The organism is Thioclava sp. F42-5, assembly GCF_002213195.1.
GTDB lineage: Bacteria > Pseudomonadota > Alphaproteobacteria > Rhodobacterales > Rhodobacteraceae > Thioclava > Thioclava nitratireducens.
Genome location: NZ_NBNZ01000004.1, coordinates 1 through 111136, shown reverse-complemented (window position 1 = coordinate 111136; position 111136 = coordinate 1). Strand labels below are relative to the sequence as shown.

Annotated in this window: 111 protein-coding genes and 1 pseudogene (1 of these 112 cut by a window edge); 55 read left to right on the top strand and 57 right to left on the bottom strand. The window is 64.4% G+C overall.

The genetic code is table 11. The features are described 5' to 3' along the window. The 6 genes from B6V74_RS12125 to B6V74_RS12100 all read right to left on the bottom strand — a co-directional run. A protein-coding gene (locus tag B6V74_RS12125; protein ID WP_075775848.1) for a flagellar biosynthesis repressor FlbT crosses the window boundary here: on the bottom strand, nucleotides 1-247 show its 5' portion. 188 nt of this gene lie to the left of the window's left edge; 247 of the gene's 435 nt are visible here — the first part of the coding sequence; its start codon is at nucleotides 245-247; its stop codon lies beyond the left edge, outside the window. Between the two features lie 15 nt (nucleotides 248-262). After that, nucleotides 263-664: a flagellar biosynthesis regulator FlaF gene (locus B6V74_RS12120; protein WP_075775847.1), complete on the bottom strand. Its 402-nt coding sequence runs from the start codon at nucleotides 662-664 to the stop codon at nucleotides 263-265. Between the two features lie 159 nt (nucleotides 665-823). After that, complete coding sequence (locus B6V74_RS12115) at nucleotides 824-1651, bottom strand: flagellin (protein WP_088722923.1); 828 nt, start codon at nucleotides 1649-1651, stop codon at nucleotides 824-826. Nucleotides 1652-1771: 120 nt separating this feature from the next. Beyond that, nucleotides 1772-2269 (bottom strand): hypothetical protein, encoded by a 498-nt coding sequence (locus B6V74_RS12110; RefSeq protein WP_077701086.1) that lies wholly within the window; start codon nucleotides 2267-2269, stop codon nucleotides 1772-1774. Beyond that, nucleotides 2262-2579: a rod-binding protein gene (locus B6V74_RS12105; protein ID WP_075775845.1), complete on the bottom strand. Its 318-nt coding sequence runs from the start codon at nucleotides 2577-2579 to the stop codon at nucleotides 2262-2264. Before B6V74_RS12105 ends, B6V74_RS12110 begins: the two co-directional genes overlap by 8 nt. Continuing rightward, nucleotides 2579-3736 (bottom strand): flagellar basal body P-ring protein FlgI, encoded by a 1158-nt coding sequence (locus B6V74_RS12100; RefSeq protein WP_077701085.1) that lies wholly within the window; start codon nucleotides 3734-3736, stop codon nucleotides 2579-2581. The genes B6V74_RS12105 and B6V74_RS12100 overlap by 1 nt, the downstream gene beginning before the upstream one ends. 152 nt (nucleotides 3737-3888) lie before the next feature. Here B6V74_RS12100 and B6V74_RS12095 point away from each other — a divergent pair, with 152 nt between their 5' ends. Beyond that, nucleotides 3889-4641, top strand: coding sequence for a response regulator transcription factor (locus B6V74_RS12095; RefSeq protein ID WP_088720407.1), 753 nt, complete (start codon nucleotides 3889-3891; stop codon nucleotides 4639-4641). A gap of 9 nt (nucleotides 4642-4650) precedes the next feature. Here the strand turns inward: B6V74_RS12095 and B6V74_RS12090 are convergent, their stop codons facing one another. From B6V74_RS12090 to B6V74_RS12075, 4 genes are all read right to left on the bottom strand, one after another. Then, on the bottom strand, nucleotides 4651-5718 hold the full coding sequence (locus tag B6V74_RS12090) for a flagellin (protein WP_088722922.1): 1068 nt from the start codon (nucleotides 5716-5718) through the stop codon (nucleotides 4651-4653). 12 nt (nucleotides 5719-5730) lie between these two features. Continuing rightward, nucleotides 5731-7143 (bottom strand): flagellar hook-associated protein FlgK, encoded by a 1413-nt coding sequence (gene flgK, locus B6V74_RS12085; RefSeq protein WP_088722921.1) that lies wholly within the window; start codon nucleotides 7141-7143, stop codon nucleotides 5731-5733. A 30-nt stretch (nucleotides 7144-7173) separates the two neighbouring features. Next, nucleotides 7174-8472 (bottom strand): flagellar hook protein FlgE, encoded by a 1299-nt coding sequence (locus B6V74_RS12080; protein WP_075775841.1) that lies wholly within the window; start codon nucleotides 8470-8472, stop codon nucleotides 7174-7176. Nucleotides 8473-8604: 132 nt separating this feature from the next. Next, entirely contained in the window at nucleotides 8605-10386 is a 1782-nt protein-coding gene (locus tag B6V74_RS12075) for a hypothetical protein (protein ID WP_088722920.1), read from the bottom strand. 141 nt (nucleotides 10387-10527) lie between these two features. Here B6V74_RS12075 and flgF point away from each other — a divergent pair, with 141 nt between their 5' ends. Genes flgF through B6V74_RS12050 form a run of 5 tightly spaced genes read left to right on the top strand, consistent with a single transcriptional unit; the run spans nucleotide 10528 to nucleotide 13952 of the window. Continuing rightward, a complete protein-coding gene (gene flgF, locus B6V74_RS12070) occupies nucleotides 10528-11265 on the top strand; it encodes a flagellar basal-body rod protein FlgF (protein WP_088722919.1) in 738 nt (245 codons plus the stop codon). Between the two features lie 23 nt (nucleotides 11266-11288). Further along, nucleotides 11289-12074: a flagellar basal-body rod protein FlgG gene (gene flgG / locus B6V74_RS12065; protein ID WP_075775839.1), complete on the top strand. Its 786-nt coding sequence runs from the start codon at nucleotides 11289-11291 to the stop codon at nucleotides 12072-12074. A gap of 4 nt (nucleotides 12075-12078) precedes the next feature. Next, nucleotides 12079-12756, top strand: coding sequence for a flagellar basal body P-ring formation chaperone FlgA (gene flgA / locus B6V74_RS12060; RefSeq protein ID WP_088722918.1), 678 nt, complete (start codon nucleotides 12079-12081; stop codon nucleotides 12754-12756). Further along, complete coding sequence (gene flgH, locus B6V74_RS12055) at nucleotides 12753-13508, top strand: flagellar basal body L-ring protein FlgH (RefSeq protein ID WP_346394423.1); 756 nt, start codon at nucleotides 12753-12755, stop codon at nucleotides 13506-13508. The genes flgA and flgH overlap by 4 nt, the downstream gene beginning before the upstream one ends. 9 nt (nucleotides 13509-13517) lie before the next feature. Continuing rightward, nucleotides 13518-13952 carry a hypothetical protein gene (locus B6V74_RS12050; protein WP_146694549.1) on the top strand — a complete coding sequence of 145 codons (435 nt, stop codon included), beginning with the start codon at nucleotides 13518-13520 and terminating at the stop codon, nucleotides 13950-13952. Between the two features lie 38 nt (nucleotides 13953-13990). On the opposite strand, the gene B6V74_RS12045 is transcribed toward B6V74_RS12050, so the two are convergent. From B6V74_RS12045 to B6V74_RS12020, 6 genes are all read right to left on the bottom strand, one after another. Further along, nucleotides 13991-14665, bottom strand: a complete 675-nt coding sequence (locus B6V74_RS12045) for a flagellar hook assembly protein FlgD (protein ID WP_168174908.1) — start codon at nucleotides 14663-14665, stop codon at nucleotides 13991-13993. A 10-nt stretch (nucleotides 14666-14675) separates the two neighbouring features. Beyond that, nucleotides 14676-16061: a flagellar hook-length control protein FliK gene (locus B6V74_RS12040; RefSeq protein ID WP_088722915.1), complete on the bottom strand. Its 1386-nt coding sequence runs from the start codon at nucleotides 16059-16061 to the stop codon at nucleotides 14676-14678. Between the two features lie 13 nt (nucleotides 16062-16074). Continuing rightward, nucleotides 16075-16839, bottom strand: a complete 765-nt coding sequence (locus tag B6V74_RS12035; RefSeq protein ID WP_075775834.1) for a hypothetical protein — start codon at nucleotides 16837-16839, stop codon at nucleotides 16075-16077. A gap of 11 nt (nucleotides 16840-16850) precedes the next feature. Continuing rightward, nucleotides 16851-17594 carry a sigma-70 family RNA polymerase sigma factor gene (locus B6V74_RS12030; protein ID WP_075775833.1) on the bottom strand — a complete coding sequence of 248 codons (744 nt, stop codon included), beginning with the start codon at nucleotides 17592-17594 and terminating at the stop codon, nucleotides 16851-16853. 238 nt (nucleotides 17595-17832) lie between these two features. After that, the gene (locus B6V74_RS12025; RefSeq protein WP_146194463.1) at nucleotides 17833-18240 is read right to left on the bottom strand and encodes a hypothetical protein; all 408 of its coding nucleotides are present in this window, start codon (nucleotides 18238-18240) and stop codon (nucleotides 17833-17835) included. A gap of 355 nt (nucleotides 18241-18595) precedes the next feature. Next, a complete protein-coding gene (locus B6V74_RS12020; RefSeq protein ID WP_075775831.1) occupies nucleotides 18596-19339 on the bottom strand; it encodes a response regulator transcription factor in 744 nt (247 codons plus the stop codon). A 324-nt stretch (nucleotides 19340-19663) separates the two neighbouring features. On the opposite strand from B6V74_RS12020, the gene B6V74_RS12015 reads away from it, so the two are divergent. The 3 genes from B6V74_RS12015 (at nucleotide 19664) to B6V74_RS12005 (ending at nucleotide 21916) form a co-directional block, all read left to right on the top strand. Next, complete coding sequence (locus B6V74_RS12015) at nucleotides 19664-19933, top strand: MucR family transcriptional regulator (RefSeq protein ID WP_088722913.1); 270 nt, start codon at nucleotides 19664-19666, stop codon at nucleotides 19931-19933. A gap of 168 nt (nucleotides 19934-20101) precedes the next feature. Beyond that, nucleotides 20102-20566, top strand: coding sequence for a MucR family transcriptional regulator (locus B6V74_RS12010; RefSeq protein ID WP_075775829.1), 465 nt, complete (start codon nucleotides 20102-20104; stop codon nucleotides 20564-20566). A 201-nt stretch (nucleotides 20567-20767) separates the two neighbouring features. Beyond that, a complete protein-coding gene (locus tag B6V74_RS12005) occupies nucleotides 20768-21916 on the top strand; it encodes a flagellar motor protein MotB (protein WP_088722912.1) in 1149 nt (382 codons plus the stop codon). Nucleotides 21917-21989: 73 nt separating this feature from the next. On the opposite strand, the gene dapA is transcribed toward B6V74_RS12005, so the two are convergent. Further along, the gene (gene dapA / locus B6V74_RS12000) at nucleotides 21990-22862 is read right to left on the bottom strand and encodes a 4-hydroxy-tetrahydrodipicolinate synthase (RefSeq protein ID WP_088720420.1); all 873 of its coding nucleotides are present in this window, start codon (nucleotides 22860-22862) and stop codon (nucleotides 21990-21992) included. 154 nt (nucleotides 22863-23016) lie between these two features. Between dapA and B6V74_RS11995 the strand changes: the two genes are divergently transcribed. Continuing rightward, complete coding sequence (locus tag B6V74_RS11995) at nucleotides 23017-24963, top strand: lytic transglycosylase domain-containing protein (protein ID WP_088722911.1); 1947 nt, start codon at nucleotides 23017-23019, stop codon at nucleotides 24961-24963. Between the two features lie 63 nt (nucleotides 24964-25026). On the opposite strand, the gene B6V74_RS11990 is transcribed toward B6V74_RS11995, so the two are convergent. Together B6V74_RS11990 and mnmD are read right to left on the bottom strand one after the other, a co-directional pair. Then, a complete protein-coding gene (locus B6V74_RS11990) occupies nucleotides 25027-25899 on the bottom strand; it encodes a DMT family transporter (RefSeq protein ID WP_075775826.1) in 873 nt (290 codons plus the stop codon). After that, nucleotides 25892-26566 carry a tRNA (5-methylaminomethyl-2-thiouridine)(34)-methyltransferase MnmD gene (mnmD, locus tag B6V74_RS11985; protein WP_088722910.1) on the bottom strand — a complete coding sequence of 225 codons (675 nt, stop codon included), beginning with the start codon at nucleotides 26564-26566 and terminating at the stop codon, nucleotides 25892-25894. The genes B6V74_RS11990 and mnmD overlap by 8 nt, the downstream gene beginning before the upstream one ends. A gap of 49 nt (nucleotides 26567-26615) precedes the next feature. Here mnmD and B6V74_RS11980 point away from each other — a divergent pair, with 49 nt between their 5' ends. Next, on the top strand, nucleotides 26616-27665 hold the full coding sequence (locus B6V74_RS11980) for an FAD-dependent oxidoreductase (RefSeq protein WP_088722909.1): 1050 nt from the start codon (nucleotides 26616-26618) through the stop codon (nucleotides 27663-27665). A 107-nt stretch (nucleotides 27666-27772) separates the two neighbouring features. On the opposite strand, the gene B6V74_RS11975 is transcribed toward B6V74_RS11980, so the two are convergent. From B6V74_RS11975 to B6V74_RS11945, 7 genes are all read right to left on the bottom strand, one after another. Next, on the bottom strand, nucleotides 27773-28501 hold the full coding sequence (locus B6V74_RS11975) for a sterol desaturase family protein (RefSeq protein WP_240496990.1): 729 nt from the start codon (nucleotides 28499-28501) through the stop codon (nucleotides 27773-27775). Between the two features lie 98 nt (nucleotides 28502-28599). Next, nucleotides 28600-29016, bottom strand: a complete 417-nt coding sequence (locus B6V74_RS11970) for a Na+/H+ antiporter subunit G (RefSeq protein ID WP_075775822.1) — start codon at nucleotides 29014-29016, stop codon at nucleotides 28600-28602. A 7-nt stretch (nucleotides 29017-29023) separates the two neighbouring features. After that, nucleotides 29024-29293, bottom strand: coding sequence for a K+/H+ antiporter subunit F (locus tag B6V74_RS11965; protein WP_075775821.1), 270 nt, complete (start codon nucleotides 29291-29293; stop codon nucleotides 29024-29026). Continuing rightward, entirely contained in the window at nucleotides 29290-29781 is a 492-nt protein-coding gene (locus tag B6V74_RS11960) for a Na+/H+ antiporter subunit E (RefSeq protein ID WP_075776007.1), read from the bottom strand. The genes B6V74_RS11965 and B6V74_RS11960 overlap by 4 nt, the downstream gene beginning before the upstream one ends. 13 nt (nucleotides 29782-29794) lie before the next feature. Beyond that, nucleotides 29795-31507 carry a monovalent cation/H+ antiporter subunit D gene (locus tag B6V74_RS11955; RefSeq protein WP_088723059.1) on the bottom strand — a complete coding sequence of 571 codons (1713 nt, stop codon included), beginning with the start codon at nucleotides 31505-31507 and terminating at the stop codon, nucleotides 29795-29797. Further along, nucleotides 31507-31845: a Na+/H+ antiporter subunit C gene (locus tag B6V74_RS11950; RefSeq protein ID WP_088722908.1), complete on the bottom strand. Its 339-nt coding sequence runs from the start codon at nucleotides 31843-31845 to the stop codon at nucleotides 31507-31509. The genes B6V74_RS11955 and B6V74_RS11950 overlap by 1 nt, the downstream gene beginning before the upstream one ends. After that, the gene (locus B6V74_RS11945) at nucleotides 31845-34841 is read right to left on the bottom strand and encodes a monovalent cation/H+ antiporter subunit A (RefSeq protein ID WP_088722907.1); all 2997 of its coding nucleotides are present in this window, start codon (nucleotides 34839-34841) and stop codon (nucleotides 31845-31847) included. The genes B6V74_RS11950 and B6V74_RS11945 overlap by 1 nt, the downstream gene beginning before the upstream one ends. A 416-nt stretch (nucleotides 34842-35257) precedes the next feature. On the opposite strand from B6V74_RS11945, the gene B6V74_RS11940 reads away from it, so the two are divergent. The 4 genes from B6V74_RS11940 to B6V74_RS11925 are packed head-to-tail and all read left to right on the top strand — an operon-like array spanning nucleotide 35258 to nucleotide 40127. Further along, nucleotides 35258-36910, top strand: a complete 1653-nt coding sequence (locus B6V74_RS11940) for a glucan biosynthesis protein G (RefSeq protein WP_088720427.1) — start codon at nucleotides 35258-35260, stop codon at nucleotides 36908-36910. After that, a complete protein-coding gene (locus tag B6V74_RS11935; protein WP_088722906.1) occupies nucleotides 36907-37119 on the top strand; it encodes a hypothetical protein in 213 nt (70 codons plus the stop codon). The genes B6V74_RS11940 and B6V74_RS11935 overlap by 4 nt, the downstream gene beginning before the upstream one ends. 1 nt (nucleotide 37120) lies before the next feature. Further along, complete coding sequence (mdoH, locus tag B6V74_RS11930; protein ID WP_088722905.1) at nucleotides 37121-38935, top strand: glucans biosynthesis glucosyltransferase MdoH; 1815 nt, start codon at nucleotides 37121-37123, stop codon at nucleotides 38933-38935. Further along, nucleotides 38928-40127: an OpgC domain-containing protein gene (locus B6V74_RS11925; protein ID WP_088722904.1), complete on the top strand. Its 1200-nt coding sequence runs from the start codon at nucleotides 38928-38930 to the stop codon at nucleotides 40125-40127. Before mdoH ends, B6V74_RS11925 begins: the two co-directional genes overlap by 8 nt. A gap of 1 nt (nucleotide 40128) precedes the next feature. Here the strand turns inward: B6V74_RS11925 and B6V74_RS11920 are convergent, their stop codons facing one another. Beyond that, nucleotides 40129-41025 (bottom strand): LysR family transcriptional regulator, encoded by an 897-nt coding sequence (locus tag B6V74_RS11920; RefSeq protein ID WP_075775814.1) that lies wholly within the window; start codon nucleotides 41023-41025, stop codon nucleotides 40129-40131. Between the two features lie 123 nt (nucleotides 41026-41148). Between B6V74_RS11920 and B6V74_RS11915 the strand changes: the two genes are divergently transcribed. The 10 genes from B6V74_RS11915 (at nucleotide 41149) to rpmE (ending at nucleotide 47812) form a co-directional block, all read left to right on the top strand. After that, nucleotides 41149-41721: an NAD(P)H-dependent oxidoreductase gene (locus B6V74_RS11915; RefSeq protein ID WP_075775813.1), complete on the top strand. Its 573-nt coding sequence runs from the start codon at nucleotides 41149-41151 to the stop codon at nucleotides 41719-41721. 206 nt (nucleotides 41722-41927) lie between these two features. Beyond that, complete coding sequence (ffh, locus tag B6V74_RS11910; protein WP_075775812.1) at nucleotides 41928-43427, top strand: signal recognition particle protein; 1500 nt, start codon at nucleotides 41928-41930, stop codon at nucleotides 43425-43427. Between the two features lie 5 nt (nucleotides 43428-43432). Continuing rightward, entirely contained in the window at nucleotides 43433-43975 is a 543-nt protein-coding gene (locus tag B6V74_RS11905; RefSeq protein WP_088723058.1) for a GNAT family N-acetyltransferase, read from the top strand. Continuing rightward, nucleotides 43972-44268 (top strand): chorismate mutase, encoded by a 297-nt coding sequence (locus B6V74_RS11900; RefSeq protein WP_078522032.1) that lies wholly within the window; start codon nucleotides 43972-43974, stop codon nucleotides 44266-44268. The genes B6V74_RS11905 and B6V74_RS11900 overlap by 4 nt, the downstream gene beginning before the upstream one ends. A gap of 45 nt (nucleotides 44269-44313) precedes the next feature. Continuing rightward, nucleotides 44314-44685: a 30S ribosomal protein S16 gene (gene rpsP, locus B6V74_RS11895; protein ID WP_075775810.1), complete on the top strand. Its 372-nt coding sequence runs from the start codon at nucleotides 44314-44316 to the stop codon at nucleotides 44683-44685. 83 nt (nucleotides 44686-44768) lie between these two features. Next, nucleotides 44769-45275, top strand: a complete 507-nt coding sequence (gene rimM, locus B6V74_RS11890; RefSeq protein WP_075775809.1) for a ribosome maturation factor RimM — start codon at nucleotides 44769-44771, stop codon at nucleotides 45273-45275. 4 nt (nucleotides 45276-45279) lie between these two features. Beyond that, nucleotides 45280-46095: a hypothetical protein gene (locus tag B6V74_RS11885; protein WP_088722903.1), complete on the top strand. Its 816-nt coding sequence runs from the start codon at nucleotides 45280-45282 to the stop codon at nucleotides 46093-46095. Then, the gene (gene trmD, locus B6V74_RS11880) at nucleotides 46088-46921 is read left to right on the top strand and encodes a tRNA (guanosine(37)-N1)-methyltransferase TrmD (protein WP_088722902.1); all 834 of its coding nucleotides are present in this window, start codon (nucleotides 46088-46090) and stop codon (nucleotides 46919-46921) included. Before B6V74_RS11885 ends, trmD begins: the two co-directional genes overlap by 8 nt. A gap of 280 nt (nucleotides 46922-47201) precedes the next feature. After that, the gene (gene rplS / locus B6V74_RS11875; RefSeq protein WP_075775806.1) at nucleotides 47202-47579 is read left to right on the top strand and encodes a 50S ribosomal protein L19; all 378 of its coding nucleotides are present in this window, start codon (nucleotides 47202-47204) and stop codon (nucleotides 47577-47579) included. 11 nt (nucleotides 47580-47590) lie between these two features. After that, nucleotides 47591-47812 (top strand): 50S ribosomal protein L31, encoded by a 222-nt coding sequence (gene rpmE / locus B6V74_RS11870; protein WP_075775805.1) that lies wholly within the window; start codon nucleotides 47591-47593, stop codon nucleotides 47810-47812. An 84-nt stretch (nucleotides 47813-47896) separates the two neighbouring features. Here rpmE and B6V74_RS11865 read toward each other — a convergent pair whose 3' ends face one another. After that, nucleotides 47897-48607 (bottom strand): YoaK family protein, encoded by a 711-nt coding sequence (locus B6V74_RS11865; RefSeq protein ID WP_075775804.1) that lies wholly within the window; start codon nucleotides 48605-48607, stop codon nucleotides 47897-47899. Nucleotides 48608-48878: 271 nt separating this feature from the next. Between B6V74_RS11865 and metG the strand changes: the two genes are divergently transcribed. Then, nucleotides 48879-50588 (top strand): methionine--tRNA ligase, encoded by a 1710-nt coding sequence (gene metG, locus B6V74_RS11860; protein ID WP_088722901.1) that lies wholly within the window; start codon nucleotides 48879-48881, stop codon nucleotides 50586-50588. Nucleotides 50589-50735: 147 nt separating this feature from the next. Here the strand turns inward: metG and B6V74_RS11855 are convergent, their stop codons facing one another. The 4 genes and pseudogenes from B6V74_RS11855 to argC all read right to left on the bottom strand — a co-directional run bounded on the left by B6V74_RS11855 (nucleotide 50736) and on the right by argC (nucleotide 53453). Further along, complete coding sequence (locus B6V74_RS11855) at nucleotides 50736-51230, bottom strand: holin family protein (RefSeq protein ID WP_088722900.1); 495 nt, start codon at nucleotides 51228-51230, stop codon at nucleotides 50736-50738. Then, a pseudogene (locus B6V74_RS11850) lies at nucleotides 51221-51832 on the bottom strand (holin-associated N-acetylmuramidase). Before B6V74_RS11850 ends, B6V74_RS11855 begins: the two are co-directional and overlap by 10 nt. A gap of 85 nt (nucleotides 51833-51917) precedes the next feature. After that, nucleotides 51918-52361, bottom strand: coding sequence for a cytochrome c maturation protein CcmE (gene ccmE / locus B6V74_RS11845; protein WP_078522044.1), 444 nt, complete (start codon nucleotides 52359-52361; stop codon nucleotides 51918-51920). Nucleotides 52362-52424: 63 nt separating this feature from the next. Next, nucleotides 52425-53453: an N-acetyl-gamma-glutamyl-phosphate reductase gene (gene argC / locus B6V74_RS11840; protein ID WP_088722899.1), complete on the bottom strand. Its 1029-nt coding sequence runs from the start codon at nucleotides 53451-53453 to the stop codon at nucleotides 52425-52427. A gap of 103 nt (nucleotides 53454-53556) precedes the next feature. Here argC and B6V74_RS11835 point away from each other — a divergent pair, with 103 nt between their 5' ends. Continuing rightward, nucleotides 53557-54372: a DUF805 domain-containing protein gene (locus tag B6V74_RS11835; RefSeq protein ID WP_146694548.1), complete on the top strand. Its 816-nt coding sequence runs from the start codon at nucleotides 53557-53559 to the stop codon at nucleotides 54370-54372. Nucleotides 54373-54393: 21 nt separating this feature from the next. On the opposite strand, the gene murI is transcribed toward B6V74_RS11835, so the two are convergent. The 3 genes from murI to B6V74_RS11820 all read right to left on the bottom strand — a co-directional run bounded on the left by murI (nucleotide 54394) and on the right by B6V74_RS11820 (nucleotide 59638). After that, a complete protein-coding gene (murI, locus tag B6V74_RS11830) occupies nucleotides 54394-55206 on the bottom strand; it encodes a glutamate racemase (protein WP_088722898.1) in 813 nt (270 codons plus the stop codon). A gap of 41 nt (nucleotides 55207-55247) precedes the next feature. Continuing rightward, complete coding sequence (locus tag B6V74_RS11825) at nucleotides 55248-56150, bottom strand: lysophospholipid acyltransferase family protein (RefSeq protein WP_088722897.1); 903 nt, start codon at nucleotides 56148-56150, stop codon at nucleotides 55248-55250. Nucleotides 56151-56227: 77 nt separating this feature from the next. Further along, entirely contained in the window at nucleotides 56228-59638 is a 3411-nt protein-coding gene (locus B6V74_RS11820) for an indolepyruvate ferredoxin oxidoreductase family protein (protein WP_088722896.1), read from the bottom strand. A 157-nt stretch (nucleotides 59639-59795) separates the two neighbouring features. Here B6V74_RS11820 and B6V74_RS11815 point away from each other — a divergent pair, with 157 nt between their 5' ends. From B6V74_RS11815 to grxD, 7 genes are all read left to right on the top strand, one after another. Further along, on the top strand, nucleotides 59796-60698 hold the full coding sequence (locus tag B6V74_RS11815) for a LysR family transcriptional regulator (RefSeq protein ID WP_075775795.1): 903 nt from the start codon (nucleotides 59796-59798) through the stop codon (nucleotides 60696-60698). Between the two features lie 110 nt (nucleotides 60699-60808). After that, complete coding sequence (locus B6V74_RS18785) at nucleotides 60809-61123, top strand: hypothetical protein (protein ID WP_168184223.1); 315 nt, start codon at nucleotides 60809-60811, stop codon at nucleotides 61121-61123. 1 nt (nucleotide 61124) lies between these two features. Next, nucleotides 61125-61721, top strand: a complete 597-nt coding sequence (locus tag B6V74_RS11810; RefSeq protein WP_075775794.1) for a hypothetical protein — start codon at nucleotides 61125-61127, stop codon at nucleotides 61719-61721. Between the two features lie 142 nt (nucleotides 61722-61863). Beyond that, complete coding sequence (purL, locus tag B6V74_RS11805; protein ID WP_088722895.1) at nucleotides 61864-64026, top strand: phosphoribosylformylglycinamidine synthase subunit PurL; 2163 nt, start codon at nucleotides 61864-61866, stop codon at nucleotides 64024-64026. Between the two features lie 101 nt (nucleotides 64027-64127). Next, entirely contained in the window at nucleotides 64128-65120 is a 993-nt protein-coding gene (locus tag B6V74_RS11800; RefSeq protein ID WP_168184222.1) for an FUSC family protein, read from the top strand. Between the two features lie 80 nt (nucleotides 65121-65200). Next, nucleotides 65201-65443 (top strand): BolA family transcriptional regulator, encoded by a 243-nt coding sequence (locus tag B6V74_RS11795; RefSeq protein ID WP_075775791.1) that lies wholly within the window; start codon nucleotides 65201-65203, stop codon nucleotides 65441-65443. Nucleotides 65444-65485: 42 nt separating this feature from the next. Then, nucleotides 65486-65845, top strand: coding sequence for a Grx4 family monothiol glutaredoxin (grxD, locus tag B6V74_RS11790; RefSeq protein ID WP_075775790.1), 360 nt, complete (start codon nucleotides 65486-65488; stop codon nucleotides 65843-65845). A 101-nt stretch (nucleotides 65846-65946) separates the two neighbouring features. Here the strand turns inward: grxD and B6V74_RS11785 are convergent, their stop codons facing one another. The 3 genes from B6V74_RS11785 to B6V74_RS11775 all read right to left on the bottom strand — a co-directional run bounded on the left by B6V74_RS11785 (nucleotide 65947) and on the right by B6V74_RS11775 (nucleotide 67226). Beyond that, nucleotides 65947-66570: a DUF1523 family protein gene (locus B6V74_RS11785; RefSeq protein ID WP_088722893.1), complete on the bottom strand. Its 624-nt coding sequence runs from the start codon at nucleotides 66568-66570 to the stop codon at nucleotides 65947-65949. A gap of 7 nt (nucleotides 66571-66577) precedes the next feature. Beyond that, nucleotides 66578-66856, bottom strand: coding sequence for a hypothetical protein (locus tag B6V74_RS11780; RefSeq protein ID WP_077701075.1), 279 nt, complete (start codon nucleotides 66854-66856; stop codon nucleotides 66578-66580). 61 nt (nucleotides 66857-66917) lie between these two features. Continuing rightward, nucleotides 66918-67226, bottom strand: a complete 309-nt coding sequence (locus B6V74_RS11775; RefSeq protein ID WP_088720448.1) for a hypothetical protein — start codon at nucleotides 67224-67226, stop codon at nucleotides 66918-66920. A 116-nt stretch (nucleotides 67227-67342) separates the two neighbouring features. Between B6V74_RS11775 and B6V74_RS11770 the strand changes: the two genes are divergently transcribed. Beyond that, nucleotides 67343-68623, top strand: coding sequence for an acetylornithine deacetylase/succinyl-diaminopimelate desuccinylase family protein (locus B6V74_RS11770; RefSeq protein WP_088722892.1), 1281 nt, complete (start codon nucleotides 67343-67345; stop codon nucleotides 68621-68623). A gap of 137 nt (nucleotides 68624-68760) precedes the next feature. On the opposite strand, the gene panC is transcribed toward B6V74_RS11770, so the two are convergent. The 3 genes from panC to B6V74_RS11755 form a co-directional block, all read right to left on the bottom strand. Then, entirely contained in the window at nucleotides 68761-69600 is an 840-nt protein-coding gene (gene panC, locus B6V74_RS11765) for a pantoate--beta-alanine ligase (RefSeq protein WP_088722891.1), read from the bottom strand. Then, a complete protein-coding gene (panB, locus tag B6V74_RS11760; protein WP_240496991.1) occupies nucleotides 69597-70421 on the bottom strand; it encodes a 3-methyl-2-oxobutanoate hydroxymethyltransferase in 825 nt (274 codons plus the stop codon). Before panB ends, panC begins: the two co-directional genes overlap by 4 nt. A gap of 194 nt (nucleotides 70422-70615) precedes the next feature. Further along, nucleotides 70616-71548: a L,D-transpeptidase gene (locus B6V74_RS11755; protein WP_341865719.1), complete on the bottom strand. Its 933-nt coding sequence runs from the start codon at nucleotides 71546-71548 to the stop codon at nucleotides 70616-70618. 198 nt (nucleotides 71549-71746) lie between these two features. Between B6V74_RS11755 and B6V74_RS11750 the strand changes: the two genes are divergently transcribed. The 6 genes from B6V74_RS11750 to B6V74_RS11725 all read left to right on the top strand — a co-directional run bounded on the left by B6V74_RS11750 (nucleotide 71747) and on the right by B6V74_RS11725 (nucleotide 79206). Continuing rightward, nucleotides 71747-73192: an aldehyde dehydrogenase family protein gene (locus tag B6V74_RS11750; protein WP_088722890.1), complete on the top strand. Its 1446-nt coding sequence runs from the start codon at nucleotides 71747-71749 to the stop codon at nucleotides 73190-73192. Between the two features lie 176 nt (nucleotides 73193-73368). Next, nucleotides 73369-74109: an SDR family oxidoreductase gene (locus tag B6V74_RS11745; RefSeq protein WP_088722889.1), complete on the top strand. Its 741-nt coding sequence runs from the start codon at nucleotides 73369-73371 to the stop codon at nucleotides 74107-74109. Nucleotides 74110-74172: 63 nt separating this feature from the next. Further along, entirely contained in the window at nucleotides 74173-75183 is a 1011-nt protein-coding gene (locus tag B6V74_RS11740; RefSeq protein ID WP_088722888.1) for a P1 family peptidase, read from the top strand. 33 nt (nucleotides 75184-75216) lie between these two features. Continuing rightward, on the top strand, nucleotides 75217-76695 hold the full coding sequence (locus B6V74_RS11735) for an NAD-dependent succinate-semialdehyde dehydrogenase (protein WP_088720453.1): 1479 nt from the start codon (nucleotides 75217-75219) through the stop codon (nucleotides 76693-76695). Between the two features lie 112 nt (nucleotides 76696-76807). Next, entirely contained in the window at nucleotides 76808-78211 is a 1404-nt protein-coding gene (locus B6V74_RS11730; RefSeq protein WP_088722887.1) for a YcjX family protein, read from the top strand. Next, entirely contained in the window at nucleotides 78208-79206 is a 999-nt protein-coding gene (locus B6V74_RS11725; protein ID WP_240497097.1) for a TIGR01620 family protein, read from the top strand. The genes B6V74_RS11730 and B6V74_RS11725 overlap by 4 nt, the downstream gene beginning before the upstream one ends. 65 nt (nucleotides 79207-79271) lie before the next feature. On the opposite strand, the gene B6V74_RS11720 is transcribed toward B6V74_RS11725, so the two are convergent. From B6V74_RS11720 to ruvC, 4 genes are all read right to left on the bottom strand, one after another. Further along, nucleotides 79272-79679: a group III truncated hemoglobin gene (locus B6V74_RS11720; RefSeq protein ID WP_075775779.1), complete on the bottom strand. Its 408-nt coding sequence runs from the start codon at nucleotides 79677-79679 to the stop codon at nucleotides 79272-79274. After that, a complete protein-coding gene (gene ruvB, locus B6V74_RS11715) occupies nucleotides 79672-80706 on the bottom strand; it encodes a Holliday junction branch migration DNA helicase RuvB (protein WP_088720487.1) in 1035 nt (344 codons plus the stop codon). The genes B6V74_RS11720 and ruvB overlap by 8 nt, the downstream gene beginning before the upstream one ends. A gap of 83 nt (nucleotides 80707-80789) precedes the next feature. Further along, nucleotides 80790-81458 (bottom strand): Holliday junction branch migration protein RuvA, encoded by a 669-nt coding sequence (gene ruvA / locus B6V74_RS11710; protein ID WP_088722886.1) that lies wholly within the window; start codon nucleotides 81456-81458, stop codon nucleotides 80790-80792. Further along, nucleotides 81455-81988, bottom strand: a complete 534-nt coding sequence (gene ruvC / locus B6V74_RS11705; protein WP_075775777.1) for a crossover junction endodeoxyribonuclease RuvC — start codon at nucleotides 81986-81988, stop codon at nucleotides 81455-81457. The genes ruvA and ruvC overlap by 4 nt, the downstream gene beginning before the upstream one ends. A 215-nt stretch (nucleotides 81989-82203) precedes the next feature. Here ruvC and B6V74_RS11700 point away from each other — a divergent pair, with 215 nt between their 5' ends. After that, the gene (locus B6V74_RS11700) at nucleotides 82204-82389 is read left to right on the top strand and encodes a DUF1127 domain-containing protein (protein WP_075775776.1); all 186 of its coding nucleotides are present in this window, start codon (nucleotides 82204-82206) and stop codon (nucleotides 82387-82389) included. 78 nt (nucleotides 82390-82467) lie between these two features. Here B6V74_RS11700 and B6V74_RS11695 read toward each other — a convergent pair whose 3' ends face one another. The 4 genes from B6V74_RS11695 to B6V74_RS11680 all read right to left on the bottom strand — a co-directional run bounded on the left by B6V74_RS11695 (nucleotide 82468) and on the right by B6V74_RS11680 (nucleotide 85791). Beyond that, nucleotides 82468-82815 carry a hypothetical protein gene (locus B6V74_RS11695; RefSeq protein WP_075775775.1) on the bottom strand — a complete coding sequence of 116 codons (348 nt, stop codon included), beginning with the start codon at nucleotides 82813-82815 and terminating at the stop codon, nucleotides 82468-82470. 91 nt (nucleotides 82816-82906) lie between these two features. After that, nucleotides 82907-83776, bottom strand: coding sequence for a 50S ribosomal protein L11 methyltransferase (locus tag B6V74_RS11690; RefSeq protein ID WP_088722885.1), 870 nt, complete (start codon nucleotides 83774-83776; stop codon nucleotides 82907-82909). An 80-nt stretch (nucleotides 83777-83856) separates the two neighbouring features. Further along, nucleotides 83857-84501 carry a peptide-methionine (S)-S-oxide reductase MsrA gene (gene msrA / locus B6V74_RS11685; protein WP_088722884.1) on the bottom strand — a complete coding sequence of 215 codons (645 nt, stop codon included), beginning with the start codon at nucleotides 84499-84501 and terminating at the stop codon, nucleotides 83857-83859. 57 nt (nucleotides 84502-84558) lie between these two features. Beyond that, entirely contained in the window at nucleotides 84559-85791 is a 1233-nt protein-coding gene (locus B6V74_RS11680; RefSeq protein WP_088722883.1) for an MFS transporter, read from the bottom strand. A 123-nt stretch (nucleotides 85792-85914) separates the two neighbouring features. On the opposite strand from B6V74_RS11680, the gene B6V74_RS11675 reads away from it, so the two are divergent. The 3 genes from B6V74_RS11675 to B6V74_RS11665 all read left to right on the top strand — a co-directional run bounded on the left by B6V74_RS11675 (nucleotide 85915) and on the right by B6V74_RS11665 (nucleotide 89582). Further along, entirely contained in the window at nucleotides 85915-86979 is a 1065-nt protein-coding gene (locus B6V74_RS11675) for a YeeE/YedE family protein (RefSeq protein WP_075775771.1), read from the top strand. Nucleotides 86980-87291: 312 nt separating this feature from the next. After that, entirely contained in the window at nucleotides 87292-89187 is a 1896-nt protein-coding gene (locus B6V74_RS11670; protein WP_088722882.1) for a PAS domain S-box protein, read from the top strand. 8 nt (nucleotides 89188-89195) lie between these two features. Next, nucleotides 89196-89582, top strand: coding sequence for a hypothetical protein (locus B6V74_RS11665; RefSeq protein ID WP_075775769.1), 387 nt, complete (start codon nucleotides 89196-89198; stop codon nucleotides 89580-89582). Nucleotides 89583-89620: 38 nt separating this feature from the next. On the opposite strand, the gene B6V74_RS11660 is transcribed toward B6V74_RS11665, so the two are convergent. Both B6V74_RS11660 and B6V74_RS19165 read right to left on the bottom strand, forming a co-directional pair. Further along, nucleotides 89621-90145, bottom strand: a complete 525-nt coding sequence (locus tag B6V74_RS11660) for a hypothetical protein (RefSeq protein WP_233243104.1) — start codon at nucleotides 90143-90145, stop codon at nucleotides 89621-89623. Then, the gene (locus tag B6V74_RS19165; RefSeq protein WP_233243105.1) at nucleotides 90138-90758 is read right to left on the bottom strand and encodes a response regulator transcription factor; all 621 of its coding nucleotides are present in this window, start codon (nucleotides 90756-90758) and stop codon (nucleotides 90138-90140) included. Before B6V74_RS19165 ends, B6V74_RS11660 begins: the two co-directional genes overlap by 8 nt. A 774-nt stretch (nucleotides 90759-91532) precedes the next feature. On the opposite strand from B6V74_RS19165, the gene B6V74_RS11650 reads away from it, so the two are divergent. From B6V74_RS11650 to B6V74_RS11615, 9 genes are all read left to right on the top strand, one after another. Continuing rightward, nucleotides 91533-92909: a hypothetical protein gene (locus B6V74_RS11650; protein ID WP_088722881.1), complete on the top strand. Its 1377-nt coding sequence runs from the start codon at nucleotides 91533-91535 to the stop codon at nucleotides 92907-92909. 177 nt (nucleotides 92910-93086) lie between these two features. Further along, a complete protein-coding gene (locus tag B6V74_RS11645) occupies nucleotides 93087-95387 on the top strand; it encodes a hypothetical protein (RefSeq protein WP_088722880.1) in 2301 nt (766 codons plus the stop codon). 36 nt (nucleotides 95388-95423) lie between these two features. Continuing rightward, nucleotides 95424-97499 carry a type I secretion system permease/ATPase gene (locus tag B6V74_RS11640; RefSeq protein WP_088720464.1) on the top strand — a complete coding sequence of 692 codons (2076 nt, stop codon included), beginning with the start codon at nucleotides 95424-95426 and terminating at the stop codon, nucleotides 97497-97499. Next, the gene (locus B6V74_RS11635; protein WP_075775766.1) at nucleotides 97496-98848 is read left to right on the top strand and encodes an HlyD family type I secretion periplasmic adaptor subunit; all 1353 of its coding nucleotides are present in this window, start codon (nucleotides 97496-97498) and stop codon (nucleotides 98846-98848) included. The genes B6V74_RS11640 and B6V74_RS11635 overlap by 4 nt, the downstream gene beginning before the upstream one ends. A gap of 244 nt (nucleotides 98849-99092) precedes the next feature. Next, nucleotides 99093-99380 carry a FeoA family protein gene (locus tag B6V74_RS11630; RefSeq protein WP_075775765.1) on the top strand — a complete coding sequence of 96 codons (288 nt, stop codon included), beginning with the start codon at nucleotides 99093-99095 and terminating at the stop codon, nucleotides 99378-99380. Next, nucleotides 99377-101284 carry a ferrous iron transporter B gene (locus B6V74_RS11625; protein ID WP_088720466.1) on the top strand — a complete coding sequence of 636 codons (1908 nt, stop codon included), beginning with the start codon at nucleotides 99377-99379 and terminating at the stop codon, nucleotides 101282-101284. Before B6V74_RS11630 ends, B6V74_RS11625 begins: the two co-directional genes overlap by 4 nt. A gap of 114 nt (nucleotides 101285-101398) precedes the next feature. Next, complete coding sequence (locus B6V74_RS11620; protein ID WP_088720467.1) at nucleotides 101399-102046, top strand: HupE/UreJ family protein; 648 nt, start codon at nucleotides 101399-101401, stop codon at nucleotides 102044-102046. Beyond that, nucleotides 102036-102836: a hypothetical protein gene (locus B6V74_RS18995; protein ID WP_168184221.1), complete on the top strand. Its 801-nt coding sequence runs from the start codon at nucleotides 102036-102038 to the stop codon at nucleotides 102834-102836. The genes B6V74_RS11620 and B6V74_RS18995 overlap by 11 nt, the downstream gene beginning before the upstream one ends. Further along, nucleotides 102833-103423: a DUF1007 family protein gene (locus B6V74_RS11615; RefSeq protein WP_168184220.1), complete on the top strand. Its 591-nt coding sequence runs from the start codon at nucleotides 102833-102835 to the stop codon at nucleotides 103421-103423. The genes B6V74_RS18995 and B6V74_RS11615 overlap by 4 nt, the downstream gene beginning before the upstream one ends. Before the next feature lie 131 nt (nucleotides 103424-103554). On the opposite strand, the gene B6V74_RS11610 is transcribed toward B6V74_RS11615, so the two are convergent. Together B6V74_RS11610 and B6V74_RS11605 are read right to left on the bottom strand one after the other, a co-directional pair. After that, nucleotides 103555-104670 carry a CaiB/BaiF CoA-transferase family protein gene (locus B6V74_RS11610; RefSeq protein ID WP_088722878.1) on the bottom strand — a complete coding sequence of 372 codons (1116 nt, stop codon included), beginning with the start codon at nucleotides 104668-104670 and terminating at the stop codon, nucleotides 103555-103557. Continuing rightward, nucleotides 104670-105890: an acyl-CoA dehydrogenase gene (locus B6V74_RS11605; RefSeq protein WP_088722877.1), complete on the bottom strand. Its 1221-nt coding sequence runs from the start codon at nucleotides 105888-105890 to the stop codon at nucleotides 104670-104672. Before B6V74_RS11605 ends, B6V74_RS11610 begins: the two co-directional genes overlap by 1 nt. A gap of 133 nt (nucleotides 105891-106023) precedes the next feature. On the opposite strand from B6V74_RS11605, the gene B6V74_RS11600 reads away from it, so the two are divergent. Beyond that, nucleotides 106024-106914 carry a LysR substrate-binding domain-containing protein gene (locus B6V74_RS11600; RefSeq protein WP_088722876.1) on the top strand — a complete coding sequence of 297 codons (891 nt, stop codon included), beginning with the start codon at nucleotides 106024-106026 and terminating at the stop codon, nucleotides 106912-106914. Here B6V74_RS11600 and B6V74_RS11595 read toward each other — a convergent pair. From B6V74_RS11595 to puuE, 4 genes are all read right to left on the bottom strand, one after another. Then, nucleotides 106911-108038, bottom strand: coding sequence for a zinc-dependent alcohol dehydrogenase family protein (locus tag B6V74_RS11595; protein ID WP_088722875.1), 1128 nt, complete (start codon nucleotides 108036-108038; stop codon nucleotides 106911-106913). The genes B6V74_RS11600 and B6V74_RS11595 overlap by 4 nt on opposite strands. Nucleotides 108039-108114: 76 nt before the next feature. Continuing rightward, entirely contained in the window at nucleotides 108115-108603 is a 489-nt protein-coding gene (locus tag B6V74_RS11590) for an ureidoglycolate lyase (RefSeq protein ID WP_088722874.1), read from the bottom strand. A 76-nt stretch (nucleotides 108604-108679) separates the two neighbouring features. Further along, entirely contained in the window at nucleotides 108680-109513 is an 834-nt protein-coding gene (locus B6V74_RS11585; RefSeq protein ID WP_075775756.1) for a bifunctional allantoicase/(S)-ureidoglycine aminohydrolase, read from the bottom strand. Further along, nucleotides 109513-110928: an allantoinase PuuE gene (gene puuE, locus B6V74_RS11580; protein ID WP_088722873.1), complete on the bottom strand. Its 1416-nt coding sequence runs from the start codon at nucleotides 110926-110928 to the stop codon at nucleotides 109513-109515. The genes B6V74_RS11585 and puuE overlap by 1 nt, the downstream gene beginning before the upstream one ends. Between the last annotated feature and the right edge of the window lie 208 nt (nucleotides 110929-111136).

The following is a 111136-nucleotide window of genomic DNA, read 5'->3' as shown; positions in this document are numbered from 1 at the left end:
CGGCGAGCTTCTCCTGAATGACCGGCACCAGCGTGTCGCGGGTATCGGCGCGGATCAGCGCGGTCTGGATCAGGAAATAGGCCTGCTTCACCGGGGTCGGCTCGCAGTTTTCATCCAGCAGGTCTTCGGCCCGGATCACGTCGGCGGTATTCTCGATTTGAAGTGTCTGGCGGCGGTTGGCATTTCGGATAACGCATCCATTGACCACGATCCGCTCGTTCGGTTTCAACGTCAGTCGTAATGCCATGACCCGCGCCCCTTCTTATTCCGCAGCGACCGGCTCGCCCGCGTCGCCGCTGAGCCCTCGGATGATGTTGCGGTTCACCTCGACCAGCGGCGCAACCGCGCCGCCGCCGCCCATCACCATCTGCGTCTGCCGCTCGACCCAGAGCGCGAGCGAGATCAGCCCGGCCTTCAACTCGGCGGGAAACTGGTTCGCAGGCTCCGCGAGGTCATCGCGCAATGCCGTCCAGATGCGTTCGTTTTCCCAGAGCGCGGTGCGCAGCCCCTGCGCGAGGATCGCCCCCCGTCCGGCCCGTGGCGCCTCGTCATAATCGACGAGAAAGGCCTCAAGCTCGCCAGTGACGCGCGACAGGATACGACGCTCGATCTGCCGCGGAGACTCGGTTTCGGAAATGGTTCGCTTATACGCGGCGACGCTCATGCAAGCTCTCCTCTCGATATTCTTTTGTTCTCTTTGCCCGAACTTAGCACAACCCGGTTAAAGGCGTTTTTAAACTTTGGGGGAAAAGACAACCGGAGCGCGATAAAAGAAAAGGCCCCGCACTGCACGGGGCCTTTCCATTCATGTCTTCGCCACCGATTAGCGGAACAGGCTCAGAAGGTTCTGAGGGCCCTGGTTCGCGATCGAGAGCGACTGCGTCGCGAGCTGCTGCTGAACCTGGTAGGACTGCAGGCGAGCCGCCTCCTGCTCCATGTCCGCATCGACCATGTTGCCGACACCGGTGTCGAGCTTGTCGGTCAGCTTGCCAAGGAAGTTCTGCTGAGCTTCCAGCGACTTCTCCGCAACGCCCAGCGAGGTCGCGTTGTCGATCGCCGTCGAGAGAGCGCTTTGGGCGCTCGTCAGCGCGCTGGTCAGAACCGCCGCCGAACCACCAGAGATGTCGATCCCGCTCAGCGTCGCCTGAAGCGATGAGAGATCGACCGCCTGGAAGGTCATCGACGTCGTTGCGAAGGAACCGCTTGCGCGGCTGATCCCGGTGACGACCGTCACGTTGGCCGAACCGTCGACGAGGCTGTCACCGTTGAAGGTTGCCTGGCTGATCGTGGTGCCGATCTGATCAACGATGCTGCGGAGTTCCTTTTGAACCGCAGCATGATCCACCGCATCGCCTTGCGCGAACGAAACACGCTCGACGAACTGCTGGGCGAGATCCTTTACCGACTCTGCGCCGAGACGTGCGGTCGAAACCGAGTTCTTGGTCAGGGTCAGGCCTTCGTTGATCGACTTGTACATGCCGCTGTCGCTGTTCATCGATTCCGAGATCGAGAAATACGCGGCGTTGTCTTTCGCCGAGTTGATCTTCTTGCCGGTCGAGATGCGGTTTTGCGTGTCTTCGAGACCTTTGTTCACCGAACGCAGGGTCGCAAGAGCATTCATCGCGGAGGTATTGGTAAGAATGGACGACATTTCTGGTCACTCCTCATTCTGAAAGATATTTTGTTTTCGTCTTCTGACAGAAAAACGGCGCGAGCCGTGGAGAGGAATTTTGGACCGAAGATTAAGCGCGGGTTAACGTTTGGCCGAAACCTAGAATTCCTTATCGATATGCATCTGTGGACCATCCTGTCCTGTGACCGGTTTGCCACTCTTTCCATAGAGACCGTCGAGGCTGTGCCGGTTCCGGATTTTCTCGATCTCGCGCACGATGTCCCGGGTCGCGTCGGACATCCGCGACAACAGAACGCTATTGTCCTGCACGGCGACCTTCAGCTGGCGGAGCTTCTCGCGAAGTGCGGGCGCGGCTTGCTCAGACGCCTCCAGAAACGGCTCGATCACAGGGATCTTCAGCTCGATCCGCTTCAGAAGGTCCGCCTTGCGATCATAAAGCTCCGTGACGCGGTCGAGATGTCCCGCCTCGACCGCCGCGATTTCCTCATGCAACAGATCGAGCGTCGCATCGATATTCGCCTCGAAAGCGGCGAGGTTGGCGTCGTCCTCCTCGGTCAGGACGGGCCCGTCGGCGGAGATATCGTCGCGCCGGGCTTGCATCCGCTTGCGAAAACGCGACGGGGTTTCTTCAGCCATGATCTTCTCCGTTCGAAGTATAGGCGCCGATCATCCGCTCGACGCTTTGCGCGATCCCGGTCCGGCCCGAGGCGGCGATCTCATCCGCGATGCCGCGCGCGAGGAAGGACTTCCACATCTCCTCGGCGTGGCCGCCATCCAGTCCGCCCATCTTCACGGTCTTCATCATCTCACCAACGGCCTGCTGCAGGAAGGTCGCCTCGAAATTCTTGGCGATCTCCTTCGCGTTCTGCGACTTCGCACCAGATGCGGCAGGCGCCTTGAGCGACGCAGCCGAGAGAAATGGCTTCGACGGACCGAGCGGGTTCATCAGATGATCTCCAGATCGGCATGAAGCGCGCCGGCTGCCTTGATCGCCTGCAGTATCGAGATGGTTTGCCGCGCGCCGACACCGATCGCATTGAGACCGTCCACGAGGTCCTGAAGGCTGACATCACCCCCTTGGAGCACGCTGAACTGAGTGTTGCGCTCTTCGACCTGCACATCCGTTTCGGGCACCACGACCGTCTGCCCGATGGAGATAGGCTTCGGCTGGCTGACCGCGTAACTTTCCTTGACCTTCACGGTCAGCCCGCCCTGGCTGATCGCGACCTGATCGATCCGCACATTGGCGCCGATCACGATCGTTCCGGACTTCTCGTCGACCACTACTTTCGCCACGGAGTCGGGCGTGACGGGGAGGTTCTCGATCATCGCCAGAAGCTCCGGTACACCATATTTGCCCTTCGCCTGCACTTCGATCGTGGAGGGGTCGAGCATCTGCGCGGTGTTGTGGCCAAGCTTGTCATTGATCACCCCTGCGACCCGGGAGGCCGTCGTGAAATCCGGCTCGCGCAGGGAGAGACGCACCGAGTTCATGGAGTTCAATTCGAAATCGATCTCTTTCTCGACGATTGCGCCATTCTCCATGCGCGCGACCGTGGGCACACCGTCCACGATGCTCGCCGCGTTGCCCTTCGCGCTGTAGCCCGCAACCGAGATCGGCCCCTGCCCCACGGCGTAGATCTCACCGTCGGCGCCGACGAGCGGCGTCACGATCAGCGTGCCCCCCCGCAGGCTGTCCGCATTGCCGAGCGAGGAGATCGTCACGTCGATCGTCGAACCACGGCGGGCGAAGGGCGGCAGCTTGGCAGTCACCATCACCGCGGCCGTATTCTTCGTCTTGATCGCATCGCCGGAGAGATTGCCGACCCCGAGCCGCTCGAGCATCCCCTCGATCGACTTCTTCGTGAAAGGGCTGCCGTTGAGGGTGTCGCCAGTCCCGTTCAGGCCAACGACGAGACCGTAGCCTACGAGCTGGTTCTCGCGCACGCCTTCGAAACTGGCGATGTCCTTGATCCGGACCTGTGCGGTAGCCGGGATCGCGCTGAGCACCCCCGCAAAGACGGAGAGCGCGACGAGCGCTCCGCGAAACCCGGCGCAAGAAAGCGACGCCCGACGACTTTTTCGGCACAAGGCAGCAAGCATAGTTTCCTCACGTCACCGACACATTCCATTAAAGTAAAGTAAAACGTAAATAGTGTCCAATATAAATCGGTACTATTCTTGACTAATCCTTTGTGGCAACTTAGCGTGAGCTTGCCGCTTGTGCGAGAAACTTGCCCGGGATGGAGACCTGTATGAATATTTACGTCTTTGAGCCTCGCGATGGCCGTGTTCGCGGCCTGCTCGGCGAGCTGGAGAGCGTTGGGTTGCAGCCCGTCCTCATCCCTGCGTCCTTCTTCGCGTCCGATCTCAGCACGCTAAACCAGAAGGGGGTCGACACGCGGGCGATCCTGATCGGCGACTGCCCCGAAGTGACCGATTACATCCGGGCCATCCGCAGCTGCGGCTGCCGCAACCCGGTACTGGTGATGCGGGACTTCAAGAACTCGCGCGACGCCTCCGAGGCGCTCGATGCCGGGGCAGACGATGTCATGGTCAGCCCGATCAAGGGGATCGAGGCGCTGTCGCGGATCAACTCGATCATCCGGCGTTCCTATGGCCACGCCGCCGAGAGCATCAGCGTCGGCGAAATCACCGCCTTCTTCGACGGGCGCGACCCGCTTGTCTCCGGTGTGCGGCTGAAACTGTCGAACCGCGAACACGCGATCTTCCAGCACTTGGCACTGAACGCGAACAAGGTGATCGCAAAGGGCGCGATCTATGACGCGGTCTACGGGATGAGCGACGACCAGCCCTTCGACAAGGTGATCGACGTCTATATCTGCAAGCTGCGCAAGAAGATCGCCGACGCGGCCGAAAGCGGCCACCAGTATATCGAGACGGTCTACGGTCGCGGCTACAAGTTCAGCGAACTGGACAGCACGAGCGACGTGAAAATCGCCGCTTACGAGCAGACCGACTCGCGCCGCACGGTGGCCGCGCGATAAACGCGCGGCTCAGAGATAATTCAGGATCGACAGTTTCGACATCTGCGCGGCAACGCTGTAGCTCGCGTTGAGCTGCGTCTGGAGTGCCGTCATCCGCGTCGCGGCCTCATATGGATCGACCGAGACATAATCCGACAGCCGACTGTTGAGCACCGCATCCATCGATTGCTGCTGCGTTAGCTTGATGTCGAGCCGCTTCTGCTTCGCACCCAAGGCGGTCTCGGAATTGCGTAGCCCCTCCACCCCATCGCTCAATGCTTTGACCCCGGCCGCCACCCAGCTTTTATACGCATCCCGATCCGTGATCTTCGAGACGTCGGTCGAGGCGAAGAGTGCGAGCCCCTTGATGATGTCGCGGAATTCGGGATCGTTCGCCTGCATCCCGTAATCAAGCGTCTCGCCATCCCCGATCAACGCCGACTTGCGCGCCGCTCCACTCGTCGCGTCGCCCTTGAAGAAGGTAGAACTGAAGCGCTTGGCCGGATCGGCATTGCTGTCGTCGAACACGCTGTCGATCTGCGACAGCATCGCCGCCGCCTGGGTCGCATCCGCTGGGCCGCCACCGACGATGCCCGCCAGGACATCCTTTGCCGACAGGCCCGTCGCACCATTCGCCACATCATAGCCCCGCAGCGCGGGCTTGTCCGACGCGACGCCGGAGAACAGGTGCTCGCCGTCGAGCGAGATGTTCAGGCTCGTCATGATGGTATCGAGCGCCGCGCGGGCGCTTTGCTGCAGGGTCGCCGCCGCGGCGCCGGGTTGCTCGAGGTTACCGACGGCGAGCCCGAGCACATCCTGCGCGGCCCCGCGCGCCGTCGACGCGCTCGATGCAATCATATCGAGCTTGCTTCCGAGGAGCTTGTTCGAGGTGACGTAATTCGAATTTGTGGTTGCGCGATCTTCCAGAGCGAGGACGAAGGCCGATTTCGCCCCCATATCCGCGTAGACATCGGATTTGCGCCCGGTCGCGACCTCGTCGCTCGTGCGTTGCAGCTCTGCCGTGGTGCGGTCGACCGAGCGGCGCGAGATGATGCTCATCTGCAGGGTCGACAGCGAATTCCGGATCAGGGGGATCATCGTTCAGTCTCCTCAGACGGCGGCGAGCAGCGTGTCCATCATCTTCATGACGGCGGTCATCATTTTCGAATTGGCGGCGTAGCTTTGCTGAATCGTGATCAGCTTTTGCATCTCGTCATCGATATTCACGCCCTGAATGCTCTGACGCGTACCGTTCACGGTTTCAGCGGCGGTGCGGGCGGCAGCGAAACGCTCCTGCGCGCGGGTGCCCTCGAACTCCTGCGCGGAGATCATGCTGCTGCCGTAGTCGCGCAACGACAGGGACGCCGCCAGCCCGGTGTCCGGATTCGCCGAAAGCGGGGCGTCGAACATCGACACAAAGGCCTCGATCTGCGTCGAATCCCCGGCCGCGCCCGGCGTGGTCGCACCGATCCCGTCGCGCAGTCGCGACAACTGCCCGCCCTGCGCAGGGTCCACGGCTGCGCTCACGGCGATCCGTCCGGCAAGCCCGTCGAGCTTAGCGGGATCGTAAGCCGCACCAGCGTCAGTAAAGAGACCCGCCTGCCCCGGAGCGAGCGAGGCATCCGCCCCCTCGAACCCTTGCACGAGGCCGCGCGCCATCTCGTCGAGCTGAAGCTGGAAGCGCGGCAGAACATCCTTCTTCACCGCGAACAGCCCGGAAATGCTGCCATTCTGGAAGCCGCGCGCGTCGGTTGATTCCGGGGTGATCTCCGTCTTGCCCGCGAACAGCTTTCCGGCCACCTTGTCATAGGTGACGTAATTTGCCTGATCGCCATCGACGAGCGGCGTGCCCCCCGCGGTGTAGAGCGTGGCCCGCCCATCGGTGGAGCGGCGCACCTGCATATCGATCAACTTCGACGCCTTTTCCACCAGAACGTCCATCTGGTCGCCGAGATCGGCCGCGCCGAGCGAGCCGGGCTGCGCGTCCGAGATCTGCTTGTTGAGCGAGGTGATCTTATGCAGCGTCTCGTTGAAATCGGAGACGTCGTACTTGATTTCCATATCAACCTCGCCACCGATCCGCGCGAGCATGTCGCTGCTCTGGTTGAGCGACGTCACCACCTCCTGCGCGGCGGAGGCCACTCCGTTCTGCGCCGCGTTGTTGCCCGGATTGTTCGCCAGCGCGATCATCGAGCTGCGCAGGTCGGTCAGCCGATCCGCGGGCGACAGCCCATCGCCCGGCTGGCCGAGGGTCGCGGTATATTCGCCCACCGCCTCGAAGATCGCCTGCTCGCGTGCCATGGCAGAAGAATGCTGGCGATACATGCGGTTGAGCGAGGCGTCGACGTCGCGCCGCGCCTCGCCGGTCTGCACGAGGCCGCCCGAGATAGTGACCTGCGGCAGTTCCTTGCGCACATAGCCCTCGGTGCTCGCATTCGCGATATTGCGCGAGGTCGCTTCCGACTGCATCTGCGCCGCGCGCAGACCGCTCGTGCTCGCCTGGAGGGCGCCCGTCAAGCTCATCGGTTTGCTCCGTTCTTCTCAGCGTGACGATCAGCGCTTGAGGCGCGTGGTTTCGTCGAGCATCTCGTCCATCGTGGTGACGATCTTGGCGTTGGTGGAATAGGCCCGCTGGGTGCGGATCAGATCGCTCAGTTCCTGCGCGATATCGACATTCGACCCTTCGAGCGCACCCGAACTGATCGTGCCCACCGGACCCTCGTTCGCCTTGTGGATCGTGTAGGCGCCGCTGTCGCGGGTCAGACGATAGGCGTCGCCGTCGATCTCCTGCATGCCGTTGGGGTTCTCCACATGGGCGAGCGGAATCTTGTAGAGCGGCTGGCGCTGCCCGTTGTCGAAGATTCCGTACATCGTGCCGGTATCGTCGACTTCGATCCGGGTCAGCGCGCCGGACGAGGAGCCGTCTGCAGTGAACTTCTGGGGCGTGAAATCGCCAGCGAACTGGGTGATCCCGTCGAAGCTGTTCAATGCGCCGAGCCCGATCTCGATCGGCTGCGTAGTGCCGCCGTCATTCATCGTCAGGCTCATCACGCCCGTGGTCGTGTCCATTGAGAAAGCGCCGGGGGCCGTGGCGAGGTTGGTCACACCGGAATAGCTGATCGGCGCGCCGGCATTGGCACCGCCGGGAGCGAAATCGACCGTCACCTGACCATAGGGCACGCCGTCACCATCGGAGACAGTGATGTCCCATTGGTTCGGCGTCGAGGTCGGCTGCCACGAATATTCGAGCCGCTTCACCGCGCCGAGCGGCGTGTAATATTGCGACGAGGAGGTGAAAGGCGCGCCCGGCGTCGCGTTGCCGGTTTCCTGCGAGGGAAGATTGCCCTGCACCCCGATAGAGGTGGTCGCCTTCGCGCTCAGCGTGGCGTCCGTGACGTTCACCGTCTTCAGACCGTTGAAGCTGTTGCCGTCGATCGTGGCGAGTTTGACGTCCGTGTAAGGATAGCCGGACAGGAAGTAGCCCGCCGAATTGACGAGGTTGCCGTTCTCGTCGGGCTGGAACGAGCCGGCGCGCGTCATGACGTAATCGGATTGCACGCTGGTATTGGCGTTGCTGGACACGACGAAGAACCCGTTCCCGTTCACCGCGAAATCGGTGGGCGAGTTGGTAGGGATCACCGCGCCGCCATTCTGCAGATCGGAGGAGACGACGGCATTGACCCCGGATGGCGCGTTGAGCCCGCCGGTCGGCGTCATGGTCACCATCTGGGCGAAGCTGCGCTTGTAGCCCGTGGTGTTCGCATTCGCGATATTCTCGGAAATTTCGCCAACGGCGACGGAGTTCGCATTCAGGCCGCTCACACCGGTCTGCATTGCGCTCGAAATACTCATGGTTTTATCCTCTCATGTCCGAAGAGAAAGGGGTCCTATCCAAGAGATAGACGAGTGATGTTTCACTGAAGTTAAAAATATCCGCCGTTTTTCTTTGGACTCGCGTCAGGGGCCAATGCATAGCAAAGATACCTAGCCTCCTGCCCGCTTCGCCTCCGCCCCGACCATCTCGATCGCATCACCGGCGTTGCGCAGCCGATCCCGCGCTGCGGCGTCCATAAGCGGGGTCAGTTTGGCGGGCTCGGCCAGCAGGCTTGCGACGAGCTTGTTCAGGTCCTCCCGTCCCGCGAGACGGGGGAAAACTTCTGCGACGCTGCGGGCCGTGGTCAGGTCGCCGGACCGGTAGGCAGCCAGCAGCAATTGGACCGCATCGGTCTCCGAAAAATCACCAGAGGCTGTCTTCCACAATGCGCGATAGGACCGCGTCGCCGCTGACCAGTCGCCCTTCTTCCAATGGAGCTGCGCCTGCAACCGGAGATGGTCGATCGATTGCGCGGTGACCTTGGTGTCGAGGGCCGCATCGGTCTTTCCGGCCTCGGCCAGAACGCGGGCCTGCAGCGCGTTGAACTGGTTCAGCTCCTGCGCGTCGGCGGGACGCTCGGAGGCCTCCAACACCTTGGCGGCACGCGCGAATTGCCCGCCACGGGCAAGCGCTTCCGCCTCGCGAAGCGCAAGATAGGCCATCCGGTCCTGCGACACCGCCTCGGGGTTATCTTTGCGTTGTACGCTGAGAGCCTCTCGGATCTTGCGATATTCCGACGAGGCTTGCGTCGTGGCGCCCAGCTCCAGCAGACGATCCGCGAATTGCTCGGCATAGGCCTGGAAATCGGCGCGAGCCTCGTAATAGGGCTCCAAGCGCTGATGGCCTGCGGTGAAGGCGGTGAGCGAGGTCTTCCCCGCCGCGCCTTTCGCATAGAACGCCTTGAGCAACCGATCCGCCGCCTCGGCGGCCGTCCGCGCCTGCGGGCGGTCCGGGAAACGGGTCAGGATCTCGCCATAGGCGATCAGCGCCTCCACATCGCGACCGCTCTTTTCCCCCAGATGCGCGCGCTGTTCGAGGGCCTGAAGATCGAACCGGTCGCCGCGCCACGCAAGATTGGCCTCGGCGAGCATGGATAAACCTTGGTCCGTCGTGAGCGCACCCTTCGCAAGGCCGAGATCGACCAAAGCGAGCCGCGCCCGCTGAGCGTATCGATCCCGCCCCTTCGCTGCTTCGCGATAGGCGGCATAGGCCTTTTCCGGATGATGCGATTGCTCTGCCACCCGCCCGATGAGGAAGCTGTAGACCGGTTGGGCCTTCAACTCGGGATAATTGTCGAAATCCCGGCTCAGTCGCTCGGCCAGCGCCCATTGCTTGACCGCGATCGCGCCTTCCAGAAGCGCAGGCAGGCAGGCCTCCACGAAAACGGGCGGATAGGCGGGCAGCCGGTCCGCCGCACCCGCGAGGTTCCCCTCGAGCTCCTCCGCGTCGCCCTGCGTGATCGCATTCAGCGCCGCCCAGAGGTGATAATCCTGCCAGTTCGCCCAATCCGCATTGGGCAAGAGTGTGCCAGACGGCACCCCCACCCCTTCCATGATATCGAACCCAGCGGCGATCGCGCGCCAGCGGGCCTGTTCGGCGGGGATCAGACCGTCAGGCATCTCGTCGCCCAGCACCGACCGCCCCTCGGGCAACATGACATGCGCGAGATAGAATTCAGCCAGATTGAGCCGCGCGACCGCGCGCGACGGCCCGGGCTCGGCCGCGGCGAAACCTGCGGTGAGCACATCGCGGTCCGCAAGGAAGCCCGCCTGAGTGTATTGCGCGAAATCGAATGGTGGCGGCGCAGGTATGGCCTCCGCCGCGGCGGGGCCGCACAGAAGACAGAGCGCCAAAACGCCGCCCATCAAGGGGAAACCGCCTCGCAATTCCATCACCTCTTGCCCAAACGCGCCATAATTCCTTCCCTCTTTAAAGAATAGTATTGATTATTCCAAGAAGAGCAAACATTATCGACCGGAAATCGGCAGCAGTCCAAGCAAAGCCACAAGTTCTATTCGCGCGGGCGGACATTCATGGATAGCTCAAATTACGTCTCCCTATCCCTCGCCTCGACGCTGTGGCGCAGTCTCGACATCTCCGCCAACAACATGGCCAATGCCAACACGGCCGGCTTCAAGGCGGAGCGCTCGCTGACCGAGAGCTTCGAGTCGAAGGGCAATGCCGGGGCCGAGGATGACGTGAGCTACGTGCTCGACAAGGGCTCCTATCTCGACGACCGGCAGGGATCCCTCACGAAAACCTCGAACCCGCTCGATGTGGCGCTGAATGGCGATGGCTGGTTCGCCTACCAGACGCCGGCGGGCCAGACCGCTTTCGGGCGCGACGGCCGGCTGACCGTCGACCCGCAAGGCAATCTCGTGACGCTGTCGGGCAATCGGGTACTCGACCGGGGCGGCGCGCCGATCGCGATCCCGCCGGGCGAGGAGATAACCATTTCCCGCGACGGCACGATTTCGGGGCCGGATAGCGGCACGATCGGCACGCTGGGCATGTTCGCCGTACCCGACATCCAGAGCTACAGCCGGCTGGGTGGAGGCCTCTTTGCCGCGCCCGGCGGCGCCGTACCCGCCTTTACGCCATCCGAAACGACGCAGGTCGCTCAGGGCTTCATTGAGGAGAGCAATGTCCAACCGGTGGTCGAGATGACCCGGATGATGGACATCCAGCGCTCCTACGAGCGCGCGGTGAAGTTGATGGATGAACAGAACAACCTTCGTCAGGAAACGTTGCGCAGGCTTGGCAAAGTCTGACCGGCGCGAAAAGGAGCTGAACCATGAGAGCACTTGGAATTGCCGCCACGGGGATGCTGGCCCAGCAGACCAATGTGGACGTGATCTCGAACAACATCGCGAACGCGAACACCACCGGCTACAAGAGCACCCGCGCCGCCTTTCAGGATCTGGTCTACCAATCGCTGCAACGCGAAGGCTCGCTGACCTCTGCCGACGGGACAGCGCGCCCTGTGGGCGTGGATATCGGCCTCGGTGTACAAAGCGCGGGCGTGGTGCGGCTCAACACCCAGGGCGGGCTCGTCCAGACCGAGAACCAGCTCGACCTTGCAATCGACGGCGGCGGCTACTTCACCCTCAACATGCCCGATGGCAGCCAGGCCTATACGCGGGCGGGTACATTCCAGCTGAGCCCCGAGGGACAGATCGTGTCCCTCGACGGCTACGAGGTCGCGCCCGGGATCAACGTCCCGGCGAACACTACGAATGTCGAGATCAACCAGCAGGGCCTCGTGATGGCTTATGTCGGCAAGGACCCGACCCCGGTTCAGATCGGCCAGCTGACGATGGCGACCTTCGTCAACGAGGCGGGGATGAAACCGCTTGGAAACAACCTCCTGCAGGCGACGACCGCGTCGGGCGATCCGACCGAGGCGCTTCCGGGCGATCCGGGCGTGGGCATCCTGCGTCAGGGTTATCTCGAAAGCTCGAACGTCAACATCATCCAGCAGATCACCGATCTGATCTCGGCGCAGCGCGCTTACGAGATGAACTCGAAGGCGATCGAGACGGCCGACCAGATGATGTCCACCTCGAACCAGATCAAGTGATGCCATGAGCCCGATACGCGCCTTCGCGACCGCCGTTCTCGCCACGCTCGCCGCCGCGCTTCTCGTCGCCCCCGCGAGCGCCGAATCCGTGCGTGTGCTGATCGCCGAGAAGGCGGAGCAGTCCTGGGGGCTGGAGATGCCGCCGAGCGGTCATTTCGAGATCACGCTGCAAGACAGCGACCCTGGCGACGCGGAGATGATAAGCGACTTCTGGATGGACCGCTCCACGGGGCAGTTCCTGGCGAATGCGGTGGAGGCCTCGGGCGACGTGCGCCGCCTTGCGGGGCTTGCGCTGCTCAACGTGCCCGTCCCGGTGCCGACGCAGCAGTTGCTTCCTGGCAAGATTCTTTCCGGAGATGATTTCCAGGTCGTCGACCTGCCCTACGGTCAGGTGGGCGCCTATGCGGTGACGCGGCTCGACCATCTGGAGGGGATGCAGGTGCGCCGCGTGCTCGCCCGCGGACGCCCGGTGATGAGCCAATCCATCACCGAGCCGGTCATCATCTCGCGCGGCGACCCGGTCTCGATCGAATATTCGAAAGGCGCCATGTCCCTGACCGCACCCGGCAAGGCGATCTCCGACGCCCATGCCGACCAGTCAGTGCGCGTGGTCAATCTCGTGAGCAACAAGATTGTCGAAGGCATCGCCAAGCCCGATGGCAAAGTGGAGATTCAGAAGTGAGACATCCGTTCTACATTCTGCCGATGCTCGCACTGGCCGCCTGCGGTTCCGGCACGGCCTTTGAGCGCGACCCAAAAGTGAGCGACATGGTGGTCGATGGCGACACGATCCCCGAGGTGAACCGGGTGAGCGTGCCGATGCCGCCGCTCGAGCCCACGCGCATTCCGCAGCGGGCCGAGGCCGCGTCGCTCTGGCAGACCGGCTCCACCGGCTTCTTCGGCGATCAGCGCGCCGACAGGGTAGGCGATTTGCTGACGGTGGATATCAACATCAAGGACGAGGCGCAGCTTCAGAACGCGTCCCAGCGGAGCCGCGACGGCAGCCAGAGCGTCGGTTTTCCGACCTTCCTTGGCTATGGCGGCAAGATCGCCAAGATCCTGCCGGGCGTCAGCGAGAAGGACTTGCCCACCGGCAGCAATATCGTCGATCTCAGCTCGCAATCGACCTCTAACGGCAGCGGCTCGATCAAGCGCAACGAGACCATCAGCCTGAAGGTCGCGGCCCTCGTGATCCAGAAGCTTCAGAACGGGAATTTCGTGATCGCGGGACGCCAGGAGGTGAAGGTCAATCACGAGCTGCGCGAATTGCGTGTGGCCGGGATCATCCGGCCCGAAGACATCCGGATGGACAACACCATCCCCTACGAGAAGATCGCCGAGGCGCGCATTTCTTATGGCGGGCGCGGCCAGATCAGCAAGGTGCAACAGCCCCGCTACGGGGAAGACGCGCTCGACGTCGTCCTCCCCTACTGATCGTCTCCGATGCCGCGCTGGAGAACACTCGTACTGCTTGTCGTGGTGGTGCCGATCGTCGCGGCGGGGCTGGGCTATCTGGGCGGAAGCCAGATCGCGCCGCGACCTGCTGCCCCAGAAGCGCCGCCCGAACCCGCGCCGCGTGACGTCGCCTTGGGGCCTGTCACGGTGCCGGTCTACCGGGCGCGTACGATCAGCTATTTGAACGTCGACGTAACACTGGTGCTGAAGGGAGACGGGCTTCCCGATGGCCCCGCGCTGGTGCCGAAGCTGCGCGACGAGACACTCGACCTTTTGAGCAAGCTCGCGGATAATCGGATGTTCGATCCCGATACGGTCAAACCCGAGGACCTCGCCACCCTGCTAGAGCGCGGCCTCGCGGACCGAGTACCCGGCCTGCAAGTGGCCAAGGTGAACAGCGCCGAGCCGTTCAAGCAGGGATAGGAAGCCTCCCATCACGGATCGCGCCCGGTGCAGGCGTGTCAGCCCGACACCGCGACGATGAGCGAACTCGGCACTTCCTCGCCATTGCGAAGAACCAGCGATTGCCCCTGCGAAGAGAAGCGCACCTGCTCCACCTGCGTGCTGGGATAGGTGTCATACGAGACCGCATTGCCATCGGCGTCCTGCGCGTCGATCTCGACCCGGAACGTGTCATCCGGCACCGGCAATCCCGCAGAATCGCGCCCGTCCCAGTTCAGCGCGATCTTCTCGCCCGCCCGTCCGGGCAGGCCAGTAATCCGGCGCAGTTCGGTCCCGTCTTCCGTCTTGATGATCGCGGTCACCTTGTCGGCGGGTGCGGCAAGCTCGTAGCTGGTGCTGGCCTGACCGTCGCGCAACTCGATCCGGTCGGAGGCGAGCGACACTGTCTTGCCCATTAGGGCCACATCCGACATCGCACCCATTGCGCTCAGCTTGGCATCGATGGTCTTGAGGTTGGTATTGGTCTGCACCGTTTGCTCGACCTGACTCAGCTGCGCCAGTTGCGAAACGAATTGCGTGGAATCCATCGGCTTCAGCGGATCCTGATTTCGGATCTGCGCCGTCAGAAGCTGCAAGAAGCTGTTGTAATCCGCCGAGATCTTGGACTGCGCCGGGTTCGCCTTGGCGTCGGCCGCGGTCGCAGCGGGATTGGTGCTTGTCGGAGAGATGCTCATCGGTGGCTCCTCAGGTCCTGATATCCAGTTGTCCGTCGAGAATGGTGGGCTGCCAGTCGGCGCCCAGCACGGGGATGTCTTCATCTGCGGCAACATGCGCGCCGGAGGCGCGCTCATCGCCCCGTTCGCCGTGACCGCCGAACTGCTCGAAATCGAGCGCGCCGCTATCCATCTGCAGCCCCTGCCCGGCGAGGATCGCCGCCAAGGTCTCGCGATCGCCGCGCAACGCACTCAGCACCGCCGGGCTCTCGGCGCGCACGACCACGTTGACCTGACCACGCTTGTCGCGCTCCACGTCGATCTCGATATCGCCGAGCCCGCGCGGGGTCAGCGCCACGCGGGTGCGTCCTTCCTGCAAATCCGCGCGCCGAAGCTGCGTCGCGACGAAGGCCGCGAAGCGCGGCGAGGGTTGGGCCGCCGTCTGCGCCGATTGAGCAGCAGCGTCGCTGCGCGCAACGTGGCTGGCGTCATGCTGCGTGAGCCGCGCCACCGCGGTTTCGGGCAAGACGCCTGCACGGGCGGCCTCGGCAAAAAACTGGGCGGGCTTGGGGTCGCCCTTGCTCTGCGCTGCAGGCAGAACCGCGGCTTGCGCCTCGACCTTGCCGGTGTTCGTGGAGCCGTTGGCGGCAGCTTCCAGCACGGCGCGCACCCGCGGGTCCATGTCGCTCTGCTGAATCTCCGCCGTGAGCGGCGCTGGAATCACCCCGGCAAGCCCCTGCGGAACGGCGATGATCGCCTGCGCCTGCGACTGCGTCTGCGTTGCCTCAAGCTTCGGCTGTGCCGCCGGAGAGGATAGATTGCCAGCAGAGTGCGCGGGCATGCGCCCCGCTACCGACGGGATCTGCGCACCACCCGTTTGCGGCGATGCCGTCCCAGATGGCTTCGCTTGCAGACCGAGCGAGACCAGAAGGCTCGCGAAGACCGCGTCGATCGTGTCGCTTTTGTCGCTCGCATGATCCGAGGCGGGCTTTGCCCCCGCGCCGTCAGTTTGCAGCCGCATACCTTCAAGTGCCCGCATCAAACCTTGCTGCAGCTTCGTGCCATGCGCCGCGTCAAACTCCGCGAGGACCGTAGCCAGCGACGCGCCCAGCTTTTCGAGCACCTCGCTCATCGACTTGCCCTGCGCCAGCTCTGCCAGCGCGCCGTCGCGAACCGTTTGCAGCTTGCTGGCCAGCTCGGCCTGAAGCGCTGGATTGTCGGTCAAGGCGGACGCTGCGCCTGCGCCAGCCTCCGGCGTCGCGGCCGCCGTGGCAGCCCCCACGCCCGAAGCTGCAAGCCCATCCGCCGGCACGCCCTGCACGAGCGATCCGAAACCGGTCCCCTCTGTCGCGGATTTGCGCCCGGTGCCTGCGGCCGACGCCGTTACCTTCAACAATGTCGCGGCTATCGCGTCCATCTCATCACCCTCGTCACACGAAACTCATACGCTTGCTCCGGGGCCTCGAGGCCGCCTGCCACGCCATGAACGGCGCGAACCAGTCGCGATCCTTTTCGTAGCCCAACTGCTCGAGCAGGTCGAACAGCACCGGGAAGCGCGAGAATTGATCGAAAATCCGCGCCCGATGCTCTTCGTCGAGCCACTTCGCACGCGCCTTTTCCACCGGGCGCACACCGTTGAGCGGGCCTTGCAACTCCTCGGGAATTTCGGCGGCGCCGAAATCGGAAAAATGCCCTTCGAATTGCAGACCGAGCGCATCGCGCAACTTCTGCTGAATCCTGTCGGGATCATTGACCAGGTCTTCGTATTTCAGGAGGAATACACCCTGCGGGAAAATGCCGGATCTCAGCACGGTCCCGATCGCCTCGTGAATCTGCAGGAACCCCGGCATCACCGGCGCGGGCGCATCCGGACCGCCGATGAAATACATCGCGTCCGCCGAGATGAAATAATCGTCCGGCACCGCCGAATGACGGCTCACGAGGATGTCGCGCGGGTCGCGCAGCGGCACGATCAGATCGATCCGCTTGCTACGGACATTCGCCCGCGCGACATTCGCGACCTGAAAAATATCGAGCGGCCGCTTGCTGACCCAGTCGCCCGGCTGCCCGATCGTGGAAAGCGCGCTGGTCTCGCGCGGCGGGATTTCGAAACCTTTGAGAGTCTCGCGCAGCATGTTGTAAAATAGCGTGGTGCCTGCGCGCCCGTGCCCTGCGATCATCAGATGACGTGCCATCGCCCTTCTCCTCAGTTCAGCATCGCGGGGCTGAAGCCGCGTTTTTCGAGACACCGCTTCAGCCGGAGGAGCGCACGCTTCTCGACCTGTCGGGCACGCTCACGGCTGATTCCAAGATCACGGGCCAGATCGTCGAGCGACTCCGGCGGCGTCTGCAATTTGCGCCGCAAAACGATCTCGCGATCCGGCGCGTCCAGATCATCCAGCGCACTGCTCAGCACCTCATGTGCAGCCTGCGCGGCGGAGGACGCCAGCGTCTGTTCCTCGGGTGTGAGATCGGGGCTGGGCATCATCTCCATCAGGTCGGCGTCACTGTCATCGAAGGATTTGGCGTCCAAAGCGACGAGACCGGTCAGAAGCTGGCTCGCCTCGGGATTGTCGAGCCGCCCCATCCGCGCATCGAGATAGACCCGCGCCGGCACGTCGATCACCGTTTTGATCCGGGCGAGGGCGTTCAGCACGCAAGTCATCACCCACCAATGCGAGTAGGTCGAGAACCGGACATCCTGCGTCAGATCAAACCGTTCGGCGGCGCGCATCAGACCGATGATCCCTTCGGCCACGAGGTCTTCGAGCTCGACCGGATTGGACGCCCAGCGACGCGCCTGCGCGTAGGCCTGCCGGACATGCGACCGCAGCAGAATTTCAAGCGAGTTCTGATCTCCGTATTCCTGCCACCGGGAGATCGCCTGCCGCTCTTCTTCGACATCGAGAAACGGCGCATCAAGTGCAGCACGAAAGCTCAATGCAAACATTACCCGCCTCTATTCACTCTATTCTTGCTGAACAGAAGACCACGGCGCCCTGTTTGGAGAAAGCTTTACTTGATTAAAGGCGAGTTAATCGCAGTGTTTTCTGGTTAACCCTAGATTAACGCCCCAAAAGGCAGCGCCGCCCCAAGGGCGGCGCTTCGTATTTCCAACGATGTCGCGGTTGCACGGCCCACCCGCCGAGCAGCGCGTTCATACCGGGCTTTCGGCACTGTACTCACGTTCAGAGATAGCCGCCCATCGCGGTTGCGCTGCAATCGCGCGCATCTTCGTGCACCGAGAACTCGCTCCGGGGCCGCGACGCCATGGCCGGCAGGCGGAGGTTGATCGCGCGGTCCCCAAAACCATGCTTCACCTCCGCGGCATTCGCTGGCTCGATGACCACGAGGCTTCCATAAGGCACCTCGATACCCAGTTCTTCCACGAGCACGTCGCCAAGCGAAATACCCGGCAGGAGCTCTTCCGACTCGGGCAGCACGAGCAGGCTTGCTTCCTTGTGTGTCGAACGCAGCACCACGGTCTGCGCAGGCAGAAGCGCAGCCGCCACCAAACTTCCCTGAGAACCTGCTCCGGCTGACACTTGCTTCACCGAGCCTTCCCAAATTTGCGCTAACAAATTGTTACTTTTCATGGACATCCCTAATCCCCAAGTCCCCCAAAGTCAGTGGCTGCAGATTACCAGCGATTCCCTTTCCCGTAAGGTTAAGGATTGTTAAAACTGTAAGGCGAGTAAGGATAGTTCCTGCCCAAAAGGACAACTTGCCGCCGCGCCGAGTTATCCCCAGGCGAACCTCGAAAGAAGCGTCGATGACCCAATTTTTCATGGCTTCTTACGCTACAAGTTGTGGCTACAACTTCAATCATCCACAGCTTGTCGACGGTTCCGCTACAAATTGTGTGCTCACGATCAATCGCTGAGACGTTAACAATTCAGCGCTTGACAGGCACTCCCTCGAAACCAGTTTCGGAGGATCAGCGAATCAACCTTAGGTTGCAAAGTCTGAGGGCTTTCGCAGGGGAATTTCATAGAACGAGTATCCGGCGGATCGCACCGTTTCGACGACATATCGGTCGCCGAACGCATCGCGCAGCTTCTTGCGGATCTTGGTGATGTGAACGTCGAACTTCCGGTCGCCATAGACCCACATAGTGTTGTCGATGCGGCGCGAGAGCGCGTCGCGTGTCACGATTCGACCGCCGCTGCGGATAAGCTCGCACATGATCTCCCGCTCCATGGGAGTCAGCTGGACAGCTTCAGTCGCGTCCGGGCCGGTGAGCCGGTTTTCCTCGTCTATCTTGAGGCGCGCGACCCGCTTCTCTTCTCCCGGGAAACTGATGGGCAATCTGCTCCCCGCCCGAAGCCAGAGGCGCGCCGTCAACTCCCTGTCGGAATAGGGCTCCCGGAGCACGTCATCGGCGCCAGCGAGGATCATCTCGGCAGCGAACACTCCGTCGCTCGAGGGATCGACGAAAAGGATGAGGCTCTCGGGCGTACTGACACGCGAGGTGCGGATCAGATCCGCTGCGCCCTCGGGCTGCGCAAGACTGATCATCAACAGGCACGGATTGCCATGCAGCAGGATATACTGCTCCGCCTCCACCGCCGTCGCGAACGGTAAGGAACCCCAACCACAGCACGCAAGAAAGAAGGCAGCCAACTTGGCTTGCTTCGCGTTTTCTTCCGCTACGACGATAACGTTCTGTCTCCGCATGGCGCTCGAGCCAAACAAAAGGCAACTCCCCGTATCTCTCTGCGCGTCGACGCGAACCTTAGGGTTTCGCGCCGCCCCCATCGCGCAGCCCTTTTTTTGAATAACGCAGCGCCAAGCTGAAGGAGAGAGCGTAAATCCGCCTGCCCCGGCATGTTCGCGTTTTCAAATTTTTTTACCTGCATTATGCAACTAATTTACGTGTTTACACCTGACAAGCCCGACCAGTCATTTGACATGGACCGCGCCTTCGTGACGTCTCGCGGGAAAAGTTGATTTCTTTGACCTAACTTTAAGAATTCCTTCAATCTTTCTCCCGTAGGACAAAAACATGTGAGGATAGACATGACGCAACATTCCCCGGACCGGTCCGGCGAGCCTGCGACGTCCCGCGTCCCTGCGGTGCCAATCTCGGAGAGCGTCCTACCAGACCGACTGATCTGTCTGGAAACGGGCCGCCCAATCAAGATGTTGAAGCGTCACCTCCAAAACCTACTCGGAATGACTTTCGAGGAATATCGCGCGAAATGGGGGCTTCCGCCGGATTACCCGACGACCGCGCCGAACTACCAATACGCCAAGCAGCTATGGCGCACAAAAGGCAAACTCCATTGAGCATTGACAGGACAGGCGAAGCACTCAGCGAAACAATCCTGTGCAGAAACAGTGTTTTCTCCGGACACCCAAACACAGATTCACGCGTTCATTGACAGAAACGCGCCTCGCGCGTAACTTTCTCTACTAATCCGGGGAGAGTGCAACTTTAAGCATTGGAGAGACCAGATGTCGAAGGACCGGCCCACGGATGCAGCAAACATTATCGCGACAGTTGCTGCGGCCTATGCCGCGCGTTCGGATGTGACGGCGGATCAGGTGGTCGACCTCGTGGCGAAACTCTCCGCGCAGTTCGGCGAGGATCTGCACAACGCGGCCGCCAATCACGCGGCAGAGGCGCCAACGGCTAGCTCCAGTCCCGCGCGGCCGCAACCGGCGCTGCCCGTGAAAGAGGCCGTCACCGAAGACAAGGTTTTCTGCCTGTGCTGCGGACGCGGCTTCAAGATGCTCAAGCGCCACCTGGGCTCGGAACACGGGCTGAGCGAAGACGAATATCGCGCCCTGTTCAATCTGCCTGCTGACATGCCCCTCGTCGCACCGAGCTACTCGGCCCGCAAAGCGGCCTATGCCAAGAAAGTCGGATTGGGCAAACACAGCCGCGACGACTACGAAGCATCGCTCCACGACGCCTAAGGAAGGGTCGGCGGGCACGAGTTCCGCCGCTCTGGGCAGGATGCCAAAGCGGTCGGCCAGCATCTTTGTTTCCAGATCATGAACGATTATCGCCCTTTTTTGGCCCATTTTTAAGCCGACAACCCACACTCAAGGGCTGCAGAAAACGCATGCCCAGAGAAGACTGCTGGCTCCTGCCAGCGAGGTGGGAAAGGGCAACTCATGGCACGGTCGAATCAGGCGCCGATCATCGTGAAGCGGAGCGATGACGATCACGAATCCGAGCATCACGGCGGAGCGTGGAAAGTCGCCTATGCCGATTTCATGACCGCGATGATGGCCTTCTTCCTGCTGATGTGGATTCTCTCCGTTTCGGACGAGAACCAGCTCACGGGGATCGCCGATTACTTCGCCCCTGCGAAAGTCTCGATGCAGGCCCCCGGCGGCACCGGCCCCCTCGCCGGCGAGACGATCGGGCCGAAAGGGGTGCTGAACGCCTCGCGCGCCGACGACACGATTCCCGCCAATCCCGGCGCCGGGAGCGAGACAGCCCCCTCGACCGAGCTGGCCAACGCCTCCGGCGGCTCCAAGGAGGCCACGCCGGACGCGACGACGAATAAAGTCGCCGACGCAGTGCAGGCGACGGCAGAGGCAGGCGACACAACCGGCGCGAAGACTGCTGCAGCCACACCGCATGCCGTCGACGACGCCCGCTTCCAGACGCTTCAGACCCGGATCACGCAGGCGATCCAGCGCGTTCCGGACCTGCGTCCGCTGCAGCAGAACGTCCTATTCCGCCGCACGCCGGACGGGCTGAATATCGAAGTCGTGGATCAGGCGGGCAAAGCCATGTTCGCCTCGGGCAGCGCGAAGCTCGATGGGCCCACGCTGGCGCTGATGGATCAGCTCGGCCGCGCCCTCTCCGATCTGCCCAATGACGTGCTGATCGCGGGCCACACCGACTCGGTCCCCTATCAGAAAGCGGGCGGTACCTATGGGAACTGGGAACTGTCCTCGGACCGCGCCAACGCGACGCGCCGGGCGCTCGTGGCCGCCGGTGTCGCCCCGGAACGGGTCACCCGCGTCTCGGGCCTGTCGGATACCGATCCGCTGAAGCCGGCCGATCCGCGCGATCCGTCGAACCGTCGGATCACCGTCACCCTCGCCTATATTCAGCCCGAGGCCGACACGAAAACGCCGACCGAGGCAACGACGCCGCGTCTCCAAGCGAATGCCGAGCAGACCCCGCCGGCCCCTGCGGTCGAGCAAGCGGCGCCCGAAATCGTCACACCCGCGGCGGCCACCCCGTCGGATCAGCCTCAGAAATACAGCTCGATCGCGATGGATGACCTGCGCAGCGCTCTGCAGTAAGATTCTGGACACAAAAAAAACGCCGGCGCGAACCCTATCGCGCCGGCGTTTTCTTATTCGGTGGAGGCGAAACTCAGATCAGACCGGCATGGACCATTGCCGCGTCGATCGCGGTCTTCGTCTCGGGCAACAACTCGGTCAGCGGCAGACGCACCTCGGCCGAGCACATGCCCAGCTTCGACATCGCGTATTTCGCACCCGCCACGCCCGGCTCGAGGAAGATCGCCATGTGCAGCGGCATCAGCTTGTCCTGATAGCTCAGCGCCTTGGCGTAATCGCCGGCAAGCGTCGCCTCCTGGAATTCCGCGCAAAGCTTGGGCGCGACGTTCGCCGTCACCGAGATACAGCCCACGCCGCCATGCGCATTGAAGCCGAGCGCCGTCGCGTCCTCGCCCGAGAGCTGGATGAAATCGGGCCCGCAGGTCGCGCGCTGCATCGAGACGCGCTCCAGTTTGCCGGTCGCATCCTTCACGCCCACGATACGCGGCAGCTTCGCCAGTTCGCCCATCGTCTCGGGGATCATGTCGACCACCGAGCGGCCCGGAATGTTGTAGATCACGATCGGCAGTTCGCAGGCATCGTGCAGCGCTCGGTAATGCTCGATCATGCCGCGCTGCGTCGGCTTGTTGTAATAGGGCGTCACGACGAGCGCCGCATCGGCCCCGGTCTTGCCGGCGTGCTGGATCAGCCGCACACCTTCCGCCGTCGAGTTCGAGCCTGCGCCCGCGATGATCGGAATGCGGCCCTTCGCGGCTTTCACGACCTCGGTGATGACCGTCATGTGCTCGGCATGGCTCAGCGTCGGGCTCTCACCGGTCGTGCCGACCGGCACGAGGCCGTGGCTGCCCTGATCGATATGCCACTCGACAAGTTTCTTGAGCGTGTCCAGATCCAGCTCGCCGTCCTTGAACGGCGTGACCAGTGCGGGAAGAGACCCTTTGAACATGACACGCTCCTTTTTTGGTTGGGCCGGGGGGTTGAGTCGTCCCGGCGGAAATCGGCCGGGTTATAGGCGGTTGCGCGGCTGTTGCCAACTTGTGATTCATCCCCATCTGTGAGAGGCCCGTAGCAAAGGGACAAACCCGCGACCACGAGCAGCCATGATGATCCGACGCCAGTTCCTCGCCGCGCTTGCGGCTTCGAGTTTCGCGCTCTCGCCGGCCGCGCTTCGCGCTGCGAGTTCCGCGCTGTCCGATGCCTTCGCGGCGGCCAATTCCGGCGATTGGGACGAGGCCGAAAATCTCGCGCGTCGCGTGGGCCCCCTCGGCTTCGATGTCATCGAGTGGAAGCGCCTGCGCGATGGCGAGGGCGACTTCGCCGACTATCTCGATTTCGCCACACGTCGCGCCGATTGGCCCGGCATGCCGTGGCTGCGCGAGAAAGGCGAGGCCAAGCTCGACGGCATCCCGCCGCGCGAGGTGATCGCCTATTTCAAGCTCGGCCCGCCGCAGACCGGCACCGGCGCGCTGGCGTTGATTGGTGCGCATCTCGCCCTGGGGCAGAAGGCGCAGGCGGCCGAGGTCGCCAAGACCGCCTGGCGCCAACTGCCAATGGAGGAAGACGAGCAGGCGAAGTTTCTGGCCGACTATCCCTCGCTTATCTCCGCCGATCATGGCGGGCGGATGCAGAACATGCTCGATCGCGGTCACCTGTCGGATGCGCGCCGGATGATCGATCTGGTCACGCCCGGCACCAAGGCCGTCGCTGAGGCGCGGATCGCCCTGCAGGCGCGCGAGCAGGGCGTGGACGATCTCGTGGCCGCCGTCCCCGGCTACATGGTCGAGCGGTCCGCAGGGCTTGCCCGCGACCGCGCGATGTGGCGCTGGCGCGCCGGGCTGGAAGACGGCGCGGCAGAGCTGATCCTCGAGCGGTCGAAATCCGCGACCGATCTGGAAGATCCCGACCTTTGGGCCACGCTGCGCGGCTATCAGTCGCGCTGGGACCTGCGCGCGGGCAATACCCAGCGCGCCTATGATCTGGCTTCCTCGCACCACTTGGAACCGGGCGGGGCAGATTACGCCGATCTCGAATGGGTGGCGGGCTACGCCGCCTTGAAACTGGGTCGTGCCGACACGGCGCTCGGCCATTTTCACAATCTCGAGAAAGCGGTGGACGGGCCGATCTCGTCGTCGCGCGCGTGGTATTGGCAAGGCCGCGCGCTCGAGGTTCTGGGCCGCAGCGACGAAGCCAAGGCCGCATGGCGCAAAGGCGCGGAAAATCAGGACGCCTATTACGGGCTTCTGTCGGCCGAGCGGCTGAACCTGCCCTTGCCAGCGAATTTCGCCAAGGGCCCCGACCTGCCCGACTGGCGACGCTACAAGCTGCGCCATTCTTCCGTCTTCAAGGCCGCGCAACTGCTTTACGAGGCGGGCGAAAACGAGCTGGGCGCGCGGTTCGTGCTGCACCTCGAGGAGAGCCTCGGCCCGGGCAATTTCGGCGCCCTGACCCAATACGCGTTGGAAGAGGATGACACCTATCTCGCGCTGATCATCGGCAAACGTGCCGCACTGAAGGGCGAGATCATCGCGCAGGCGCTCTGGCCGATCCCGGGCCTGACGAGCCATGACCTGGGCGTGCCGGAGGAACTGGTCCTCGCCGTCGCCCGCCGTGAAAGCCAGTTCGCGGTCGGCGTCGGCTCTCCGGTCGGCGCGCAGGGCCTGATGCAGCTGATGCCCGGCACCGCGAAGATGATGGCGGAGAAAACCGGCCTGCCCTACGAGAAGGCGCGGCTGACGACGGATGCGACCTACAACCTCAGGCTGGGCGGCGCCTATCTCGCGGAACTGCGTGACGAGTTCGGCGCATCCTCGGTGCTTGTCGCCTCGGGCTACAATGCCGGTCCGGGCCGCCCGCGAAGCTGGATAGAGGATCGCGGTGACCCCCGCGTTGGGACTGTCGACGTGATCGACTGGGTCGAGATGATCCCCTTCACCGAGACCCGCAACTACGTCATGCGCGTCTCCGAAGCGATCCCACCCTACCGCGCGCGGCTGGGCAAGGAGGAGGTGAAATTCACCGACGTCCTGCGCGGCGACGTGAAAGATTGAGGGGCGCTGCCCCTCGACCTCACGGCCTCCCCCGGGATATTTGAACCAAAGCGAAAGAGGCGGTTAAGCCTCTTGGGCCACCCGCGCGCGCCAGAGGGTGAAGAGCCCCGCGCTGACCACGACCCCAGCGCCGATCACCACGTTCCATTCCAGCGCCTCGCCGAAGACGACGACGCCCAGGGTCGAGGCGAAGACCAGCTGGAGATAGGCGAAGGGCTGGATCGCGGAGGCCTCGGCCACCTCATAGGCCTTGATCAGCAGGAAATGCCCGGTCGCGGCGGTGAAGCAAAGCACGACCATCCACGCCCAATCGGATGGGATCATGTTTTCCCAATGCCATATGCCCACCACGGTGATTACCACGGCGCCGATCACACCGGTGTAGAAGAAGGAGACCGAAGCCGGATCGACCCGACCCACGTAGCGCGTCATCAGCGAGTAGAGCGCGAACAGTGTCGCCGCCGCCAGCGGGATCAGCGCATAGGGGGAGAAAACACCGAAACCGGGCTTGAGGATGATAAGCACCCCGATGAAGCCCACGCCGATCGCCGCCACGCGCCGCCAGCCGACCTTCTCGCCCAGCACCGGCCCGGAGAGACCCGCGACCAGAAGCGGGTAGCAGGCGAATACCGCATGAGAATGGACGAGCCCGAGATAGACGAAGGCCTGCACCATCACGATCACCTCGGTGATCAAGACGACCGAGCGAAAGACCTGCGCCCAAGGCAGGCCCGAGCGCGTCGCCCGCTTGATCCCGCCCGGGCTGCGCGCCGCGATCGCAAGCACGAAGGCGGCGAAGAACCAGAACCGCACCATCAGCGCCATGTAGACGTTGTAGGTCTCGGCCAGGTGGCGCGAGATGCCGTCCTGGATCGCGAAGATGAAGGTCACCGCGACCATCAGCGCAATGCCGCGGCGGGTCGATTGTTCAACCATGTTTCACCCCGAGCGACATATGGCGTTTGCGCCCGAAACCCGGGCCACGGCTGACCTCGAAACCGGCGGCCTCGAGCGCGCGGCGCACGAAGCCCGCCGCCGTATAGGTCGCGAATGTGCCGCCCGGCACAGTATGCGCGCCGACCTCGGCCATAAGATCCTCACCCCAAAGCTCGGGGTTTTTCGCGGGCGAGAACCCGTCAAGGAACCAAGCATCGGCAGCGTCGTCCCAAGCGGGCAGTGCCGTGCGCGCATCACCCTCGATGATCTCCACCGCCACCGGACCGAGTTGAAACTGACGCTGTCCCGCAGCCCAGGCGTCCAGATAAGGACCGGCGACGGGCGCGACTTCCGGAAATGCATCCAGCGCCCGTGCGATCTCGTCCGCCTCCATCGGATAGGCCTCGAAGGAGGTGAAGCGGATCGGGCAGTCCTCGGGACAGGCAAGCCGCAACGCAAGCAGGTTCAGCCCCGTGCCGAAGCCCAGCTCGGCCACGTGAAAGCCCGGACGCAGCCGCGCGGGCAGATCGTTGCCCGCCAGAAACACATGCCGCGTCTCGGCCAGACCGCCTGCAACGCTGAAATAGGGATCGTCGAACCGCCGCGAGACCGGCACAAGGTCATCGCGCCAATCGAGATCGGCTTTGCTCTGGTCAGGGGCGTTCATCGGGGATAGTCCACAGTCTCCGGCCCAGCCTTGAAGCAGGAGGCGCGAAATGACAAGCGGCAGACACGACATAACCGTGCGCGGCGGCGGCATCTTCGGCCTCGCGATCGCCTTCGTCGCGGCGAAGCGCGGCGCGAAGGTGCGGCTCATCGAACGCAGCCGCATCGGCGCGGGCAGCTCGGGTGGCCATGTCGGCGCGCTCGCCCCGCATGTGCCGGAAAACTGGAACCCCAAGAAACAGTTTCAATTCGAGAGTCTCCGAATGGCCGAGGATTTCTGGGGCGAGGTGCAACGCATCGGCGGCGGCGATCCGGGCTATGCGCGTCTCGGGCGGCTGCAGCCGCTGGCGGATGAGGCGCAGATCGCACGCGCCAAGGACCGCGCGGCGGGGGCGGCCGAGCTGTGGCAGGGCTTCGCCACATGGCGCGTGGCCGAGACTGCGGAGTTCGGCGCCTTCGCGCCCCCCTCGCCCACCGGGCTCGTGATCCATGACACGCTCACGGCGCGCGCCAATCCGCGCGCCGCCGGGGCCGCGCTGGTCGCGGCGCTCGAAGCGATGGGTGCGGAGATCGTGATCGGCGAGGCCGACGAGGTTGGTCCGGTCATCCACGCGACCGGCGCCGAAGGTCTGGCCGAGCTGAACGCGGTGGTCGGCAAGACCATCGGCAGCGGCGTGAAGGGCCAATCGGCGCTCTTGAGATACGCGGCTGGAGACGTGCCTCAGCTTTTCGCTGAAAGCCTCCACATCATCCCGCATTCCGATGGAACGGTCGCGATCGGGTCGACCTCCGAGCGCGAATTCGACGCCCCAGACACGACCGATGCGCAGCTCGACGCGCTGATCGAGAAAGCCCGCGCGCTTTGCCCGCCCCTCGCCGAGGCCCCGGTGATCGACCGTTGGGCCGGGGTGCGCCCGCGCGCCAAATCGCGCGCGCCGATGCTGGGTGACTGGCCCGACCGTCCGGGCCATTTCATCGCCAATGGCGGCTTCAAGATCGGCTTCGGCATGGCGCCGAAAGTGGCCGAGGTGATGGTCGATCTGGTGCTGGAAGGGCGCGACACGATCCCCGAAGGCTTCCGCGTGGCTGACAACCTGTAAGGGGCTCCGCCCCCGGCTTGCGGCCTCCCCCGGGATATTTCAGCAAGCCCGAAGAGGCAGACCGCGCGCTTTTTCGGGCTTGTCCAAATATCCCGGGGGGGCGCGCGTCAGCGCGCGGGGGCAGCGCCCCCTCCGACATGACCCGCCCGCGAGACTTCGGCCTCGGTGATCCCGAAGCGCGGCGCGAATTTCTCCCGTGCCGCGATCAGGCGCGGATCATCGGGGCGCAGGCCGAGGGTCCGGATGAACTCGACGCGGCTTTGTGTCTTGAGCTGATCGCGCGAAATCGCGGTGCCCATCAGCCGGTCGATCACCTCGCCCCCTGCCGTGACGTGGAACCATTTCGAGAAGTCGCGGAAATGGTGCTGGTTGTGCAGCGTCGAGACATGCCGCTCGATCGCGGTCTTCTTCACCGTCACATGAGCGGTGGTGTGGAACCATTCATAAGCGAGGAAGGTGGCGGCTCCACCCAGCGGCACGACGGCCACGGCGATGTCGAACGCATGGGGCGCGCCGATCAGCGCCAGCACCGCCCAGAGAAGCGCGGTATTGCCCACGAGCACCGGCACGATCACCGAGAGCGGCGCAAACAGAAGCGGCCAACAGGTCGGGAATTCGTGGTGTCCGTAATGCACCCGGTAGAGCCAGTTGAAGGCCCATTGCCGTTTCGGGGGCGTCATGTGGAAGATGTAGCGATGAAGCCCGTATTCGTTGAGCATCTGCGCCGGGATGCCGAGCAGCGCGACCGCCCAGAGCCACCACGGTCCCTGCGCGGTCCAGTAGAGCGCCGCAGCGACGACTGCGATCATCACCCAGATCGACAGATGGGACAGCATCAGTCGCATCCGCATCGCAAAAGTCTCCCGAAATCTCCTCCGGAGATCAGCCTGCCACGGCTGACGCCCACGTCAAAGCATTTCGCGGCGTCAGGGCGTCAGTCGTTCTCGTGCGGGATGTTCTTTTCCCGCTCGACCGCCAGCTCGCCTTTCGAGGTATCGGCATCGGCGGTATGCACCGCCCAGTCGCCCTCGCCGGCGGGTTTCGGCAGTTTCTCGGGCGGCCAATCGCGGAAGATATTCGCCTTCGAGATGAAATGCGCCGTGATCGGGGCCGTCAGGAAGATGAAGATGGTGACCATCAGCTCGTGCAGGGTCACGTGGCCCTGCTTCACCGCGAACCAGACCATCGAGGCGATCAGGATCGCGCCCACGCCCAGCGTCGCGGCCTTGGTGGGCGCATGCAGCCGGGTCATCGGGTCGGGCAGTTTGACCAGCCCGAAGCTGCCGACGAGGCCAAAGATGCCACCGATCACGAGCAGCGCTGAAATCAGGATATCCCAGAACAGTTCCATCACGCCCTCACTCGATAATGTCGCCGCGCAGGATGAACTTGGCGAAGGAAACCGTCGCCACGAAGCCCGTCATCGCGTAGAGGATCGACGCCTCGAAGAAGAGCGCGGTCCCCTCCCAGATACCGAAGAGCACGATCATCGCGATCGCGTTGATTGCCATCGTGTCGAGCGCCAGAACCCGGTCGGTCACGCCGGGCGCCTTGACGACCCGGAAGAGGTTGAACAGAAGCGCCATCGAATAGCAGGCGATGGCGAAGATCAGGGCATAGGTGATCATTCGAAAATCTCCTTCAGGCGGGCCTCGTAGCGGGACTTGATCTCGTCGCGCACCTCATCGGCATCCGGCGCGTGCAGCGCGTGGACCAGCAGCGAGTGACCGTCGGCGGCCAGTTCCGCCGTCAGCGTTCCGGGCGTCATCGTGATCGTGCCCGCCAGCACCGTCACCGCCTCGGGCGTGACAATGTCGAGCGGCACGGAGACCCAGGCGGGGTGCAGCTTGGAATTGGGCATGAAGAGGACGATCTTCGCCACCGTGATATTCGCGACGATGATATCCCAGATCACGATGAAGATGTACTCGATGATCTTCAGCGGCTTCGCGAAACTCGGGCGCGCGGGCCAGTAGGGTGCGGTGATCCACGGGATCACGAGCCCCACGAGGATCGCGAAGACCAGCGAGTTGAGCGTGTAGCTATTGGCCAGCATCAGCCAGACCATCACCAGCGTGACGGTCAGGTAGGGGTGGGGAAGGATCTTGCGGATCATATCTTTGCTCCCCTCAATGCGCCGCGGCGGGGGCATCCTGCCCCGTCTCGGTGTGGGTGTCGGTCTGACCGGCCGGTTGACCGTCGGCAGCGTGCGGGTCCGCGACACCGGTGTCGCCACCATGCCCGTCCTCCGCCTGCATCTCCTCGCTCACTTCCATATGGCCATGCTCATGCGCGCCGACCTTCGCCGCCTCCTGCGCGCGTTCTTCGGCGCCCGCGAGAACCGCGTCGATATATTGCGACGGCGTGAAGAGTTGCGCGGCGGTGCCCTGCAGCCAGTTGCTCGCAGGTCCGGCCAGCACGGTCAGCGCCACGGAGCCCGCCAGCAGGATACCGGTCGCGGTGAAGGCGAGGCCCGGCGCGCTCGCATCCTTAGGCCCGGCCGGCAGCTCGTCCTCCTCGGCCTCGACGGCGTAGGAACGCCAGAACACCTGGCTACCCGCCCGGGCATAGCCCACGATGGCGATCAGCGAGGTCACGAGAACCGTGGCCCAGAGCGCCCATTGGCCGCGCGTCGCGTCGAGGATCATCAGCTTGCCGAGGAAGCCCGACAGCGGCGGCATCCCCGCCATCGCGATCGCGCCCACGAAGAACATCCCGGCCATCAGCCCGTGGTTCTTCATCAGAGGCGCATCGGTATAGCCGAGCCCCCAACGGCCGCGCCGCTCACGCACGAGATCGGCAATCAGGAACATCGCCGCGGCCACCAACGTCGAGTGAACCATGTAGTAGAGACCTGCGGAGGTTGCCCCTTGGGTGAACTGCGCGAAGCCCAGCATCATCGTACCGACCGAGCCGATCACCGCATAGGCGACCGTGCGACCCAGATCGCGCGCCCCGAAAATACCGATCATCCCGATCGCCAGCGTCAGGAACGCGGCGGGCAGCAGGATGTCATGCGCAAGCGTGCCGGTGGTGCCGGTGATCGGAAAGATCAGCGTGTAGACGCGAACGATCGCGTAGGTGCCCACCTTGGTCATGATCGCGAACAACGCCGCCACCGGGCCGGGCGCGTTGGTATAGGTCGCGGGCAGCCAGAATTGCAGCGGCACCAGCGCCGCCTTGACCGCGAAGACCACCATCAGCAGCGCCGCGCCGACCTTGATCAGCGCCGTCTGCTCGACCGGCATCTGCGCGACCTTCACCGCGAGATCCGCCATGTTGAGCGTGCCCGCCGTCGCGTAGATCGTACCCAGCGCGAACAGGAACAGCGTCGAGCCCGCGAGGTTGTAGACGACATATTGCACGCCCGATTTCAGCCGCGCGCGCCCGCCTCCATGGATCATCAGACCGTAGGAGGCGATCAGCAGAACCTCGAAGAAGACGAACAGGTTGAACGCGTCGCCCGTCAGGAAGGCACCGTTGATCCCCATCATCTGGAACTGCATCAGCGAGTGGAAATGCCAGCCACGCTTGTCCCAGCCCGAGCCTATTGCATAGAGCACGATCACGAGGCCGAGGATCGAGGTCAGCAGCAGCATCAGCGCCGACAGCCGGTCGAGGACCAGCACGATGCCGTAGGGCGGCTCCCAGTTACCGAGGCGGTAGACCTCGGGCGGGTTCATCGAAGCCGAGGTCATGAGCACGATCGCCAGCACGACCAGCGCGGACATGCCGAGGATCGAGGCCACGCGCTGTGTGACCAGATCGTAGCGCATCCACAGCACGATCAGCGGTGCGAGCATCGCCGGGATCAGGACAGGCGCGATGATCCAATGTTCCATCATCGGCCGTCCTCCTCTTCCTCGAGGTCGATGCGGTCATTGCCCGCCTCGATGAAGGCGCCAAGCGCGAGCATAACGACCACCGCCGTCATCCCGAAGGAGATCACGATCGCGGTCAGCACCAGCGCCTGCGGGATCGGGTCGGTATAGGAAGTCACGCCCTCGCGCAGGATCGGCGGCTGGTTGATCACCAGACGACCGGTGGCGAACAGGAAGACGTTCACCGCGTAGGACAGCAGCGACATGCCCACCACCACGGGGAAGGTGCGCAGACGCAGAATCATGTAGATGCCGGCGGCGGTCAGCACGCCGATGGCCGATGCAACGAGCACTTCCATCAGTGATCGCCCCCGTGGTTCTTCTTGTTCTCGTGCACGATGTCACGTTCGTGCTGGGTGGCTTCGCGCGCGGCGCGGGCGGTCTTCCACCAGCGGCGGGGCACTTTGGCGTCGGGTGGATATGGCCCGGCCGAGAGTGGCGCGAGCACGCGGGCTTCAGGTTTCTCGGCGGCGATATGCGCACCGTCCTCGCCGCCTTCCTCACCCATAGCGGCACGGCGTGCGAGGCGCGACAAACCGCCAAGCGCCAGCATCACCGAGCCCACGACGCCAAGGAAGACGCCAAGGTCGAAGCCCGCCGCCGTGGCCAGCTCAAACTTGTCGAGGCCGGGCAGTTTCACGTAGCCGAAATCGGAGGTCAGGAAGGGCATGTCGTTGAAGAAGGCCCCTGCCCCGGTGATCCCCGCGACCAGCACGCCGGACGCGATCAGTACGTGGTAATAGACCTTTTGGCGCGCCTGCGTCCACGCAAAGCCCGAGGCCATGTATTGCGTGACCAACGCGATCGCGATCACCAGACCGGCGATGAAGCCACCACCGGGCGCGTTATGGCCGCGCAGGAAGATATACAGACCCACGACCAGTGCGATCGGCATCATCACCCGCGTCACGATCAGCAGCATCAGCGGGTGCTTGTCGCCGCCGCGCGGCACGTCGGGCCGCCATGCAATCAGCTTGCGCGACGAGGCGCCCTGCAGCAGCGCCTCGGTCAGCGCGAAGATCACCAGCGCGGCGATGCCGAGCACCGTGATCTCGCCAAACGTATCGTAGCCACGGAAGTCCACGAGGATCACGTTCACCACGTTATCCCCGCCCGCGAGGTTATAGCTGTTGTCGAGCATGTAGCCGGACATCGTCGGGAAGGCGAAATCGCGGGTCAGCAGCGCGTAGATCAGCCCCGAAACCGCGACGCCCGCCACGACCGAGAGCACCACATCGAAGCTGATCTTCATCCGGCTCGACTCGATCGAGGTAATCTTCGGCAGGAAGTTCAGTGCCAGAAGCATCAGCACCGTCGTCACGACCTCCACCGAGATCTGCGTCAGCGCGAGATCGGGCGCGGACAGGAAGATGAAGGAGACCGAGACGGTCAGGCCGACGATCCCGATCAGCACCAGCGCGAGGATGCGGTTGTGATGGAAGGCGACGATGCACATCGTCGCGGTCAGCAACAGCAGCCACGAGGTTACCGCAGCTCCATTCACCGGCGTCAGCGCCCGCGTCTGGGGGCCCAGCGTGCCGCTCGTGAAGGCGTAAAGACCGACGCCGACCGAGGTGATCGTGAACAGCATCAGGTAACGCGCCATCGCACCGTTATGCAGCGCCTGCGTGATCCAGCCCGCCAGACCCTGCGCGCGCGCAATCACCCAGTCGAACATCGCCTTGGCCTCGGGACGCGGCGTGGTGTCCCAGAGGCGCTGGAAGGGACGATGCGCAGCAAGCAACGCGATACCGCCGGCGACCGCGATGGCCGACATGATCAACGCCGGCGTGACGCCATGCCAGATCTTCAGCTCGTGCATGTGATAGCCGCCACCGACGACCGCATTGGTCGCCATCTGGACATAGCCGCCCGCCACCGCCATCGGAAACAGGCCGATCGCGATCACGAGGAAGGACAGGAAGGCAGGGCTGATCCACATGCCGAAAGGCGGATCATGCGGGGTCTTCGGCAGATCCTGCGGCGGCGGGCCGAAGAAGCCGTGGCTGATGAAGCGGAAGGCATAGGTGGCCGAGAACAGCGCCGCGACGGTCGCCAGAACCGGGATCAGCCAGACATTTTCGAGCCATTTGGTATGGGCGGCGGCTTCCAGCATCATCTCTTTCGACAAGAAGCCGTTGAACAGCGGAATCCCGGCCATGGACAGCGCGGCGATGGTCGCGATCACGAAGGTGATCGGCATCAGCTTGCGCAGCCCCGAGACGCGGGTCAGGTCGCGCGTGCCCGCCTCATGATCGACGATGCCCGCCGACATGAAGAGCGCCGCCTTGAAGGTCGCATGGTTGATGATGTGGAAGACGGCGGCCAGCGCACCGGCCTCGGTCCCCAGCCCCAGCATGAAGGTGATCAGACCAAGATGCGAGACGGTCGAGAAAGCCAGCAACGCCTTCATGTCATGTTTGAAGATCGCGATCTTGGCGGCGATCAGCATGGTGATCAGGCCCACGCTCGCCACGATGTAGAACCATTCCGGCGTGCCCGAGAGCACCGGCCACATCCGCGCCATCAGGAACAGCCCCGCCTTCACCATCGTCGCAGAATGCAGATAGGCCGAGACCGGCGTCGGCGCGGCCATCGCGTGCGGCAGCCAGAAATGGAACGGAAATTGCGCGGATTTGGTGAACGCACCGCCGAGGATCAGGAGCAGGGCCGGGATGTAATAGGGGCTCGCCTGAATCGCGTCCTTGTGCTTCAGGATCTCGGAGATGTCGTAGCTGCCCGCGATATTTCCGAGGATCAGCATCCCCGCGATCATCGAGAGCCCGCCCAAGCCGGTCACGGTCAGCGCCATGCGCGCGCCCTGACGGCCCGCGGGCAGGTGCTTCCAATAGCCGATGAGCAGGAAGGAGCTAAGCGAGGTCAGCTCCCAGAAGATCAGCAGCAGCAGGATGTTGTCGGACAGCACGATCCCCACCATCGCGCCCTGGAACAGAAGCAGGTAAGTGTAGAACTGGCCAACCGGGTCCCTGTTCGACAGGTAGAACCGCGCGTAGAGGATGATCAGCAACCCGATCCCGAGGATCAGTGTCGCGAAGAGCATCCCCAGACCGTCGATCCAGAAATTCACGTTCAGGCCCAGCCAAGGCAGCCAGTCGATCTTCGCCTCAACGACACCCCCCGCCATCACGGTCGGCAGGTTGAGCAACAACCCAAGCAGCGCAAGCCCCGTGAACAGGGCTGAAACCGCTGCGGCATTGGTGCGTCCGGTGCGGATCAGGATCGACGGCATGGCTGCGCCCAGGAAGGGCAAAGCGGCGATCAGGGCAGGCGACATCTTCTCTCCGGTCCGTTCTCTGGCGGGCCTTGGGGCGATGGATGCGACCGCACTCTCCCCCCGCGCAAGCTTTACTTTACCTGCGCACAGGGGGCATGGCTGTCAAGCTTCACGAAGACGTTTCCTGACCAGAATCGCAAGGCATTGTGCCGGTGCCGCCCGAATGCGACAGCGACCCGCCCGCGCGGCGCCCTTTGCAGGCGCAGCAATATGCGGCGGAAATGTCGCGGAATCGGCGGGAAATTGCGCTTTTCGATGCATGGATGGGCGGTGTTATGCGAGAATCGCATGGCTCGGCCCTGTCCGCCCCAGCGGCCTCGCTTCGCCTCTTGCAGTTTTTCAAGTCATGTGGATATGCAAATTGCAGCACGGCCCTTGTGAGGCCGCGCGAAGCGACTGTAATCGCAGGGAAACAGATGTCTCATTCCCGCACTGTGCAAGTGCCCCGCCTCTCCCGCCGTCAGCTCCTCGCCGCCGGTTCCGCTTTTGGCGCGCTCGGCGCCACGGGAGGCTGGCCGAACCATGCGCTCGCGCAAGATAGCGCCGCCCCGGCCGAGCCCTCGACCGCCCCTGCCCCGGCTCCCGCCGCACCGCAGCAATCGCCGTTTTCCTTCGACGATCTCGCGGCGCGGATGCAGAAAGCCGCCAAGGGCGAAGCTGTCCCGCCGGAAACCAGTTCGGCCGATTTCCTGAGCAAGTTGGATTACGACAGCTACCGGATGATCCGCTTCGACCCGGACAAGTCGCGCTTCGAGAATATCGAGGACACGCGTTTCGAGTTGCAGGCCTTCCATCTGGGCTGGCTCTTCAAGGAGCCGGTGCACCTCTCCAGCGTCGAGAACGGGCAAGCGCGCCCGATGACCTTCTCGACCGACGATTTCATCTATCAAAGCAAAGCGCGCAAGATCGTCCCCGAACATGCCGATCTGCCGGGCATCGCGGGCTTCCGGCTGAATACACCGATCAACCGCCCCGATGTCATGGACGAGTTGATCGCGTTTCAGGGCGCATCCTATTTCCGCGCGCTCGGGCGCGGCTCGGCCTACGGGCTCTCCGCGCGCGGGCTGGCGGTGAATACCGGCGTCTCGGTCGCCGAGGAATTCCCGCGCTTCACCCAGTTCTGGGTCGAGACGCCGACCTCGGGCGCGAACTCGATCACCGTCTTCGCAGAGATGCATTCGGCCTCGCTGACGGGGGCCTACAAATTCGTCATCACGCCCGGCGAGGCGACCGCGGTCGACGTGACCGCACGCCTCTTCATCCGCGAGGACATCCAGCAACTCGGCGTGGCGCCGTTGACCTCGATGTTCCTCTACGGACCGCGCAACCGGCACGATTTCGACGATTACCGCCCGCGCGTGCATGACAGCGACGGGCTGGCGATCGAGCAGGCCGATGGCGACAAGCTGTGGCGGCCGCTGCAGAACCCCGACACGCTCGCCTCCTCCTATTTCGCGGAGAGCGCGCCGAAAAGCTTCGGGCTCTATCAGCGCGAGCGCGAGTTCGATCACTATCAGGACGCTTCGGCCCGTTACGAGCGCCGCCCCTCGGTCCGCGTGACGCCGCAGGGCGACTGGGGCAAGGGCATGGTTCGCCTGGTCGAGATTCCCTCGAAACTCGAGGTGAACGACAATATCGTCGCGTTCTGGGTGCCCGAAGCTCCGGCAAAAGCAGGCGATGCGCTGGAATTCGCCTATCGCCTCGAATGGGGCGACCTTCCCCCCGATCCGAGCGATCAACGCGCCTATGTCGACCAGACATGGGCCGGAACCGGCGGCGTGTCGGGCGTCGAGAACACCAAGGGAACTCGGAAATTCGTCATTGATTTCAAAGGCGGAGAGATTTCGCGCCTCCCCGCGTCGGCTGTCGACGAGATCAAGCCGGTCACGCATGCGAACAAGGGCAAGATCGTGACTCAAGCCCTGTCGAAGGTCGAGCAGGACAATGTCTGGCGTCTCGTTCTGGATATTTCCGCCGATGGCGAAGCGCCGGTGGAACTCTCTGCGACACTAGCCGGTTTTGGACGGAACCTATCCGAGACCTGGCTCTATCAGTGGACCAAAGCATGAAATCACACCTGAAGCTGCCGGCCGTGCCGGCGCTGACCGACCAGCCGAGCGCCCTGCGCCGACTGGCCCCCGAAGACCTCGTTGAGGGGCCCGCCGCGCTGCCGGTCGCCCCGATGCCCATGCCTGCGCAACAGATCGAACCCGATCTTCGGCTGAGTACCCGGCTCGCCCGGATGCTGACCCGCCGCCCGGTCGGGGAAGGCACCTGACATGTCCGCGCTAGCGCGCCCCCGTGGCGCATTGCTGATCGGCCTGCGCGCTCTGGCGCTCGGGCTTGCTGCGCTTGCGGGCATCGGCGCCTTCGTACTGTTCATCCAGTTCGGGCAGGCCGATGGGCTGCAAACGCTCGACGTTGTGCGCGCGCTGCTGATCCTGATCTCGACGCTCTGGCTCGCCTGGGGCGCTGTGCAGGCACTGATCGGCCTCACCTCGCGTGCAGAACCACCGCCGCGGGTGGACCCCCATGCGCGGATCCAAGGGCGCACGGTCGTGCTGGTGCCGGTCTATAACGAAGACCCGGTCTCCACCTTCTCGCGCGTGGCCGCGATGGATGCCTCGCTCGCCGCGACCGACGACGACGCGGAGGTCCATTTCGCGATCCTCTCAGACACCCGCAAGGACGACATCGCCCATCGCGAACTGCAGGTCTTCGCCCATCTCGTGGAAGAGCGCGACGCGCTTGGCCGGTTCTTCTATCGCCGCCGCACCAACAACGTGGGCAAGAAGGCGGGCAATATCGAGGATTTCATTACCCGTTCCGGCGCGGCCTATGATTTCGCGCTGATCCTCGATGCCGACAGCCTGATGGAAGGCGAGACGATCCTGCAGATGATCCGTCGGATCGAGGCCGAGCCCCGCCTTGGCCTGCTGCAGACCCTGCCGAAAGTCGTGCGGGGTCGCTCACGCTTCGCTCGGGCGATGCAATTCTCGGCCAGCTTCTTCTCGCCCGTCTTCGCGCGTGGCCTGGCGATGCTGCAGGGCAAGACCGGCCCGTTCTGGGGCCACAACGCCATCGTGCGTACCCGCGCTTTCGCCGAAAGCTGCGGCCTGCCCGCGCTGAGGGGGCAACCGCCCTTCGGCGGGCATGTGATGAGCCATGACTATGTCGAAGCCGCGCTTCTGGCGCGCAACGGCTGGCTTGTGCGGCTCGACGACGATCTGGAGGGCTCCTTCGAGGAAGGCCCGGAGAATATCGTCGATCACGCCAAGCGCGACCGCCGCTGGTGTCAGGGCAACCTGCAACATGCGCGCATCATCGGCGCGCCGGGGCTGCGTGGCTGGTCGCGCTTCGTCTTTGCGCAGGGCATCATGGCCTATATCGCGCCGCTGTTCTGGCTGGGATTTCTCGTGGCCTCCATCGCGGCGCCCCTGTTCGTGCCGCCGCCGGATTACTTCCCCGAGCCCTACTGGCCTTTCCCCTATTTCCCGCCATCGGAGGCCTCGAAGGCGATCGGCCTCGCCATCGGCATCTTCGGCCTGCTGCTGGTGCCGAAACTGCTGATCGCCGCGCGCGCCGCGATGAACGGCACGGCGCGCGGCTTCGGCGGCGGCAACCTCGCCTTCGCTTCGACGCTGAGCGAGCTGCTCTTTTCCTCGCTCACGGCCCCGGTGCTGCTGGCCTTCGCCACGCGTTCGGTCTTTCAGGTGCTGTTCGGAGCGGATGGCGGCTGGCCCACCAACAACCGCGGCGACGGACGGCTGAGCGTCGCCGACGGGTTCAACGCGGCGTGGTGGATTGTCGCCATCGGTGCTGCGGGCCTCGCCGTCACGTGGTGGCTCGCGCCCGGCCTGCTGTTCTGGCTGCTGCCGGTCGGTCTGCCGATGATCGCCGCGCCGTGGCTGATTTCGTGGTCGTCGCAGCCGTCGCGCTCGCAGCTGATGCTGGTGCCTAGCGAGATCGACACGCCGCGCATCCTGCGTCTGCACGACGCGATCTTCACCCGCTGGGAAAACGCTTTCCCGGCCCCCGAGGGCGACCGCGCCGGTTTCGCGGACGCCCCTCACCGGAGCCCCGCACATGCGTAATATCGCGCTGATGAAACCCGGGCGCGACCTGCGGATCGACCTGTTCCGCGGCCTCGCGCTGGTGATGATCTATATCGATCACATCCCGGGCAATCTTTACGAGCATTTCACTTCCCGCAATCTGGGCTTCTCGGATGCGGCGGAGGGCTTCGTCTTCATGTCCGGCCTTGCCGCCGCGCTGGCCTACGGTCCGGCGCTGGCCAAGGGGCTGAGCTGGGAAGGCACCTCGCGACTTTGGGGCCGGGCGTGGCTCCTCTATCTCGTGCATATCCTGACTGCAGTCTGGGCGATCGCCATCGTCTCTGCCGCCGTGCAGTTCTGGGGCAACGAGGCGATGCTGTCCAAGAACGCGATGAAGATCTATGGCACAGACCCGTTTGGCTTCCTGATCGGGATCGCGACGCTGGGTCACCAGCTGGGCTATGTGAACATCCTGCCGATGTATATGGCGCTTCTCTTGATGGCGCCCGCGCTGATCCGGATCGGTCAGCGCAGCAAATTGGCGCTGCTGGCGACCTCGGTCGGGCTTTGGGCGGCGACGGGGCTGTTCCGGCTGAACCTGCCGAACTACCCGATGGAAGGCGGCTGGTTCTTCAACCCGCTGGCGTGGCAACTGGTGTTCAGCCTCGGCATCCTGACGGGCCTTTCGCTGCGCCAAGGCAAGCGGCTCGTGCCTGTGAAAGGCTGGATCATCGCGCTTGCGGCGGGCTGGCTGGCACTTACCTTCGTGTGGGTTCACAACGACTGGATGCTTAAGAATTTCGGCCACGCGGTCTGGCAGTTGCGCCAGTGGAAACTACCCTTCTTCATCGCGGGCTTCGACAAGACATTCGTGTCGCTGCCGCGCCTGTCGCACCTGCTGGCGCTCGCCTATATCCTGTCGCTGCCGGGGATCGTCCCGCGCATCGCCGAGGCGCGCGTGCTGGAGCCGATCCGGATGCTGGGCCGTCACTCGCTGCCGATCTTCGCGCTCGGCACGGTGCTGGCGATCGCGGGCCAGACGGTGAAGCAGGTGCATCCGGGCGGGATCTGGCAGGACAGCGTTCTGATCTTCGGCGGGCTCGCGCTGCAATTCGCCTTCGCCTACGGGCGCGACAATTTCGGCGCGAAGGCTGTGGCCCGGCGCCGGAAGGCCCGCGACGAGACAGAGCCTGCGCCCGCTCCGGTCCGGCGGCTGCACGCCGCAGAATAGCTCAGTTCAAGATCAGACCGTCCGAGCGCGCCGCCTGTTCCTTGATCGCCTTCACGGCGGCCTGAACCTTCGGCGTCCGGTGCAGATCGACATGGGTCACCAGCCACAGGTTGGTGTCCCAGGTATCATAGGGCTTCACCACCTCTTCGAGCGTCGGATCGGCGCGACCCATCGGCACGGTCAGGAAGCCCAAGCCCAGACCCGCCTTGATCGCATCGACCTGGCTCTCGTGCTCGTTCGCGCGGAACACGACTTGCTCGTCGGGGACGTTGTCGCGCAGCCAGCGGTAGAACGGCGCGCGGCTGTCGCGGTTGTCGTTCGACACGAAGCGATGCTTTGCGAGTTCTTCCTTGGAGCGCGGAATCCCGAAGCGCTCGACATAGGCGTGGCTCGCATAGAGCGCATTCTGCATCCGGCCCAGCGACTGCACGACGTTGTCGGGCTCGGTCGGGCGGTTGCCGGCGCGGATCGCGACATGCGCCTCGCCATACTCCAGCCGGAACACGCGCTGATCGGTCAGATAGCGCAGCCGCAGCCCGGGATATTCGCCCAGAAGCTTTTCCATCGCGGGCAGCACCAGCACCGAAACCGCGGTCAGCGACGTCACGATCAGCTCGCCCGTGACTTCGTCGCCCGCGCCCGCGATCCGGGCAGCGAGTTGGCTGAACTGGTCCTCGGTCGCCTGCCCCACGGAGAGCAGTTGCTGCCCCGCTTCGGTCGGCGTGTAACCGCGCGGATGGCGCTGGAACAGCTTCGTGCCCAGCTTGTCTTCCAACGCGTCGACATGGCGGATCACCGTCGCGTGGTGAACGCCCAAAACCTCCGCTGCACCCGAAACGGTGCCGATCCGCGCCACGTGAAACGCGGTACGGATTTCATCCCAACTGTCAAAGCTCATGCTGTGCGCCCGTGAACATAATCTGCTCGATCATGCCCGTTGCGTTCTGGATTGCAAGGGACAAGTAAGGCGCAGAACGAAAATCACGACCCCAAACCGAACACGTTTTACGGAGTCCTCCCCATGACCAAGACCCTTCGTATCGACAGCTCCATCAAAGGCGACGCGTCGATCTCCAAACGCCTCACGGACAAGATCGTCGAGCGGATCGGCGGCGACGTCACCGCCCGCGACGCGACCGCCATTCCCGCCATCGACGGTGCATGGATCGGCGCAGCCTATACCCCGGCCGACCAGCGCAGCGACGAGCAGAAAGAACTGCTCGCCCTGTCCGACGAGCTGATCGCCGAACTCAAGGCCGCCGACACGATCGTCATTGGCTGCGGCGTCTACAATTTCGGCGTCACCGGCCCGCTCAAGCACTGGATCGACATGGTCTGCCGCGTGGGCGAGACCTTCCGCTACACCGATGCCGGCCCCGAAGGCCTCGCCGGCCCGAAGCGCGTCATCATCGCCTACTCCTCGGGCGGCGTGCCACAGGGCTCCGCCTTCGATTTCGCGACGCCCTACATCAAGCAGGTTCTGGGCTTCATCGGCATCACCGACGTGACCGTGGTCGCAGCCGAAGGCGTGAACCTCGACGAGGCGGCGGCGATCGCCAAGGCAGAGACCCAGATCATCGAGCTCGCAGCCTGATCCCCCAGCCTGCAAAGACGTTCCCTACCTCCCCCGACTGGCCCCGTGGTTGACTCCGCGGGGCCTTTGTCATAGTTCACGCGAGATTTCCCCGGAGGACGAATCCCTCCGGTCCCGGCATGAGGTCGGGATCGCCACCAGTCAGCGCGTTGCGCCCACTGGTGCGCTTGTCGTTTGTCCCGGCCCCAATCACAGGAGGGTGGCCCATGTTCGAAAGTCTATCCGAGCGCCTAGGCGGCGTCTTCGACCGGCTGACCAAACAAGGTGCGCTTTCCGCCGATGACGTGAAAACGGCCATGCGCGAAGTGCGCGTCGCGCTTCTCGAAGCTGACGTTTCGCTGCCGGTCGCCCGTCAGTTCATCAAATCGGTCGAGGGCAAGGCCACCGGCGCCGCGGTCACCAAATCGGTCACGCCGGGCCAGCAGGTCGTCAAGATCGTTCATGACGAGCTGATCAAGATGCTCGCGGGCGAAGAGCCTGCCGATGCGCTGAAGATCGACAACCCGCCCGCGCCGATCCTGATGGTCGGTCTGCAGGGCTCTGGTAAAACCACCACCACCGCCAAGCTCGCCAAGCGTCTCAAGGACCGCGAGCACAAGCGCGTGCTGATGGCCTCGCTCGACACCAACCGCCCGGCGGCAATGGAGCAGCTGCAGATCCTCGGCACCCAGATCGGTGTCGACACGCTGCCGATCGTGAAGGGCGAGAGCGCCGTGCAGATCGCCAAGCGCGCCAAGCAGCAAGCGACGCTCGGCGGCTATGACGTCTACATGCTCGACACGGCGGGCCGTCTGCATATCGACGAAGTGCTGATGGACGAGGTTCAGGCGGTGCGCGATGTCGCAAACCCGCGTGAGACGCTCCTCGTCGTCGATGGCCTGACCGGCCAGGATGCCGTGAACGTCGCGACCGAGTTCGACGAGAAGGTCGGCGTCTCGGGCGTCGTGCTGACCCGGATGGACGGCGACGGTCGTGGTGGTGCGGCGCTCTCGATGCGCGCGGTCACCGGCAAGCCGATCCGCTTCGTGGGTCTGGGCGAGAAAATGGACGCGCTCGAGACCTTCGAGGCCGAGCGTATCGCGGGCCGCATCCTCGGCATGGGCGACATCGTCGCCCTCGTGGAGCGCGCACAGGAAACGCTGGAACAGGAACAGGCGGAGCGCATGGCCAAGCGCTTCCAGAAGGGCCTGTTCAACATGAACGACATGAAGAACCAGCTTGAGCAGATGATCAAGATGGGCGGGATGCAGGGCGTCATGGGCATGATGCCGGGCATGTCGAAATACGCCAAGCAGGCGGAAGACGCCGGGCTGAATGACAAGACGATCAGCCACCAGATCGCGCTCATCAACTCGATGACCAAGAAGGAGCGCGCCAACCCGCAGATCCTTCAGGCGAGCCGCAAGAAGAGGATCGCGGCGGGCGCGGGCCTCGAAGTGTCCGATCTCAACAAGCTGCTGAAGATGCATCGCCAGATGTCCGACTCGATGAAGAAGCTCTCGAAGATGGGCAAGGGCGGCATGATGAAACAGGCGATGAAGATGATGGGCGGCAAAGGCGGCGGCGCGCCGGATCTGGCAAACATGGATCCGTCCGAGGTCGAAGCCGCCGCCAAGGCGATGGGCGGCAAGATGCCAAAGGGCGGCATGCCCGGTCTGGGCGGCGCGTTGCCGCCGGGCCTGTCGGGCTTCGGCAAGAAGAAGTGATCGAGATGACCGTCGCGCTGTCCTCCACGCCTGTTCTCGAGACCGAGCGTCTCGTGCTCCGCGCCCCGAAGGCTGCGGATTGGGCGGCATGGCGCGATTTCTACATGTCCGAGCGCAGCCACTGGTTCCGCCCGGTGCAAGAGCCGACCCCCGAAGCCGCATGGCGCAGCTTCGCGGCGATCGCCGGCCATTGGGTCCTGCGCGGCTGGGGCATGTTCGTGATGACCGAGCGCGGCTCGGATCAGGGTTTCGGGGCACTCGGCCCCTGGATGCCAGAGAGCTGGCCCGAGGCCGAGATCGCCTGGTCGGTCTGGTCGCAGGAGGCCGAGGGCAAGGGCTACGTCGCCGAGGCTGCGCGCGCGGTGATCGCTCATGCGTTCCGCGACCTGAAATGGTCCACCGCTGTCAGCTATATCGACCCGAACAACACCCGTTCGACCGCGCTGGCCGAGCGTCTGGGCGCGCGCCCCGACCCGCAGGCCGCCTATCCCGGGGAGCCGCCGATCGTCGTCTGGCGCCACCCCGCCCCGAAGGAGGCCGCCGCATGAGCGATGCAACCACCCGTGCCGCTGAGTTGCTGAAAGAGCATCGCGACAGCATCGACCGGCTCGATGCGGTGATGATCTACACGCTGGCCGAACGGTTTGCCCAGACGCAGGCCGTCGGCAAGCTGAAGGCAGAGCACGACCTTCCGCCCTCCGATCCCGATCGGGAGGCCAAGCAGATCGCCCGGCTCGAAAAGCTGGCGAGCGATTCCGGGCTCGACCCGGAATTCGCGAAGAAGTTCCTCAATTTCGTGATTTCGGAAGTGATCCGGCATCACGAGAAATTCCAGAAATGACGGGCCATCCGGCCCATCACCAGCCATCCAAAGGAGACAACTGACATGGCTATGAAAATCCGCCTCGCCCGTGGGGGCTCCAAGAAGCGTCCGTTCTATTCGATCGTCGCTACCGACTCGCGCATGCCGCGTGACGGCCGCTTCCTCGAGAAGCTGGGCACCTACAACCCGCTGCTCCCGAAGGACAGCGAAGACCGCGTGAAAATGAACATCGAGCGCGTGAAGTACTGGCTCGACCAGGGCGCACAGCCGACCGACCGCATTGCGCGCTTCCTCGAAGCCGCTGGCGAGCGCAGCAAGGCGACCCGCGCCAACATGAAGAAAGCCGTTCCGGGCAAGAAAGCCCAGGAGCGCGCCGAACAGCGTGCCGCCAAGGCCGCCGAGGCGAACGCCGAAGAAGCACCCGCCGAAGAATAATCGGCAGCTATGGATGGCTGGTGGGCCGGGCGCGATATGTGCCCGGCCCCTGCCCCATCCGATCTAGCACAGAGGATCGCATCATGACCCAACCCGAACGCGTCTGCGTGGGTGCGATTGCCGGAGCTTTCGGCGTGCAGGGCGAAGTGCGCCTCAAGAGTTTCTGCGCCGAACCCGAGGATATCGCAGGCTATGCCCCGCTTTATACCGAAGACGGCGCACGCCAGTTCGACGTGACGCTGACGCGGGGCCTGAAGAACGGGCTTGGCGCACGGCTGTCGGGCGTGGCCACGAAGGAAGAGGCCGATGCGCTGCGGGGCACAACCCTCTGGGCCGACCGCGACAAGCTGCCCTCGCTTCCTGACGACGAATTCTATCATGCCGACCTGATCGGGCTGACGGTGGTGGACACCGGCGGCGCCAAGATCGGCACCGTGCGCGCGGTCCACAATCACGGCGCGGGTGACATTCTCGAAATCTACGCGCCCGGGCGCAAACAGGCGCTGCTTCTGCCCTTCACCAAGGCCATCGTGCCGACCGTGGATCTCGCCGCGCAGCGTATCGTCGTCGATCCGCCCGAGGATCTGTAATCGGATGCGTGTGATCGTCCATCCGGGCTTTCACAAGACCGGCACCTCCACGATCCAGACCGGACTGCGCGAAGTCAGCGCCCATCTGCCCGATTGGGTAATTGCGCTGCGCGAAGACATTCCCGACGCGGCCGCCGCTGCCCGCGCCTATTCGCTGACGCGGGACCCGTTCGAGTTGGGGCTCTATCAGGCCGCGCTCGCCAGTTGGGCCGATGCCCTCCCCGAAGACACCAGGCAAGCCGTGATCTCGATCGAAGGGCTCGCAGGCCACATGCCGGGGCGCGATGGCGTGCTGGACTATTCCGCAACGCCAGCCCTGATGGGCGCGCTGGCCGAGATGTTCCGCGCGAAATACGAAGACGCGTTGGAGTTGCAGCTTTTTCTGACCACCCGCGAGAAGACCGCATGGATCGACAGCCTGCATTGGCAGCACGTGCGCAGCGGCATGCTGACGGACTCGCTCGACACCTTCCGCACCCGACTGTCGGGCTTCGATCTCGCCCCTGTTCTGCGTGAGATCGTAAGCGCCGTGGCACCTTTCCCGGTGAACTGGGTCATGCTCGACGAAGCCCGCGATAATCCTCACGGCCCGCTGACGCCGCTTCTTGATCTGATGGGCGTGCCCCCCGAAATTCGCGCGTCGCTTGGCGTCGGGACCACGGCCAACGCGCGCCCGCGGCGGGTGGATCGGGCGGCGCTGGCCGACCAACTCGCCGCGATCAACGCCGAAGGGTTGCCGCGCGAGGCCACAAAAGAGAAAAAGCGCGCCATATTGCGAGCGGCATGGCGCGAAGAGGCAGAGGCGAAATCCGATGAGTGACGACAAACCCAAGCTCGCGACCAAGTCGCATGGCCGCCTGACGATCTCGCCGACGCGCAAGCCCAGCTCGCTGATGGACGAGCCGCTGCGGCTGAAAGGCGCGTGGACCGCGAAGATCGTCACGCTCTTCCCCGAAGCCTTCCCCGGCACGCTGGGTCTGAGCCTTCTGGGCCGCGCTCGCGATCTGGGTCTCTGGGCGCTTGAGACGATCGACCTACGCCCCTTCGGCATTGGCAAGCACCGCAATGTCGACGACACGCCCGCCGGCGGCGGCGCCGGGATGGTGCTGCGCGCCGATGTGGTGGGCGAGGCGCTCAAGCAGGCCGCCCGCGGCACGCCGGATGACCGCGCGCGCTGGCCGGTCGTCTATCTCTCACCGCGCGGCAAGCCGCTGACGCAGGAGATGGCGCGCCGCTTTGCCGACGCCGAGGGCATGACGCTTCTCTGCGGTCGCTTCGAGGGCGTGGACGAGCGCGTGCTGGAGCATTTCGGCGTCGAGGAAGTCTCGATCGGCGATTTCGTCCTGACGGGTGGCGAGGTGGCCGCCCAAGTGCTGATCGACGCCACCGTGCGGCTGCTGCCGGGCGTTCTGGGCAATGCCGAGAGCGCGGTGGAGGAAAGCCATTCCAGCGGATTGCTGGAGCACCCCCAATACACCCGCCCCGCCGAATGGGAAGGCCGCTCGATCCCCGAAGTGCTGACCTCGGGCAACCACAAGAAGATCGAAGACTGGCGCCGCGAAATGAGCGAGAAACTCACGCAGGAACGACGGCCGGATTTGTGGGAGAAGCGGGGGCTTCCCTCAAACGACGATTCATCCAGCTGATCCCGCGCGCCCCTATAAAACAGGCTTGATCCACACCCCATTTCCCCGTAATACGCGCGGGTCCGGACCGGAATCGGCCCTCGGACCCTTTTGCTGTTGCCCGGCGGCGCCTTCTTCGGCCCGCGTCACGGCACCGGCGAAGGGCGCAAAAAGCGAAAGACGACCTGAAATCTCCCGCGGGCGCGACCCTGAAAAGGCGAGCGGACCCGATGAAGACGCGGAGCTCTGAGGCGGCGAAACCTTCACGGGACAAACCGTGAGCATGTGAAAGGACGTTGCGATGAACCTGATCGCACAGCTCGAGGCGGAACAAATCGCCGAGCTCAACAAGACCATCCCGGATTTCAAAGCCGGTGACACCATTCGCGTCGGCTACAAAGTGACCGAAGGCACCCGTTCGCGCGTGCAGGCCTATGAAGGCGTCTGCATCTCGCGCAAGGGCGGCGACACGCTGGCGGCTTCGTTCACCGTGCGCAAGATCTCCTTCGGCGAAGGCGTGGAGCGTGTGTTCCCGCTCTATTCGACCAACATCGACTCGATCGAAGTGGTCCGCCGTGGCCGCGTGCGTCGCGCCAAGCTGTACTACCTGCGCGCCCGTCGCGGTAAGTCGGCTCGTATCGCCGAAGACACCCACTACAAGCCCAAAGCTGCGAAATAAGGAGCGGGACCATGAAAGCCGATACCCATCCCGACTACCACACGATCACCGTCAAGATGACCGACGGGACCGAATACCAGACCCGCTCGACCTGGGGCTCCGAGGGCGACACCCTCACCCTCGACATCGACCCGACCTCGCACCCGGCGTGGAACGGCGGTTCGTCGCGCCTCATGGACACCGGTGGCCGCGTGTCGAAGTTCAAGAACAAGTATGCCGGCCTCGGCTTCTGAGCCTGAGCTGCATGACTGTTACGGAAAAGGGCGCCTCGCGGGCGCCCTTTTTCATGTGTGTCGTCATGTGCATAGCCGCGAGGGTCACCGCCCCCCGCGATAGACCTTGCGCAGTTCCGGCACGGCGATGACGATCAGCAGCGCCGCCGCCAGCGCGAAGACCATCGGGCCGATGCGCTCATATCCCAGCACACCTGCGATGCCGCCCGCGAAGAAGGAACACAGCGTCGCGACATGCAGCAGGAGCCGCGATCGCAGCACCTGCCTGGTCTCCGCATCGCGCGCGCCCGGCAATAGCGCCGCAAGCTCCAGCCCCAGATCGGTCGCGATGCCGGACACATGGCTTGTGCGCACCCGCCCGTCCGAGATTTTCGTGCTCGCCGCGTTCTGCAGCCCCATCAGGAAGCTGAGGCCGATCATCATCAGATGCTCGCTCATCGCCGCAGCCCAGACCATGTCCAGGATCGTCAGCACGATCAGCAGTCCAGCTTCCAGAAGGATCGACAGCGCATAGATCCCGTGCAACCGCCGGCGCTGCCCCACGTCGATCAGCACGCCAGACGCAAAGGCGCCGAAGACGAAGGCCAGAAGCAGCAGCAGGAACCAGATCGCCGTGCCGAACCGCCCCAGCGCGAGCAGGTCGGTCGCGGTCGAGACATTCCCGGTCATATTGGCCGAGAAATAGCCGAGCGCCCGGAACCCGGCCGCATTCACCGCACCCGCGACCAGCGACAGCCAGACCGCCAGCGCGAGGTCGATCGAAACGCTCCGATCGTCTCCGGCATGTATCAGCACCGCCTGCCCCCACGCTTTTGCACTCTCGCCCCGACTATCGACGCCACCCGCGCAAAAGCAAGCCTTGGACGCGCGCGCCCTCTTTGCACTCGCCTTTTATCAGCGCGCCGGCACCGAGACATGACGCGAAACCGATGGCGCAATCGGCAAGGTCTACACCCTCGACTGATCGCAAAGCCGCAAGCGGGCGCGTCTCGGCGCTCCCCCCTAGCCCTTCGCATGATTCCCTAGTAAACCCGCGCCCAAACGCTCCACAGCAAGAGGGTCCTACATGGCGCGCCATCTCATTACCTCGGCCATTCCCTATATCAACGGCATCAAGCACCTCGGCAATCTCGTGGGCTCGCAGCTGCCGGCTGATCTCTTCGCCCGCTACCAGCGCGCGCGAGGCAACGAGGTGATGTTCATCTGCGCCACCGACGAGCACGGCACCCCCGCCGAACTGGCCGCAGCGAAAGCGGGCAAGCCGGTCGCCGAGTATTGCGCCGAGATGCACGAGGTGCAGGCGAAGATCGCGGAAGGCTTCCGCCTCAGCTTCGATCACTTCGGGCGCTCGTCGAGCCCGCAGAACCATCGCCTGACGCAGCATTTCGCCGTGAAGCTGGCCGAGGCCGGGCTGATCCGCGAAGTCTCGGAAACCCAGATGTATTCCAAGGCCGACGGGCGCTTTCTGCCCGACCGCTATATCGAAGGCACCTGTCCCAATTGCGGCTTCGAGAGCGCGCGCGGCGACCAATGCGACAACTGCACCAAGCAGCTCGATCCGGTCGACCTGATCAACCCGCATTCGACGATCTCGGGTTCGACCGATCTGGAGATGCGCGAGACCAAGCACCTCTTCCTGCGCCAGTCGGCGATGAAAGATCAGCTCGATGCGTGGATCGACAGCAAGACCGACTGGCCGGTGCTGACCACCTCGATCGCGAAGAAATGGCTCCATGACGGCGACGGGCTGCAGGATCGCGGCATCACTCGCGATCTCAGCTGGGGCGTGCCCGCGCAATTCGAGGGCGCGCCGTGGTCGGGCATGGAAGGCAAGGTCTTCTACGTCTGGTTCGACGCGCCGATCGAATATATCGCCGCGACCGAGGAATGGACCGAGAAGACGGGCGGCGATTGGGAGCGCTGGTGGCGCACCGACAAGGGCGCGGAGGACGTCACCTACACCCAGTTCATGGGCAAGGATAACGTGCCCTTCCACACGCTCTCGTTCCCCGCGACGATCCTCGGCTCCGGCGAGCCGTGGAAGCTCGTCGATTACATCAAGTCGTTCAATTACCTGAACTACGATGGCGGCCAGTTCTCGACCTCGCGCGGTCGCGGCGTCTTCATGGATCAGGCGCTGGAACTTTTGCCCGCCGATTACTGGCGCTGGTGGCTTCTGTCCCACGCGCCCGAAAGCGCGGATGCCGAATTCACCTGGGAGAATTTCCAGGTCTCGGCGAACAAGGACCTCGCCGATGTGCTGGGCAACTTCGTCAGCCGGATCACCAAGTTCACCCGCTCGAAATTCGGCGAGGTGATCCCGGAAGGCGGCAGCTGGGGCGAGCAGGAAGCGGCCCTGATCGAGGATCTGACCACCCGCATCCGCGCCTACGAGACGCATATGGAAGAGAAGGATATCCGCAAGGCGGCGATGGAGCTGCGCGGGATCTGGGTCGCGGGCAACGAATACCTGCAGGCGTCGGCACCGTGGTCGGTGTTCAAGACCGATCCCGATCAGGCGGCAGCCATCGCAAGGCTCGCGCTGAACCTTATCCCGATCTACGCGGTGCTCTCGGCGCCCTTCATTCCCGATGCGGCGAAGATCATGCTCGAGGCGATGGGCGACGAGGATCGCGACTGGCCGGGCGATGTGAAGACCGCGCTAGAGGCGCTGCCCGCGGGCCATGCCTTCACCACGCCCGAGGTCCTTTTCCGCAAGATCACGGATGAAGAGCGCGAAGAGTGGCAGGAGCGGTTCGCGGGCACCCGCGACTGAGGCCATCAGGGGCGCTGCCCCTCTAAGCTTTCGCGAATTCATCCCGGGATCTTTGGGCAAAAGCGAAGTCAGACACTACGCTCGTCTTCGCTCTTTCGAAATATCCCCCGGGGGGGGGGGGGCCACAGGGCGCGGGGGCAGCGCCCCCTACCCGTTCTGTTTCTCGCCAGACCGCCACGCCGAAAGCGCCGCGTTTTCCTCGTCCGGAGGAGTCGCGAGCTCTGCGGGAGGCACCGCCGGCACCTTCTTCATTCGGAAGTAATGCGCCTCGCGCGCGCCGAAATAGAAACTGACCACCGCGCCGAGAAGCCACCAAAGCGGCTCGGGTACGTAGCCTAGGCCCACCATCCGTTGCGCGAAGCCGACCGGGTCGAGCATCGCATAGACGAAGAGCCCCACGATCCCGAAAGCGAGCACCGGGCGCGGCAGGCGGTTGAGGCCGTTCACGATGCGATCGAAGCGACCGGGTCGGATATATTCGAACTCCGCGCCGTGTTCCTGCAGCGCCGCAAGATAAGCGGTCTGTGCGGCTTCGAGCTTCTTCGCGGCATTGGGCACGAATACCTCCGCGACGGAACTGGCGGCCTCGCCTGCTGCCTTCACCGTGCCCGCACCGCCGAGCAGTTTTTCGATCAAGCCCATTTCGCCACCCGCTTGCGATGCTCGCCCTCGGTAAGGCGAAAGCGTGGGGAAATGAATTCCTCGGCGCGGCGGATCCAGCCGCCCTTCGCGCCCGCTCGTGTCGTGGCGTATTTTCGGCTGGCCGGGCGCGCATCGGCGAGCCGGTAGTAGTAATTGCGCCGCGCGATCCCGTAGGCATCGGCGAAATAGCCGGGCGCGGCCGCATCTGCGAGTTCGGCGGCCGCGATGGTCTGCGGGCCGATGATCCCGTCGACCACGACACGCTGACCCATGTCGCCCAGGAGACGCTGCAGGATCACCACCGCATTGCCGCCTGCATTCACATACATGTCGAAGACCGAGGCCTGCACCGTGGGTGGCAGCCGGTCGATACGCGGACCCTTTTAGTAATGCTCGATGAAGATCTCGGCAGCCTGCGCGGGGTCGAGCGCGCGGACATCCATCTCGTCCACCCGGCCATCGCCGGTCAGATCGCGCCCCAACCGGCGCAGGGTTCCGAGCGTGACGCCGTGCTTGGTCGCGCCGCCCGGATCGTCCGGATCATCGACATAACCGCCTTCGCGCGCGACGATCTCCGCCGCGATCTGGGTGACCGATTTCATGGCCTGCCTCCGTTGATGACAACGTCAGGCAGGCTCGGGCCGTGCGGTTAACAGTGCTGCAAGCGAGCGTTCGCCGGGGTGGGGATCAGGAGGACGGGCCCTCGTAGACGCCCTGCTCCTTCAGCGCGTCGACGACTTCCTTGGGCATGTAGTTCTCGTCATGCTTGGCGAGGATTTCCGAGGCCACGAACGTATCCCCTTCCATCTTGCCCGTGCCGATCATGCCCTGTCCCTCTTTGAAGAGGTCCGGCAGGACGCCCGCGAATTTCACCGGGACGGTCGCGCCGCCATCGGTGACCTTGAATTCGATGACTTCGCCCTGACCGCGCTTGAGCGAGCCTTTCTCGACCAGCCCGCCGAGACGGAAGACTTCGCCGGGCTGCGGCGGCTCGGTGGCAAGCTGCGAAGGTGCACGGAAGAAGTTGATGCCGCTCCGCATCGAGTACCCGATCGTGCCGGTCGCGATCACCAAGGCCAGCGCAGCCACGCTGAGCACCTGGATACGACGTTTCTTCTTCAGACTCTTCATCTCTTCGCCTCCTGAGATGCCGTTTCGTCTACCTCACCGCGCCGGCCTTGCCATTGACGCGGATCAAGGGAAGACGGGGGCGAGCATCAGCCCTTCGCTTTCCTCCAGCCCGAGCATCAGGTTCGCGTTCTGGATCGCCTGTCCCGACGACCCCTTGCAGAGGTTGTCGATCGCGACGACCACGAGCGCGCGCCCGGGAATTCTGTCTCCTGATACACCAATATGGGCATAATTGGAGCCAGTTACAGACCTGGTGGACGGAACTGCGCCGAAAGGTAGCATTTCGATGAAGGTTTCTTCCGCATAGCGGTCGGCCAGCGCCTTGTAGACGCCCTCGGGCTCGCCCTTCACATAGGCGGAGGCAAGGATGCCGCGATTGAACGGCGCCAGATGCGGGGTGAACTGTACCATCACGGGGCGGCCCGCCAAGGCGCTGAATTCCTGATCGAATTCACCCAAGTGACGGTGCTTGCCGCCCTGCGAATAGGGCGCGACACCGCCCGACAGCTCTGCGTGCAGCAGGTTTTCCTTCAGCGACCGGCCCGCGCCGGAGACACCGTTCTTCAGATCGAGGATGATGTCGTCGAGATCAATCACGCCAGCTTCGATCAGCGGACGGATCGCAAATTGGCCCGCAGCGGCATTGCAGCCCGTGCCCGCCACCAGTCGCGCTTCGCGAATCGCATCGCGGTAGAACTCGGTCAGCCCGTAGACCGCCTCTTTTTGCAGCTCGACCGCAGCATGAGGCTTGCCGTACCACTTCTCGTATTCTGCAGGATCGCGCAGCCGGAAATCGGCCGAGAGGTCGACGATCTTCAGATCGCGCGGCAGCTCCTTGATGACTGCCTGCGAAGTCGCATGCGGCAGTGCGCAGAAGGCCAGATCGACATTCGAGAAGTCGATCTCTTCGATTTTCACCAGATCCGGCAGGCCCAGATGGCGCAGATGCGGGAACACGTCACCCATTGCCATGCCCGCCTTACGCTCGCCCGAGAGGGCCACGATGTCCATGTTCGGATGGGTGGCGATCAGCCGGACGAGTTCGGCGCCGGTATAGCCCGACGCGCCCAGAATCGCGATTTTCTTGGTCATTTGGTCCTCCGCGCTTGTCGCTCGGCTCTCCCTTACCCTAAGCTCACACTCAAATAAACTCCGTGTGAGACGGGGCGACGACCGACAGTGAACGAGGCAGGCCGTGGCAGAGCAGTGGTATTACGCCGATGGGAAGGATCCCGTCGGCCCGTTCCCCCCGGAACATATGATGGATATGGTGCGGGGAGGTCGTATCAAGCCCGAAACGATGGTTTGGCAGGACGGAATGGAGGGATGGGAGCCTGCGGGCGATCACTTCTTCCGGCGGCCGCCCGACACCTCGGCAACCGGCACCGATCCGCATAGCGGCGCGACGAATTACGCCGCCCGCATCGCACAGCGCCATCAGCAGGAGGGCAAGCTTTCCTCCGCCGATCCGCGTGCCTATGCCGAGGCCTCGATCGAACGCGACCGGACGCAGCGCGGGATCGGCTCGGACGGGCTTTACGAGGGGGCCCCCTCGCGCAGCTTCGTCGAGGCGATCAAGGTCTGTTTCCGGAAATACGCAACCTTCAAGGGTCGGGCGAGCCGTTCGGAATACTGGTGGTTCGCGCTCTTCGTCATGCTGGCGAGCATCATCGGCGCCATGGCCGAAGGCTCGATGGGCGAGGACGGCACGGCGATCAGCGCAGTGATTTCCATCGCGACGTTCCTGCCATCGATCTCGGCGCAGGTTCGACGCCTGCATGACACCGACCGCTCGGGCTGGTGGGTCGGCGGCTACCTTCTAGCTAGCGTGTTCGGCGGCCTCGTGATCGGGCTGACGGTCATGTCCTACGGCGTGCAGGACCCGGCAGCCATGGCGGGCATGTCGGCAGCGCTTCTCGCGATCTGGGGGATCGTGATGCTGGTCTGGGGCATCGCGCTCTTCGTGTTCATGGTCCAGCGCGGTACGCGCGGGCCGAACCGGTTCGGCTGAGGGCCACGACGATCAGGCGCCTCAGGCGGCCTCGAAGCGGATCGCGTAGCGCAGGAATTGCGTCGCGTGGCTCGAGACCGAGGCCGGATCGCCGGTGGTCAGGAATTTCGATTCCGTCCCCGAACCTTTGAACTCGGGTCGACGCTCCAGATAATCCGCGAGGCTCTCGGCCACGAGGTTGGCCTGGCTGTAGACGTCGACGTTCGGCCCCAGTGCTTCCTGGAAGGTCTTTTGCATCAGCGGGTAATGGGTGCAGCCGAGGATCGCTGCCTCGGGTTTCGGCATCCGACGCTTGAGCGCTTCGACATGGGATTTCACCAGCGCCTCGGCGAGGATTTCGTCGCCAGTCTCGATCGCATCGACCACACCGCCGCAGGGCTGCGCCTCAACATCCACGCCGATCGCGCGGAAGGCCAGTTCGCGCTGGAATGCGCGCGAGGCCACCGTCGCGGGCGTCGCGAACAGCGCCACGTGCTTCACCGCAACTTCGCGCGGCGGGGAGTTGTCGCCCCATTTGCGTTCGGTCAACGCTTCGATCATCGGTACGAAGACGCCCAGCACGCGCTTGCCCTCGGGGATCCAGGTCTCCTGCATCCGCTTGAGCGCGGCGGCCGAAGCCGTGTTACAGGCGAGGATCACCAGATCGCAGCCCTCTTCCCACAAACGCTCCACGCCCGCGCAGGTCAGGTTGAAGATGTCATCGGCATCGCGCACGCCGTAAGGCGCATGGGCGTTATCGCCGTAATAGCAAAAGGCCATATCCGGCAGCCGCCTGGCGCAGGCATCATAGACCGTCAGTCCGCCCAGACCTGAATCGAAAACGCCTACCGCCATGCTCGCGCCCCTTGCCCGTCCGGGCCGCACACGGACACCGGTCAGTTTCTGTATTTCGCCTCGAACTCGAAGCCATAGCCGTAGGACTTCAAGGGAGTCGGCGACAAGTCATACGTCGCACGGCGCAGGAAATCCATCATCTGTTTCGGACGCTCACGCAGCGGTGCGAGATCGGCCTGCGGGACCGGCTCACCCACGCAGAGCCGCACCGGACGATTGGCGTGACGTTTGAACTCGCGGATCATCAGCCCCATGCGCAGGCTGTAATGCAGATGGCTCGCCAGCTGGAACAGGCGACTGTTATGGCCCTCGAAGAAGACCGGCACCACGGTCGCATCGGATTTCGCGATCATCTTGGCGGTAAAATTGCGCCAACCCGGATCCATCGGTGCCCCGAAGGGCTTAGCGGCGGTCGAGACCGTGCCGCCCGGAAACACACCGATCGCGCCACCGTCGCCGAGGTAGCGCAGCGCCTCGGCGCGGGTGCGCAGGTTGGCCCTCGCTGCCTCTTTGGTTTCGGAGAAGTCCACCGGCAGGATGACCCGGTCGATCTCTTCGGCACGCTTGAAGACGTTATGGGCGAGGATACGGAAATCGCCGCGAATGCGCGACAGCAGCAGGCCCATGATCAGCCCGTCGAGAATGCCGTAAGGGTGGTTCGCGATCAGCACCAACGGCCCGGTCTGCGGGATATTGGCGAGCGCGCCGCGGGTCACCTCGATCTGCAGCCCGTAGCGCTCGGCCATCACCTGCCAGAAATCCGCACCTTGCGCGATGTCATGCTCGTAGCCGCGTGCTCGCCGGATCAACCCGATCCGCCCGGTCGCGTTCTCCATCGCGCGGATCAACACCCGCGCGCCTTTCGAGCGCGCGGACCAAGCATATGAGATTTCCTGTGTGGCGTGGCGGACAGGCATCCGGGGGGCCGTCGGGGTGGCGGTCATCTCGTACCTCCGCAACATGGGCTGGCTTCACTCTGCCAGCGCCATGTCACGAAGGTACGACACTCAGATGACAGCCCTCACTCGGCGGCCATTTTCTGCGGAGCGCCACCTGCGCGGAAAGCGGCGAGCAGTTCCTCGCGCCGCTTCGCCGCCATTTGCTCGGCCTGCGCCTTGACCGGGCCGAAACCGCGGATCGTCAGCGGCAATTCGGCCAGTTCGCGCGCGATCTCCATCGTGTCTGGCGTGACCTTGGGTAGCACTTCGGCCATGTCGGCCTCGTATTGCTTGATCAGCGCCCGCTCCATCTTGCGCTCCTCGGCATAGCCGAAAGGATCGAACGGCGTGCCGCGCAGCCCTTTCAGCTTCGCCAGAAGACGGAAGCCACGCTCCATGCCGGGGCCGAATTCACGCTTCTTCGGACGTCCGTCCGGGCCTTCCTTGGACAGGATCGGCGGGGCGAGATGGAAATGCATCTCGAAATCGCCCTCGAACTCGGCCCGCGCCTTTTCTGCCGTCGACAGATGCAGACGCGCGACCTCGTATTCGTCCTTGTAGGCCAGGAGCTTGTGATAGCCCTTCGCGACGGCCTCACGCAGCTCCGACGGCGCCTCGTCCACCAGCTTGCGGAAACGCTTGGCGAGCCGCTTGTTCTGGTAGTCGACGAGATGGTTGGCCCGGAACTCGACCGGATCGACCGGGGCCTGCACGACCTCCGCCGCCATCGCCTTCGCAGCCTCCTCCGGATAGGCCATCGCCCAGCGCCCCAGATTGAAGGCGCGCTTGTTCTCCTCGGGCTTTGCGCCGTTCAACTCGATCGCCCGGAAGATCGCCTCGAGGGTCAGCGGCACGTAGCCTTGCTGCCACGCAGCCCCCAGCACGACCATGTTCGAATAGATCGAGTCGCCCAGCATATGCCGCGCGAGTTCCGACGTGTCGGCAAAGGCCACCCGGTCATTCAGCCGCGCCTCGAGGCTCAGCCGAAGCTGTTCGCCCGGCAGGCGGAAGTCGCGGTTGCGGGTGAACTCGCCGGTGACGATCTCATGGCTGTTGATCACGGCGCCGGTGCGGCCCGTCGTCATGAGCCCCAGTGTCTTGGCACCGGCGGAGACCACCAGATCGCCCCCGATCACGCAATCGGCCTCGCCCACCGCGACGCGGATCGCCGAGATATCCTCGGGCTTGTTCGCGATGCGCAGGTGGATATGCACTGCCCCGCCCTTCTGGGCGAGACCGGCCATCTCCATCATGCCTGCGCCCTTGCCGTCGATATGGGCGGCCATCGCCAGCACCGCGCCGATGGTCACGACGCCCGTGCCGCCGACGCCGGTGATCACCACGTTATGGGTGCCGTCGATCGCGGGCAGCGTGGGCTCCGGCAGGTCCGGCAGGTCGAGCGCCTGCGCTTCCGCCTTCTTCACCTTCGCGCCGTGCAGCGTCACGAAGCTCGGGCAGAACCCGTCGAGGCAGCGGAAGTCCTTGTTGCAGGACGACTGGTCGATCGCGCGTTTGGTGCCCAGTTCGGTCTCTTCCGGCACGATGGAGACGCAGTTCGACTGAACCCCGCAATCGCCGCAGCCTTCGCAGACGTCGGTGTTGATGAAGACGCGCTTGTCCGGATCCGGGAACTTGCCGCGCTTGCGGCGGCGGCGTTTCTCGGCGGCGCAGGTCTGAACATAGATCAGCGCCGAGACGCCTTTCGTCTTCGCCAGCCGCTTCTGCACGTTCATCAGCTCGGCCCGTTCGACCTTCTCGACGCCAGCGGGGAAGGTGGACAGGTCCAGCTCTTCCTTCTCGTCATAGACCACCACGACCGGCTTCACGCCCATCGCCACGATTTCCGCCGCGATCTGCTGCGAGGTCAGGTCGCCCTCGTTCTCCTGCCCCCCGGTCATCGCGACCGCATCGTTGAACAGGATCTTGTAGGTGATGTTGGTGCCGGCTGCCAAAGCCGCCCGGATCGCCTGCGCGCCCGAGTGGTTGTAGGTGCCGTCGCCAAGGTTCTGGAACATATGCTCACGCGTCGAGAACGGGGCCTCGCCGACCCAGTTCACGCCCTCGCCGCCCATATGGGTGAAACCTTCCGTGTTCCTGCCCATCCACTGCACCATGTAGTGACAGCCGATCCCGGCATAGGCGCGCTCGCCCTCGGGCACCTTGGTCGAACTGTTATGCGGGCAGCCCGAGCAATACCATGGCGTACGGGTCGCGATCTCAGGGGCGTTGTCTGCGCGTTGGGCGGCTTCGATCTTGGCGATACCCGCCTTGATCGCGTCGGTCCCGCGGCCTTCCTCGATGAAGATATCGCCCAGCTTGCGCGCGATCATCACCGGGTCGAGCGCGTAGCGCGTGGGGAACAGCTCCACCTGGCGGCCGTTCTTCCATGTGTCGCCCTTGTGCCAGCCATAGACGCGACGGCCACGACGGTCGTCGAAGATCGCTTCCTTGACCTGCACCTCGATCAGCTTGCGTTTTTCCTCGACGACGATGATCAGCTCCAGCCCCTCGGCCCATTCGTGGAAGCTCTCCATGTCGAGCGGGAAGGTCTGGCCGATCTTGTAGGTGGTAATGCCGAGCCGTTCGGCCTCTGCCTCGTCGATCCCCAGCAGCGAGAGCGCATGGGTCAGGTCGAGCCAATTCTTGCCCGCAGCGACCAGACCGATCTTCGCGCCGGGTTTACCCCAGACGCGATTGTCGATGCGGTTCGCGCGCGCGAAAGCCTCTGCCGCGTAGCGCTTGAAGTCGATCATCCGCGCTTCCTGAGCCACCGGAGTGTCGCCCAAGCGAATGTTCAGCCCGCCTTCGGGCATCTTGAACTCGGGGATCACGAAGTGTTGACGGAAGGGATCGCCATCGACGACTGCAGTCGCCTCGACCGTATCCTTCATCGTTTTCAGACCGACCCAGACTCCGGCAAAACGGCTCAATGCATAGCCATAGAGCCCGAAAGCGAGGATTTCCTGCACGCCTGCGGGCGACAGCACCGGCATGTAGGCATCGACCATCGCCCAGTCGGACTGGTGCAGCACGGTCGAGGACTCACCGGTATGGTCGTCGCCCATCGCCATGAGGACGCCGCCGTGTTTCGACGTGCCCGCCATATTGGCGTGACGCATCACGTCGCCCGAGCGATCTACGCCCGGACCTTTGCCGTACCAGAGGCCGAAAACGCCGTCATACTTGCCTTCGCCACGCAATTCCGCCTGCTGCGAGCCCCACAGCGCGGTGGCCGCGAGGTCTTCGTTCAGGCCCGGCTGGAAGCGAACGTCGCTCTCTTCGAGCACGGTCTTGGCGCGCGCCATCTGCAAATCGACAGCGCCCAGCGGCGAGCCGCGATAGCCTGTCACATAGCCGGCCGTATGCAGCCCCGCCGCCTTGTCGCGTGCGGCCTGAGCCAGAACCAGACGCACCAAAGCCTGCGTCCCGTTCAGCAAAACCGGAGATTTCGTTAGGTCGAACCGATCCGCTAGGGATATTTCTTGCCTTCCCATTAAGCACCTCCCCTTGCTAACTGGGCATGAAGACATGGTAGGTCATAATATCTGACCTAGAAAGCGGAAAATTGTTACTTAGCGGTTTCGTAAATCCTCGAGATTAATGTAAAGAAACTTGCGCGGAACAGCAGATGATACAGCGAAAGTGACCTTGATGGATTGGGACAAGCTCAGAATCTTCCACGCAGTGGCCGATGCGGGGTCTTTGACTCATGCCGGCGATGCGCTGCACCTGTCTCAATCTGCCGTGAGCAGACAGATCCGGGCGCTCGAAGAGGCGCTTGGAACGACTCTGTTTCACCGCCACGCCCGCGGACTGATTCTCACCGAGCAGGGGGAGTTGCTGTTCGAGGCCACCTCCTCGATGGCGAAAAAGCTCGACAGCGCCTCCGCACGCATCCGTGACAGCGAAGAAGAAGTCTTCGGCGAGCTGCGCGTGACGACCACGACGGGCTTCGGCACGCTCTGGCTCGCGCCGCGCCTGACGAAGCTTTACGAGAAATATCCCGATCTGAAGATCGACCTCATGCTGGAGGAGCGGGTGCTCGACCTGCCGATGCGCGAGGCCGACGTCGCCGTTCGCATGAAAGAGCCCGCGCAGGCCGACCTGATCCGCAAGCGTCTGCTGAACATCCGTATGCGGCTTTACGCGACCTCCGAGTATCTCGCGAAATGGGGTGCCCCCGAGAAGATCGAAGATCTTCGCAAGCATCGCCTGATCTGCCAGACCCCCCGCACACCGCAGGTACAGGCCGGTGCCCAGCTTGCGCGGCAGGTGCTGGCCTTCGATCAAAGCTCGACGCTGACGGTGAACAACTACTTCGGCGTATTGCAGGCCGTGCTGAACCATATCGGCATCGGCATCCTCCCCGACTACCTGACCGCAGATTTCAACGATCTGCAGCGCGTGCTGCCTGATCTGGAATCGGTCGAGATTCCGATCTTCCTCGCCTACCCGGAAGAGCTGCGCTCCTCGCGCCGCGTGACCGCGTTCCGCGACTTCATTCAGGAAGAGATCACCAACTATCGGCGCTTCCAGGCAGGCGATTCAGCCTAGGGTTGCAGCGCGACTTTACCGCAACGCATACCGGCCATGATGCATTCGCAGCATGTTTTCCCTTGATGCGTTAACAAACTGCCCATAAATGAGGCTCAGAAGGGTTGGCCGTGCCGAAAGGCGCAGCACCTTCTACCTCCCTGTTGGACTTTGGCCGAGCTTTGCTCGGCCTTTTTTTTGCCCGACGCCCGGATGCGGTTTTCACGCACGGCGCGAGAGCCCCCGACATCAGCCTCGGTCTCACGAAATTTCACGCTGACGCGACCGCGCAAGCCCCGCGCTACGCACAGCTATCCCCTTCGGTTCATTTAAAAATCCGCGATGTCACTCACAATTATTTCAGTGAACTTTCGACGATTCCACCCCGTTTCCTCCCCGACGCCGACAACGGCGCAGGATTTGGTAACCAGTTGAAAGGATACTGATATGACCACGACGAAAAACATCTTTGCCGCTTCGACCGCTCTTCTGGGTGCGATGACTATCGCAGGCTCGGCTTCGGCCCTCGACCTGACGAAGATCCCGTCCACCAACAACAACGACGGCCAGTATTACGGTATCGCCGATTATCGCACCGGCACCGTTCCGGGAGAGACTTCGTCGATGGGCACCCCGCCCGCCGTCACCTCGTCGAACACCTACGCATCGACCGATCAATACGGCATCACCGACGTGAAGACCGGCACCGCCGAGTTCGCGAACACCTCGATGGGGTCGGACATGATTCCCGCGCAGCGCCAGCTGACCGATCAAGCCGGCATCACCGGCCTGAAGACCGCGGCCAACGCGGAGGACAAGGCGATGAGCGCCGATGGTAACGTGATCGGCATGATCGAGAAGGTCGAGTCGCATGACGGCTACGACACCATCTATGTCCGCACCTCGCCGAAGCTCGACACCACCGTGTCGCTCTTCAAGGTCAACGTGCCGAAGGACGCCGCTGCGAACGGCGAGGTCAAGCTCGGCTGGACCGTCTCGGAACTGCTGACCAACCTCGAGACGCAAGTGGACATGCGCTCGTAAGCCGGACGTACCACGACAAGACGCTTTCACGACGCGGGGCCTTCGGGCCTCGCGTTTTTTCTTTCCGCAACGTCCGGCCTCTCTTTTCCCCCTGCACATATTGGCCTAATAGGGGCGGCGAAGCCGATGCCGGAGGATCCTCATGAACGAGCCGCAGATCACGCCTGATCTCATCGCAGCCCATGGCCTGAAACCCGACGAGTACGACCGGATCCTCGAGATCATCGGACGCGAGCCGACTTTCACCGAGCTCGGGATCTTCTCGGCGATGTGGAACGAGCATTGCTCCTACAAGTCGTCGAAGAAATGGCTGCGCACGCTGCACACCGAGGGCGATCAGGTCATCTGCGGTCCGGGCGAGAATGCGGGTGTCGTCGATATTGGCGACGGGCAGGCCGTGGTCTTCAAAATGGAGAGCCACAACCACCCCTCCTACATCGAACCGCACCAAGGCGCCGCGACTGGCGTCGGCGGCATCCTGCGCGATGTGTTCACCATGGGCGCGCGTCCGGTGGCCGCAATGGACAGCCTGAGCTTCGGTATGCCCGACCACCCGAAAACCTCCCATGTCGTCAAAGGCGTGGTCGAGGGCGTGGGCAGCTACGGTAACTGCTTCGGCGTTCCGAATGTGGGCGGCGAAGTGCGTTTCCATCCCTCCTATAACGGCAACTGCCTCGTGAACGCCTTCGCGGCGGGCTTGGCCGATGCTGACAAGATCTTCTACTCCGCCGCGTCCGGCATCGGCATGCCGGTCGTCTACCTCGGTGCGAAGACGGGTCGCGACGGCGTCGGCGGCGCGACGATGGCCTCGGCCGAGTTCGACGACACGATCGAGGAAAAGCGCCCCACCGTTCAGGTCGGCGACCCCTTCACCGAGAAATGCCTGCTGGAGGCCTGCCTCGAGCTGATGCAGACCGGCGCGGTGATCTCGATTCAGGACATGGGGGCCGCGGGCCTGACCTGTTCCGCGGTCGAGATGGGCGACAAGGGCGGCCTCGGCGTGCAGCTCAACCTCGACGCGGTGCCGCAGCGCGAAGCCGCGATGACCGCCTATGAGATGATGCTGTCGGAGAGCCAGGAGCGGATGCTCATGGTCCTCAACCCCGAGAAGGAAGACATCGCCCGCGAGATCTTCGAGAAGTGGGATCTCGACTTCGCCATCGTCGGCGAGACCATCGCGGAAGACCGCTTCCTGATCGTGCATGGCAACGAGGTGAAAGCCGACGTGCCGCTGTCGAAACTGTCCTCGGAAGCGCCCGAATACGATCGTCCCTGGGTCGAGACGCCCGTCGCGACCGCGGGCGAAGCGCTGCCCGAAATCGGTGCTATCGATGCGCTCAAGAAACTGATCGGCTCGCCGAACTACGCGCACAAGTCGTGGGTCTATGAGCAATACGACACGCAAGTGATGGGCGACACGGTGCGCCGCCCGGGTCTCGGCGCAGGCGTCGTGCGCGTGCACGGCACCGACAAGGCGCTGGCCTTCACCGCCGACGTGACCCCGCGCTACGTAAAGGCGAACCCGTTCGAGGGCGGCAAGCAGGCGGTGGCCGAAGCCTACCGCAACCTGACGGCCGTGGGCGCGAAACCCCTCGCCTCGACCGACAACCTGAACTTCGGCAACCCGGAGAAGCCGGAGATCATGGGCCAGTTCGTGGGTGCGATCAAAGGCATCGACGCCGCCGTGCGCGCACTCGACATGCCGATCGTGTCGGGCAACGTCTCGCTTTACAACGAGACCGACGGCACCGGCATCCTGCCAACCCCGACCATCGGCGCGGTCGGTCTGCTGAGCTCGCTCGACGAGTTGATCGCGGGCCTACCGACGGCGGGCGACGTGGCGATGGTGATCGGCGAAACCAAGGGCCATCTCGATCAATCCGCGCTCGCCTTCGAAGCCTTCGGGATCGAGTCGGGTGACGCGCCGGCAGTCGACCTCGACGTCGAGAGACGCAATGGCGAGTTCCTCCGCGAGAACCGCGCGCTGGTCAAAGGCGCAAGCGATCTCTCGGACGGAGGCCTCGCGCTCGCGGCTTTCGAGATGGCGGAGGAAGCCGGTCTGGGTGTCACGCTTGAAGCTGGCGACATCGCGACGCTCTTCGGCGAGGATCAGGGGCGTTACCTCGTGGCCTGCTCCTTCGATCAGGCCGAGGCGCTGATGGTCGCCGCCCGCCGCGCCGAGGTGCCGCTTTACACCGTGGGTCGTTTCGGCGGGGACACGGTTAGCTTCGGCTCGGAGAGCGCCCCGCTGGAGGAGCTGTCGACCCTCTATCGCAGTGCGTTCAAAGCGGCGATCGACGCCTGAGTTCTGTGATCTGACGCAGAGCGGACATGCACGCCGGGCGGTTTCTTGCCGCCTGCGCACAGACTAGTATCGCCGCGACACACCGATTTCAGGTTCCCGCTTTGACCAGCTCCACCCTTGCCTATGCCGCCCGGCTGTTCCTCGCCGCGACGCTCGCCCTGACCGTTGCGCGGTTGCTCGGGCTGACCAATGTCTACTGGGCGGCGATGCCGGTCTGGGTGGTAATCCAGCCCCATCGCGAAGACATGGCGCTGCGCGCGGTGCTGCGGGTTGTGGGCACCTTGGTCGGGGCAGCAATCGGGATCGCCGCGCTTCGCTGGCTGCCAGTGCCGGGAATTGCGCTGACCGTGGCGCTGACGGCGGCCGTGGGCGTGGGGATCGCCTACCGGATCGGGACGCATTGGGCCTATGGCTTCACGCTGATGGCGATCACGGTCGGCGTTGTGGTGATGCCCGCGCTCGGCATGGGGGCGGAGGCAATCCCGCTCGCACTCGACCGGGTCGCCTGCACGCTTCTGGGCGTCATCTCGGTGACGGCGGTGAACTGGCTCTTCACGCCCGCCCGTCGCGCGCCGATGCCGCCGCGCCCGAACCCGCATTTCATACAGCAGCTTTGGCTGCGCATGGCGGCGGTGGCGGCGCTCACGGGCGCGGCCACGCTGATCGACGCCCATTTCCCCCACCCCGCCGCGACGGCAGCTGCATTGTCGGTGATCGTCTTCTCCTCGGTGCTGGGCTCCATGCCGAATCCGCGCCCCGCCGTGCGCTTCCTGGTGCCCGGCGTCGCGCTTGGCGTCCTCGCCGCCGTCGCCTATCGCGGGCTGACCCACCTGTCGGGCGGCGATCAGACCGAGTTCCTGATACTCGCCTTCGCCTTCATCGCGGGCGGTGCGCTACTGCGCGCCCATCCCCGGACCACGCTGTTGGGGATCGACATCAACATGTGTTTCCTACTGGCCGGAGAAGTCGGCGCGCCGGGTCATTCCCTGCAAGTGACCGCCGCCGGAGCCGCCGCGATGTTCACCGGCAGCGTCGTCATCGCGACGCTCATGTTCTACCTGTCGCGGCTGCACCCGCCAGCGGCCACCGCATAAGCTCGCACCGCCCCGCGCATCCCCTTGCAGCCAGCCGCCGCGCCACTTAAGTTTGCGGCAAAGGACGAGGAGCCCTATTTATGGCAATGGAAGCCCATGACATCGAAGCCCTGATCCGGGCCGAATTCCCCGATGCCAAGATCACGATCACTGATCTCGCCGGGGATGGAAATCATTGGGCAGCGGAGGTCATTGACGAGAGCTTCCGCGGCAAGAACCGAGTCCAGCAACAGCGCGCGGTCTATGCCGCGCTCAAAGGGGCGATGGACGGGCCGAACGGGGTGCTGCACGCGCTCGCACTGACCACCAAGGCGCCCGAGTGATTTCACACGCGTCCCGAGCCGGGACGGAGAAAGGATTAAGCGATGAACGCGCAAGACCAGATCGCCCAGCAAATCTCCGAGAATGACGTCGTTCTCTTCATGAAGGGCACCAAGGACATGCCGCAATGCGGGTTTTCGAGCCGCGTCGCGGGCGTGCTCAACTTCATGGGCGTGACCTACAAGGACGTCAACGTGCTGGCGGATCAGGACATCCGTCAGGGCATCAAGGACTATTCGGACTGGCCGACCATCCCGCAGCTCTACGTCAAAGGCGAGTTTGTCGGCGGCTGCGACATCATCACCGAGATGACCCTCTCGGGTGAACTGGATCAGCTCTTCGAGACCAAGGGCGTGAGCTTCAACAAGGAAGCTGCCGAGCAGATCCGCGCCGCCAACGCCTGAGCGCGGATCAAATACCTATCGAAAGCCCCGCCAGTGGCGGGGCTTTCGCGTTTCAGCGTCGGTCTGAGTTGGGTGCCGCCCGGCGGCCCTGAAACTCCGTCTCACTTGCGTCCGATGAAGCGGTCGAACCAACCCTTCGCACCTTCCTCGGCATCGTCCCAGGCTTCGCCCGCCTCCTCGAAAAGCGGATCGATCGAGCGCTGACGGAACTGCCGCCACATCGCGCGGATCGTCAGGACGATGATGACGAGCAGCGTCAGGATGATGATATTCGCCCAAGGGATAATGCGCGTATCGGGAGCGGGCAAGACCTTCAGCCCGACCGCATTCGGAAAGATCGTCAGCCAGCGCGAGCGCCAGCCATAGCGCGTGACCGACACCCAGATCGGATCGGCAGAGGTCGAGATCAGCGACTCGGCCTGTGCCTGCAAATCCGAACTGTCGAGCTTGAAATAGGGCGGCCACCCCCAGCCGGTATCTTCGTTGCGAAAGACCAGCGTCTTGCCGTTCGGGCGCACCGTGTTGATGAAGCGCACATCGCGGCTCGTGGCGTTCGCAGTGCCTACATCGGGCGCGGCCCAGAAGATCGAGTTCTCGCCGAAGTCGATCCGGCGCACCTCGGTGCCGACGATCCGCACGATGTCATGGCGTGGCAGGTTGTAATGCAGGAACACGGCGGCGAAGCCGATCACGACCAGCCAGAAGCCCCATTTCACGTAACGCATCGCACCCTCACCTGTAATTCATCAGATAGACAATCAGCCCGACCACGACGATCGGCAGGACATAGACCAGCCAGATCAGCTTGCGCAGCAGACTTTTCTCGTAGTCTCGCATCCCGGCCTCGACGTAAGCCTCGCGTGTGGTCTCGGCCCGACCCTCGGCTGCGGCCTCGTTCCAATCCTCTTCCAGCGCCTCGCGCCGGACCGACCGGGCATAGAGACGCACCAGCCAGAACAGGACCGTCAGTACGATCAGGCCGAATATCGCCAGTCGGATGAAGGCCAGCATCGCGCGCCCTCCTTGCCCCTCGCTGTCGCAAGCCTAGGCCGCGGCGGCGGGCTTGACCAGATCAGCCTTTGCGGCGCGCCATGCCGAGCCGGATCAGCTTGATCACGATCGCGGAGGCCGCGACCGGGATCAGCGCCATCACGTAGGTCGCGGCGAACATCTGCCGCGGCACGTAGCCGTTCGAGCAGCTCGCCGTGTCAGAGAAGAAATGCAGCACGAAGCCCGCGCCGCAGGCGGTGCCGGTCATGTAGAAGGCAGGCACGATCATCGCCACAGGCACCAATGCCAGAAGCTTCGCCCAGTCGTATTTCGAAAGCCACCCTCCGACCGCGATGCAGAGCACGAGCGCGAAGGCCAAGAACAGGTTCATCCGGTCCCTCCGTAGGATTTTGTCCCGCAATAGCGCGCGCCGTCCGCGAAAGCCACGTGTTTTCAGTCCAGCTGTTTTCGCTTGGCCCGCCGCGCCGAGCGGCGCTAGCCTTGGGTATGGACCTTGCCACTCGCCTCAAGACCGCAATCGAAGCCCGCCGCGACGCGTTGATCGCGCTGACGCAGGCCTTGATCCGTATCCCGACGCTGAACCCGCCGGGACGCAATTACCGCGAAATCTGCGAATATCTTGCCGAGCGTCTCTCCGAACGCGGGTTTGCGACCGAGATGATCCGCGCCCGTGGCGCGCCCGGCGACAGCGAGTCCTATCCGCGCTGGAACCTCGTCGCCCGCTTCGAGGGCGCGCGCCCCGGCGACTGCGTGCATTTCAATTCACATCACGACGTGGTCGAGATCGGCCATGGCTGGACCCGCGATCCGTTCGGCGCCGAGATCGCCGGCGACCGCATCTACGGGCGCGGCGCCTGCGACATGAAGGGCGGGCTGGCGGCCTCGGTGATCGCTGCAGAGGCCTTCCTCGACACCTGCCCCGACTTCAGGGGCAGCATCGAGATTTCCGTCACTGCCGACGAGGAATCGGGCGGCTATGGCGGCGTGGCCTATCTGGCCGAGCAGGGCCGCTTCGAGCCCGCCCGCGTGCAGCATGTCATCATCCCCGAGCCGCTGCACAAGGACCAGATCTGCCTCGGCCATCGCGGCGTCTGGTGGGCCGAAATCGAAACCCATGGCCGCATCGCGCATGGCTCGATGCCCTTCCTCGGTGACAGCGCGATCCGCCATATGAGCGCCGTTCTGAGCGAGATGGAGGAGACGCTCTATCCGCTCCTTCTGGGCAAGCATACCGAGATGCCCGTGATCCCCGAAGGCGCGCGCGCCTCGACACTGAACGTCAATTCGATCCATGGCGGCGCGCCGGAAGAGGAGGCCGATTACACCGGCCTTCCCACGCCTTGTGTCGCCGATCGCTGCCGCATCGTAATCGACCGCCGCTTTCTGATCGAGGAAGACCTTGCCGAGGTAAAGGCCGAGATTGCGGACCTGATGGAACGCGTGAGGGCGCAGCGCCCGAGCTTCCGATACGAAATCCGCGACCTCTTCGAAGTGCAGCCCACGATGACCGACAAGGGCGCGCCCATCGTGCGCTCCACCGCCGCCGCGATCGAGGCTGTGCTGGGCCGCGAGGCGGCGTATGTCGTCTCGCCCGGTACCTATGACCAGAAACACATCGACCGCATCGGCCGGCTGCAGAATTGCATTGCCTACGGGCCGGGCCTTCTGGAACTCGCCCATCAGCCCGACGAATGGGTCGGCATCGAGGATATGACCGACAGCGCGAAGGTCATGGCGCTGGTTCTGGCGGAACTGCTGGGTTCTTAGGGGCGCTGCCCCTCGGCGCGTGCCGCGCCTCACCCCGGGATATTTCAACCAAGGCGAAGCAGGATCACCCGGCCTTCGGGCTTGTCCAAGCATCCCGGGGGGCGACGTAGTCGCGGGGGCAGCGCCCCCTCGAGATATCAGACCGCGATATTGTCGATCAGACGCACATCGCCGAGCCAGATCGCGGCCAGCATCCGCGTCGGTTGCGACAGATCCGCCGCGGGCTTCAGCCCGTCGACCGTGCGCAGCTCGAGGTAATCGAGTTCCCCAAAGCCCGCTTCCTTCAACTCGGCTTTCGCATCGTTGAGCGCGCCTTCGACCGGCACGCCGTCGCGGATCTTCGCGGCCGCCTCCTGCATCACCTTATGCAGACGCGGCGCCAGTGCTCGCTCCCGAGCGGTCAGCCGCACATTGCGCGAGGACATTGCCAGACCGTCCTCTTCGCGGATGGTCGGGCAGCCGATGATGCGGATCGGCATGTTGAGATCGCGGGTAAGCTGCTGGACCACCTGCAATTGCTGCCAATCCTTCTCGCCGAAGAATGCGCGCCCCGCCTGCGTCATGCCGAAGAGCTTCGAGCAGACCGTCGCCACGCCATCGAAATGGCCCGGCCGGAAGGCGCCCTCGAGCGGCTCGGTGATACCCGACACGGACACGGTGGTAGAGAACCCGTCGGGATAGACCTCGTCCACACCGGGCGCGAAGAGCACGTCGACCCCTTCCGTTTCCAGAAGCGCCAGATCCTGTGCCTCGTCGCGCGGGTATTTGTCGAGATCCGAGGCGTTGTTGAACTGCATCGGGTTCACGAAGACCGTCACGATCACGCGGTCCGATTGCTTGCGCGCGGCGCGGGCGAGGCTGAGGTGGCCGTCATGCAGCGCGCCCATCGTCGGCACCACGCCGACCAGCATCCCCGAGCGCTTCCACGCCGCCACCTTTTCGCGCAGTTCAGCGGCCTTGCGGATCACCTGCGTCATTTCTTCACCTCATCGGCGAAGCTGTGCTCGGCTGCCGGGAAGCTGCGATCACGTACTTCGGCTGCGTAATCGGCGACGGCGGCTTCGGCTTCCTGACCGAGCTGGCCGAAACGCTTGACGAATTTCGGTTTGAAATCGGTGAAGAGGCCCAGCATGTCATCGACCACCAGCACCTGCCCGTCGCAGCCGGCGCCCGCGCCGATGCCGACAGTGGGGATAGCGACCATCTCGGTGATCTCGTCGGCCAGCCCCTGCGGCACTTTTTCCAGCACCACCGAGAACGCCCCCGCGTCGGCAACCGCCTTCGCATCCTTGACCAGACGCGCCCGGCTGTCGCCGCGGCCCTGCACCTTGTAGCCACCCAGCGTGTTCACCGATTGCGGGGTCAGCCCGATATGGGCCTGCACCGGGATACCGCGCGCAGTCAGGAAAGCGATGGTCTCGGCCATATGCGCCCCACCTTCGAGTTTCACTGCCCCCGCGCCGGTCTCGGCCATCAGCCGCGACGCGTTGCGGAACGCCTGCGCCGGGCTTTCCTCGTAGGAGCCGAAGGGCATGTCGATCACCATCAGCGCGTTAGACAGACCGCGCGCCACGGCCTTGCCGTGGAGGATCATCATTTCCATGGTGACGCCCAGCGTCGAAGGGAGTCCGTGGAGCACCATGCCCACCGAGTCGCCGACCAGCACGAGATCGCAATGGCTGTCGACCAGCTTCGCAATCGGCGTGGTGTAGGCGGTCAGGCAAACGATCGGCGCGCCGCCCTTCATCGCGAGAATATCTGCGGGCATCTTCTGCCGCGTGGTTCCGGTGACGCTCATGGCATCCTCCTGATCTGCTTGCGCGCGAGTCCTAGCGTCACCCGGCCCGCAAGGAAAGACGTGAACGCGCAAACGCTGCGACATCGGGCGCGTCGCGCATGATTTTGCCCCGCTCGCGAAAAGACCGAGCCCCCATGAAAAACGGCGCGAGGTTGCCCCACGCGCCGCAGATTTCTTGTCCAAGATCGGTTCGATCAGTTGTTGCTATCGACACAGGTGCCGGTGCCGGAATAGCCGCAATCGACAGTGGAGTTGGCATTCTCTCCCGAGCCGCCGACCTCTTGGGCCATCGCGACCGAAGCCTGGTGCTGTTCCTCTTCGACTTTCTTCTGATCGGGAATCCGGCCCGCTTTCCACGCGGCCTCGTCTTCGTTGATCGCCACCTGATTATAGGCGGAGACCACGTAGCCCGAATGCAGCTGCACCACGGGCCCTTCCATCTCGAGGCTTTCGGCGCGGCTGCGAACCTTCACCGGCGTGCCCTTCGGCACTTTCGAGAACAGGTCGATGATGTCCTGGTTGAAGAGGCGGATACAACCGGCCGAGGTGGCACGACCGATCGAGGACGGGTCCATCGTGCCGTGAATCCGGTAATAGGTATCGCGGTTGCCCTGGTAAAGATAAAGCGCGCGCGCCCCCAGCGGGTTGTCCAGACCGCCCGGCAGACCGTCTTTCAGCGGCCCGTAGAGGTCGGGATCTTCCTGGATCATGTTCTGGGTCGGCGTCCAGCTCGGATATTCCTGCTTGCGCTCGATCGTGGCGCTGCCCGAGAAAGTCTTGCCATCGCGGCCCACGGCGATGCCGTAGCGCTCTGCCTTACCCGGCTCGGTGATGTAGTAGAGGAAGCGCGCATAAGGATCGACGACGATCGTCCCGACGGCCTCGGGCCCGTGATAGGGCACGATCTGACGGCGGTTGCGCTCAACCAAATACTTCGGATTGATCGCCGGGATGGTTTTCCCGTCATCTTCGCGCGCCTGATATTCCGAGGGCACGGCCTTCGTCGACTGGGTCGGTTGCGCGTAGCGCTGTTCCGGCGCACTCGCGCAGGCAGCCAAGATGCCAGCCAGCCCGAAGAGCATGGCCGGTCGGATCGCGCGTTTGAGCGTCGAATAACTCGCGGTCACTTGCAATATTCCTGTCTCTTTTTCGGTGGGCCTTGTGCCCGGTTCCGTCATTCAAGGGGCTAGATAGGGGAAAGTTCCCTCCACTCACACTCACATGAATGTGATCAGGGCGACTCCGGCAGATTCCTGCCCCCTTGATTTTCCGCGCGTGCAAGCGGAGCGTGCTGCGAAATCGCGTGACAAAAGGAGGTGCCGCGCATGAGTTTGCCGCTTTGGTTCGATCCCGAGGAGATACTGATCGGAGGCGTCTGGCACAAGACCAATGCGCGCCTGCAAGTGGAATGCCCGTCCGATGGGCGCGAAATCGCGCAGATCGCCCGCGGCGGCTCGGAGGAGATCGACGCGGCGGTCGAGGCCGCGCAGGCCGCGCTTGCGGGCGAATGGGGGCAGTTGAGCGCGGCGGAACGCGGGCGGCTCCTGCTGAAGATGTCGGGGCTCGTGCTGGCCCATGCCGAGGATCTCGCGGTGATCGAGGCGCTCGATGTCGGCAAACCACTGACGCAGGCACGGGCCGATGTGGCGGCGCTCGCGCGCTATCTCGAATTCTACGGCGGCGCCGCCGACAAGGTGATGGGCGAGACGATCCCCTATCTCAACGGCTACACCGCCTACACGCTGCGCGAGCCGCATGGTGTGACTGCGCATATCGTGCCGTGGAACTACCCGATGCAGATCATCGGCCGCTCGGTCGGGGCCGCGCTGGCGATGGGCAACGCGGCGGTCGTGAAACCCGCCGAGGAAGCCTCGCTCACCGCGCTGGCCTTCGGACGGATCGCGCAAGAAGCCGGAATGCCAGCCGGGGCGTTGAATATCGTGCCCGGTCTAGGCGAAGAAGCCGGCGCCGCGCTCTCGGCCCATCCGGAGATCGACCACATCTCCTTCACCGGATCGGTCGCGGTGGGCCAGCGCATCCAAGCTGCGGCGGCCACCAATGTCGTGCCCGTCACGCTGGAGCTCGGTGGCAAATCCCCGCAGCTCGTCTTCGCCGATGCCGATCTCGACCGCGCGCTGCCCTTCCTCGTGAATGCGGGCATCCAGAACGCGGGCCAGACCTGCTCGGCGTCGTCGCGCATCCTCGTACAGCGCAGCCGCTACGACGAGGTTCTGGAAATGATGGCCGCACGCTATCGAAGCCTCGTCGCGGGACCCGCGCTTGGCGATCACGACCTCGGCCCGCTGATCTCGGCGCGGCAGAAGGAGATCGTCGAGGGCTACCTCGCGCTCGCGTCCGACCTCACCATCGCGGCCCGAGGCCGGATCGCCGAGGACGTCCCCGCAGGCGGCCATTACGTCGCGCCGACCCTGATCGGTGGCGGCCACGGCGCACATCGGCTCGCGCAGGAGGAAATCTTCGGCCCGGCGCAGATCGTCATCCCCTTCGAGGACGAGGAAGAGGCCGTCGCGATCGCGAACGGCACAGAATACGGGCTCGTCGCCTCGGTCTGGTCGGAGAATGGCGGGCGGACGATGCGGCTCGCTCGGCGGCTCCGCGCGGGGCAGGTCTTCCTGAACAATTACGGCGCGGGCGGCGGGGTGGAGCTTCCCTTCGGCGGCATCGGTAAATCCGGGCACGGGCGCGAGAAAGGGTTCGAGGCGCTCTATGGCTTCTCCGTCCTGAAAACCGTCGCCGCCTGGCATGGCTGAGGGTTTCGGCTTGGCGGAAATACCCCGGGGGTGAGGCGGGATCAGCGGCCTTCCGGTGGAAGGACGCCCCGACGAACGCCCGAAGCGCAAGCGAAGGGCCGGAACCGGGGCAGAGCCCCCTTGCACCCGATGTGTCCTGCGACAACAGTAGGCCCCGAGGAGGAGGAGGAGGAGAGATGAGACTGGAAGGCAAAAGCGCGATCGTCACCGGCGCGGGCTCGGGCTTCGGGGCGGGGATCGCGCGCCGCTTCGCCGCCGAGGGCGCGCGTGTACTGGTCGCGGATCTCAACGCGGAGGCCGCACAGGCCATTGCGGACGAAACCGGCGGCGTGGCCTGCACCGTGGATGTCAGCCGCGATGCGGATGTTGCTGCCATGGCAGAGGCCGCACGCGAGGCCTTCGGTCAGATCGACATTCTGGTGAACAACGCCGGGACCACCCATCTGCCGAAGCCGATGGAGGACGTGAGCGAGGAGGAATTCGATCGCATCCTGAGGGTGAACGCGAAATCGGTCTACCTGACGGCGCGCCATATCGTGCCGGAGATGAAGGCGCGCGGCGCGGGCGCGATCCTGAACGTGGCCTCCACCGCCGGCGTCAGTCCGCGGCCCAATCTGAGTTGGTACAACGCCTCGAAGGGCTGGATGATCACAGCCACCCGCGCGATGGCGGTCGAGCTGGCGCCGTCCGGCGTGCGGGTCAACGCGATCAACCCGGTCGCCGGAGAGACCCCGCTCCTGAAGAGCTTCATGGGTGAGGACACACCGAAGATCCGTGCGAAGTTTCTCTCCACCATCCCGCTCGGGCGGTTTTCGACCCCCGAAGATATGGCGAATGCAGCGCTGTTCCTGTGCTCGGACGAGGCGAGCATGATCACCGGCGTTGCGCTGGAAGTGGATGGCGGGCGCTGTATCTGAGAACAGCGGTTTGACTTGGGGGCGTTGCCCCCAAACCCCCAGGATATTTGGACCAAGAGGAAGATGAAGGCAGGGCCGAACAATCTGATCACCGATATCGCCGGGCTGCGCGTGGGCAATGCCGAAGATGCGGGCCTGCGCTCGGGCGTGAGCGTTCTGGTCGGCGAGCGCCCCTTCACGGCGGCGGTGCAGGTGATGGGCGGCGCCCCCGGGACGCGGGAGACCGATCTTCTTGCGCCGGACAAGCTGGTGCAGGAGGTCGATGCGCTTGTGCTCTCGGGCGGTTCGGCCTTCGGGCTTGGTGCCTGCGATGGGGTGATGGCGGGGCTGCGCGCGCAAGGCCGCGGTTTCGCGGTGGGCGATCAGCGCGTTCCGATCGTGCCCGGCGCGATCCTGTTCGATCTGCTCAATGGTGGCGACAAGAGTTGGGTCGACACGCCCTATCCCGGGCTCGGGCGCGCGGCGCTCCAGGCGGCTTCTGAGCGGTTCGAGATCGGCAGCGCCGGGGCGGGCTTCGGGGCGATGACCGGCACGGTGAAGGGCGGACTTGGCTCTGCCTCGGCCGTGCTGGAGAGCGGCTTCACGGTGGGGGCGCTCGTAGCAGTCAATGCGCTCGGCTCGGCGATCGTCGGCGAGGGGCCGCATTTCTGGGCCGCGCCTTGGGAAATCGCAGGCGAATTCGGCGGGCTCGGTCCAGCGCCCCGGCACGATCCCGCCACCGAGCCCGAACCGACGAAACGCCAGGGCGAGGCCACCACCATCGCCATCGTCGCGACCGATGGAGCCCTCAGCCAAGCGCAGGCACAGCGCATGGCCACCGCGGCCCATGACGGCATGGCGCGGGCCATCGTGCCCTCGCACACGCCGATGGACGGCGATCTGATCTTCGCCGCCGCGACCGGCGAGAAGCCCCTGCACGACCCGGTCCGCGACCCGTACCAGCTTGGCCATGCGGCGTCTTGCGTGCTTGCCCGGGCCATCGCCCGCGCCATCTATGAGGCCAAAGAACACCCCGGCGATCTGCAGCCCTGCTGGCGCAGCCGTTACGGAACATCCCACACCCCGGCGCATTGACCGGACGACCCATCCAGCCCTTCGGAGGACATCATGCTCGACGACAAGACCGACCTCAAATCCATCCTCAAGGATCCCTCGCTTCTGGTGACCAAGGCCCTCGTCGCGGGCGAATGGGTCGATGCCGATGACGGCACCACCTTCGAGGTGACCAACCCGGCGCGCGGCGACGTGATCTGCACCGTGCCCGATCTGGGCCGCGCCGAAACCGCGCGCGCCATCGCCGCTGCAGACGAGGCGATGAAGGACTGGGCGGCGCGCACCGGCAAGGAACGCGCGCAGATCATGCGCAAATGGTACGACCTGATGATGGAGAACCAGGACGATCTCGGCGCGATCCTGACCGCCGAGATGGGCAAGCCGCTGGCCGAGGCGAAGGGCGAGATCGCCTATGGCGCAGGCTTCATCGAGTGGTTCGGCGAAGAGGCCAAGCGCGTCTACGGCGAGACGATCCCGGGCCATCAGCGCGACAAGCGGATCACCGTGATCAAGCAGCCGATCGGGGTCGCCGCCTCGATCACGCCGTGGAACTTTCCCAACGCGATGATCGCGCGCAAGGCGGGCCCGGCGCTTGCCGTGGGCTGCGGCTTCGTCTGCCGCCCGGCCTCGGAGACGCCGCTCTCGGCGCTGGCGATGGCGGTACTGGGTGAACGGGCGGGCCTGCCCAAAGGCATCCTCTCGGTCATCACCTCCGCGAAAGCCTCCGATATCGGCAAGGAATTCTGCGAGAACCACACCGTGCGCAAGCTGACCTTCACCGGCTCGACCGAGGTGGGCCGTATCCTGCTGCGTCAAGCGGCGGATCAGGTGATGAAATGCTCGATGGAGTTGGGCGGCAACGCGCCCTTCATCGTGTTCGACGACGCAGATCTCGATGCGGCGGTCGAAGGCGCGATGGCGTCGAAATTCCGCAATAACGGTCAGACCTGCGTCTGCGCCAACCGCATCTACGTCCAGTCCGGGGTCTATGACGCTTTCGCCGAGAAGCTGGCCAAGGCGGTCGAGAAGCTCAAGGTGGGCGATGGTCTGAAGGAAGGCGTAGAGGCCGGTCCGCTGATCAACGAGGACGCGGTCAAGAAGGTGCAGGAGCACATTCAGGACGTGCTCGACCACGGCGGCTCGATCGTCACCGGCGGCGCGCGGCACGAGATGGGCGGTACCTTCTTCCAGCCGACCGTGCTGACCGGGGTCACGCAGGAGGCCAAGGTATCGCATGAGGAGACCTTCGGCCCGGTCGCCCCGCTCTTCAAGTTCGAGACCGAGCAGGAGGCGATCGCCAAGGCCAATGACACGATCTTCGGCCTCGCGAGCTATTTCTACGCCCGCGACGTGGGCCGCATCACCCGCGTGCAGGAGGGTCTGGAATACGGGATCGTCGGCGTGAACACCGGCCTGATCTCGACCGAAGTCGCGCCTTTCGGCGGCGTGAAGCAATCCGGTCTGGGCCGCGAGGGGTCGCATCACGGCGTCGAGGACTATCTCGAGATGAAATATATCTGTCTCGCGGTCTGAGATCGGCGCGCGGCAGAAGAAATCTTCGGAGGGCGGGCCGCGTGTCCGCCCTCTCTTTCATTAATACTCACCGCTGCTTATCTTGTTCGTGAACGAGGACGAGGGGCAGGCTTTGGGCATTTCCGACATTGCGGACGGCATCACGCGCGGGATCGAAGGCATGGGCCAATCGGTCTCGGAAGCGCTGTTCGAACCGGTGATCCGGCTCGGCGTGACGGGCCTGTCGCGCGCGGGCAAGACCGTGTTCATCACTTCGCTGGTCGCGAACCTGCTGGACCGGGGGCGGATGCCTGCGCTGGGGTCCGCCTCCGACATCACCGCCGCCCATCTGCAGCCGCAGCCGGACGACACCGTGCCGCGCTTCGACTACGAGAGCCACCTTGCCGCGCTGACTGGCCCGTCACCGCATTGGCCGGACGGCACGCGCGCGGTCTCGGAGTTGCGCCTGTCCTTCCGCATCCAGCCGCGCGGGATACTGGGCGCGGTGCGCGGGCCGCGCGTCGTGCATCTCGACATCGTGGATTATCCCGGCGAGTGGCTGCTCGACCTCGGGCTGATGGACAAGAGCTATGCCGAGTGGTCGGCCGAGGCGCTGGCGCGTCTGCCGAACCGTCCGCAAGGCGCAGAGTATCTGGCGCAGTCCGAAGCGACGGATGGCACGGCGGAGTTCACCGAGCCGCAGGCCAAGGCGCTGGCGGCGGGCTTCACCCGGTATCTGGTCGCGGCGCGCGATGCGGGGTTCTCCGATTGCACGCCGGGGCGCTTCCTGCTGCCCGGAGAGATGGCCGGATCGCCCGCGCTGACCTTCGCGCCGCTGCCCGCGGGCGACGCCCCACGCGGCTCGCTCCGGCGAGAGATGGAGCGGCGCTACGACGCCTATAAGCGCGAAGTGGTCCGCCCCTTCTTCCGCGACCATTTCGCCAAGATCGACCGGCAGGTGGTGCTGGTCGACGTACTGGGCGCGATCCATTCAGGGCCCGCCGCGCTCGACGATCTGCGGCAGGCGATGGCCGATATCCTGGCGGCCTTCCGCCCGGGGCGCGCAAGCTGGCTGACCTCGCTGATCGGCGGCAAGCGGGTGGAGAAAATCCTCTTCGCCGCGACCAAGGCCGATCACCTGCACCACACCCAACACGCCCGCCTGACCGCGATCACCGGCGCGCTGCTACGCGAAGCCAAGGACCGCGCCGATTTCGCGGGCGCGAAGACGCTGGCCCTGTCGATCGCGGCGCTGCGCAGCACTACGGAAGAAACCCTCACCCATGACGGGGCGGAGTTGCAGGCGGTGCGCGGGCGGCTGGAGAATGGTAAATCGGTCGCGCTCTATCCCGGCGAATTGCCCGCCGACCCGGCGCAGCTTCTCTCGCCCGCCGCCCAAGGGGCCAGCGCATGGCTTGACGAAGACTATTCGATCATGAACTTCGCCCCGGCCCCGGTGATCCTGAGGCCCGGCGAAGGCCCGCCGCATATCCGGCTCGACCGCGCGGCCGATTTCCTGATCGGGGACAAGCTATGAAAAAACCGGTGATGATCGAGATCGAGGACGCGCCCTCGCCCGCCGAGGCCGCGCCGATCGAGGATATGCCGAGCGCGACCGAGGAGCGGCTGGAAGGCCGCGCCATGCAGATCGCGACCCGACTGGGGGCACGCCGCGCCTCGCCCATCGTGAGGTTCTTCTGGCGCGCGACAGTGGCGCTGGTCGGTTTCCTGATTTCCGTCGCGCTCTGGCGCTTCATCGACGGGCTGTTCGCCACCCATCCGATCCTCGGCTGGATTGGCACCGCGCTGGTAGCGGCCTTCGCGCTTGGCGCGCTGCTGATCACGGCGCGCGAAATCGCCGCCTTCTCGCGGCTGGCGCGGCTCGACAAGGTCCACAAGGAAGTCTCGGAAGCGTTGAGCGCCGACGACCTAAGCCGCGCCCGCAAGGTGACGGCCCATGTCTCCGGCCTCTATGCCGCGCGGCCCAAAATGGATTGGGCGCGCAAACGACTGGCCGAGCAAACGGGCGAAGTGCTCGACACCGACACGCTGATGGGGCTGGCAGAGACAGAGCTGATGGGACCGCTCGACGCCGCGGCCCGGCTGGAGATCGAAGCCGCGTCGCGCACCGTCGCCACGGTGACCGCCGTCGTGCCGCTTGCGCTGGCCGATGTGTTCACCGCGCTTACCGCAAACCTGCGGATGATCCGGCGCATCGCGGAAATCTATGGCGGGCGCTCGGGCACACTCGGCTCGGTGCGGCTGGCGCGGACTGTGATGACCCATCTCGTCGCGACCGGCGCGGTAGCGGCGGGCGACGATCTGATCGAGACCGTCACCGGCGGCCACCTCGTCTCGAAACTCTCGCGTCGCTTCGGCGAAGGCGTGATCAACGGCGCGCTCACCGCCCGAGTCGGCATTGCTGCGCTCGAAGTCTGCCGCCCAATGCCCTTCCGCAAACTTCAAAAGCCCCGCGTAACCAACCTGATCGGGCGGTCGCTGACGGGCGTGTTCGGGAAGAAAGGGGACTGATCGTCTTCTTCTTGGCTTAAATATCCAGGGGGGCTGGCGGTGCCAGCGGGGCAGAGCCCCCATTGTCATTTCAGTTTCGGAATACCGCCCGGAAGCGTCTCGCGTTCGACCACGCCCTGACGCAGGCTCATGCCGATGCGATGGGCGAGCGCTGACCAACCTTCCGCCTGTTCGGGCGAGAGCTCCTCGCGCAGCACCTTGTCGAATTCTGCAAGCCAGGTCGAAAACATGCCCGGGCGCACGTTGCCCGCCGCCCGGTGGACCTGCATGGGCGAGCCGTCATAGACCGGTTTGCGCAGGATCGCGTTCTTCCAGAACCGTGCGACCTTGTCCTCATGTGTCGGCCAGTCGGTGACATGCACCGCAAAGACCGGGCCCAGCATCGCATGTTCCCGGACGCGCTCGTAGAAGCGCGCGACGACGCGGTCGATCTCGGCCTCGGTGATCTCGAAACGTGCCAGGGGATTAGCCATCGCCGAACAGGTCCGTCTGCGGGGTTGCCGGTTTCGGAGCTTCCAGCCCCAGATGCCGCCACGCCCGCGCGCCCAGCATCCGCCCGCGCGGGGTGCGGCTGATCAGGCCCTGTTGCAGCAGGTAAGGTTCGATGACTTCCTCGATCGCGTCGCGGCTTTCCGAGAGCGCGGCCGAAAGCGTCTCCACCCCCACCGGGCCGCCGCCGTAATGATCTGCCATCAGCATCATGTAGCGCCGGTCCGCGCCGTCGAGACCGAGATTGTCGACGCCGAGCCGCGTCAACGCCCGGTCCGCGATCTCGCGGGTCAGCCGCCCGTCGCCTTCGACCAGCGCGAAATCGACGACGCGGCGCAGCAGGCGGCCGGCGATGCGCGGGGTACCGCGGGCGCGCTTGGCGATCTCGCGGGTGCCTTCGGGATCGGACGGGATACCCAGCAGCCGCGACCCGCGCGTCACGATCAGGTCCAGCTCATCCTCGGTGTAGAATTGCAGTCGGGTCGGGATGCCGAAACGGTCGCGCAGCGGCGTCGTCAGCAAACCAAGCCGCGTGGTCGCGCCGACCAGCGTGAAAGGCTGCAATTCGATCCGCACAGTGCGCGCGGCGGGGCCTTCCCCGATCACGAGGTCAAGCTCGAAATCCTCCATCGCGGGATAGAGCACTTCCTCGACCGCCGGATTCATCCTGTGAATCTCGTCGATGAACAGTACATCGCGCGCTTCGAGATTGGTCAGGATCGCAGCCAGATCGCCCGCCTTGGCCAAAACCGGCCCCGAGGTCATCTTGAAATTCACGCCCAGCTCGCGCGCCATGATCTGCGCGAGCGTCGTCTTGCCCAGACCGGGCGGGCCGTGGAACAGCGTGTGATCCATCGCCTGGCTGCGCATCTTCGCGCTCTCGATGAAGACCCGCAGATTGGCGCGGGCCTCGGCCTGACCGGTGAATTCTTCCAGCGCCTGAGGCCGCAGAGCGCGGTCGGCGTCTTCGGGCAAGCGGTCGGGCCGCAACGTGGGATCGGGTTCGCTCATCGTCATCTACTGTCGCGCCTTTGGCGGAGGGGAGCAAGCGGGGCCCTGCCCCGCACCCCGGGATATTTAGATCAAGAAGAAGATCAATCCTTCGGGGCCAGGAGCCGAAGCGCCGCGCGGATCAGCTTGGCGGTGTCGGTGACCTCCGGATCGTCATTGGCCTGCGCCACGGCACCAGCAGCATCGGAAGGCGCGTAGCCCAAATTGGTGAGCGCAGAGATCGCCTCGGCGGTGAAGTTCACCTTCGGCGTGGCGGCGGGCGCGGCTTTCTTCGCGGGCTTTTTCGCGGGCGCATCCTCGATCACCTCGGGAGAGGCGTCGACGGTCAATTCCGCGCCCATTGCCATGACGGAAGGTGCTTTCTCTTTCAGTTCCAGCACCACACGTTGCGCGAGTTTCGGACCGACGCCGGGGGCCGATTTCACCGCCGACCAGTCGCCCAGCGCGATCGCCCGGCCCAGCCCTTCCGCGCCGAGCGTGCCGAGGATCGCGAGCGAGGCTTTCGCACCGATCCCCTGTACCGAGGTCAGCAGCCGGTGCCATTCCTTTTCCAGCAAGCTGGGAAAGCCGAAGAGTTGCAACAGGTCTTCGCGCACCAGCAAGTCGGTATAGAGCGCGCAGGCCTCGCCTACGGGCGGCAGAGATTGTGCAGTGCGCTGGCTGACATGGACGACATAGCCCACCCCGCGCACGTCGATCATGACGTGGTCGAGCGCGCGGTGGATGATGACGCCTGCGATGCGACCGATCATGCGCGCCTCCGTTGCGTCGTGCCGAGGGCCTCGCGGGAGAGCCGCGCCGCGTTCATCCGGGCCGCCGATTGCAGGTGGAAGGCGTGGCAGATCGCGATGGCGAGCGCATCGGCGGCATCCGGGCCTTCGAGCTGCACGCCGGGCAGTTGGTGGCGCACCATGTGCTGCACCTGCGTCTTGTCGGCATGACCGACGCCGACGACGGTTTTCTTGATCGCGTTCGGGGCGTATTCGCCGACCTCCAGCCCGGCCTGCGCTGGCGCCAGAAGCGCGATGCCGCGCGCCTGCCCCAGTTTCAGCGTCGCAACGGCGTCCTTGTTGACGAAGGTCTGCTCCACCGCCGCGGCCTCGGGCGCGTGAGTCGCGATGACCGCGCTCAGCCCTTCGTGCAGCACCAGCAGGCGCTTTGCCAAATCCTTACCTTCGGAGTGGAGAATCCCGTTCGCGACGTGCCTGAGCCGCGATCCGTCCATCTCGATCACGCCCCATCCGAGATTGCGCAACCCCGGATCGATCCCGATCACCCGCATCTGCCCTGCCTCGTTCTCGTGTTGTTTCGCAAGAACTAGCACGAAAAGGGAACATCGGCCAGAGGCGATGCAGAAACAGGCCTTCTATCACATGCGATTCCTGCATGGCGGGGCTGCCAAAACTGAGATTGTTTTCGCGCTCTGCCAGTCTTATCTGCGCCTCAGAAGATGGAATGCCCGAAACTTGAGCAGTTTGTGAACGAAGGATCCTCCCCATGGCTTCGATGGATATCAACACCCGCATGAGCCGCAGCGCCCGACCGAGCGTCATCACCTCGCTGATCGCCGCCCTGCACGACTGGAACGACGCACGCGTCACCCGCAAGGCTCTGATGAAGCTCAGCGACCGCGCGCTGGACGATATCGGCCTGACCCGGCTCGACGTGGCGCGTCTGCGCTAAGTCGACCGAAAGGTCATGCGAAAAGGGCTGCCCCGGCAACGGCGCAGCCCTTTCTTTTTGGGATACAGGCTTGGGTGCCTAGCCGATGAACGGTGCGAGCCAGCCGGCGATTTTCCGGGTAATCGGATCGGCATGCATGATCCAGGCCCCCACCCGTTCGAATTGCGAACCACCGGCGAGGCTTGCGACACGCGCCTCGTAGCTAGCCTGCCCAACCTGGGCGAGCATGGCGCCCTTCACCAGCAGAATACCGGCGAAGATCAGCGCCACACCGCGCAACGGAAAATGGCGCCGCACCTTGGGACGCATGGAGTCGAAATAGCTGCGGCCCAAGGCACCGGACGCCTCGAATGCGCCGCCAGCCTGATGAATCTGGTCGATCCGATGCAGCCGCTTTTCAAAGGACTCTATTTGTGGATCGCGCATGGCAAACCCCGTTGACTGCGATGCCCCGAAGGCAATTTCTCAAGACAGGGTAAAGCAATCCTTACGACAATCAGAGCGGATTTGTGGCGGATTAGGCGCGCTGCATGACCAATGTCGTCCATTCGCCGAATTCCTTACGCGAATGGGAAACAAAGCCCTGCGCCTGATAGGCGGCGACGACTTCATCGGCCTGTTCGTTGAGAATCCCGCTGAGGATCACAAAGCCCGATTCGGCGCAGTTGCGGCCCATTTCGGGGGCAAGCGCGACGAGCGGGCCTTTCAGGATATTGGCGAAGATCAGATCGAAGGGGGCGGCCTCTTTCAGACGCGCGTCGCCGAAGCCCGCAGCTTCGATGCAGATCACGCGGCCCTCAAGATCGTTCACCGCGACATTCGCCGCTGCCGTTTCCACCGCGACCGGATCGATATCGGAGGCCAGAACCGGCTCGGGCCAGAGCTTCGCCGCCGCCATCGCGAGAACGGCGGTGCCACAGCCGATATCGGCGACGTTGTGGAAGGCATGGCCTTCCTTCGCCAGATCGTCGAGCGCGGTCAGGCAGCCCGAGGTGGTCCCGTGATGGCCCGTCCCGAAGGCCATCGCCGCATCGATCCGCAGGGCGATCGTATCGGCGGGAATTTTGTCCTCGTCATGGCTGCCGTAGAGGAAGAAGCGGCCCGCGCGCACCGGGGCCAGTTCGCGCCGCACATGGGCGACCCAATCGGTCTCAGGGATTTCCGAAACGACGAAGGGCTGCGCCCCGTGCGAGATCGCCAGCAGGTCAAGCGCCACGTCGTCAGGTGCCTCGAGGAAATAGCCCGAGACCTCATAGCGGCCCGACCCGTCCTCGATTTCGAACACGCCCGTGCCATAGGGGCCGGGATCGAGCTCTTCGAGACGTTCGGACAGCGCCTCGGCGGCCTCGCGATCGGCCAGCGTGGTAAAGGCGGTGAAGGTGGTCATGGGGCGCGCTCCTCGGGATGGTTGCGCCCGGGCTTAGGGCCGCGGGCGCGAACCGTCAAGCGGCCCGCGCGCCCATCGGATCACGCGTTCAGCCCGATCGGGCAGGTCACGCCGGTCCCCCCGATGCCGCAATAGCCGCCGGGGTTCTTCTCCAGATATTGCTGGTGATAATCCTCGGCATAGTAGAAGGGCGGCGCGTCCATGATCTCGGTCGTGATAGTTCCGTAGCCTGCCGCACTCAGGCGCTCTGCATATGCGTCGCGCGAGGCTTCGGCCGCCTCTTTCTGCGCGTCGGTATAGGTGTAAATGCCCGAGCGATACTGGGTGCCGCGATCATTGCCCTGACGCATGCCCTGGGTCGGATCGTGGTTTTCCCAGAAGATGCGGAGCAGATCGTCGTAACTGACCTTGGCCGGATCGTAGATCACGCGGACCACCTCGTTATGGCCGGTCATGCCGGTGCAGACCTCGCGATAGGTCGGGTTGGGCGTCGGCCCGCCCGCGTAACCGACCATGGTCAGCCAGACGCCGTCGGTGTTCCAGAAGATACGTTCGACGCCCCAGAAACAGCCCATGCCGAACATCGCCTCTTCCATGCCCTCGGGCACGGGGGAGCGCAGGTCGCGCCCCCAGAGGAAATGCGGCTCTGCCAGAGGCATCGCCTCGTCGCGGCCCGGCAGGGCCTCGGCCTTGGTGGGAATGGTGGCGGGTTTTCCGAACAGCATTGTGAGTCTCCCTTTCGCGCCCCTCTCAGATAGGCGCGGCTCGACGAAATTTCCAGTTCACGCCGGAACCGGGCCAAGCCCCTGCAGCACGGTCTCGTAGCCTTTCGAGGGGTGACGCGGCACCAGCAGCGCAAGCCCCAGCGAAATCAACGCCATCGAGGCCGCCAGCCCGAAAACCGCGCCGGGCGAGACCATCCAGAGATAGCCCAGCGTCACCGGCAGGAAGACGGCGGCGATATGGTTGATCGTGAAGGCGACGGCGGCGGTGGGCGCGATATCCTCGGGGTCGCAGACCTTCTGAAAATAGGTCTTCTGCGCGAAGGCCAACGCGAACAGCAGATGATCGACGACATAGAGCGCGCAGGCGAGCCAGATGCCCCAGCCGAACCAGTAGATCCCGCCATAAGAAAGAAACAGCAGCGTCAGCCCGACATATTCGAAGATCAGCGCGCGGCGCTCGCCGAAGCGGTGAACGAAGCGGCCCATCGCCGGCGCGGCGGCCATGTTGACCGCGAAGTTGATCAGGAAGAGCGCGGTGATCTCGTCCACCCGCAGCCCGAAGCGCTCGACCATCATGAAGGCGGCGAAGACCACGAAGATCTGCCGACGCGCACCCGCCATGAACGTGATCGCGTAATAGAGCCAGTAGCGGCGACGCAGCACGAATTTCTTCGATTGCGGCTCGCGGGTGTGGAACTGCGGATAAATCAGCGCGGCGGCCGCCATCATCACCATCGTCGCGATCCCGGCGGTGGCGTAGACGAACTCGTAGCTGAGATTGAAGGTCTTCCATGTCAGCACCAGCACCGCGTAGGCGGCGAGCGACGCGCCTGAGCCGATGGCCACGATCCGCCCCAGCGTCTGTGGCGCCTTTGCCTTGTCGATCCACTGCAATTGCAGCGACTGGTTCACCGTCTGGAAATAGTGAAACCCGATCGACGAGAGCAGCGTCACGATGATGAGCCCGGCGAAGCTCGGGAAAAGGGCGGTCACCGCCGTCGCCCCGCCCAGAAGCAGCAGCGACAGGATGGCCAGCGTCTGCTCGCGCATTACCCAGAGCACGACGATCACCCCGATCGCGAGGAACCCCGGCACTTCGCGGAAGCTTTGCAGCCAGCCGATATCGACGCCGTCGAAATTCACCACGTCGATGACGAAGTTGTTCAGGAGCGCCGACCAGGTGGCGAAGGAGATCGGCATGGCAGCGGCCATGACGTAAAGCAGCGCTTCGGGTCTGCGCCAGCGGGGCAGCTCGTGGGCTTCGTCGAGCGGGACGGAACGGAACTTCATCATGCTTTCCTTAGACGCGACGGCAGCGTCCACGGCAAGTCTGCAAAAGGTGCGACCTGACTCAGATCAATGTGCGTTTCTGCGGTTTCTGGCAAAACCCGTGCGCGAACGGGAGATCTAGCTATGGACATCATCGCACTCATCGAGCGGATCGGCGAAGGCCCCACGGCGGCGCTTTTCGGGGTCATCACCGGGCTCATCTTCGGCGTGGCCGCGCAGAAATCGAACTTCTGCCTGCGGGCTGCGACCGTGGAATTCGCGCGGGGCAAGCTGGGCGGCAAGGTCGCGGTCTGGTTTCTGACCTTCTCGACCGCGCTGGTCTGGGTGCAGAGCGCGCAGTTGCTCGACCTGTTCCGGCAGGCCGACAGCCGGATGATGTCGGTGCCGGGCTCATGGTCGGGCGCGATCATCGGCGGCCTCATTTTCGGCGTCGGCATGGTGCTGTCGCGCGGATGTTCGGGGCGGCTTCTCGTGCTCGCGGCGACGGGCAACCTGCGCTCGGTCGTCTCGGGGCTGATCTTCGCCGTAACCGCCACGATGAGCCTCAAGGGCATCCTCGCACCGCTGCGCGATAGACTCGCCGGCCTCTGGATTACCGGGGCGCAGAACGTGAATATCCTCGACGCGCTGCATCTGCCGGACTGGACCGGGCTCGCCGTCGGCATCGTCTTCGCCATCGCAGGCATGTATCTGGCCAAGCGCAACGAGATTGGTGTGAAGACGTGGATCTTCGCCTCCGGCGTCGGCTTCGCGGTCGCGGTGGGCTGGGTGCTGACCTTCATGCTGAGCCAGGTCGCATTCGATCCGGTGCCGGTCAATTCCGTCACCTTCTCGGGCCCCTCGGCCAATACGCTGATGTTCTTCCTCGACCGCCACTCGGTGCTGGAATTCGACGTCGGCCTCGTGCCGGGCGTGGTGCTCGGGGCGTTCCTGAGCTCGCTCCTCTCGCGCCAATTCGCATGGCAGGGCTTTGACTCGGTGCCGGTGATGCGGCGCTCGATGATCGGGGCTGTTTTCATGGGCTTTGGCGCGATGCTCGCCGGCGGCTGCGCCATCGGCAACGGGGTGACGGGCACCTCGGTTCTCGCGGGCACCGCGTGGCTGGCGCTGTTCTGCATGTGGATCGGTGCGATGGTGACCGACTTCCTTCTGGACCAGCGCAGCATGACACCTGCCACAGCCTGCTAAGCGCGCTCTTGCGCTTGCGAATAGCGCGTCCCGAGAGTCTCGGGGCGCCTACGCGCCTTCCTGCCGAAGCGCGAAGCTGCGCGAATCCTCACCTTACGGCACCCGTAAAAAAGCGTTAGATATTTCAGGGAAGAACCGCCGTGGAACTCGCGAAACGCCAGTTCTCGGCGCTGCATTTAGCAAGCACCACAGCTGCCGTACGAAATACCTTGCAAAAAATCGCTTTCGGGGAAAATCGTGATCGCTGTCATGTCTTATGACACTGGGCGCAACGGATTTATCTGAGCATAGGTGGAATATGAAAGCCTGCGCATGAAAACCACTGCACCGCCCTCACCCTCATCCGACCCCCCGCCCCGGTCCCGACTCACCGATCCGGTGCGCCTTCGGGCATTACGCGAGACCGGACTGCTGGAGAGCGCTCCCGCGGACATCTTCGCGCGTGCGACGCGTCTCGCGACGCGGGTGACCGGCGTGCCTATCTCGCTGGTTTCGATCGTCGACGAGAACCGTCAGGTCTTCGTGGCGCAAAGCGGGCTGGATCGCCTCGACGCCCATTCTCCATCGGAGACGCCGCTCACCCATTCCTTTTGCCGCTATGTCGTGGAAACCGATGCGCCGCTGCGTGTGTCCGACGCGCGCGAGGATGCGGTGCTGGGCGAGAATGGCGCGGTGCGCGATCTGGGCGTGATCGCCTATCTCGGTGTGCCGTTGCGCACGATCGAGGGGCAACCGCTCGGCGCGTTCTGCCTGATCGACCGCGAGGCGCGGCAATGGACCGAGGAAGAGTACGAAGCTCTGTCCGACATCGCCGCGGGCGTCGAGGCGGAAATCCGGCTACGCCAACAGATCAACGTCGCCCACCGCGAGGAAAACCGCTACCGCGCCATTCTCGATCAGATGCCGGTCGGCGTGGGCGTGGCCGAGCTGGGCACCGGGCGGCTCCTCGATCTGAACGCGACCGCGATCGAGATGTTCGGCGTGAAGAACGGCGAGGTGGGCAAGCAACTCGCCTTCGACGCTTATACGCCGGAAGGCCGCAAGCTCAGCCTCAGCGAATTTCCGATCGTGCGCGCCGCACGCCACGGCGAAAAGATCAACCATATGGAGCTGCGCTGCGTGCGCCGCGACGGAAGCGAAAGCAACCTGCTGATCTCGGCGCAACCGATCGAGAGCGATCCGCCGGTGGCCGTGGCAACCGCCCTCGACATTTCCGAACTGAACGAGGCGCGCGAACGTGCGGCCGACATTGACCGGCGTCTCGCGAATTTCCACGAAATCACCTCCGACGCGATCATCGAGATCGACCGCGACGACAATATCCGCTTCGCCAATTCTGTCATGCGCGCACGCATCCGTGCCGCTGTCGGGGCCGCGACCGAGTCGCAGGCGATCGGGCGATCGCTCTGGGAAACCGTGCCGCATCTGCGCGAGAGCAAACTGGCGGAGGCACTGGCAGAAGCCCGGCGCACAGGCACGCCGACCGTCGCCGATCAGATCGGGCGCGACGGGCGCATTCTGGAAGCTCGCATCTATCCCGAGAGCGGCGCGATCCTCGCCTATCTGCGCGACGTGACAGAGGAGCGCCAGCTCGCGCAGGCACGCGACACGCTGACGCGCGAGCTCAATCACCGGGTCAAGAACGCTTTCGCGATGATGTCGGGGCTGGTCGGCATGACCGCCCGCCACGCGACGACGCCGGACGAGATGGCGCGGGGCCTGCGCGAACGGATCGGCGCGCTCGCCCGCGCCCATGAGCTGATCAATCCGACCGCCACACCCGAGCGCGATTTCCGCGGCATGGTCGAACTGCGCGAATTGTTGCTGGGCGTGCTTTCGCCCTACACCAATCTCGACGATCCACGGCTGACCCTCGACGGTCCCGCCCTCGCGCTGAACCATGCGGGGTCCACCAACCTCGCGCTGGTAATCCACGAACTGGCCACTAACGCTGTGAAATACGGCGCACTTTCGCACGATGCGGGGCGTCTGGAGCTGACGTGGCGCGAGATCTCCGGCCAGCTCGAGCTTGATTGGCGGGAAAGCGGCCACCCCGGGAAACTGGTGCCATCAAGCAACAGCGGCTTCGGGTCGCGCTTGATAGACCTGACGATTCAGGGCCAATTGCGGGGAACCTATGGAACCGAATGGGTTCCCGACGGGTTCCAAGCTCGCATGACCGTGCCAATGGACCTGATAAAAGGGTAGTATAGCCCATGCTACAGAGCAGTATTTCTTGCCTCGAGGGCAGCAATGTCCTCGTCGTCGAAGATGAATTATTCATCGCCTATGACATCGCCTTCTCGGTCGAGGAAGCAGGCGGTCAGGTTGCGGGACCGTTCGCGACCCTGGCACGTGCGCGTGCGGCGCTTACGGATGACTCGGTCTCCGTAGATGGCGCGATCCTCGACATGAACCTGCTGGACGGATCGGCGGAAGCCCTGATCGTCGAGCTGTGGAAGCGCGAAGTGCCCCTGGTGGTGAACACGGCCGAGCAGCTGCCGCTTGCCTTCCAATCGATCATGCCGGAAATCCCGGTCTTCTCGAAGCCGACGAACCCGTGGGAACTGGCCGAGGCGTTGGGACGCCAGCTGCGCAACTGAGGTTGGCTGTCGCGCAGTTCCGACCTCCCCTGCCCGCCTCAAAGCGGCATCTTGTATTCCTTGGCGATCGCCCAGATCTCGGCATTGATTGCTTGCATTTCGGCAAGCGCGGCTTCCAGTTCGGTAAGCGTCGCGCTGTCCAGAACGCTTTCCTCTCCAATCCGCAGACTGGTCTTGCGATCCGCGATACGCATCTGGATCGCGCGCACCGGTCCTCCGCCCTCGTCGAAAGCGTAGAGGCAATGGTTGAAGTGATTGCGCAGCCCCGACACTTTCTTCATCCGTGCCGACACCGCCAGCACCCGTTCGCAGGCCCGCGGCGCGCAGGGACAGTCGTCGCGCTTGGCCAGCCGATCCACGAGATCGAGCCGCGCACGCGTGGTGTTCAATGTCAGATGGATGATGGTCGCGACGCTCTTGTCGGTCCCGGCGAGCCCGGCGATCAGATGGATCAAGAGGCTCTCGGTATTGGTCCAGGCATAATTGATGCGTCCGATCAGCATCAGGAACCGATCGAAATCCGGCGGGCGCACCTCCGCGGGCGCGGGCGGGTCCTTAGGCACCTCGGATACGGTGATACCAGATCGCCGCCTCGGTGCGGTTGGTGACGCCTAGCTTCCCGATGATGCGGTGGATATGCAGCTTAACCGTATGTTCGGACAGGTTCAGCTTGCCCGCGATGATCTTGTTCGGCTGGCCCGAGGCGAGCATCTCCAGAACCTCGGTTTCGCGCGGCGTCAGCCCCGACAGGCAGATTGCATTGGCAGACTCCGTCGCGGTGGCGCCGTTCAGCATCGGCATCGGCAGCTCTGACGGACGGCAGTGCAGAAGCGCGGGCGGGATGTAGTGCCCCCCCGAGACGATCATCCGCAGGATCAGAAGCCAAGTCGTCAGATTCACGTTCATCGGCAGCAGACTGATGTGATGCGTCAGTATCGCAGAGCCGTGGCGCGCCATCAGATCCTGCGCGTACGCCTCGTCCTCGATCGCGATGATCAGTTTCACGCGCGACAGGAACGGCTCGCGACGTTCCGCGAGCGCGACCAGACCATCGGCGTGATCCTCGTCCACGATCAGCGAACACAGCGTGCCGCGATGATCGATCCGTCCGTCGGACTGCAATTCCTCGAGCAGCGTCTCGAAATCGTTCAGACGCAGGCACGTCGCCGGCGTCACTTCGGCATCTACGGTTCGCAAAACGGTATCGGAAAAAACATGCGATGCGCCAAGAAAGCAGATCGCTGCGTCTTGTTTGCGGCAGGACGGCATCACGCGCGCCCCCGCAGGTTCACTCTTATGCAACGCATTCATGGTGGCCCCCTCGTCCTACCCTGAACTCAAATGTTCGGGCGACTAACCCCACGTCATATCGCCCGCATCCACCATATCACGGACCAGTGAGATCAGCGTTACCCGAAGTGTTTACCCAACGGTAAGGATTCTCTTACGCAACGTAAGTCTAAGCGAATCGCGTCCGGAATCACGGTTTTTCGCTCAACGCCGCTTGGGACGCGTCACAAGTGGTAGGTCGTGATCGAGTCGCCACTACACCTTGTTCAGCTTTGGGCATTTGCGACAACTTCGTGAAAATTTCTCCGATGGTCCGGGATTCCGCAGTCCACAGCGCGGAGCGCATGGGGAAACGGTTGATTTTCAGCCGGTTAAAACGGTGCACCGGCCGGCTAGACCCATTTGCTAGCTAGGTCCACCGGATCACGGGGCGCAGGATGTTGGTGTCGCAGCTGGGGGCTGTGACTCGTCTGTTTCCACATTCCGCCCGGAAAGGGTGACCCACCTGCGAATCGCTCGATTCGGGGATCGGGACCGGGGTGCCGAGCGGTTGGGGAAGCGGACATTCATCGGGGCGAAAGCCCTGCATAGCAATGGTCCGAACCATATCCGTTTTAGACAGAGTGACGGATCCCGGACCGATCAACTGGGAGAAATGAAATGGCGAACAATCGGCACAATTGGGTCCAAGGCGACTGGAAGAACCACATGGAGAACGACGACGATCACGACTCGGACTCGTCGGATAATCACTCGACGCCCGATCCGCAGCAGCAACAGCAGCATCAGAAAGCGGTTTCGGATTCGGATTCGCGTGCGAATGCCGATGCAGACTCGCGTGCGAATGCCGATGCGGATGCTTCCTCGGCGGCGCGTGCCTATGGTGAAGGCGGCGACGCGACCAACACCAACCGCCTCGACGACACGAACCACAACCGTGTCGATACCGACACGACGTCAAACTCGAAAGCGGTCAACAGCAACGACATCACGATCGATTTCCCGGATGAGGGCATCTTCGGCGAAGACAACGACTTCGCGGATATCGACGACTCGAGCGTGGGCGACATGGTCTTTGCCGATGGCGACATGACCTATACCTACGACTACGATCCGGGCGACGACATCAACCTCAGCGACATGCTCAACGGCATGGGCAATGACGTGATGATGGTCAACACGCAGGCCAACACGCTTAACGACAGCGACACGCTCAATGATCCCAAAGTCTCCAACGACGCGAATTTCCAGGTCGACGCCGTGATCAAGGACAATTCGGCGCATTCCGATGACGGAATCGACGCATCCTCCGAAGGCGGCAACGGGGCCGAGGATGTCGGTTCGTCGGGCGGCATGGCGCTCGCGGGTGGCGGTATCGCCCTCTCGGGCGGCGGCGTTTCGCTCGCAGCCTCGGAAACCGAGGGTGAAGGCGACGATGGCGGCGACGGTGGCGACGGCTTCGGTATGGGCCTCGGCATGGGCGGCGGCATGGCGGGTGCTGGAGCGGACGAAGGCGGCGCAATCGCAAACGCCGGCGACGGCGGCGCCGGCATGCCGATGATGATGAAGCATCACCATCCGCAGATGGGCGGCGACGGTGGCAATGCAAGCGCGACCGATTCCGGCCAGGCAATGGCTGATGCACGGGCGACCGGTACTGGTACTGGCTCCGGCACCGGTGACGGCGGGAACGGAGGCGCCGGCGGCGACGGTTACGGATGGTCTTCGACCGGTTCGCAAGCCTCGGGCGGCGGCTCCTGGGCGACCGGCGGCTATGCCGGCGGCGGTAACGGTGGCGGCGACGTCACCGCAGGCGGCGGCGGCAATGGCGGCAGCCTCGGCAACTGGGGTTCGGGCAATGGCGACGATGGTATCGTCACTGGCCAGTCCTATGCCGATGCGAGCGCGGCCATCGACACCACCGCGTTCAACCAGTCGATCGTGATGGGTGCCAACATCCTCGGCAATGCCGTGGATACCACCGTGGTCGGCGGCAACCTGTCGTCCTCCTATATCGGCGACGACGACGCATCGTAAGCAAACACGCGGCGTGCCTCCACGAGAGGCGCGCCGCATTCCGTTCGGGCCGTTTCGCATCGCATCACGCCCGGACCTTGCCCGCGGCGGAGTTCACCCCGCCGGATGCGATGAACCGACAGTCTGACGCCCCGCATCCAAGCGCGGGTTTTCAGCGTCATGAAGGGGGGAAGGAAGATGCTTGACCGGCAGACCGAAATCATCGCCCATTTCATCGGTGCCTTCAATCAGACGACCGAGACCAATGTCGCCCGACAGGAATACGATGCCTTTCGCGCGCTGCAGGCTTCCGCGCCCACGCCGGGGGATCTGCTCTCCGTCAATGTCAGCGTCAATTCGGATTACCTGCTCGAGGATTTCGATCCGTCGCTGCAGCTGAAGCTCCCGCTGGTGCCTCCGCCAGAGGCGCCGTGGCTTCCTTTCGTCGACGATTATCAGCTGCGCGACATCGCGCCGCCCGGATTGCCGTCCGGCCAGCTCGCAATCCCGCCCTATGATTTTCCGCCCGTTCCGGTACCGCTCCAGATGTTTCTCGGAATGGCGCCACCTTCCTCGGTGCTCCACATCACTTCGCAGATCAACACGCTGAGCGATCATGACGCGCTCTACGATAAGCCCTTCATGATGCCGGCAGAGCTGATGGACGAGTACGGCCCAGCGGCCACCTCGTCGAAGCTGATGGCATTGGCCGAATATGCAGATGCGCTGACGGTGAGTGCCGCACCCGTCGGCATGACCGTCGAAGCCCAGGCGGAGGCGCTGATGGCGCAGATCGACGCGCTCGATCCCGATTCCGTGCCCGACGGCGTGACGGCCGCGATGTTCCGCAGCGAGACGATCTTCGCCGCGCCGACCGACCCGGAAGAGGACGACGGTCTCGAGGAGGGCGCAACCGACCCGGAGGCCATGACCGAGCTGCAAAGCGAAAGCCTCGACGGTGAAGAGGCGGCGGCCTCCCTCCTGCCACCCGCGTTTTCGGGCGCGGTCGTGTTCGACGGGCAGCTCATGGACGAATTGCCCGAGACATTGAAACTTCGGCTGGAAGCACGCGACCCCTCGGACGACGAGTCGGAGGATACACCGCTCGACGCGGGTGTGATCGAGGTGGAGACCGACGGTATCGGCGGAGATGGCGAAGGGGCGGCCGGAACGGTCCAAGGCCCCGATATGCCCGTCGATCCCGCGGGCATGGCACTGGAAATCGCGCAGAGCCTCAGCACCGGCAACAACCTTCTGCTGAACCAGTCACAGGTGGTGCATGACTGGCTCGATGCGCCGGTGATCGCGGTCGGCGGATCGGTGACCTCGCTCTCGGTGATCTCGCAGGTGAACGTGCTGCGCGACGCGGATATGAAGCCCGGTCTCGGCCACCATGGCACAGGCAACAGCGCGGGCGGGCAAGGCTTGGGTAATGGTGACAGCGCCGACCCGCTCGCCTCGCTAGGCCACAACGTCGCGGTCTACACGCAAGAGGCCAATCCCGCGAACTTCCTTAACCTAGTGATGCCGCCCGGCGGCAGCCTGATCGCGATGACGGAAATTCGCGGTGACCTGATTGTCGACAACCACATGACGCAGGTGAACGCGGTCTCCGAAGGGGATCTGGTGAGCTTCGAATTCGGCTCCTATTCCGCCGAGATCGTGATGGGCGACAACTCGACCGTCAACCTGCAGCTTCTGCTGGAAGCGGGCGCGCAGTTCGACCTGATCATGATCGGCGGCAACATGTACGAGATCGCTCAGCTCGAGCAGATCAACGTATTGCTCGACGACGATCTGGTGATGAGCGGCGCGGGCGGCATCGGACACGGCGGCGTGGGCCATGTCTCGAGCGAGGATAACCTGCTGTGGAATGAGGCGCATCTGACCAAAGTGGGCATCGACACGCAGTTGGAGATGGACCCGCAATATCAGAACGTCCTCGACCAGCTGGCGGAGATTTACAGCGGCCTCGATCCGAACCCGGGCGAAGGCTATTCGATGCCGCCGGGCGCGGCCTACGACGCGGTCGAAGGGCTGCTGGGCGACGAGCTTTTGGGCGGCCAGATGGCACTGCGGGTACTCTATATCGAAGGAGACCTGATCGTTCGCGACAACCTCACCCAGATCAACATTCTCGAAGATGCCGACCTGATATCGGTCGACGGTCCGGGCGAATTCGACGTCGATGCGGGCGGCAACACGCTCGCCAACGTCTCGTCGCTGACTGTCGCGGGCGTCGACAGCACGATCATGGCCGCCGATGGCGTCTATTCCGACGCGGTGATCTGGCAGGCGGGGATGATGGACGATGGCAGCGGCGGTCCCCTCGGCCCGACGAGCCCCAGCGAAGGGGCGCTTGCCTCGGAGGCGGTGGCGTTCCTCGCGGACGGGATGATCGAGAACGCGCCGACTTACGACGATGACGAATTCCAGGTGCATCCGGGCTCCCACGGGGGAAGCGGGTCGCTCGATGCATTGCACACGGTTCTGGCCTGACGGAGGGGCGGAACTTCATTCACTAGGGGAACTTCGATGAAAGACAGGACTGACGACGCCGCCGGGGGGCAGGCGACCCGCCAAGATGGTCATGACGCGATGGCTCGGAACGTGGATCCGCCGCAGGCCGATCCGACAGACAAACGGCAGGCGCAAACCGCGACGGGCGACGGTCCCGGGGCGAAAGCGCGCGCCGACGAAACCGGTGCGGAGGGGACTGTCGAGACAGTCGCCGCCCGGACGGAGGGTGGTGCTGACGCCCGAAAGGAGGCGGGTCGTGTCCCCGCGCAAAATGCCTCCGGCTCCCCACCGGCGCCACCCTCCACCCCAGCCTTTCACAAGCGCCTCGGCCCGGTGGATTTCACCCGCACGCTGCATGACATGAAAAAGCGGCTGCGCGTGAACATGGCCTTCGTCGTGCTGATGACCTGCGCCACGAATATCCTGATCCTCGCGGTGCCGATCTACCTGTTCCAGATTTCCGATCGGGTCTTCACCTCGCGCTCGACCGACACGCTGGTGATGCTGACCATCGTGATTGCCGGGGCGATCGTCGTGCAGACGCTGCTCGACGCGGTACGTCGGCTGGTACTGATGCGCTCGGCGGTGGATGTGGCCGCGCGGCTCGGCGCACCGGTCCTGTCGGCTGCAGCGCAGGCTTCGCTGCATTCCAACGGGCGCGAATATCAGGTTCTGGGCGATCTCAACGCGCTGCGGAGCTTCCTTGTCTCCGGCACGCTGCTGTCCTTCCTGGACGTGCCCTTCGCGCCGATCTTCGTGCTTGCGGTCTTCCTGATCCACCCGCATCTCGGCACGATCGTGGTCGTGACCGCATTGATCCTTATGCTGTTTGCCTGGATCAACCAGAAGATCACTTCGGACGGCTTCAGCCGTGCCAATATCGCGCAGACCCGGGCGAACCTGCACCTGGAGTCGATGTCGCGCAACAGCCAGATCATCAACGCGATGGCGATGATCCCCGAAGCCGTGTCGATCTGGGGTCGCGATACCGCCGCCTCCCTGCGCGCGCAGACCGAGGCGCAGGATCGCAACGTCTTCACCGCCTCCGCGTCGCGGATGTTCCGCCTGTTCACCCAGATCGGGATGCTGGGCTGGGGCGCCTATCTCGCGCTCGATGGGCAGATCACGGGCGGCATGGTGATCGCCGCCTCGATCGTCGCGGGCCGTGCGCTCGCGCCGATCGAAGGCGCGATCGAGGGATGGAACTCCTTCCTGCTGGCACGCGGCGCCTATGATCGGGTCGGCCAGCTTCTGGCCTCCGCCAAGACCCGCAACGACAAGCTGCGCCTGCCCAAGGTGGAAGGACGGCTCGATATCGAGCGTCTCCTCTATGTTCCGCAAGGCACCAAGCATGTCGTGCTGAACGCGCTGACCTTCTCGCTCGCGCCCGGCGACCAACTGGCGATCATCGGCAATTCGGGTGCCGGCAAGACGACGCTCGGCAAGATGCTGGTGGGATCGGTGCTGCCGACCTCGGGAGCTGTGCGGCTCGACCTGATGGACATCCGCAATTGGGACCCGCGGCAATTCGGCGAAAGCATCGGCTATCTGCCGCAGGACGTGCAGCTCTTCCCGGGCACCATCAAGCAGAACATCGCCCGGATGCGGGAGGATGCGAGCGACGCCGCGATCCATCGCGCCGCCGCGCTCGCCGATGTGCACGAGATGATCGCCTCGCTGCCGCAGGGTTACGAGACGGTCGTCAGCTCCGACGGCTCGCCGCTATCGGGCGGACAGAAACAGCGGATCGGTCTGGCGCGCGCCTTCTTCGGCGATCCGAAGTTCGTGGTGCTGGACGAGCCGAACTCGAACCTAGACACGCAAGGCGACGCGGCCCTCGTGCGCGCGCTCGGTCATGCCAAGGCCAACGGGATCACGGTGGTCGTGGTCACGCAGAAACCCTCGCTGCTCAGCGCGGTCGACAAGATCATGCTGCTCAACGACGGCAATATCGCGATGTTCGGCTGGCGCGACCAGATGCTCGCAGAGCTGGAGCGGCGCAAGCAGGCCAAGGCCCAGCAGGTGCAGCAACAACGTGCAGCGGCGCAGAACGTCGCCGCGACCGCCCCGATGCAAGGAGCCCCGGCATGACACTCCTTCTGACCAACCCGCTCAACTCCCACGAGACCCCCGACTGGTCGACCGAGGTCCCGCGCAGCATCAAGACGCTGGTCATCGTCGGGCTGACGATCTTCGCGATGGCCTTTGGCGGCTTCGGCGTCTGGGCCTTCAGCGCCCCGCTCGCCGCCGCCGTCATGGCGCCGGGCTCTTTCGTGGCCACGGGCCGCAACAAGATGATCCAGCACCTCGAAGGCGGAATCATCAAGGAGATCAATGTCTCCGAGGGCGATTTCGTCACCGCGGGGCAACCGCTCCTGCGCCTCGACGAGACCTCGGCGCTCGCCAATGAACGCGCGCTATTCCTGCGCCGCGCGCGACTGGAATCGATGGAGGCCCGGATACAGGCCGAATATGACGGCTGGCGCGAACTGGTCTTCCCGAAATGGCTGCAGGACGCCCGGCGCGACGTGGAAATCGCCGCGATGATGGATTCCCAACGCCTCGCCTTTGATGTGACGAAAGCGAAAGTGCAAAGCGAGTTGGACCTGCTGGCGCGCAACATCGCCGCGATGGAGAGCCGTTCGGAAGGCTACCGCGCGCAGCTGATCGCCGCGGAGGCCCAGCGCGACCTGCTGGCCGAGGACCATGAGAGCAAGGCGAAACTCTTCGAGAGCGGGCTGATCCGGCGAACCGAGCTGAACGCGCTACTGCGCGCTCTGGCCGATGCGGAAGGGCAGATCGGCCGCCTCAAGGCGGAGATCGGCGAGAGCGAGGAGATGCGCGCGAAATACCAGGCGCAGACCAAGCAGACGATCGAGACCCACAAGCAGGCCGCGCTCGACGAGTTGGAGACCGTGCAGGCGGAACTCGATTCCGTACGCGAGCAAGAGCGCAAGGCGACCTCCATCCTGAAGCGCGTGGTGATCGAAAGCCCGGTTTCCGGTACCGTGGTGCGGCTGAACTATTCCGGCGCGGGCGGCGTGATCGAGGCGGGCAAGGTCATCGCCGAGATCCTGCCCTCGGAAGCCCCGCTCATCATCGAGACGATGATCGCGCGCACCGATATCGACGCGATCAAGGTCGGACAGGAAGCGTCGGTGCGGCTCTCGGCGCTCAACCAGCGCACGACGCCGATCCTGATTGGGGAGGTCTATTACATCTCCGCCGACGCGATCGTGGAGCGCTCGGGCGAACATCCCCGCGAGGTCTATATCGCCCGCATCCGCCTGCCCGCCTCGGAGCTGCGCCGGGTACCGGGCTTCGCGCCGATGCCCGGGATGCCGGTGGAAGTGATGATCCAGACCGCGTCGCGGACCTTCGCCCAATACATCGCGAAACCAGTGGTGGATTCGATGAACCGTGCTTTCCGCGAGCATTGAGAGGTCGATCCGACGGAAAACCGGCGTGAAGGCGTCGCTCTCGAGGGCGCGGCACCGTTCTCCTTCAGCCTAACGAATTCATGGGCTTACGCCACAGTTTAGACTCCTTCTAAATTCCTGAGTAAAATAATCGATCACGAAGGCGGGAAAATACCAGACTTCATTTGTCAGAGATCAATTTCCAGACTATCTCCTGACGATAGGAAGCGAAGACCGACTCGCGACCCATCACGGAGGTGCCCTCATGAAGGCCAGCCCTATCGAGAACGAAACCTGCAAATGCGCACTGCCGCTTGGCCAGTGCCGTCGCGGGTTCCGGGGCACTCTGGTCTCTGTCTGCCCGCTGGCCGGGAAGGACGGCTATGACGCGGACGAGCTGGAACTGCGCCTGCTGGAGCTTGGCTTCATCGAGGGCGCGTCGGTCCACATCCTTCACGAAGGTCCGTTCGGTCGCGATCCTATCGCGGTGCGCGTGAACGACACCACCGTCGCTCTGCGGCGTGCCGAGGCGATGGCCATCCTCGCGGAATGACGTCGGCTCCTGCCATAAACCAGCCCAAAGCCCCGCAGACCGATCCCGACGCCCAGCCGATCGAGGCCGCGCTGGTCGGTGCGCCGAATTGCGGCAAGACCGCGCTGTTCAACGCGATGACCGGTGCGACGCAGAAGGTTGGCAATTATTCCGGCGTGACCGTGGAGCGCAAAGTCGGCGTGGCGACCACGCCTGCGGGGCGCAAGTTCGCGCTGATCGACCTGCCCGGCACCCATAGCTTGCGCGCCCGTTCTCCGGACGAGGAAGTGACCCGCGACGTGCTGCTGGGCCAGCGCCCGGGAGAGCGCGTCCCCGACATGATCCTCGCGGTGGGCGATGCGACCAACCTGCGCGGCGCGCTGCGCCTGGTCTCGGAACTGAAGAAGATCGGCCTGCCGATCGTGATGATCCTCAACATGATCGACATCGCGCGCCATCGCGGCTTGCAGATCGACCATGTCGCGCTGAGCGAGGAACTGGGCATCCCGGTGATCCCGGCCACTGCCGTCCGCCGCGGCGGGCTCGACGAGTTGTGGTCCAAGGTGGATCCGATGCTGGAAGCCGGCCTCGACGACCCGCAACCCTCTAGCTGGGCGGTTCCGAGTACGCATGACATGCGGGTCTCGATGCGCGAGGCGGAACGGCTGGTGAAGACCCACGTCATCCGCCCGCCCGAGCCGGACACGATTTCCGCCAAGATCGACCGCGTGGTGCTGAACCCGATCGCGGGGCCGATCATCCTGCTGGCGATCCTCTTCGTGATGTTTCAGGCCGTCTTTTCCTGGGCCGCGCCCTTCATGGATGCGATCGACTGGGCGTTCAGTTCGCTGGGCGCGCTGGTGACGCAAGTGATGCCCGAAGGGCTGGTGCAAAGCTTCATCTCGGACGGTTTGATCGCGGGCATCGGCTCGGTCATCATCTTTCTTCCGCAGATCCTGTTCACCTTCCTCTTCATCCTGCTGCTGGAAGATTTCGGCTACATGGCGCGGGCGGCCTTCCTGATGGACCGGATCATGGGCCGCGCCGGGCTGAACGGGCGCGCTTTCATCCCGCTTCTGTCGAGCTTCGCCTGCGCGATCCCCGGCATCATGGCCGCGCGGGTGATCGACAATAAACGCGACCGGCTGACGACGATCCTCGTCGCGCCGCTGATGACCTGCTCGGCGCGCATTCCCGTCTACACGCTGATCATCGCCGCCTTCATCCCCAACACGAAAGTGCTCGGCGGGCTGAGCCTGCAGGGGCTGGTCATGTTCGGTCTTTATGCGGCTGGCGTGTTCTCGGTTCTCACAGTGGCCTTCGTCGCGCGGCATCTCTTCGCACGTGAAGAGCGCTCGGCGCCACTGATGCTCGACCTGCCCGACTACAAGATGCCGATCCTGCGCAATATTGCGCTGGGGCTCTACCAGCGCGCACGGGTCTTCCTGCGCCGGGCCGGCACGGTGATTTTCTGGGCGATGGTGGTGATCTGGTTCCTGTCGACCTTCCCGATGGCCCCCGAGGGCGCGACGCAACCGGCGATCAACTATTCCTTCGCCGCGATGATCGGCCACTTCGTCGCGCCGATCCTCGCGCCTTTGGGCTTCAACTGGCAGATCGCCGTGGCGCTGGTGCCGGGCATGGCCGCCCGCGAAGTCGCGGTCGCAGGGTTAGCCACGGTCTACGCGGTGGGCGGCGAGAACGGCCTGATCCACACGCTTACCGATCAGTGGAGCCTCGGCACCGCGCTGGCGTTGCTCGCATGGTATATCTTCGCACCGCAATGCATCTCCACGCTGGCGGTTATCCGGCGCGAGGCGGGTTCGGCGAAGTGGATGTGGGTCGCGGTGGTCTACATGTTCGCGCTGGCCTATCTCGCGGCTTTCGCGACCTACCAGATCTCGGCCCTCCTCGGCGCGGGCTGAGCCCTCGCGCACCCTTCAATCGATGGTGAGACGCGGTGAACGCTTTGCCGCCTTGAGTTTCGCGCGACGATCCGGAAGATGCCGCTCGACAGTCACGGGACAGAGAGCCTCCGCATGATCCATCGCCGCCTTGCCGCCCTCTTGGGCCTCGTCGCCCTGATGCTGCCGCAGGTGGCCGCCGCCCACATCACCGCGACCGGCTCGGGCGGTTTCACCGCAGGGTTCGAGCATCCGCTCTCGGGCTATGACCATTTCCTCGCGATGTTCGCGGTGGGCCTCTGGGGCGCGCAGATGGGTGGACGTCAGGTCTGGCAATTGCCGGTGACCTTCCCGCTGATCATGGTCGTAGGTGGCGTGATCGGCATTCTCGGCCTGCCGCTGCCCGGCATCGAGATCGGGATCGCGCTGTCGATCGTAGTTCTCGGCCTCGCCATCGCCACCGCATGGAAGCCCTACGAATGGATAGCGCTCGCGATCATCTCGGTCTTCGCGCTTTACCACGGTTACGCACATGGGGCAGAGCTGCCGATGGCCGCCGACCCGGCAGATTTCGCGATCGGCTTCGTGCTGGCGACCGGGATGATCCACGTGATCGGGGTCGGCGTGGGTCTCGTCCTCGACCCGATCCGGGGTGGTCAGCTCTCGCGCGGGCTGGGCGCGATCATCGCTGTGGTCGGGCTCGGCTTCCTTGCGCTGGCACTGGGTTACCTGCAATCTCAGCTCGGGTTCCTGCAAGGTGGGCTGAGCCTCTTTGGCCATTGACGTATCGCATAACCGTTCCGGCCTTAGCTGGCTGCGTCACCTCTGGGTGCTGGCCGGGCTGACCGCTCTGATCGTGCTGGCGCTGATCCCGCCTGCGGACCGCGGCGAGACCGGGGCGTGGCTGATACGCGACGCGCTCGCGATCGAGCGGCTGTTCCCGCTATTCGGCTTCGGGATCGCGCTGGCCTTGGTCGGGCGGCGCGCTGCACTGATCGCGGCGCTGCTCTGGGCCGTCGGGATCGCGCTCGGCTTCACCTTCCGCATCGAGCTGATGGCCACGTTGCAACAACTCCCCGGCGCGATCACGCATCACTTCCTGACCATGCCGATCTCGGCCATCGCCATCGGTGCCACGCTGGCGCTTGGGCGCTGGTCGCGGCCCGTGCTGATCGTGCCAGCGGGACTTGTTCTGGGGGTGATGTATGCGCTCTCGGTGAAATTGTCCGACCCGAGCTATGGCGGTGCGCCTTGGGTCTTCCTCGCCGGGATCGGCCTGGGCATCTGGCTGATCGGCGCGGTCTATCTGGTGCTGCGCAGCTGGCAGGCGCAATGGTTCGAGATAGCAGGCCGGATCGTCGGCAGCTGGCTGGTCGCGATCGGACTGCTTTACGGAGGCGTCGCACTGATGGGCGGCAAGCTGAAGCCGAAGAATGCAGATCCTTCGACCGCCGCCTCGGAGAACGCGCCCGCGGCAGAAACCGCAGTGCCCGAGGCCGATGCTTTCCCCAGCTTCGGCGCGCCGCCGCCCGCCGCCCCGCCCGGCAGCAAGAAACCGGATTTCCAACCATGATCCGCAGCACCGTTCTCACCCTCGCCGGTCTGATCGGGCTGCTGCCGGGGCTCGCGAACGCCCACCCGGAAGACGAAATCCTGATCCGTCTGCTTGTCGGCATGGAGAGCGGCAAAGTCACCCATATCGGCGAGAGTTGGACCTTCGATCCGACCGTGTCCGACTGGCTGATCCAGAGTTTCGACAAAAATGGCGACGGGGCCTTCACCGGAGACGAGCTGGCGCCGCTGCAAGACGCGGCGAAGCAGAATTCGGAAGGCTCGTTCTTCTACACCCGGTTCTGGAAAGGGGCCGAGCAACTGCCCGATCCCCAGATCTACGGCTTTCAGGCGACGGTGAAGGATGGGGCCGTCACGATGGCCTTCGCGCTCGCCCTGCCCCAAGCCGAGAACCCGAACGATCTGCGCATCGAGATGTATGACCCCGAGAACCTGACTGGACTGGTGCCGGTGAAATCGGACCCGGTGGTGATCCGCGGCTTGGCCGACGGCGCGACCTGCGTGCCGAACGTGTCGGTCAACCAACCCGATGTGCATGGCGGGCCGGACAATATCCCGATCGCGCTGACGCTGGCTTGCAGCGGGTGAACTTGGAGGGGGCGCTGCCCCCGCGCTGATGGCCCTTCGCTTGCGCTTCGGGCGTTCGGCGGGGCGTCCTTCCACTGGAAGGCCGCTGATCCCGCCTCACCCCCCGGGATATTTCCACCAAGAGGAAGAGGCTAGTCGGCCTTTAATTTCGGAGCAGGTTTTGGTTCCGCCAAGGGCGTGTCCGAAAAACGGATCGGCGTGCGGATGCCGGGGATACCCTCGGCCTCGACCCGCATTCCGCGCGCCTCCACCTGCGGATCGGCGAAGACCTGATCGACGGAGTTGATCGGGCCCGCGGGGACCGTCGCCTTTTCGAGCGCCGCGAGCAGGTCGGCACGCGGCCATTGCGCGAGCGCTGGCAGAAGCGTTTCGCGCATCGCCGCGCGATTGGCGACGCGCGCCTCGTTCGTGGCGAAGTCAGGATTGGCTGCGAGGTCGAGGCCCAGCACCTCGCAAAGCCGCCGGAACTGCCCGTCATTACCGACCGCGAGGATCAGATCGCCATCCTTGGCACTGACGACCTCGTAGGGCGCGATGTTTGGATGCGCATTGCCCAGACGCTGCGGCGCATTGCCGGTCGCGAGAAAGTTCATCCCCTGATTGGCGAGCACGCCCACCGCGCAATCCAGAAGCGCCATGTCGACCAACTGCCCGCGCCCGGTGCGCGCCCGTGCGGCCAGCGCCGCCTGAATGCCGATCACCGCGTAAAGCCCGGTGAAGATGTCCGCGAAGGCAACGCCCACCTTTTGCGGCTGGCCTTGCGGGTCGCCGGTCAGGTCCATCCAGCCAGCCATGCCCTGGATCAGGAAGTCATAGCCCGCACGGCTCGCGTAAGGGCCGTCCTGCCCGAAACCGGTGATCGAGCAATAGACGAGACGCGGATTGATCGCGGAAAGGCTCTCGTAATCGAGGCCGTATTTCTTCAGCCCACCGAGCTTGAAGTTCTCGATCACCACATCCGCGTCCTTGACCAGATCGCGCACGATCTTCTGGCCTTGCTCGGTACGGAAATCGGCGACGACCGAAATCTTCCCGCGATTGGTGGCGTGGAAATAGGCGGCCGAGCGACCCTCCGGCCCGTCGCCTTCGCGCGCGATGAAGGGCGGGCCCCAGCGGCGGGTATCGTCGCCCTCGGGCGCTTCGACCTTGATCACTTCCGCGCCAAGATCGGCCAGCACCTGACCGGCCCAGGGACCGGCCAGAATCCGCGCCAGTTCGACGACTTTCACACCTTCCAGCGGGGCCATCAGAAGAAGGCCTGCAGGCCCGTCTGCGCACGACCCAGGATCAGCGCGTGCACGTCATGGGTGCCCTCGTAGGTGTTCACCGTCTCGAGGTTGACCATGTGGCGGATCACCTGAAACTCGCCCGAAATGCCGTTGCCGCCATGCATGTCGCGGGCCATCCGCGCGATGTCCAGCGCCTTGCCGCAATTGTTGCGCTTGATGAGCGAGATCATCTCGGGGGCGGCATCGGCTGCGTCCATCAGGCGGCCCACTTGCAGCGCGGCGTGCAGGCCCAGCGTGATTTCGGTCTGCATGTCTGCGAGCTTCTTCTGGAACAGTTGCGTCTGCGCGAGAGGCTTGTTGAACTGTTTGCGATCGAGGCCGTATTGGCGCGCGGCGTGCCAGCAGAACTCGGCCGAGCCCATCACGCCCCAGGCGATACCGTAGCGCGCACGGTTGAGGCAGCCGAACGGACCTTTCAGCCCCTCGACATGCGGCAGCAGCGCGTCTTCCCCGACCTCGACGCCGTCCATGACGATCTCGCCGGTGATCGACGCGCGAAGCGACAGCTTCTGCCCGACCTTCGGCGCGCTCAGCCCCTTCATGCCCTTCTCCAGCACGAAGCCGCGGATCTTGCCGCCATGGGCTTCGGACTTCGCCCAGACGACGAAGACATCCGCGATCGGCGAGTTGGTGATCCACATTTTCGAGCCGGTGAGGCGGTAGCCACCGTCGGTCTTCTCGGCGCGGGTCTTCATGCCCGCCGGGTCCGAGCCCGCATCGGGTTCGGTCAGGCCGAAACAGCCGATCCACTCGCCCGAGGCCAGCTTCGGCAGATATTTCTGCCGCTGTTCCTCCGAGCCATAGGCGTAGATCGGATACATCACGAGGCTCGATTGCACCGACATCATCGAGCGGTAGCCGCTATCGACGCGCTCGATCTCGCGCGCGATCAGGCCGTAGGACACGTAGCCCGCGCCGATCCCGCCATATTCCTCGGGGATGGTCGCGCCCAAGAGGCCCATCTCGCCCATCTCGCGGAAGATCGCGGTGTCGGTGGTCTCGTTCTCGAAGGCCTCGATCACGCGCGGTTGCAGCTTGTCCTGCGCATAGGCGCGGGCCGCATCGCGCAGCATCCGCTCCTCTTCGCTCAGCTGGGTTTCCAGACGCAGCGCGTCGTCCCAGGTGAACTTGCCCAGATCGGGGGCATCCTTGGCTTTGAGCGTGGGGCGGTCGGTCATGGCGGTCCTCGGGATCTGTCTTTCGTTGCGTCGAACTCTAGGCATCGTGCCGCGCGGCGCAAACGATTAAATTTGCGAAGATGATGAGTTTTGCGCATGATCCAGCAAGACACAGCGGAGCACCCTCGCGACCATGCGCAAAAGCTACACTCCTACGATCAACGAGCTGCAGGCCTTCGCAGCTTGCGCGCGCTTCGGCACGACGACGCGGGCGGCAGCGGAGTTGAACCTGACGCAATCGGCGGTGTCGCGCTCGCTCGGGACGTTGGAGGAACGGCTGGGCGTGGCCCTGTTCGACCGGGTGCGCAAGCGGCTGTCTCTGTCGCCGGCAGGTCAGGTTTTCCTTGCGCAGGCAGAAGAAATCCTTGGTCAGATCGACCGGGCCGCGATGGGGGCGATGGCCTTCGGCGGCGCGCGCGCGGTGCTGCGCATGGCCGTGCTGCCGAGCTTTGCGCGGTCGTGGCTGATTCCGCGATTGGCCGGGTTCGAGGCCGCGCAGCCGGAGGTGAGCCTCGATCTCAGTGCGCGACTGCTGCCGGTGGATTTCGCGCGGGAGCCATTCGACCTGGCAATCATGCGCTCCAGGCATGAACAGGCGGGGGCCGAGGTCGAAAATCTCGTTGCGGAGGAATTGATCGTCGTGGCCGCGCCGCACCTGATGACGGGGCGCGCGGAATTGGAGGACGACGCGCTGCTGGCGCTGCCCCTCTTGCAGCAGTCGACGCGCCCGACGCTCTGGCTCGACTGGTTCCGCGAGAGCGGGCGCGACGCGCGGCATATCCTCCGCGGCGCGCGGTTCGATCATTTCGACATGATCCTCGATGCGGCGAGCGCGGGCATGGGGCTGGGGCTGGTGCCCGCGATCATCGCGCAAGGGGCGCTGGCCTCGGGGCGGCTGGTGCAGGCGACGCCGCGCCGGTTTGCCACCGGTGAGAATTACGCGCTGATCCTGCCCGAGCGCGCGCGGGAGGCGCCGCATGTCAGCGCCTTCCGCGATTGGTTGCGGGCCGAGATCGGCGCTTAGTCGAAGACGATGACCTGCCGGATCGCCTCGCCCGCGGCGAGCCGCTCGAAACCTTCGTTGATGTCTTCGAGCTTTAGGCGATGGGTCATCAGGTCCGGGATCGGCAGTTGCCCTTGCACCATCATCTGCGCGAAACGCGGGATGTCGCGGACCGGCACGCAGGAGCCCATGTAGGACCCCTTCAGCGCATGTTCGTTCGCCGTCAGCGACACGGCCGGGATCGTGAACTCCGCCTTCGGGTTCGGCAGGCCCGCCGTGACGGTCGTGCCGCCACGCCGGGTGATGGCATAGGCGAATTGCAGCGCCGGAGCCGCGCCAGCCAGCTCCACCGCGAGATCGACGCCGCCGCCGGTAAGGTCGCGCAGTTTCTGCACCGCGCCTTCCTCGGTCGGGTCGATGGCATGGGTCGCGCCAAGCTTGAGAGCGAGGTCGCGTTTGTCCTTGGCCAAATCGACCGCGACCAGTGTGCGCGCGCCTGCCGCGACCGCGCCAAGAAGCCCCGCGAGGCCGACGCCGCCAAGGCCGATGATCGCGCAGCTTTGCCCGGTCTTCAGCCCGCCCGAATTCAGCACCGCGCCGACGCCGGTCAGCACCGCGCAGCCCAGCAGCGCGGCTTGGTCGAGGGGGATCGATTTGTCGATCTTCACGCAGGACGCCTCGGAGACGACTGCGTAATCCGAGAAGGCCGACACGCCGATATGGTGGTTCACTTGCTCGCCCGCGACCGAGATGCGTTTCGATCCGGTGATCAGGCTACCCTTACCCGCCGCGACCGCGGCCGGCTCGCAAAGCGCGGGCCGCCCCTCGGCGCAGGGCACGCAATGGCCACAGGACGGCGCGAAGACGAGGACCACGTGATCGCCGGGCGCGAAGCGCGTGACATGGGGACCGACGGCCTCGACAACGCCCGCCGCCTCGTGACCCAGCGCCACAGGCATGTCGCGCGGGCGGTCGCCGTTGATGACGGAGAGGTCCGAGTGGCACAGACCCGCCGCGGACATCTTGATCAGCAACTCGCCCGGGCCGGGATCGTCCAGCTCTGCCTCGACGATCTCCAGCGGCTGGCTGTCGGTATAGGGGCGCGCCTTGCCCATCTCGCGCAAAAGTGCGATCCGCGTTTTCATTCTTGCTCCTCCCCAAATCGATTTGGCGCAGATTGGGAAAGATCGGCGGAAGTGTCCATGCCTCTTTGACGATGCGTCACACGGTGACGGTGAAGGGAGCGTCCAGCGGATGTTCTTCGAGGTTCGCGGTTTCGCCAATCCGGTCCACCACGGCGAAGAGACCGGGCGCTGCGAGCGGCGTCAGTACACCGTGCCACGTCCCGCGATGGAGGTTGATGCCCTGCGCGCCGTCGGTCAGGAAAGCACGCGGCGTGCCGGGCTTGCCGCCTGCGTCCGGTGCCACGATCACGAGGAACGGGTCCGCGCTCATCGGGAGGAAGGCCTGCGAGCCTTCGGGGTGCCGCTCCAGCAGGTCACAAAGATAGGGCAGCGTTCGCGGCTCCGCCTTGAAGATCGAGAGTCCGGCGCGCCCGCCGGACTCCGCCCCGAAATCAAGCTGTGCGCGATCATGGTAGCGCCCGCAGAGCCCGGCATTGATAAGCTTGTCGGGCGCGCCGGACGCCTCGAGCACATCTCCGAACGGGGCAAACGCCTCGGGTGTCAGCGGTTCGGCCTTGATCTGCATGGCGCCTCCGGGTTCGGGCGGAAGAAAGGGGGCGCTGCCCCCTCACCCCCGGGATATTTCGACCAAGCCGAAAGGGTCAGCTCGAGATGGGCGAGCCGAGCTTCGGGTGGCGGTTCACGTCCTTGTAGAGCAGGTAGCGGAACGGACGGCGACCGGCGGCGTAGCAGGCCTGCGGGCAGAAGCTCCGCAGCCACATGAAGTCTCCCTCCTCGACCTCGATCCAGTCCTGGTTCAGCAGGTAGACTCCGCGGCCCTGCAGCACGTAGATGCCGTGCTCCATGACGTGGGTTTCCGCGAAGGGGATGGTGCCGCCCGGCATGAAGGTCACGATATTGACATGCATGTCGTGGCGCAGATCGTTCGGATCGACGAAGCGCGAGGTCGACCAGTAGCCCGAGGTGTTGGGCATCTCGAGCGGCGGCTTGTCCTGATCGGCGGTGACGAAGCTTTCCGGCGCGTCGATGCCGGGCACACGCTCGTAGCGTTTTCGGATCCAGACGAAGGTGCCGGGCGTGTCCTGATCGTTCGCGACCGACCATTGCGTGCCCGGCGCGAGATAGGCGTAGCCGCCGGCGTCCAGTTCGTGGCCAACGCCTTCGATCACGAGGCGGATGTGGCCAGCGAGCACGAAGATCACGCCCTGGCCCTCGGGATCGGGTTCGGGATTGTCCGAACCGCCGCCCGGCGCGACTTCGACGATCAGCTGCGCGAAGGTCTCGGCAAAGCCCGACAGCGGCCGCGCGAGCACCCAGGCGCGGGTGTTTTCCCAGCCCGGCATCAGCGAGATGGTGATGTCGGAGAGCACACCGCGCGGGATCACGGCGTAGGAGGTGTTGAATTGCGCGCGCTCGCGGGCGCGCTGGTTCTGATCGGGCAAACCGCCCGTCGGGGCGTAATAGGTGTATTCCATCAAAGGTCCATGGCGTTCAGGCGATGCCACGCGATCCGCTCGACCTGTTTGCAGGCCTCACGGAATTCCGTCTCGCGGCCCTGGTCAAGCCGGCGGCGGAAGGCGTGGAGGATTGACGCCTTGGTATTGTCTTTTACGGCGATGATGAAGGGGAAACCGAATTTTTCGGTATAGGCGGCGTTGAGCGCCTCGAACGTGGCGCGTTCCTCGTCGGTCAGCGCGTCGAGCCCGGCGCTCGCCTGTTCCGAGGTGCTTTCTGCGGTTAGACGTTTGGCCTGGGCGAGTTTTCCCGCGAGATCCGGGTGCGCGGTCAGCACGCCGAGACGCTCCGCCTCCGAAGCAGAGCGGAAGATGCGGACAAGCGCCGAGGCCATCCCTTCATGGCTGTCATGGGCCGGGCCCAGCTCCAGCTCGAAGGCTCGCTCGGCGATCCAGGGCGAATGTTCGTATATGCCGCCGAAGACTTCGACGAAACGGTCGCGGCTCATCTGGCTCGGGCGTTCGCGGCGCGTGTGGGGGTGGGTCGCGGCCCAATGCGCGGCGATCTCTCCACGGGTCGCGAACCAGACGCCCTCATGCGACAGCGCGTAATCGAGGAAGCGCTTCAGCCCCGCAACTTTTCCCGGCCGCCCGATCAGGCGGTTATGCAGGCCCACCGAGAACATCTTCGGCGCGCCGTCCATCCCTTCGGCATAGAGCGTGTCGAAACTGTCCCTGAGGTACTGGAAGAACTGCTCGCCCTCGATATAGCCGGGCGCCGTGGCAAAGCGCATATCGTTGGCTTCCAACGTGTAGGGGATCACGAGTTGGTCCCGCGCGCCCACTTCCAGCCAATAGGGCAGGTCGTCGTCATAAGTGTCGGAGATCCAGTCGAAGCCACCCTCTTCTGCGGTCAGCCGCACCGTGTTGGCCGAACAGCGCCCGGTATACCATCCGCGCGGACGCTCTCCGACGACCTCGGTATGCAGGCGGATAGCCTCGGCGATCTGGCGGCGTTCTTCGTCTTCCGCCATATCTTTGTGCTCGACCCATTTCAGGCCGTGCGAGGCGATCTCCCAGCCCGCTTCCTTCATCGCAGCGACCTGTTCCGGCGCGCGCGCCAGCGCGGTCGCGACCCCGTAGATCGTGAGTGGTACGTTCAGCCTGGTGAACAACCGGTGCAGCCGCCAGAAGCCTGCGCGCGCACCGTATTCGTAGATCGACTCCATGTTCCAGTGTCGCTGGCCGGGCCATTGCGCGGCGCCTGCGATATCGGACAGGAACGCCTCCGACGCCGCATCGCCGTGCAGGATATTGTTCTCGCCGCCCTCCTCGAAGTTGAGCACCATCGAGATCGCTACGCGCGCCTTTCCCGGCCATTGCGGATCTGGGGGCGTGCGGCCGTAGCCGCGCAGGTCGCGAGGGTAGCGGGTCATCGAATGGCTCCTGTCTTCGGGTCGAACCGGGACAAGAAAGAGCAAAATACGCGAAAGGGAAAGGGGGGCTGACCCGTCGCCGCAGGTCAGACCGCCGCGATGGTGGCCTCGACCGCCTTTTTCCACGCGGCGTAGCGGGCTTCGCGTGTGGCCTCGTCCATCTGCGGGGCGAAGTTGCGATCGAGCGCCCAGCCTTTGGCGAACTCTT

Coding starts and splice junctions, on each gene's coding strand:
- B6V74_RS12120 (WP_075775847.1), bottom strand. CDS start 664: ATGAGCGTCGCCGCGTATAAGCGAACCATTTCCGAAACCGAGTCTCCG.
- B6V74_RS12115 (WP_088722923.1), bottom strand. CDS start 1,651: ATGTCGTCCATTCTTACCAATACCTCCGCGATGAATGCTCTTGCGACC.
- B6V74_RS12110 (WP_077701086.1), bottom strand. CDS start 2,269: ATGGCTGAAGAAACCCCGTCGCGTTTTCGCAAGCGGATGCAAGCCCGG.
- B6V74_RS12105 (WP_075775845.1), bottom strand. CDS start 2,579: ATGAACCCGCTCGGTCCGTCGAAGCCATTTCTCTCGGCTGCGTCGCTC.
- B6V74_RS12100 (WP_077701085.1), bottom strand. CDS start 3,736: ATGCTTGCTGCCTTGTGCCGAAAAAGTCGTCGGGCGTCGCTTTCTTGC.
- B6V74_RS12095 (WP_088720407.1), top strand. CDS start 3,889: ATGAATATTTACGTCTTTGAGCCTCGCGATGGCCGTGTTCGCGGCCTG.
- B6V74_RS12090 (WP_088722922.1), bottom strand. CDS start 5,718: ATGATCCCCCTGATCCGGAATTCGCTGTCGACCCTGCAGATGAGCATC.
- flgK (WP_088722921.1), bottom strand. CDS start 7,143: ATGAGCTTGACGGGCGCCCTCCAGGCGAGCACGAGCGGTCTGCGCGCG.
- B6V74_RS12080 (WP_075775841.1), bottom strand. CDS start 8,472: ATGAGTATTTCGAGCGCAATGCAGACCGGTGTGAGCGGCCTGAATGCG.
- B6V74_RS12075 (WP_088722920.1), bottom strand. CDS start 10,386: ATGGAATTGCGAGGCGGTTTCCCCTTGATGGGCGGCGTTTTGGCGCTC.
- flgF (WP_088722919.1), top strand. CDS start 10,528: ATGGATAGCTCAAATTACGTCTCCCTATCCCTCGCCTCGACGCTGTGG.
- flgG (WP_075775839.1), top strand. CDS start 11,289: ATGAGAGCACTTGGAATTGCCGCCACGGGGATGCTGGCCCAGCAGACC.
- flgA (WP_088722918.1), top strand. CDS start 12,079: ATGAGCCCGATACGCGCCTTCGCGACCGCCGTTCTCGCCACGCTCGCC.
- B6V74_RS12050 (WP_146694549.1), top strand. CDS start 13,518: ATGCCGCGCTGGAGAACACTCGTACTGCTTGTCGTGGTGGTGCCGATC.
- B6V74_RS12045 (WP_168174908.1), bottom strand. CDS start 14,665: ATGAGCATCTCTCCGACAAGCACCAATCCCGCTGCGACCGCGGCCGAC.
- B6V74_RS12040 (WP_088722915.1), bottom strand. CDS start 16,061: ATGGACGCGATAGCCGCGACATTGTTGAAGGTAACGGCGTCGGCCGCA.
- B6V74_RS12035 (WP_075775834.1), bottom strand. CDS start 16,839: ATGGCACGTCATCTGATGATCGCAGGGCACGGGCGCGCAGGCACCACG.
- B6V74_RS12030 (WP_075775833.1), bottom strand. CDS start 17,594: ATGTTTGCATTGAGCTTTCGTGCTGCACTTGATGCGCCGTTTCTCGAT.
- B6V74_RS12025 (WP_146194463.1), bottom strand. CDS start 18,240: ATGAAAAGTAACAATTTGTTAGCGCAAATTTGGGAAGGCTCGGTGAAG.
- B6V74_RS12015 (WP_088722913.1), top strand. CDS start 19,664: ATGACGCAACATTCCCCGGACCGGTCCGGCGAGCCTGCGACGTCCCGC.
- B6V74_RS12010 (WP_075775829.1), top strand. CDS start 20,102: ATGTCGAAGGACCGGCCCACGGATGCAGCAAACATTATCGCGACAGTT.
- B6V74_RS12005 (WP_088722912.1), top strand. CDS start 20,768: ATGGCACGGTCGAATCAGGCGCCGATCATCGTGAAGCGGAGCGATGAC.
- dapA (WP_088720420.1), bottom strand. CDS start 22,862: ATGTTCAAAGGGTCTCTTCCCGCACTGGTCACGCCGTTCAAGGACGGC.
- B6V74_RS11995 (WP_088722911.1), top strand. CDS start 23,017: ATGATGATCCGACGCCAGTTCCTCGCCGCGCTTGCGGCTTCGAGTTTC.
- B6V74_RS11990 (WP_075775826.1), bottom strand. CDS start 25,899: ATGGTTGAACAATCGACCCGCCGCGGCATTGCGCTGATGGTCGCGGTG.
- mnmD (WP_088722910.1), bottom strand. CDS start 26,566: ATGAACGCCCCTGACCAGAGCAAAGCCGATCTCGATTGGCGCGATGAC.
- B6V74_RS11980 (WP_088722909.1), top strand. CDS start 26,616: ATGACAAGCGGCAGACACGACATAACCGTGCGCGGCGGCGGCATCTTC.
- B6V74_RS11975 (WP_240496990.1), bottom strand. CDS start 28,501: ATGCTGTCCCATCTGTCGATCTGGGTGATGATCGCAGTCGTCGCTGCG.
- B6V74_RS11970 (WP_075775822.1), bottom strand. CDS start 29,016: ATGGAACTGTTCTGGGATATCCTGATTTCAGCGCTGCTCGTGATCGGT.
- B6V74_RS11965 (WP_075775821.1), bottom strand. CDS start 29,293: ATGATCACCTATGCCCTGATCTTCGCCATCGCCTGCTATTCGATGGCG.
- B6V74_RS11960 (WP_075776007.1), bottom strand. CDS start 29,781: ATGATCCGCAAGATCCTTCCCCACCCCTACCTGACCGTCACGCTGGTG.
- B6V74_RS11955 (WP_088723059.1), bottom strand. CDS start 31,507: ATGGAACATTGGATCATCGCGCCTGTCCTGATCCCGGCGATGCTCGCA.
- B6V74_RS11950 (WP_088722908.1), bottom strand. CDS start 31,845: ATGGAAGTGCTCGTTGCATCGGCCATCGGCGTGCTGACCGCCGCCGGC.
- B6V74_RS11945 (WP_088722907.1), bottom strand. CDS start 34,841: ATGTCGCCTGCCCTGATCGCCGCTTTGCCCTTCCTGGGCGCAGCCATG.
- B6V74_RS11940 (WP_088720427.1), top strand. CDS start 35,258: ATGTCTCATTCCCGCACTGTGCAAGTGCCCCGCCTCTCCCGCCGTCAG.
- B6V74_RS11935 (WP_088722906.1), top strand. CDS start 36,907: ATGAAATCACACCTGAAGCTGCCGGCCGTGCCGGCGCTGACCGACCAG.
- mdoH (WP_088722905.1), top strand. CDS start 37,121: ATGTCCGCGCTAGCGCGCCCCCGTGGCGCATTGCTGATCGGCCTGCGC.
- B6V74_RS11925 (WP_088722904.1), top strand. CDS start 38,928: ATGCGTAATATCGCGCTGATGAAACCCGGGCGCGACCTGCGGATCGAC.
- B6V74_RS11920 (WP_075775814.1), bottom strand. CDS start 41,025: ATGAGCTTTGACAGTTGGGATGAAATCCGTACCGCGTTTCACGTGGCG.
- B6V74_RS11915 (WP_075775813.1), top strand. CDS start 41,149: ATGACCAAGACCCTTCGTATCGACAGCTCCATCAAAGGCGACGCGTCG.
- ffh (WP_075775812.1), top strand. CDS start 41,928: ATGTTCGAAAGTCTATCCGAGCGCCTAGGCGGCGTCTTCGACCGGCTG.
- B6V74_RS11905 (WP_088723058.1), top strand. CDS start 43,433: ATGACCGTCGCGCTGTCCTCCACGCCTGTTCTCGAGACCGAGCGTCTC.
- B6V74_RS11900 (WP_078522032.1), top strand. CDS start 43,972: ATGAGCGATGCAACCACCCGTGCCGCTGAGTTGCTGAAAGAGCATCGC.
- rpsP (WP_075775810.1), top strand. CDS start 44,314: ATGGCTATGAAAATCCGCCTCGCCCGTGGGGGCTCCAAGAAGCGTCCG.
- rimM (WP_075775809.1), top strand. CDS start 44,769: ATGACCCAACCCGAACGCGTCTGCGTGGGTGCGATTGCCGGAGCTTTC.
- B6V74_RS11885 (WP_088722903.1), top strand. CDS start 45,280: ATGCGTGTGATCGTCCATCCGGGCTTTCACAAGACCGGCACCTCCACG.
- trmD (WP_088722902.1), top strand. CDS start 46,088: ATGAGTGACGACAAACCCAAGCTCGCGACCAAGTCGCATGGCCGCCTG.
- rplS (WP_075775806.1), top strand. CDS start 47,202: ATGAACCTGATCGCACAGCTCGAGGCGGAACAAATCGCCGAGCTCAAC.
- rpmE (WP_075775805.1), top strand. CDS start 47,591: ATGAAAGCCGATACCCATCCCGACTACCACACGATCACCGTCAAGATG.
- metG (WP_088722901.1), top strand. CDS start 48,879: ATGGCGCGCCATCTCATTACCTCGGCCATTCCCTATATCAACGGCATC.
- B6V74_RS11855 (WP_088722900.1), bottom strand. CDS start 51,230: ATGGGCTTGATCGAAAAACTGCTCGGCGGTGCGGGCACGGTGAAGGCA.
- ccmE (WP_078522044.1), bottom strand. CDS start 52,361: ATGAAGAGTCTGAAGAAGAAACGTCGTATCCAGGTGCTCAGCGTGGCT.
- argC (WP_088722899.1), bottom strand. CDS start 53,453: ATGACCAAGAAAATCGCGATTCTGGGCGCGTCGGGCTATACCGGCGCC.
- murI (WP_088722898.1), bottom strand. CDS start 55,206: ATGGCGGTAGGCGTTTTCGATTCAGGTCTGGGCGGACTGACGGTCTAT.
- B6V74_RS11825 (WP_088722897.1), bottom strand. CDS start 56,150: ATGACCGCCACCCCGACGGCCCCCCGGATGCCTGTCCGCCACGCCACA.
- B6V74_RS11820 (WP_088722896.1), bottom strand. CDS start 59,638: ATGGGAAGGCAAGAAATATCCCTAGCGGATCGGTTCGACCTAACGAAA.
- B6V74_RS11815 (WP_075775795.1), top strand. CDS start 59,796: ATGGATTGGGACAAGCTCAGAATCTTCCACGCAGTGGCCGATGCGGGG.
- B6V74_RS11810 (WP_075775794.1), top strand. CDS start 61,125: ATGACCACGACGAAAAACATCTTTGCCGCTTCGACCGCTCTTCTGGGT.
- purL (WP_088722895.1), top strand. CDS start 61,864: ATGAACGAGCCGCAGATCACGCCTGATCTCATCGCAGCCCATGGCCTG.
- B6V74_RS11795 (WP_075775791.1), top strand. CDS start 65,201: ATGGCAATGGAAGCCCATGACATCGAAGCCCTGATCCGGGCCGAATTC.
- grxD (WP_075775790.1), top strand. CDS start 65,486: ATGAACGCGCAAGACCAGATCGCCCAGCAAATCTCCGAGAATGACGTC.
- B6V74_RS11785 (WP_088722893.1), bottom strand. CDS start 66,570: ATGCGTTACGTGAAATGGGGCTTCTGGCTGGTCGTGATCGGCTTCGCC.
- B6V74_RS11780 (WP_077701075.1), bottom strand. CDS start 66,856: ATGCTGGCCTTCATCCGACTGGCGATATTCGGCCTGATCGTACTGACG.
- B6V74_RS11775 (WP_088720448.1), bottom strand. CDS start 67,226: ATGAACCTGTTCTTGGCCTTCGCGCTCGTGCTCTGCATCGCGGTCGGA.
- B6V74_RS11770 (WP_088722892.1), top strand. CDS start 67,343: ATGGACCTTGCCACTCGCCTCAAGACCGCAATCGAAGCCCGCCGCGAC.
- panC (WP_088722891.1), bottom strand. CDS start 69,600: ATGACGCAGGTGATCCGCAAGGCCGCTGAACTGCGCGAAAAGGTGGCG.
- panB (WP_240496991.1), bottom strand. CDS start 70,421: ATGAGCGTCACCGGAACCACGCGGCAGAAGATGCCCGCAGATATTCTC.
- B6V74_RS11750 (WP_088722890.1), top strand. CDS start 71,747: ATGAGTTTGCCGCTTTGGTTCGATCCCGAGGAGATACTGATCGGAGGC.
- B6V74_RS11745 (WP_088722889.1), top strand. CDS start 73,369: ATGAGACTGGAAGGCAAAAGCGCGATCGTCACCGGCGCGGGCTCGGGC.
- B6V74_RS11740 (WP_088722888.1), top strand. CDS start 74,173: ATGAAGGCAGGGCCGAACAATCTGATCACCGATATCGCCGGGCTGCGC.
- B6V74_RS11735 (WP_088720453.1), top strand. CDS start 75,217: ATGCTCGACGACAAGACCGACCTCAAATCCATCCTCAAGGATCCCTCG.
- B6V74_RS11725 (WP_240497097.1), top strand. CDS start 78,208: ATGAAAAAACCGGTGATGATCGAGATCGAGGACGCGCCCTCGCCCGCC.
- B6V74_RS11720 (WP_075775779.1), bottom strand. CDS start 79,679: ATGGCTAATCCCCTGGCACGTTTCGAGATCACCGAGGCCGAGATCGAC.
- ruvB (WP_088720487.1), bottom strand. CDS start 80,706: ATGAGCGAACCCGATCCCACGTTGCGGCCCGACCGCTTGCCCGAAGAC.
- ruvA (WP_088722886.1), bottom strand. CDS start 81,458: ATGATCGGTCGCATCGCAGGCGTCATCATCCACCGCGCGCTCGACCAC.
- ruvC (WP_075775777.1), bottom strand. CDS start 81,988: ATGCGGGTGATCGGGATCGATCCGGGGTTGCGCAATCTCGGATGGGGC.
- B6V74_RS11700 (WP_075775776.1), top strand. CDS start 82,204: ATGGCTTCGATGGATATCAACACCCGCATGAGCCGCAGCGCCCGACCG.
- B6V74_RS11695 (WP_075775775.1), bottom strand. CDS start 82,815: ATGCGCGATCCACAAATAGAGTCCTTTGAAAAGCGGCTGCATCGGATC.
- B6V74_RS11690 (WP_088722885.1), bottom strand. CDS start 83,776: ATGACCACCTTCACCGCCTTTACCACGCTGGCCGATCGCGAGGCCGCC.
- msrA (WP_088722884.1), bottom strand. CDS start 84,501: ATGCTGTTCGGAAAACCCGCCACCATTCCCACCAAGGCCGAGGCCCTG.
- B6V74_RS11680 (WP_088722883.1), bottom strand. CDS start 85,791: ATGAAGTTCCGTTCCGTCCCGCTCGACGAAGCCCACGAGCTGCCCCGC.
- B6V74_RS11675 (WP_075775771.1), top strand. CDS start 85,915: ATGGACATCATCGCACTCATCGAGCGGATCGGCGAAGGCCCCACGGCG.
- B6V74_RS11670 (WP_088722882.1), top strand. CDS start 87,292: ATGAAAACCACTGCACCGCCCTCACCCTCATCCGACCCCCCGCCCCGG.
- B6V74_RS11665 (WP_075775769.1), top strand. CDS start 89,196: ATGCTACAGAGCAGTATTTCTTGCCTCGAGGGCAGCAATGTCCTCGTC.
- B6V74_RS11650 (WP_088722881.1), top strand. CDS start 91,533: ATGGCGAACAATCGGCACAATTGGGTCCAAGGCGACTGGAAGAACCAC.
- B6V74_RS11645 (WP_088722880.1), top strand. CDS start 93,087: ATGCTTGACCGGCAGACCGAAATCATCGCCCATTTCATCGGTGCCTTC.
- B6V74_RS11640 (WP_088720464.1), top strand. CDS start 95,424: ATGAAAGACAGGACTGACGACGCCGCCGGGGGGCAGGCGACCCGCCAA.
- B6V74_RS11635 (WP_075775766.1), top strand. CDS start 97,496: ATGACACTCCTTCTGACCAACCCGCTCAACTCCCACGAGACCCCCGAC.
- B6V74_RS11630 (WP_075775765.1), top strand. CDS start 99,093: ATGAAGGCCAGCCCTATCGAGAACGAAACCTGCAAATGCGCACTGCCG.
- B6V74_RS11625 (WP_088720466.1), top strand. CDS start 99,377: ATGACGTCGGCTCCTGCCATAAACCAGCCCAAAGCCCCGCAGACCGAT.
- B6V74_RS11620 (WP_088720467.1), top strand. CDS start 101,399: ATGATCCATCGCCGCCTTGCCGCCCTCTTGGGCCTCGTCGCCCTGATG.
- B6V74_RS11615 (WP_168184220.1), top strand. CDS start 102,833: ATGATCCGCAGCACCGTTCTCACCCTCGCCGGTCTGATCGGGCTGCTG.
- B6V74_RS11610 (WP_088722878.1), bottom strand. CDS start 104,670: ATGGCCCCGCTGGAAGGTGTGAAAGTCGTCGAACTGGCGCGGATTCTG.
- B6V74_RS11605 (WP_088722877.1), bottom strand. CDS start 105,890: ATGACCGACCGCCCCACGCTCAAAGCCAAGGATGCCCCCGATCTGGGC.
- B6V74_RS11600 (WP_088722876.1), top strand. CDS start 106,024: ATGCGCAAAAGCTACACTCCTACGATCAACGAGCTGCAGGCCTTCGCA.
- B6V74_RS11595 (WP_088722875.1), bottom strand. CDS start 108,038: ATGAAAACGCGGATCGCACTTTTGCGCGAGATGGGCAAGGCGCGCCCC.
- B6V74_RS11590 (WP_088722874.1), bottom strand. CDS start 108,603: ATGCAGATCAAGGCCGAACCGCTGACACCCGAGGCGTTTGCCCCGTTC.
- B6V74_RS11585 (WP_075775756.1), bottom strand. CDS start 109,513: ATGGAATACACCTATTACGCCCCGACGGGCGGTTTGCCCGATCAGAAC.
- puuE (WP_088722873.1), bottom strand. CDS start 110,928: ATGACCCGCTACCCTCGCGACCTGCGCGGCTACGGCCGCACGCCCCCA.